The sequence below is a fragment of the Rhizobium sp. CFBP 8752 genome (assembly GCF_014842035.1).
In the GTDB taxonomy this organism is placed as follows: Bacteria; Pseudomonadota; Alphaproteobacteria; order Rhizobiales; family Rhizobiaceae; genus Neorhizobium; species Neorhizobium soli.
In genome coordinates, this window is record NZ_JACYUZ010000001.1 from 1750134 (window position 1) to 1863313 (window position 113180).

A 113180-nucleotide genomic window follows, 5' to 3' on the forward strand; every position below is an offset into this window, starting at 1 on the left:
CGATACCGACGCCATCAAACATGCGGTCGATCATGCGGCAGCAAGCCTTGGGTCACTCTCGGTGCTCGTGAACAATGCCGCCTGGGACGATCGCCGGGATCTCGACGATATCACCGAAGATTACTGGGACCTCAGCCAGGCGATCAATTTGAAGCAGGTGTTCTTCACATCGCAAGCCGCCGTGCCGCATATGCGGTTGGCGGGCGGTGGTGCGATCGTCAATTTCTCGTCGATCGCCTGGATGCTCAACATGGGTGGCATGCCATCCTATACGACCGCCAAGGCCGGTATCGTCGGTCTGACCAAAAGCCTCGCCGGCAGGCTTGGGCCGGAAAATATCCGGGTCAATGCCATCCTGCCCGGCATGATCGTCACCGAGCGGCAAAAGGACCTGTGGCTGAAGGATGAGGACATCGCCGCGATGATTGGGCGCCAGTGCCTCAAACGCAGCCTGGTGGCGCAGGATGTCGTGGGCCCGTGTCTGTTTCTCGCGTCGAGCGCCGCGGCTGCCATAACTGCGCAGACACTGGTGATCGATGGTGGCGCGATCTAGCGAGAAAGGAAGATGGTGCCCCTGCCGAGGAATTGAACCTGGATCGGCTGCAAACGAAGCAGCTGCTCTGGCTTTGAGCTACTAGGGGCGTGCGATCTGATTGCCACCGATTGGTAAGGAGCGCAATCACAGCCTTTACCAATGGTTACGAGGTAAGGTTAACCCTGGCCCATTATGGCTTGGTACAATTGAAAATGCCCTGCGGATCCTTCCAGAGGAAGAACCCGCAGGGCCTGGAGGCCAGCTACTCCGCTGGAGAGAGAGCGGGCGGCGCCTCCAAACCGTGCTGCCGTAAAGGCCGCATTCCGGTCATCAGGCGCGCCAGCATATAGAAGACCGGCGTCATGAAGATGCCGAAGAAGGTCACCCCGATCATGCCGGAGAATACCGCGATGCCCATGGCGACGCGCATTTCCGCACCGGCACCGGTGGATACGACCAGCGGCACCACACCCATGATGAAGGCCATCGACGTCATCAGGATCGGGCGAAGGCGAAGGCGGCTGGATTCGACCGCAGCCTCGAACGGCGTTCGACCTTCGAACTCCAGCTCGCGGGCGAATTCCACGATCAGGATCGCGTTCTTCGCCGACAGTCCGACCAGCACCACCAACCCGATCTGGGTGAAGATGTTGTTGTCGCCTCCCGTCAGCCAGACGCCCGTCAGTGCCGCCAGCACGCCCATCGGCACGATCATGATGATCGCAATCGGCAGCGTCAGGCTTTCGTACTGCGCCGCCAGCACGAGATAGACCAGCAGCAGTGCCAGCGGAAACACGATGACGCTCGAATTGCCGGCAAGGATCTGCTGGTAGGTGAGATCGGTCCACTCGAAGGCGACGCCTGACGGCAGCGTTTCGTCGAGGATCTTGGTGATCGCCGCTTCCGCCTGACCGGAGGAGAAGCCAGGTGCCGGCGCTCCGTTGATATCGGCGGCGAGGAAGCCGTTGTAGCGCGTCGTGCGTTCCGGTCCCGTCTGGGCATCCACCTTGAGGAGCGCCGATAGCGGGATCATCTGGCCCGATTGCGAGCGAACTTTCAACGCACCGATATCCTCGGGCTTTGCGCGGAACTGCGCATCCGCCTGAACACGGACGCTGTAGGTACGGCCAAACGCGTTGAAGTCGTTGACGTAGAGTGAGCCGAGATAGATCTGCAGCGTCTCGAACACGTCGGTGACGGATACGCCCAGCTGTTCGGCCTTGGCGCGGTCGAGATCGGCGAACAGCTGCGGGACGTTGATCTGGAAGCTGGAGAAGATGCCTGCCAGTTCCGGCGCCTGCATGGCCTTGGCAATCACGGCCTTGGTTGCATCGTCCAGTGCCTGGTAACCGTAACCGGCGCGGTCTTCGAGTTGCAGCTTGAAGCCGCCCGTGGTGCCGAGACCGTTGACCGGCGGCGGCGGGAACATCGCGATGAACGCATCCTGGATACCGGCGAATTTCTGGTTCAGTGCCATGGCGATGGCGCCGCCCGAAAGCTCCGGCGTCGTGCGGTTCTCGAAGTCGTCAAGTACTGCGAAGACGATGCCGGAATTGGATCCGATCGTGAAGCCGTTGATCGACAGGCCCGGAAATGCAATCGCATGCTCGACGCCCGGCTGCTTCAGGGCGATGTCGCTCATGCGCTTCACCACATCTTCGGTACGGTCAAGCGTTGCCCCATCCGGCAGCTGTGCAAAGCCGATCAGATACTGCTTGTCCTGCGCCGGTACGAAGCCGCCCGGCACCGCGTTGAACACGCTGTAGGTTGCACCGATCAGGGCGAGATAGATCACCATGACAATGCTCTTGCGCGACAGAAGGCCGCCCACCGTGCGGCCATAAGCGTTGGAGGCGGAACCGAAGACGCGGTTGAAGCCGCGGAAGAACCAGCCGAACAGCCAGTCCATAGCCCGCGTCAGCCGGTCCTTCGGCGCATGATGGCCCTTGAGGAGAAGCGCTGCCAGCGCCGGCGACAGGGTCAGCGAATTGATCGCCGAGATCACGGTCGAGATGGCGATGGTCAGCGCGAACTGCCGGTAAAACTGGCCGGACAAGCCCGAGATGAAGGCGAGCGGCACGAATACGGCGACAAGGACGAGCGCAATCGCTATGATCGGGCCGGAGACTTCGCGCATCGCCTTGTAGGTGGCATCGCGCGGATTGAGCCCGTTTTCGATATTGCGCTCGACATTCTCGACGACGACGATCGCGTCATCCACGACAATACCGATCGCCAGCACAAGGCCGAACAGCGTCAGCGCGTTGATCGAGAAGCCGAGCGCATACATCACGGCGAACGTGCCGATGATGGAGACCGGAACCGCGATCAGCGGAATGATCGAGGCACGCCAGGTCTGCAGGAAGACGATGACGACGATGACGACCAGCGCAATGGCTTCGAGCAGCGTATCGACGACCTTTTCGATCGACGAGCGGACGAACTGCGTGGTGTCGTAGACGATCTCGTATTTGACACCTTCCGGCATCGCCAGCTGGAGCTGATCCATGGTCGCGCGGACCGTATCGGCGATCTCGATCGCATTCGAGCCGGGGGCCTGCAGGACGGGAATGGCAACTGCCGGGCGTCCGTCTAGAAGCGACCGCAGCGTATAGTCGGCGGCGCCCATTTCGACCCTCGCGACGTCGCGAAGCCTTGTGATCTCGCCATTGGCGCCGCTCTTGACGATGATGTTGCCGAACTCTTCGGGCGACTGCAGACGTCCCTGCGCGTTGACGTTGAGCTGCAGGTCGGTGCCCGGCAGGTTCGGCGAGGCGCCGATAATGCCGGCTGCGGCTTGAACGTTCTGCGCGCGGATTGCGTCCGTCACATCGCTTGCCGCAAGATTGTGCTCGGCAGCCTTTTGCGGATCGATCCAGACACGCATGGAATAGTCACCGGCGCCGAAGACCTGCACCTGGCCGACGCCTTCGATCCGTGCCAGCCGATCCTTGACGTTCAGCGTCGCGTAATTGCGAAGGTAGGTGAGGTCATAACGGTCGCTATCCGAGACCAGATTGACGACCATGATGAAGTCGGGCGAGCTTTTGATCGTGGTGATGCCGAGCGCCCTCACCTCGGATGGCAAGCGCGGTTCAGCCTGGCTGACGCGGTTTTGCACCAGTTGCTGCGCCTTGTCCGGATCTGTGCCGAGCTTAAAGGTTACGGTCAGCGTCATGACGCCGTCCGATGTGGCCTGGCTCGACATGTAGAGCATGTCTTCGACGCCGTTGATCTGCTCTTCTAGCGGCGTCGCAACCGTCTCGGCAATCACGACCGGATTAGCGCCGGGATAGGTCGCCTTCACGACGACCGAAGGCGGAACCACGTTCGGATATTCGGAAATCGGGAGTGCGCGCATGCCAAGCAGGCCGGCGACCACGATCAGGATGGACAGAACTCCAGCAAAAACCGGTCTGTCGATGAAAAATCTTGAAATATTCATTGTCTAAGCCCTCTCTCCAGGGTCGAACAGAAACAACAGGCTCCCCTCTCGCGGCCTGTGCAGGACGCGAGTGCTTACCGTGTCTCGCAATTGTAGTTGTGGTTGCGGCCCGCCCCTCCAGTTAGGGAGAAGCAGACCGCATCAAGTCACTTGGTGGCGACTTCGTCCTGCGGCGCCACGATCGCGCCCGGGCGGATGCGCTGTAGCCCGCTGACGACGACACGATCGCCGGCAGAAAGGCCCTTTTCGACGATCCGCTGACCATCAATCACCGATCCGAGCTGAACCTGCCGGTAGCCGACCTTGTCGCCGGCTTCGACAACCAGCACGAACTTCTTGTCCTGATCGGTGCCGATCGCCTTTTCGCTGACGAGAAGGCGATCTTCGGCCTTGGGTTCACCCATGCGGACCCGCACGAACTGACCGGGGATCAAGCGCCCGCCCGGATTGTCGAAGACAGCGCGGACGCGGATCGTGCCGCTTGCCGCGTTGACCTCGTTGTCGATCAGCTGCAGCTTGCCGCGGACAGGCGTCGTTGACGCGAGCGTGCTGGCCTCAACCGGAACGTCGCCAATCGCCGGCACGCCGTCCTTGACGTCGACCTGGGCCAGTGTGCGGGCCACCAGTTCTTCGGCTGCATCAAAGCTTGCGTAGATCGGGCTGCTCGACACGAGCGTCGTCAGCACCGCCGAGGCAGAGCCTGCCGCCACGAGATTGCCGACGGTGACTTCAATGCGACCTGCACGCCCGGAGATCGGGGCACGAATCTGGGTATAATCCAGATTGATCTGCGCCGATTTCAGCGTTGCCCTTGCTGCCTGTACATTGGCGATCGCTTCGGCGCGGGCGCTCTGACGCTGCGAAAGATCGCTCTGCGAAATGGTGTTGCGCGAGGCGAGCGTCTTGCCCCGTTCCAGCTCGGTCTCGGCATAATCGAGCCTTGCCTGGGCGGATGCCATCTGTCCCTCCGCCTGAGCGACGGCTGCCTTGTAGGGCTCGGGATCGATCGAGACCAGAAGATCGCCTTCCTTTACGAGACCGCCTTCACGGAAATGCACGGACAGGATTGCGCCGGCCACCCTTGGGCGAACCTCGACGCGATCAACAGCTTCCAGACGGCCGGAAAACTCTTGCCAGGTGGTGACGTTCTTCGGCTGCACGGCGGCAACCGTGACCGGCACCGCCGGCTGAGCCGCCGCTTCCGCGGGGGCCGCATGGGCGCCTGTCGGCGTATCGATAGAGAGCGAAGCGCCTGCAATGAGCGCAGCAACACTTATTCCGGCGCCCCACGGGGCCCAGTTTTTGATCTTCAACATAATCATAATCTCCTGACGGTCCTGCCCCAGGGAGGAGGAGAAAACCGTTGTCAAACGCTAGAAATCGACGTCTGCTTATTCACTCAACGTTTCGACGAAGCCTTTGAACTCGGCGGATAGACCCGCCATCCAGTTCCCCTGCCCGCCCTTGTAAACACCCGTCCAGCCTGCGCCTTTCGGGAATATTTTCTGCCTGACCGAGACGCCCGAGGCTTCGAGCCGGTCCGCATAGTTGACAACCTCGTCATGCAGCGGATCGTCTTCTGACGTGACGACCAGAGCCGGCGCAAGACCGGATAGCCGCGAACAGAGACCGGGCGCAGCATAGGGATGCTGAAACCCGCAGGCTGCACGCAGGTAATGGCTCCAACCGTCGGACCATTTTTCGCGCATGCCGATCTCATCGGCTCGACGAAACGATTTCGAGGCCATCATCGGATCGATCATCGGCGACAGAAGGATCTGTCCCCGAAGCTCGCCCGGCAATTGATCTCGCGCCTTCAAAGCCACGCCCGCCGCGACGTTGCCGCCGGCCTCATCGCCCGCAACGAAAAGCGGGGAACGGGCGGACCCGAAGCGCTTGCGGTTGCTGCTGAGATAGGTCAACGCCGCGAAGGCGAATTCCATTGCCTGCGGAAACAAATTGCCGGAGGCGGCACCGTAATCCGCCTCGACAACGATCGAACCCGCCTCCGAAAAGACTTTTCCGATCGGCACTTCACGGTCCCGCAGGCCACCTTGCTGGAATGCGGATCCGCGCAGATAGAGTATAATCGGCGCGACTTTGGCTGCCGGCTGGCCTTCGTAACGGTGTATGGAAACGGACAGGCCTGCCCATTCGATATCCGCGTTCTTGTTCCAGTCCGTCATCCAGTCCTCCTCGCTATGGAGCCAAAAAGCCACACTGGCGAAAGGCATCTTGCCGAATAACTTGACCCTGATATTATTGTTCCTGACAGAACTCGCAAGTCGCTGAAATCGGCAACACTGTTCCGGATAGGCGAATAATACAACTCTTCGAACGGGATCAACGATGGACCAGCTTTCCTCTATGCGCGTCTTCGTGCGCGTCGTCGAAACGGGCAATTTCACGCGTGCTGCCGCGACCCTCAATATTCCCAAGACCACGGCCACCAACATGGTCCAGGGTCTAGAGGCGCATCTGCGCACGAAGCTCCTCAACCGCACGACACGTCGGGTCATGGTCACGACCGATGGAGCACTCTACTACGAGCGCGCCGTACAGATCCTGTCGGAACTTGAAGAACTCGACGGCACGATGTCGAAATCGCAGAACCAGCCCACGGGCCGACTGCGTGTCGAGATGGCAGGGGCGTTCGCCGACCTCGTCGTAATCCCCAATTTGTGCGAATTCTACCAGCGCTACCCGCAGATCCAGCTGGATATCGGGGTGGGCGACCGGCTGGTCGATTACATTGCTGAAAATGTCGACTGTGCTCTTCGAGGCGGCACGCCCAAGGACCAGTCGCTGATTGCGCGCAAAGTCGGCGAGCTTCGCATGCGCAATTACCTATCCCCGAACTATCTTGAGCGATTCGGTATGCCGACCCATCCGCGAGATCTGGAGACCGACCATTTCTCTGTCGGTTACCTCAACGCGACGGCCGGCCGGATCATGACCTTCGACTTTTGCAAAGAGGACGAGACGCTGGAGATCATGCCGCGTTACGTCGTCTCGGTGAATGATGCGCGCTCCTACGTCAACGCGGCGGTCGCGGGTCTCGGGATCGCACAGGCAGCGCGGTTCATGGTCCAGGAGCACGTGAAGAGGGGCGAACTCATCGAGATCTTCGCCGAATGGGAGTGCGAACCGCTGCCGCTCTACATCGTCTACCCGCAAACCCGGCACCTTTCCAACAAGGTCCGGGTCTTCGTGGATTGGCTCGCCAAACTGGTTCAAGGCTTGAAGGAAGACGAACAGCCGACGGTCACATTGCTGAAAACGGGCTGAGTTAGGTCTCAGCCGTAGGGGGACTGACACGTGCGGCGCATGCCGCCGTAGGACATGTAGCTGTTGTCGTTGGCGCGGTATGAACGATATCGCGACAGGCACCACTCCTCGTGCGCCGGGTTCCCCATGGATGTTGCGTCGTACGAGGCGTTTTGCGGCGAAGACGAGCGGTCAGTTTCACGCACAAGACGGCCGTCCTGACCACGCCCGATCATCGTGCTCGTGGCGCTGACCTGCTGAACCAGCCCCTGCTCTTCGATGCCGGTGTCCTCGTTGCCAGAAACAATGTTGTCCTGACCATGCGACATTGCGACCGGTGACTGGCAGGCCCGACGCTGGCCACCCCTGTAAGGCTGGTAGGTGTTGTCCTCGAGCCTGTAGGAACGGTAGCGCGCGAAGCACCAGTCGGCATGCGCCTGGTTAACCGATGAATCGGACACAGGATCTACCGACGCCTGGTCTGCCTCATCCAAGGAAGCCGTCTGGACGCCGTCCACCGCATCCGTCGCCTGGTCCTGGGCAGCTACGGGCTGCCCCTGCGCATCCGACGCCGGCAGATCGATCTTTGCGGTCACAGCAGCAATCCGCTCGTAACGCTGATCGCCGCTGCTCACGACCACGGGTGTCGAGGTCCAGAGATCAGGATGGTCAACGTTGGAAAAGCGATGAGGCGCCGGCTCGGCAATGAGATAGGCCGTGGCCGCAACGCCACTCAGGAAGACCGTGACGGCCAAGACAAGCCCGCTCAGAAGTAGAAGGATCGCTTTCACGACGAGGATGCTCCGCAGATTTTCAACATGCGGACAAAATGCATGCGCGCGCAGAGGGTTCCGAACGAATTGCAACCTCGCCCGAGACAAATGCAAGGTGGTACAAAAAAGCCGACATTTGCTCGGCAGGAAGCCCCAGAGTGCACTATTCAGATTGTGATAGACTATCATACGGAAGGAGATTCCGATGAGAACCCTGATCGCTGCCTTGGCGCTCACGCTCGCCGCCTTACCCGCTGAAGCACAGCAATTTCGCAATACCGAAATCCAGCCGGATGGGACGGGCGGATATTACGGCACCTATGGAAACGAGAATTTCGAGGTAACGCCACAAGGCGATGGCGTCTCGGGACATATGGGTGGACGCAGACCCGGTGTCATCGAGGAACGGCCCTCACCACGCCCCGGAAGCGTCGGCGCGACGCAGCGAAACTGCGTCGTCGACGGTAACGGAAACGCCATCTGCCGGTGAAACCGGCATTTGAACATTTCGATGTAAAGGATTGATTTGGTGGGTGATGTAGGGCTCGAACCTACGACCCGCTGATTAAGAGTCAGCTGCTCTACCAACTGAGCTAATCACCCGTAACCGGTTTGGCGAAGCGTCGTTTCCGCCGGTGTGTGGGCCGTATAAATGGGAAGTTTGGGCTTGTCCAGCACCTCCGGCGAAATTTGTTGGATCAGCAGCTTCTTTTTTGCGCGAGCGAACTGCCTTTGCAAGGATATCCGGACTTATAGTAACAAAATCAGAGGTTTGAGAATTTCGACTAGATTTCGATAACGCCTTCGGCAAGTCGGATCGCTTGTCCGCCGATCCGGGCTTTTGCAATGGCCCCTTCCTGCACATCGATATGGAGATGGATAAAGGACGGCCGTCCCATCTCGACGCCTTGCTCGATGAGAAGGGGGTGATGCCCATCCGGCGGGCCGTCGAAATGATGGATCGCGCCGGACAATGCCGCTACCGCCCCACCCGTGGCTGGGTCTTCAGCGATGCCCATATCCGGCGAGAACATCCGGGCATGAAATTTCGCCTGATGATGGACGCCGCCGCGGCAATAGACATAGGCTGAAGCGAGCGCACCCTCGACGAAAGGAGCGACCTTCTCCCAAAGCGGGGCATCGAATTCCATGTCCTGGACAGCTGCAAGATTGTGCAGCGGGATCATCAGGAAAGGCACACCGGCGCTCCAGATCGACGCAACGTGGTTTTCGAACCCGATATCCGTCAACTCGACGCCGAGCGCGTCCGCGATGCCCTGACGGTTCAAGGCAAGGTCGATCCGCTGCGACTTCTTCGGCAGATCGAATTCGGCGAAGCCCACCTCCCCCTGGCGCAGACGCACGGCGCACCGAACCGGACCGACCGCTTCCTCGAGAACGCAGACCAGATCGAGATCGCTGTCGCGGCCATGGGTGCGCTCGGCAAGGGCAATGGCCGTTCCGACCGTCGGATGGCCGGCGAAAGGAAGTTCCCGGCCCGGTGTGAAGATTCGCAGCTTTGCCGAATGGGTGGTGTTTGTCGACGTCTGGACGAACACCGTCTCCGAGAGGTTCATCTCCTTCGCGATCGCCTGCATGGCGCCATCGTCGAGCCCGTCTGCATCGAAGATGACCGCAAGCGGATTGCCGGAAAGTTTGGTGTCGGTGAAGACGTCGTAGATGCTGTAGGGACGCGCCAATGCAAACTCCTCCTCATATACCGGGCGCAAAACTGCCCGAGGGCGTCCGATGGCGCAACCCCTGATCAACGTCACCGGCTGGTGATCTGGCTACCAACAGCATGCGAGAAAAGCGAACCATCCCCGGCTCGCCTCTCTCAGAGCATCGCTACTCAGATGATCGGGAGCGCTTCGTGCTCGCGGGTCTCGGCATTGCCGATCAGTCTTCCGAGCCGCTTGATGCCTTCGTCGATCATCTCGTCGTTGGCGCAGGAGAAGCTGATGCGCAGCGTGTTGGCGTTGCTGCCGTCGGCGTAGAACGCCTTGCCGGGCACGAAGGCGACCTTTTCGGTTGCCAGCGACTTTGCCAGTAATTCGGCACCGTCCATGCCCTCAGGCAGCGTCAGCCACACGAACATGCCGCCTTCGGGCTTTGTCCAGGTCGTTCCCTTCGGCATGTATTTCGCAAGTGCCGCCAGCATGGAATCGCGGCGGCTGCTATAGACCCGCTTGATCTTGGCAACCTGTTCATCGAAACCGCGCGAAGCGACATGCTCGACGGCGATCTGGTTGATCGTCGACGAATGCAGATCGGCCGCCTGCTTCAACAGCACCAGTTTGCGGATGACCGGCATCGCTCCGATGACGAAGCCGACGCGCAGACCGGGTGCGAGCGTCTTGGAAAAGCTGCCGCTGTAGATCGTGCGGGTCTTTTCGATGCCGCCGCTGCGGGCGATGTCGAGAGCGAGGATCGGCGAGACCGGTTCGCCATCGAAGCGCAGGTTCTGGTATGCGGCATCTTCGAGAATCGCGATATCGAGTTCGTCGGCCAGTGCCAGAAGCTTTTCGCGGCCTGCGAGATCGATCGTCTCGCCGGTCGGATTGGAGAAGTCGGCGGACAGATAGGCAAACTTCACCGAGCCACCGGCTTTCGACGCCGTCTCGCGATAGGCTTCCGGCGTGCGGTTGCCGTTGACCGAGAGCTGATCGTAGGTCGGCTCATAGGCATTGAACGCGGAGAGCGCACCGAGATAGGTCGGCCACGTGACGAGCGCCGTATCGTTCGGCGACAGAAACAGTTTGCCGAGGTAATCGAGCGCCTGCTGGGAGCCTGACGTGATGAAGACGTTGTCGGCGGTACAGTCGATGCCGATCTTGGCGACATCGGCGACGATCCAGTCGCGTAGCGGCTTGTAGCCTTCGCTGACCGAATACTGCAGCGCCGAGTTCACTTGAGCGCCTGAGAAGATATCCGCATAGGCCTTCTGGAATTCCTCGGCCGGAAACAGTGCCGGATCCGGAATGCCGCCGGCGAACGAAATGATATCCGGCTGCTCCAGAAGCTTCAGCAGTTCGCGAATTTCGGAGGCTTTCATGCGGCTGGAGCGTGTCGCGAAAATATGGTCCCAATCAAGCACGGGCGTTTCCTTTTATTTCAATATTCTTGGCTTTGGTTTACATAAGTTTCGACAGGTCAACAATGCTGACCTATCGGTTTTTGGTACGGTGCGATCACGAATTGTAAAACGCAAAAGCCCGCGCAGATGGCGCGGGCTCTCGGATAGTCTGCCTCAGTCGACCGGAATGATCAGGCCTTGAGGATCGAGCGGCCCGCGTAGGCGGCCTGCGGCCCAAGCATTTCTTCGATACGGATCAGCTGGTTGTACTTGGCCAGACGATCAGAGCGCGACAGCGAACCGGTCTTGATCTGTCCGCAGTTGGTGGCGACTGCGAGATCGGCAATTGTCGAGTCTTCCGTCTCACCCGAACGGTGCGACATGACGGCCGTGTAGCTTGCCTTGTGCGCTGTTTCGACAGCATCGAGCGTTTCGGTGAGCGAGCCGATCTGGTTGACCTTGACGAGGATCGAGTTGGCTGTGCCCTGACGGATCCCATCGCGCAGACGGGCCGAGTTGGTCACGAACAGGTCGTCGCCGACGAGCTGAACCTTGGAACCGATCTTGTCGGTGAGATACTTCCAGCCAGCCCAGTCGTCTTCCGACATGCCGTCTTCGATCGAGATGATCGGGTACTTGCCGGCAAGTTCTGCCAGGTAATCAGCCATTGCTTCGGGCTCGAGCGAGCGGCCTTCGCCTTCCAGCTCATACTTGCCGTTCTTGAAGAATTCGGTCGCTGCGCAATCAAGCGCCAGGTGGACGTCATCGCCCGGCCGGTAGCCGGCCTTTTCGACCGACTTCATGATGAAGTCGAGGGCTTCCGGCGCGCTCTTCAGGCCCGGCGCGAAACCGCCTTCGTCGCCGACATTGGTGTTGTGCCCCTGCGCTGCCAGTTCCTTCTTGAGGACGTGGAAGATTTCCGCACCCATGCGCACGGCATCCTTCAGCGTCTCGGCGCCGACAGGCATGATCATGAATTCCTGGAAATCGATCGGGTTGTCGGCGTGAGCGCCGCCGTTGATGATGTTCATCATCGGGACCGGCAGAAGATGGGCGGAGGCGCCGCCGATATAGCGATAGAGCGGCAGGCCGGACGATTCGGCTGCGGCCTTGGCAACGGCAAGCGAGACGCCGAGAATGGCGTTTGCACCCAGGCGCGACTTGTTCGGGGTGCCGTCGAGCGCGATCAGGGTCTTGTCGATGTGGATCTGGCTTTCGGCATCGAAGCCGCCGATCGCGTCGAAGATCTCGGTGTTGACGGCTTCGACAGCCTTTTCGACGCCCTTGCCACCATAGCGCTTGCCGCCATCGCGAAGTTCGACGGCTTCATGCGCGCCCGTGGAGGCTCCCGACGGAACGGCGGCGCGGCCCATCGAGCCGTCTTCCAGATAAACATCCACCTCGACGGTCGGATTGCCACGGCTGTCCAGAATTTCGCGAGCGATGATGTCGGTAATGGCGGTCAAGGGTCTCTCCTCGGTTAATGTGCGAGCCTGAATTCGCAGGCTCAGCGAACAGGCGTGTCATCGACATTGTGCGATCGTCGATGACACGCGGATTACAGTCCAGTCAATTCGGCGGTTTTTCGACGCCGTCAGCCTTTTGCGATGGCGTCGAAGGCCAGCAGCTTTTCCAGAAGGCGCGGCATGTCCTTCAGGTGGACCATGTTCGGACCGTCGGACGGTGCGTTGTCAGGGTCTTCGTGGGTTTCGATAAAGACGCCAGCAACGCCGACGGCGACGGCTGCCCGCGCCAGCGTTTCGACAAATTCGCGCTGGCCGCCGGAAGAACCGCCCTGGCCGCCGGGCTGCTGCACGGAATGGGTTGCGTCAAAAATAACGGGGCTTCCGAGAGCCGCCATGATCGGCAGCGAGCGCATGTCGGAGACAAGCGTGTTGTAGCCGAACGAGGCACCGCGCTCGCACAGCATCACATTGGGATTGCCGCTTTCGAGGAACTTCGCCTGGACGTTCTTCATGTCCCAGGGCGCCAGGAACTGGCCCTTCTTCACGTTGATCGCGCAACCCGTCTTTGCGGCCGCGACGAGCAAGTCCGTCTGGCGCGACAGGAAGGCGGGGATCTGCAGGATATCGATCGTATCCGCCACGAGAGCGCATTGCTCTTCAGTGTGAATGTCGGTCAGAACGGGAAAGCCGAATTCCGTCTTCAGATCGGCAAAGATCGCCATCGCGTTGTCCAAGCCGATGCCGCGCTTGCCGGAGATCGACGTGCGGTTGGCCTTGTCGAAGGAGGATTTGTAGACGAGGCCGATGCCGAGTTTCTTGCAGAGTTCGACAAGCGTGCCGGCGATCATGAACGCATGATCACGGCTTTCCATCTGGCAGGGACCGGCAATCAGCGAGAGCTTTGCCGTGTTTGAGAAAACGACTTTCGAACTCCCCTCGCCCACGGACACTTCAGAATTGACGGAGACTGTCATTTCACTATTCCTCGAAACCGAAAACCACACCTTGCCCCGGGGCTGCCGACACGATCACGCGGCCATCCCTGCGGATGAATGCGACGTCATTAGCAGCAAGGGTGATCTCTGTCACGGCGAGATCGGTGGTCTTGAAGATGATCCCGCGCGCAGCGAGGCGCGACGATAACAAGGGCTTCATCGAAGACCGGAACTCGTCGCTGAACGTGTCGTTGGATTGAATGCGGATGCCGGCATTGGCAGCTTCGATCCGCAGACCGTCTTTCCCTTGCTCGGGTTGCGTCTCGAACACGGTTTCGAAAAGCGGCAGAAACTCCAGCGGGTCATCTGCAGAAAAGACGATCTCTCGAAGGCCTGTAACGGCGTTTGCGTGCTCATCAAGACCACCGCGATCTGCCGGTAATGCGGCCATGCGCTGGCAGGAAAACAGCAAGATGTCATCGACCTCGGGGACTGCCGCGAACGCCAGACGGAATGAGACTTCGCTCTCCCCACCATCGGGCAACTGCATCGGGCGGGAGAACTGAAGCATCTCGCCCGCAGACATGTACCCGTCCACAAAACGGCTATGATCGGCCGCTGCATCCTGCGTCCCGACGACCACCGCCGATAGACCTTCCCTTTTCCGCTGGCCGCGAAAGCGGATGTCGCGATCGGTGAACACGTTGCCTCGTTTTGCCGCAAGCGAGGCTTGCCGACGGTTCACAATGGCCAGTGGCTCGAGGTACGAGCCATCCGCGAAGAATATGCAGGCATTGGCTGTGCCGAAAGGGTGAACACCTTCAGGTGCCACAGTAAAGCCGAGAGCGGTCAACCTCCCCCGCGCTGACGCCAGATCTGCAACGGGCAGAACCAAATGATCGACTGACTTGTTACCCACTTACACCCCCAAAGTCTTATTCCGCAGAACATTGGCTATCGCGGGAAACTCGGCAAGTGCTGCGCACGAACTGAATACGTGATCGAACGCTGAAATGAGACTATTCTTGAGCAAAAATTTGGGGCTTGCGGAACACAGATAGAACATATAGCGTCCGTTCTGCATTTGTTTCCAATTCTGAGGGTCCCGTCCATGCTGACACGCAAGCAACAGGAGTTACTTCTGTTCATCCACGAGCGGATGAAAGAATCAGGCGTGCCGCCGTCGTTTGACGAAATGAAGGACGCTCTCGACCTTGCATCGAAGTCCGGCATCCATAGGCTGATCACCGCGCTCGAGGAGCGTGGCTTTATTCGCCGTCTGCCGAACAGAGCACGCGCGCTCGAAGTGATCAAGCTGCCTGACGCCTATGTGGCGAACCTTCATCCGCGACGGGGTTTTTCTCCCAGTGTCATCGAGGGAAGCCTCGGCAAAACGCAACCGGTCGTCGCTCAGAAGCCGGCGCCGGTCATGGCGGACAATCCGTTCTCGACAAACATTCCGGTCATGGGTCGAATCGCTGCCGGCGTGCCGATCTCCGCGATCCAGAACAACACCCATGACATCGCCGTTCCGATCGAGATGCTGGGTTCCGGCGATCATTACGCGCTCGAAGTGAAGGGCGATTCGATGATCGATGCCGGCATCCTCGATGGCGATACCGTCATCATCAAGAATACCAGCACCGCAAGTCCAGGCGATATCATCGTTGCCCTGGTCGATGAGGAAGAAGCGACCCTGAAGCGGTTTCGCCGCAAGGGTGCCTCGATCGCACTGGAAGCGGCAAACCCGGCTTACGAGACCCGCATCTTCCCGCCCGACCGGGTGAAGGTCCAGGGCAAGCTTGTCGGCCTTATTCGCCGCTATCATTAAGAACGGTGTCATCCCGGAGATGCGCAGCAACAGCCTCCGGGATGCCAAAGTCGAGTTGTCGCGTTCGCCAGTCATAGAACCGGTGGACGGTCCACGGACGGCTTGAGGTCTGTGCGCTGTCTCGCATTGCCGCCGTAATCTTGATGTCTGGCGCTGTCGCGTTCGGAATAATGGTGATTTCCAGTGCGCCAGTCCGGCGCAACGTCCGCCCGCTGAGAAGCAAGGCGCCGGAGCGGCAAGTATCGAAGCGTGCGCCGGGCGAGACGATGATCCGACCGACATCGCAGGCAAGACCGGTGTATCGGTTGTCTTCGACGGTGACGATCCGGATGTCCTGAGCAGTCTGCGCCGCGCACAGGATTTTCGGCAGACAGGCGAATCGTCCGGGCTTCAATGCTTGAAGAAAACCCCTGACATATTCGATTTCCCGGCGCGTCAAATCCGGTCGCGAATGTGGTCCAGGTGGTCTGTCATCGCTTTTCGCAAGGCTGGCACCTCGCGCTGGTTCCGAAGAGGCAAGAACCGGCAAGGCGAGCGGTTGTTCTCCGGTCTCAAGCACCAGCGCTCGCCGCCATTGATCGTAGATAAATCCCGGCGGTCGGGTTCGATTGAGGGTGATCTTGTCATCCTGGATCAGTCCCACTGACGCGCCGTCTTCGGATATGACGATATCAGGCCTCGGCGCCGAGCCTGAGCGGACCGCAAAGAGCAAAGCCACCGCCATGAACAGCGCGCCTGTCAACCTCAGCGGCGTGCGCAGCAGCGTCAGAAGCAGAAAGCCTGCCGTCGCCAGAGGCAGGAAAAGCGGGTTCTGCCGGCCGATGGCAATATCGCCGCCCCATGCGGCGACGATCTCGGCAATGCGAATGACGATCCGCAGCCCCTCGCCCATGATGAACAGAACGGGAGCATCCAGCCCGAACGGCATCAGCAGCATGGCCACGAGACCTGCCGGCATCACCACGAAGGAAATGATCGGCATGGCCGCGAGATTGGCCGCGAGGCCGTAGGTGGTCAGATGGTGGAAATGCTCGATCGAATAGATCGACGTCGACGTACTGCCGATCAGCGACGTCACCACGATCCCGGCAATGAAATGCAACGTCGCCGCAATACCCGTTATCCAACGGTTGCTACCTTTTGTCTCCTCCTTTCCTTTCGCGAAATATCGCGTCCAGAGGGCGAACCCTGCCACCAGTGCCGCGGTTGCCGCAAACGACATCTGGAAACTCGGACCCAGAATCTCCGACGGCGAGATGGCGAGGATGATGATTGCCGAAAGGGCGACGTTGCGAAGGCTGATGGAGGGTCGATCGACGAGCACGGCGACCAGCATCACCGCCATCATGATATAGGCTCGCTCGGCGGAAACCCCGAACCCGGAAATCAGGTAATAGGCGGTCGCCATGACAAGCGCACCGAACGCGGCAAACTTCTTGATCGGATAGGCCTGCGCAAAGCCTGGAAACAGCGACAGGACGGAGCGGACGCCGACGAAGAAGATACCGGCTGCCAGCGCCATGTTGAGGCCTGAGATCGCGACGATATGGGCCAGCCCGGACAGACGAAGCGCCTCGGTCGTCTCACGGGAAATTGCACGGCGCTCGTCGGTCACGATTGCGGCAGCAAAAGCGCCCGCATCCCCCTTGACCGTATCGCGGATGCGATTGCCGATTGCGCTGCGAAGCGCAAAAAGCCCTCGCTGCATGTCCGACCATAACCCGGGTTGGTCATCGATCGCCGGTTGTACGCTAGGCGCGCCGTAAAAGAAGCCAACGGCCCCGATTTGATCGAAGTAGGAGGAGAAGGCGAAATCGTTCAATCCGGGAAGCGCCGGGCCAGAGGGTGGCGACAGACGGGCACGGCCGGAAACGCGCTCTCCGATGTCTGCAGGCTCGTGTTGGCTTCTGGCAAGAACCGAGACGCGCTGTGGCGGTCGTGAAAGCGAGGGCTCAGATGTCTGCTCGATCCTGAGGATATAGCGCCAGCGGCGCTGTGCATCGGCTTCGCGTCGTTCGACAATCCCGCTGATGGTCGTTGTGACGGGCGAATCGAGCACGACCGTCGAACACCGCCAGGTTTCGAGCGCTGCCAGCGCAGAACCGGAGAGAAGCAGGCAGAGTACAAGGTTGGCACGAGACAGTGGATGCGCGCGATACCGTGTCAGCCCTGCGGTCACCATCGAGATCGCAAGCATGGTTGCGAGAATGAATGGCGATGGCGTCCAAGGAAGTGCGAACCAGGTCGCAGCGCCGGCGCCCAGCAAGACAGGCAGGAAGAGGAACACATGACCGTGGGAAAGCTCCTCGCTCAACGACGTGCACAGCCATTTGGAAACGGGCCGGTCTCTGACCACGTATCCCAGGAAAACATCCTCGGAATGATGGTCGTTTCGACCATCATTCCTGACTTCCGCGGGCATTGTCTGCGATGCCGATTCGGGCGTCCAGAGTGCGATTGCGTGGGGTGTCGAAGCAAGCATCATCGGCTTGCTGCTGGCTGCCTCAAAAATCGCTCCGCCATTCGCCATGATGGTTTATCCCGCCGGCTCCGCTGCAGAGACGGTGATTGGTAAACGCAACCTGCGCGTTTATATTCTCCTCGTCAACACATTCGCCAAGCTGCGGTTTTCCTTCACGTTACGGCCTCTTACACCATGAGGTTGGGCATCTTTTAAACGTGGCCTGCCTAAATTATTTTCGCGCTGCACAAAATGTCGCAGGAGCGCTTGGCATCACCTTTAGGATCATATAGCTAACTTGCGACGCTTAACTCTTATGGCGCTTTCTGGGCGCCATGCCGCCAACAGGTTGGAGGATCAGAATGACGGAACAAAGCGCAAATCTCGTACTTGGTGATAAGACAGTCGACCTCTCGGTGCGATCGGGCACCATTGGGCCGGATGTTATCGATATCGCAGCCCTGTACAAGCAAACCGGTGCCTTCACCTACGACCCCGGCTTCACGTCGACTGCATCCTGTGAATCCAAGATCACCTATATCGACGGCGACAAGGGTGTTCTCCTGCACCGCGGCTACCCGATCGAGCAGCTTGCTGAACAGGGTGACTTTCTGGAAACCTGCTATCTGCTTCTCTATGGAGAACTGCCGACGGCTGCCCAGAAGAAGGACTTCGATCATCGCGTAACCATGCACACCATGGTCCACGAGCAGATGAGCCGCTTCTTCACCGGCTTCCGCCGCGATGCGCATCCTATGGCCGTCATGTGCGGTTGCGTGGGCGCTCTCTCGGCCTTCTATCACGATTCCACCGACATCACCGATCCGCACCAGCGGATGGTTGCGTCGCTGCGCATGATCGCCAAGATGCCGACGCTCGCCGCCATGGCGTACAAGTACCATATCGGCCAGCCCTTCGTGTATCCGCAGAACGACCTGGATTACGCCTCCAACTTCCTGCGCATGTGCTTTGCCGTGCCGTGCGAAGAATACAAGGTCAACCCGGTCCTGTCGCGCGCCATGGATCGCATCTTCATCCTGCATGCGGATCACGAACAGAACGCGTCGACCTCGACGGTTCGCCTTGCAGGTTCCTCGGGTGCAAACCCGTTCGCCTGTATCGCTGCCGGCATTGCCTGCCTCTGGGGCCCCGCTCACGGCGGCGCCAACGAAGCAGCGCTCAACATGCTGACCGAGATCGGGACCGTCGATAAGATCCCGGAATACATCGCCCGTGCCAAGGACAAGAACGATCCGTTCCGTCTGATGGGCTTTGGTCACCGCGTCTACAAGAACTACGATCCGCGCGCCAAGATCATGCAGAAGACCACGCATGAAGTGCTGGCGGAACTCGGTCACAAGGACGATCCGCTTCTGCAGGTCGCCATGGAACTCGAGAAGATTGCTCTGACGGACCCCTACTTCATCGAAAAGAAGCTGTACCCGAACATCGACTTCTATTCGGGCATCACCTTGAAGGCGATGGGCTTCCCCACGACGATGTTCACCGTTCTGTTCGCGCTTGCGCGTACCGTCGGCTGGATCGCCCAGTGGGCCGAAATGATCGAAGATCCGCAGCAGCGTATCGGTCGTCCGCGCCAGCTCTATACCGGCGAAGCGCAGCGTGACTACACGCCCGTTTCGAAGCGCTAGGCGCTGAATTAGGCTTTGCGAAAAGAAAAACCCGTTCAGCGATGAACGGGTTTTTTGTTGTCTAACAGTTCGAGTATCGCACCTGCTGCGGCCTCTCCAGGCGGAACAGGGACGTCCAGTCTCTGCCAGGCAAGTGCGAACCCGTCGAGCATCGCACGGCGCTCCGGCGTGTCGGCGGACAGACGTTCCGCCCAGCGGCTGAGGCTTCCGGGTCGCACGACCTCGTTGACATACTCGGGAACGACCGGGTAGTCGGCGATCAGGTTCGGAAGCGCGCCGGTCCAGATCTTGATGCGGCCGGCCAGAAGCTTGATCAGCCAGTCCGTCTTGTAGGCTGAGACAACGGGAACCGTCGCAAGCCCCAGTTCCAGGATAACCGTCCCTGAAGCCGCCAGCGCCACGTCCGCCTCTGCGAAGGCAGCCCATTTTCCGGCTGTATCCGTGGTAATCTCGACATGAACCGGCAGATCTGCGGCCATCTCACGCACCAGTTCTTCCCGGCGCGGTACCGTCGGAAGCAGGAACCGGGTCTCACCATTGCGATCTGCAAACTCGCGCGCAGCCTCGCCGAACACGGGTAGGAGTGCCTTGATTTCGGCTGAACGGGAGCCCGGAAGCAAGAGGATCGTCTTCTTGTCGGCGGAGGTCTTGACCGGCCTCTCGGCGCGCGCAGCACGGACCCTCAGGAGATCCGCATCATTGGTCAGCCGGTGACCGACGAACACTGTCTGCGGACCCTCCAGCCTCCGCATCGCTTCCGGCTCGAACGGAAGGACGGCAAGAACGAGGTCGACATAGGAGAGCATCGCCTTGGCACGATATTCCTTCCAGGCCCAGACACTGGGGCAGACATAATCAACGATCGGCAGATCCGGCAGGGCCGCCCTCACCTTTCTTGCCACTCGGTGGGTAAAGTCAGGGCTGTCGACGATGACAAGCACATCGGGCTTTGCGGCGACGATCGCAGCCGCCGTCTGGTTGATGCGACGGATCAGGTTGGGAAGACGCGCGAGCACCTGGGTGATGCCCATGATGGACAATTCGGAGAAATCGAACAGCGACTGAAGGCCTTGGGCCGACAGTGCATCACCGCCCACCCCGATCAGTTCGACGGGACCGGCGTAGGACGCCTTCAGTGCTGCGATGAGGTCTGCCCCTAAGAGATCGCCCGACACTTCGCCGGCGATGATCGCAACCTTCAAACCTTGGTTCATCACAATCCTCTCGACGGAAGGGCCTGATCGATGCCGCAGACGAAAATGCCGTGGGCGTCAGCAGCTTTGATCAGCTTTGCTTCTTCCAGCACCAGCGCCCTGCCCGCTTCCACGGCGATCCCCGCCAGCCCGGCCGCGACGGCATGTTCGACGGTGGATGGCCCGATGGTGGGCAGGTCCGCGCGCATATCCTGGTGGAGCTTGCAGAGCTTGACGAGCACGCCCTTGCGGCGCGTGGAGATACGCCCCTCGGCGCGCAGTTCGGCAACGCGCTGCATCATCCGGTCGGTTCCCTCGACACCTTCGAGTGCCACAACGCGGCCGCCGACGCTGACAGCGCCCTGGCCGATATCGAGATTGCCGAGTGCGCTCGCAGCCTCGACACCGCGTTCGATGTCACGCAGATCGTCACCGCCTGGAGACACTTGGCCAAGCGGACCGACCTTCGCCAGCAGGCCCGGCGCGATGTCGTGGGCACCCAGAACTTCGCAACCCATGGCCTCGATCAACTTGATCACCATCTGCAGCACTGCGTCATCGCCGGCTGATAGCAGTGTGCGCACGACGGAGGGCAATTTGATCAGGGTCTTGAAGGTTGGATGAATGTCGCGCCATTCGGGGCGCCTTGCGACGCCGCCCGACATCACGACGCGACGGATGCCTCTTTCGCGAAAACTCTTCTCGATCCCTGAAAGATCGCCGACGCCCAGCGACACATGGTCGAACCCGTCAAAGCGATGATCCGCCTCATCCTTCAGCTGGATGATGAACGGATCTTCGCCTGCAACACGTGCGGCATCCGCCAGGTAGACCGGCAAAAAGCCTTTACCGGCGATAATCGCCAGCCGGCCCTCTCGCGCTTGGCCAGGGGCGCCGGCCGCGACCATCAGCCCTTCCTGCGGAAAGGCGATGAGATCGCGCGGTCACTATCGGCTGTGATGAAATCGATGATTTCCATGGCCTCCGGGCAATCGGCAAACTCGTCGCGGATCGCTGCGGCATTGGCGCGAACATTTGCCTCGCCTTCGAAGATCTTCTTGAATGCGCGACGAACGATATGGATCGTTGCGCGATCAATGCCGGCGCGGGTCATGCCGACGACGTTCAGGCCGCCCAGAAGACCGGGATTGCCGTTCAGCATGCCAAACGGAATGACGTCGTAGTTGACGGCGGAAAGCCCACCGATGAAGGCTTGCCGACCAATGCGGGTAAACTGGTGAACGGCGCAGCCACCGCCCAGGATCGCACGATCGGAGACCTGCACGTGACCAGCCAGCATCACGTTGTTGGACATGATGATATGGCTGCCGAGCTGGCAATCATGCGCGACGTGCGAATTTGCAAGGAAGAGGCAATTGTCACCAACGACCGTCTTGCCACCACCGCCCGTCGTCCCGGTGTTCATCGTCACGCCTTCGCGCATCGTGCAGTTATCGCCAATGGTCAGGCTCGAATCCTCACCGGCTTCGTGAAGGCTCTGCGACACACCACCGATGACCGCCATCGGGAAGATCCGACATCCCTTGCCGATCTCGGTATTGCCACTGACGACCGCATGCGAAATGAGCTCGACATTGTCCTTCAGCACCACGCGCGGGCCGACATGGGAGAACGGTCCAACGACGACGTTCTCGCCAATCACGGCGCCATCCTCGACCACGGCCGAAGGGTGGATGCGCGCGCTGGCCGAGATCATGCTCATTCGCTTTCCTTGCGCATCATGGCGCCGATATCGGCTTCCGCAACCAGCTGACCATCGACCTTGGCGTCGCAATGGAACTTCCAGATATTGCCGCGCTGCTTCTGCTTGACGACATGAAATTCCACGCGGTCACCCGGCACGACCGGCTTGCGGAAACGCGCGTTGTCGATCGTCATGAAGTAGACGAGATTGCCAGCCCCACCCTGCTTGCGCGCACAGATCGCGCCGGCAGTCTGTGCCATGCCCTCGACGAGAAGAACGCCCGGCATAATCGGCTGCTCGGGAAAATGACCGGTGAAATGGGGCTCGTTTGCCGTCACGTTCTTGATGCCAACAGCCGAGCTGTCGCCATCGATCTCGATGATCTTGTCGACCAGGAGAAACGGGTAGCGATGCGGCAGAAGGCGCATGATTTCCTGAATGTCGGCCGCGCCGAGCTCCGGCTTGGTCTCATCCGTCATTTTTCTTATCTCCTCGGCGTTTCGCCCGGTCATCGGAACGCGACATGATCTCCGCCATGTCTCTCAAAAAGTCTTTTATCGGCCGCGCCGGAATTCCGCCATAGGTCTGCCCGGCCGGGATATCGGCGACCACGCCGCTCATCGCTGCGATCTGCACGCCATCACCGATCGAGATGTGACCGTTAACGCCGCTCGCACCACCGATCATTACGCCATTGCCGATACGGGTCGATCCGGCAATGCCGACGCCAGACACGATACCGCAATGGCGACCGATGCGGACGTTATGGCCGACCTGAACCTGATTGTCGATCTTGGTGCCCTCGCCGATCACAGTGTCATCCATCGTGCCGCGGTCGATCGTCGTATTGGCGCCAATCTCGACATGATCCTGGATGATGACGCGCCCGACCTGCACGATCTTGAGCATGCCTTTCGGGCCGGGCGCATAACCGAAGCCGTCCTGACCGATGCGCGCGCCATTGTGGATGATGACGTTGTTGCCGATCAATGCTGACAGAATGCTGGCGCCAGAGGCGATCGTGCAGTCGCGGCCGATCTTCACGTCAGCACCGATCACGGCGCCGGCAGCAATCCGTGTGCCGCTGCCGATTTCGACACGCGCACCGATTACCGCCATGGGCTCGATCTCGACACCAGGCTCGAGTCTTGCCGTCGGATCGACAAAGGCCGCCGGAGAAATGCCGGACTGCGATGTTACCGGAGATGGACGAAGCGCGATGGGATGCAGAAGCGCGCCGGCCTCTGCAAAAGCCGTATGCGGCTTCTTCGTCGCAAGCACCGGAATGTGATCTGGAATGATGGATTTCAGGCCCGGATCGCAAAGGATTGCCGACGCTTCGCAGGTCTCGAGATCGGCGCGGCTTTTCCTGGAGAGGATGTAGCAGAGATCGCCTTTGCGCGCACGCGCAACGGGCGAGACAGACCGCACCAGTTCGTCACCGGCACGCTCGTCAAGCAGTTCAACCCCAAGATGGGCGGCCAGCTCACGCAGGCTCACGCCATCATGAGGCGGGAAAAATTTGTTATGGTCCATGAACCCTGAGCTCCAGAACAGGTTTCCGGCCGCTTTCGCGGCCGGAGACGATCAGAACTGGTTCGCCATGCTGAAGCGGAACTGCTGCTTCTCGTCGAAGTCTTCCTTGACGACCGGCTCGGCGTAATCGACGCGCAGGTTGCCGAACGGCGAAGCCCACATGACACCAACGCCGACCGAGGCGCGGATCGACATGTCGGTGCCGTTGACCTTGTCACCGAAAGTCTTGGTTTCATTGCCGAACAGCGAACCGGCGTCAGCAAAGACAGCGGCACGGAAACCGACATCTTCCGGGATGAGCGGCATCGGCATCGTCATTTCAGCCGAGGCATTGAAGTAGCTCGTGCCACCGAGAGCATCGCCGTGGTCGTCCGTGCGCGGACCGATACCGTCGTTCTTGAAGCCACGGATCTGACGACCGCCGATCGTGAACTGATCGAAGACGTTCAGATCATCACCGGTCTTGAACACATGACCACCACCGACGGCAATCGAACCAACCAGATCGGCTTCGGTCGAAAGAAGGTGGAAGTAACGGGCGCGGGCTGTGACCTTGTAGAAGTCGGAGTCGCCACCGAGGCCGGCATATTCATGCGTGAAGGATGCAAACAGACCTTCACGTGGAAGCGTCTGGCTGTCCAGCGAGTTGTAGACCAGCGACTGCGACACTGACGACTGCGTATACTTGCCTTCGTCGATCAGGTTCGCGTAGGTCTGCGACACCTTGTCATCAAGCGTAAACGGCAGGCCGTCACCACCAAAAGCACCGTCTTCTTCGTACTTGATCGTCTTGTAGGTGTAGCGGAACGTCGTCGCCAGCTCTTCAGTGATCGGCGCCGTTACGCGCAGGGTGATTCCCTGTTCGCTATAGTCGTAGTAATCGTTCGAAGAGGTCGTGCTCTTAAAGATGTCGAAGCCGGCAGCAAGACGGTAACCGAGGAAGTAAGGCTCGGTGAACGAGATGCTGTAGCTGCGCGCGTCGTCCGTACCGGCACCTGCCGCAACGCGGATGTACTGGCCACGACCGAGGAAGTTCTTTTCTTCGATGGATGCTTCGAGAAGGAAGCCGTCACCGCCAGCAGCGTAACCTGCACCGATACCGAACGAACCGGTTGGCTGATCTTCGACGTCCACGATCACGACGACACGGTCGGCAGAGCTGCCCTGCTGCGTCGTCACGTTGACGGTGGTGAAGTAGCCAAGCGCCTCAAGACGCTTCTTGGCGCGGGCAATCATGCCCTGATTGAACGCATCGCCTTCGGAGAAGTCGAACTCGCGGCGAATAACATAGTCGCGGGTGCGGGTGTTGCCGCGAACCTCGATACGCTCGACATAGGCGCGCTCGCCCTGGTCGACCATGTAGGAGACGCCGATCGTGTGGTTTTCAAAGTTGCGATCGCCGCGTGGCGTGACACGCGCAAACGGATAGCCGGCAGACGAGACGCGCTTCGAAATCGCATCCATCGTCTTCTGGATTTCACGGGCATCGTAGGTGCTGCCGGAATTGGTCTCGACGAGACCCTCCAGGTCCTGACCGGAGATGCCTTCTACCGTCGATTCAACGGCAATGTTGCCGTACTGGTAGCGAGCACCTTCCTCGACCGTGAAGGTGATGTTGTACTGGTTAGTCGACTCGTCAAGAACCGCCTGCGACGACACGACCCGGAAATCCGGATAGCCGTGGTTGTAGTAGAACTGGCGGAGCGTGTCTTCGTCAGCACGCAGCTTGTCTTCGCTGTAGACATCCTTGCGGGTCAGGAAAGACAGAGGACCGGATTCTTTGGTGATGATCGTCGACTTCAGACGACCGTCGCCGTAGGCCTGGTTTCCAACAAAGGTAATGTTGGCAATCTTGGTGCGGTCACCTTCGTTGATGACGAAGGCAAGGTTGACGCGGCCCTGGCCGACATCGGCGGTCTGCGTCGTGACTTCAACGTCGCTACGACCAATCGCGCGATACGATTCGCGGATGCGTTCGATGTCGGCGTTGATCATGGACTGGTTGTAAGGGCCAAGTGGCTGCGTCTGAACGGCGCCAGCGAGCTTGTCGTCCTTGATCTTGCGGTTGCCGTTGAAGACAACCTGGTTGATCAGCTTGTTTTCGCTGACGGTAACGACAAGCGCGCTACCGGAAACGCTGATGCGGACATCGGAGAAAAATCCGGTCGCATAGAGACGCTTCACAGACTCGTCGATGTCGCTCGCGGCGAATGCAACGCCGGGACGGATTGTAAGGTTCGAACGGACAGCTTCTTCGCCGGCGCGCTGAGCGCCGCGGACCTGTACGCTACGAATGGTAGCTGCCTCGGCAGCGGGAGCAGAGGCAAGCACCAGCACACCGGCGCCCGACGCAACAACACTAGCAGACAGCGCAACCGCCGACACTGCGTTCAAGAACTTTGAACCAGCCTTCATTTTCACTTCTTACCTTTTCCCGTTGTCCCTTGGCGGGTGAACCCGACTCCGGCCACGTGTGTCGTTTTACCTGCTTTTGCCCTACAAGCAAGATATCGCGTTAATTTCTATTTACTTCCTTTCGATGCGTGGCCATATCGCCACGCACCACATGCAAACATGGTAAATAAAGGGTTATTTCAACGATCTCACGGGGTTAACCGATGAGATTACTGATGTCGTTGAATGTCGCAAACACCATCAGGCTGAGCACCATGGCCAGTCCGATCCGGAATGCGATCTCCTGAGCACCAGACCCCAGCGGCTTGCCTCTGATGGCCTCGATTGCATAAAATACCAGATGCCCTCCGTCCAGAACAGGAACCGGCATCAGGTTCAACAATCCAATGGAAACTGACAGTACGGCTGCCAGCTGAACAACGGCGGCAAAGCCGAGGCTCGCCATCTGGCCAGATGCCTGCGCGACCCTGACAGGACCGCCCAGCTGATCAGCCTTCATGCGACCCGTCACGAGGTTGCCGATGTAGCGGAATGTGCCGGTGACGATATTTCCGGTTTCCTTGACCCCTTCCGCCACTGCCTCGAGGGGCGAGAAGGTTTCGGTCCTGAAATTACCCAGCTGTTCGTTGGTGACGATGCCGATCAGGCCAAGCTCGACCTTGTTGCCGAACTGGTCGGTGATCTCACTGCGCTTTGGCACCATAGGCAGGTCGATGTCCTGCCCGTTGCGTTCAACGGTGACGGTGATCGGGGTTTCCGGACGCACGCTGACATAGCGGCGGACGTCGTCGAACGTCTTGATGCGACTGCCATCGAGCGCGACCAGACGGTCCCCCCTCTGCACACCAGCTTCTGCCGCGGCGCTGTCAGGCCTCACTTCGGCGACGACGGGATCGGCGATGACCTTTCCGTAAACGCTGAACAGGACGGCGAAGATTGCGATCGCCAGAATGAAATTGGCAATGGGTCCGGCAGCCACGGTCGCCGCGCGTTTCCACAGCTTGGCCCCGGCCAGCGTGTGCGCCTTGTCCGCCTCGGTCATATGCGAGACACTTTTGGCATCGGGCATACTGGCGACATCGTCGTCGCCGAAGAACTTTACATACCCACCAAGCGGAATCGCAGAGATCTTCCAGCGCGTGCCGCGTTTGTCCGTAAACCCGATCAGTTCCGGTCCGAAGCCGACAGAAAACGCAGTCGAGCGGATGCCGCACCAGCGGCCGACAAGGTAGTGGCCCATTTCATGCACGAAGACGAGCAGCGACAGGACGAGGATGAAGGGGATGATGTAACCCGTAACGAAGGTCAGGATGGCCATTTCAGTTTCCGGTTTCCAGCGGTCGCAAGGACCGACATTTATCAGAGGCCGAAAAGATAGGCCGCGACGCTTGCGTCAACATGGCTTGTCCAGGCGGCGTGCGCAAGTGTGAGAAGAAACGCCGCGAAACAGGCAAAAACGAGACCGTCGACGCGATCCATCACACCACCGTGGCCGGGGATGAGATGACTGGAATCCTTCACGCCGAATCGGCGCTTGATGAAGGATTCGAACAGGTCACCGATCTGGCTCGCGACCGACAGGATGAGCGCCATGAAGGCAGTCCACAGCGAGAAGTCCGAGAACACAACACCACTCAGCGCAGATCCGGCGATAACGGCGGAAACAGTACCGCCGATCGCTCCAGACCATGTCTTGCCGGGCGAGATCCGTGGCGCGAGTTTCGGCCCCTTCAGTTTGCGGCCGATGAAATAGGCGAGAATGTCCGTGGACCAGACGACGGCGAACAGAAACAGCATCGCCATCAGGCCGATCTGGTTTTCACCCCGGATCGCGGCAATGGCGATCGTACTCAAGCCTGCGTAGAGGATGCCTGATGGCAGCCACCAGCTACGCTTTCGCAGAACGACAAACAGCATGGCTGTTATCACGCCGCCGCCAAGGAGCGGCATCGACATCTGGTCGTCACCGCCGAGAACATTCAACGCGACAAGGACGACGATCAGCCAACCGAAGGCGTTGCCCTGGAAATCAACGTCCTTCAATCGAGTGATCGTGGACCATTCGTAATAGACGAGCACGCCGATCACGGCTGCGACGGCCCGGAATGGGAGTCCACCTGCCCAGGTCGCAGCCAGGACCACGATGGCAAGCACGATTGCCGACAGAAGACGCTTTTTCAATTCTCCCGACATCAGCCGACGACCGCGGTGGGAGTGGCCGAGACGGCGCCGAAGCGGCGGTCGCGAGAGGCGTAGACCTTGAGGGCCTGGAAGAAGAGCTGCTTGTCGAAATCCGGCCAGTATTCGGGAATGAACAGGAACTCCGAATAGGCTGCCTGCCAAAGCAGGAAGTTCGAAAGCCTTTCTTCGCCGCTGGTGCGGATGATCAGGTCCGGGTCTGGAATATCGGCGGTGTCCAGACGCCCGCAAATCATCGCCGCATCGATCGCCTCTGGATCGAGAAGGCCTGCGCGCACGTCCTTTGCCAGGCTCACCGTCGCACGGACGATCTCGTCACGCGAGCCATAATTGAACGCGATCACAAGTGTCAGCGCCGTGTTGTTGCGCGTCGTCTCCTCGGCCTCCAGAAGCAGAGGCAGAAGATCGCCGCGCAGCTTGACGCGGTCGCCAATGATGCGGATGCGAACATTGGAATGATGCAGTTCGGCGAGGTCGCGGCGGATGAAGCGGCGTAGAAGCCCCATCAGGTCGTTCACCTCGGCTTCCGGACGGCTCCAGTTCTCCGACGAAAAGGCGAACAGGGTGAGATACTCCACACCCGCCTCGCCTGCCGCCTTCACCGTTTCGCGAACGGCTTCCATCCCTTTGCTGTGGCCAACGGTACGGGGAAGCCCACGCTTGTTGGCCCACCGTCCGTTGCCATCCATGATGATGGCGACATGCCGAGGGATTATCGCAAGTTCGGGGGTCGCCATAATCGATGCCGTTCCTTTCGCAGCCGCAACGTTGCGGCGTCGCGGAGCAGGTTATACCTGCATGATTTCCTTTTCCTTGTCGGCAAGCAAGCGGTCGACTTCGGAAATCGTGTCATCCGTCATCTTCTGCACTTTTTCCGACTGGGCGCGACTTTCGTCCTGGCCGATGGAACCGTCCTTCTCAGCCTTCTTGAGCCCGTCCATGCCGTCACGACGGACATGGCGAGCCGCAACCTTGGCTTTTTCGCCGTATTCGTGGGCAAGCTTCACCAGCGACTTGCGGCGCTCTTCGTTGAGCTCCGGCAGAGGAATACGCAGGTTCTGGCCATCGACGATCGGGTTGAGGCCGAGATTCGATTCGCGGATTGCACGATCGACGGCACCCACCATTGACTTGTCCCAGATCGAGACGCCCAGCATGCGCGGCTCGGGAACCGTCACGTTTGCAACCTGGTTGAGCGGCACGCGCGAACCATAGGCTTCGACCGTGACAGGGTCGAGGATGTTTGCGGAAGCACGGCCCGTGCGCAGCGATGAGATGTCGCTCTTGAAGGCCGTGATCGCGCCGTCCATACGGCGCTTGATGTCGTTGAGATCTACTCCACTCATCAGCAGGAACTCCCTATTGTTCTTGGCGGTCGGTTCTTGGCAACGAACCGCGTGTCAGTTGTCGGATACGATGGTCTTGCGACCGCCGCCGGTCAAGATTTGTGCGAAACCGCCCTTCTCGTGGATCGAGAAGACGACGATCGGAATGGAATTTTCACGCGCCAGCGCAACGGCTGCGACGTCCATGACGGCAAGACCCTTGTCGAGCACTTCACTGTGGGTGAGCGTTTCGAAACGGGTCGCGGTCGGGTCCTTCTTCGGGTCTGCGGAATAGATGCCGTCGACCTGCGTGCCCTTGAATATCGCTTCTGCGCCGATCTCGGCAGCACGCAGCGCCGCAGCAGAATCGGTGGTGAAGAACGGGTTGCCGGTACCGCCGGCAAAGATCACCACACGGCCCTGCGCCATATGATGCAGCGTGCGACGCTGCGAGAAGCTTTCGCAGATCTCCGGCATGGCGACAGCCGACAGGACGACCGTCTCGATGTCGAGCTTGCGGAGCGAGGTTGCGAGCGCCAGTGCGTTGATGACGGTGCCGAGCATCCCCATGTGATCGCCGGTCACGCGGTCGCCACCCTTGGAGGCTACAGCCACGCCGCGGAAAATGTTGCCGCCGCCGACGACGACACCGACTTCGACGCCCATGGCGCAGGCGTCGGCAATATCCGATGCGATCCGGTCTGCAACTTCGACGTCGATACCGAAGCCCTGACTTCCCATCAGTGCTTCACCGGAGGCCTTGAGCAGAACACGCTTGTAGATCGGTTGCGACATGGTGGCTCCTTGAAAGCGAAACGGACGGAGTGATCAAACGGGATGCGGATACACGAAGGGCACCGGCTTGTCACCGGTGCCCTTCAGGTTTTCAACGACTACGGCGCCTTGCAATGCGCGTGAAGGCAGCAATCAGCCCTTGGCGACTGCTGCAACTTCTGCTGCGAAATCGCTTTCTTCCTTTTCGACGCCTTCACCGAGGAGAAGACGTGCCATGCCGGTGACTTCGATCGGCGCGCCGACTTCCTTCTCGGCAGCCTTGACGGCGTCACCGACGGTGAGGTCAGGATTGATGACGAAAGCCTGCGACAGAAGAGCAACTTCTTCGAAGAACTTGCGCATGCGGCCGTCGACCATCTTTTCGATGATGGCTTCCGGCTTGCCGGATTCGCGGGCCTGTTCGATGAAGACGTTGCGCTCGCGCTCGGCGACAGCGGCATCGACTTCTTCCGAACGGATGGCGAGCGGGTTGGTCGCAGCGATGTGCATGGCAACCTGGCGGCCGATGGCGTTCAGGGCTTCCTTGTTGCCGGTCGACTTCAGGGCAACGAGAACGCCGAGCTTTCCGAGACGGTCAGCCGCTGCGTTGTGGATGTAAGTCGCAACAACGCCGTCCTCGACGGACAGAAGCGCGGAGCGGCGCAGGTTCATGTTCTCGCCGATCGTGGCAATCGTATCCTTGATCGTGTCGGAGACCGTCTTGCCGGTAGCCGGATAGATTGCTGCGCTGACGCCGTCGACGGTACCGTCGGTGGTCAGGGCAACATCGGCAATGCCGCGAACCATGGTCTGGAACGCATCGTTGCGCGCTACGAAGTCGGTTTCGGAGTTCACTTCGACAACGACAGCCGAGGTGCCGTTGGATGCGACGCCGATCAGGCCTTCGGCAGCGGTACGGCCGGACTTCTTGTCAGCCTTGGCGATGCCCTTGGCGCGCAGCCAGTCGATCGCAGCTTCGATGTCGCCGTTGTTTTCGGCAAGCGCGCGCTTGCAATCCATCATGCCCGCGCCGGACTTTTCGCGCAGTTCCTTCACCAGTGCAGCGGTGATTTCAGCCATTTTCGTGCCTCTTGTCGGTTCAAGTTGCGTGTCGCCGGAAAACCGTCGGCGATACCAAATATTGGGACGAATGTACCCGGAAATATGACATCGTGATGAAGCCATCACGGTTGCGACCGTCTCCACGTCCACCTGACGGTAGACGGCGACGTATCGTCTTAAACGACCAAGGCCAGGGATTGATATCTCTGGCCTTGGTCGAATTCGAAAAGACGGAGCGTCTCAGAACGCTCCAGACTCAGACAATTAAGCCTGAGCTTCCGTTTCGGCTGCGCCTTCAGCTTCGAGAGCAGGCTCTTCAGGAGCCTCCATCATCGCGCCGAGGTCACGGCCCGAAGCGCCCTGCTGACGGGCAATGCCGTCGATGGCAGCGCGTGCCATCAGGTCGCAGTAGAGAGCGATGGCGCGCGAAGCGTCGTCGTTGCCGGGGATCGGGAAGTCGATCAGGTCCGGATCGCAGTTCGAGTCGATGATGGCGACGACCGGGATGCCCAGGCGCTTTGCTTCATCGATCGCGATCTTTTCCTTGTTGGTGTCGATGATGAACATCAGGTCCGGAACGCCGCCCATGTCACGGATACCGCCAAGAGCCTTGTCCAGCTTTTCGCGTTCGCGCTCGAGGTTCAGACGCTCCTTCTTGGAGTAGCCGGACGCTTCCGAGTTCAGGATCTCGTCGAGCTTGCGCAGACGGGCGATCGAGTTCGAAATGGTCTTCCAGTTGGTCATCATGCCGCCGAGCCAGCGGGAGTTGACGTAGTACTGGGCCGAACGCTTGGCGGAGTCAGCGATAAGCTCGGAAGCCTGACGCTTGGTGCCAACGAACAGAACGCGGCCGCCACGAGCAACGGTGTCGGACACGACCTGAAGGGCGCGCGACAGCATCGGAACGGTCTGAGCCAGATCGATGATGTGGATGTTGTTACGATCGCCGAAGATGTACGGCTTCATCTTCGGGTTCCAGCGGTGTGTCTGGTGGCCGAAGTGGGTGCCTGCTTCGAGAAGCTGGCGCATAGAGAAATCGGGCAATGCCATGCCTAGTTATCCTTTTCCGGTTGAACCTCCGCAAGACGAACAGCAACCTCGTCGAGGCTGCCACCGGGCGGAACGGACCGGATTTCTCCCGGACCATCCCATGCCTTGCGTGTGGAATGCCGGTGCCCATACTAGGCATCGGCCACAAAGGCAAGCGTTTTTCGACGCTGCCCGTCTTTGGGAAGAGCGGGACTGGCCGAAGCCCTAGTCCATTTCGCGGTCGCCGCAGGGCCAGCTTTCCGGCAGTGTCAGGCCGGCCGGCAGTTTCGTGCGCCGGTCGCCGCAGGCCACGTTCAGCTGGTGCTGATCGAGCCCGATCGAAGACGACAGGTCCACTCCTTCGATGCGCGTCAGAAAGAAGAAGGCGCTCTGGAAATTGAGGGGACCTTTGAATTCGGCCTTCGTCAGGTCGGCGCGTGCCAGGTTTGCGAAGGCGAAACTTGCGCCGGTCAGGACGGCCCCGTCGAAGTTCGACCTGCCGAGTTCGGCTTTCTCGAAGCGTGCGTTGTTCAACTCCGCTTTCGAGAAATTGGACCTCTCCAACTCCGCGCTCGTGAAATTCGCGTCGTTGGCGCGTACTTTCTGGAAGTCGGACCGATATGCTTCGACCTTTGAAAAATTCGCCCCCTCGGCGTTGCTGCCTGCCATCCAGGTGCGGATGAGCTTCGCCTTGGTGAGATTGGTACCGGCAAAATTCGAATCGCGCAGATCGGTAAAGCTTAAGTCCGCCTCCGCAAGACTACCCTTGGAGAAATCGGATCCGCTCAGCATCAGATTGCGCTTGGCGCAACTCGACCAGTTGATCCCCGGATAGGGATCGGTACGGCACTCCTGCGCCGAGACCGTCGTCGGCGCGAGTGTCAGCGCGGCGGCTCCTGTCAGGATCGCGACAGAAAGAATGGTACCAATCGAACTCATAGACACCGCTCCTCTCCACGCCTCGGTGGACGTGCATACTCAACTACCGCTTATATAGAGAAGGACGGCAGCAAATTCATCCCGTCGTCACCTGGTAACGGGTCGTTGATCTGCCTGGCAGTCGCTCTTTTGCAAAAGCTCAAGCTTGCTCAGGCTTCCGCTAAGCACGAAGTCGCCGTAGTCCATGGTCAGGTCGCGCGTGATGCCGTTCTCATAGAGCTTGAACGACATGTTGTAGACGGGCGTCGGATCGCCCGCGGCTGCCTCGTTGAAATAGGCAATGGTCACAGGCCAATACGCGGCCTTGGAGAACTCGCCGGCTTTGGCTGCATCAAGATCTTCCTTCTGCGGGTCCTGCTGCTTTCCGATGACTGTCGTGGTCAGAAGCGACTTGTCGCCATCCTCAGAACCGTCGAACACGCGTGCCTCGAAAAACCGGTTGCCATCCTTCGCATTCTTGATCACTTCAAGCATGTGATTGGTAGGGAACGCGCTGGCTGGAAGGTCGACTTCGCGCCCCTCGGGACCGGTCAGGTCCACTTTGACGCCGGTTTCGCCGGTCGTCGCGTCACCGGCGACCTCCTTGTCCAACTGTTCGTCGGTAAACGACTTGGTCTCGAAGTGAAACTGCTGCGCCGATACATCCTCGAACGTGTTGGTCTGTTGGTCGCTGACGCGGGTTTGCTCACCGGTATCTATCTTTGTGACGAGACGGAAGTTGGTCGTGAACCCCGTGCAGGCCGAGCCGGTAAACTCGTAGACCATTCGTCCGACCATCCCTTCGATTCCGGACCGCTCGGACGCATCCTTGAGCTTCAGGTCGTAGACGGCGCGATGCGGAATGAGCAGGCGGGCCGCCGTATCGGCGCTCATCGGGGCAGCGGAGGCCGCTGGCACGCTCATCACGCCGGCAAGGAACATCCCAAGGCTCGTGCGCAGCATTCACATTCTCCTATTGGACTCAATGCATGATGTTGTAAGAACGCCATCAGCCGAGGTTATGACCTTGATGCAGGATTTTTGGGCAATTTACAATAAAACCGGAGACCGAAATGTCGAACCCGATCGAGACGCGCCTGCAGGAACTGGACATCGTTCTGCCTGAGGCAGCAGCGCCTGCCGCCAACTATGTGTCCTACGTGATCAGCGGCAACATGCTCTATATCTCCGGTCAGTTGCCGACCGAAAACGGCAAGATTGCGGTCAGTGGCCTGGTCGGTGCCGATGTCGACGTCCCGGCAGCGCAGCGCGCCGCAGAACTCTGCGCCATCAACATTCTGTCGCAGGCGAAGGCTGCTCTTGGCGGAGATCTCACCAGGATCAAGCGCGTCGTCAAGCTGTCGAGCTTCGTTGCGTCTGCACCGGGCTTCACGGAACAGCACATCGTCACCAATGGCGCTTCGAACCTCATTGCGAACGTGCTCGGGGAAGCTGGCAAGCACGCCCGCGCTGCCGTCGGCATGGCAGCACTTCCACTCAACGCCGCGGTCGAGATCGAGGCTATCATCGAGATCTCCGCATGACATCTGCAGACTGGATCAAGGACGTACCGGTCGCGCATCGCGGCTATCACGACATGAACAAGACGGTCTGGGAAAATACGCTGTCAGCGTTTTCCCGGGCCATTGATGCGGGTTTCGCGATCGAATGCGACATACAGCTGTCCGCAGACAGCGTCCCGGTCGTGTTCCACGATAACAAGCTGGAGCGCCTTTGCGGCATCAAGGGCGACGTTCGCGAACGGACCGCGGCCGAACTCGGAATGCTTTCGATTGGTGGCACCGCGGACAAGATACCGACGCTCAAGCAGATGCTCACGCTTGTCGCCGGTCGCGTTCCTCTTGTCATAGAGATCAAGGGTCGCCAAGCGGATGAGGACGACGGCTTCGTTGACGACGTTCTCGACGTATTGGAAGGGTATGAGGGCAAGGTTGCCCTGATGAGCTTCGACTACCACATCCTGCGTGCACTGAAGCAGGCCGAGGCGCCCTACCCGCTTGGCCTCACCGCCGAAGGCTCAAAGCCGGAGGAGTTCTTCAATCACGACGAAGCGATGCAGCTTGGCCTCGATTTCATCTCCTATCACTGGGCACATCTGCCCAACTCATTCGTCACTGCGCAGGCCGATGCCGGAATTCCGATCATTACCTGGACGGTAAGGGATGCAAAGGCCGTCGAACATACCTATAAATATGCAAAGCAGATGACCTTCGAAGGGTTCGACCCACGGTAGAACCCTGCCGCATAATTGGATCCAATGACCGGCAACCTGACAATCCGCATCGAAAAATCCATTGCCGCGATCAGCCCACAAAGCTGGTCGCGGCTTTCCGGCGCCTCCAAGGAGGCCGATCCCTTAGGGACGTCTTCCGTTCCCTACAATCCGTTCCTGTCACATGCCTTCCTGTCCGCACTGGAGGAATCCGGTTCGGCAACGGCAAAAACAGGCTGGCACGGCCAGCATCTCCTGCTGGAAGATGACAAGGGTCGACTGATCGGTGCCGTGCCGGGCTATCTCAAGAGCCACAGCCAGGGCGAATACGTGTTCGACCATGGCTGGGCCGACGCCTTCGAGCGCGCCGGCGGCCGTTACTACCCAAAACTTCAGTGTGCGGTCCCATTTACACCCGCAACCGGTCCGCGCCTTCTCGTTGCCTCGGGCTTTGATCGCGACATGGTGCAGACCACGCTTGCGGAAGGTCTCCAGGAGGTGACACGGCAGCTCGGCATATCGTCCGCGCATGTCACCTTCGTGCCGGATGATGAAGTCATCGCTTTCGAAGACGCTGAATATCTGCACCGAACCGACAAGCAGTTCCACTTCATCAACGACGGTTATGCCGATCACGATGCGTTTCTGGAAACGCTCGCGTCTCGCAAGCGCAAGGCGTTGAAGAAGGAACGGCGAGCCGCGCTCGAGAACGGTATCACGATCGACTGGCTGACAGGCAAGGACCTGACCGAGGACATCTGGGACCAGTTCTACACGTTCTACATGGATACGGGCGGGCGCAAATGGGGCCGGCCGTACCTTACCCGTGCCTTCTATTCGCTGATCGGCGAACGCATGGCGGACGACATTCTTCTGGTCATGGCCAAGCGCGAGGGGCGGTACGTCGCCGGTGCGATCAACTTCATCGGCGGTGACGCGCTTTACGGGCGCCACTGGGGCTGTATCGAAGACCATCCCTTCCTGCATTTCGAGGTGTGCTACCATCAGGCGATCGACTATGCGCTTGCCCATGGGCTAAAGCGGGTCGAGGCGGGCGCACAGGGCGAGCACAAGCTTGCGCGCGGTTACCTGCCCGTCACCACCCACTCGATGCATTACATCGCCCATCCCGGCCTTCGTAGCGCGATTGCTGACTACCTGAAGCGAGAGCGGGAGGATGTGGAATACATGAATGAGTACCTCTCCGAGCACAGCCCTTTCCGCAAGGGTGAACGGCAAGAACAAGACTGAGCAGCAGAAAGGGAGACGCCAGCGATGACCGGTCACGACTACGATCCGAACAACCTCTTCGCCAAGATCCTCAAAGGCGAAATTCCCTGCCACCGCGTCTACGAGGACGACGACACGCTCGCCTTCATGGATGTGATGCCGCAGACGCCGGGTCACGTTCTGGTGGTTCCGAAAGCGCCCTCACGCAATCTTCTGGATGCGGATGCGGCGGTGCTTTCGAAGGTCATTCCGGTGGTTCAGAAGCTCGCGAGCGCCGTCAAGGATGCGTTTGACGCTGACGGCATCACCATCACGCAGTTTAACGAAGCGCCGGCCGGACAGACCGTCTTTCACCTGCACTTTCATGTCATCCCGCGGTACGAGAACCAGCCGTTGAAGCCGCATACGGGCAAGATGGAAGACAAGGAAGTCCTCGCTTCCAATGCCGAAAAGATTATCGGCGAACTTGGCTTCTGATCAGGGCTGAAGCAGGAGCAGTCCTGCGACGAGAATGGCGATCGGTGTCAGCACGCCGATCGCGACCCGCTTGCCGGTCAGGAGAAACACGGCAAAGCCGATACCAGCCGCCGCAAGCCTGAGCCAGAGGGGCGAGAGCGCCAGTGTTCCCGTCGGGAATACGATCAGCTTTGCCGTCACGGCCATGACCAATGCCGTGGCAACCGCCCTCACCCAGTAGAGCGTCTCGGAATCCTCTTTCAGCCGGTGGCCTGCGATCACGCCGAGCCAGCGCCAGATATCGGTTGCGAGAAAACCCGCGACAGCGATGACGATATAGGTCCAGTACCCATCGAACATCATGCGGCACCCCGATCAGATCCGCGCTTGCGGCGATAGCGGTCGATCAGGTAGGCCACCGTGCCACCGCCGATCCCAGCCAGAAGCACGTCGAACTGCGGCGCTACGAGCGCCAGCGCCGGTCCTGAGACGATGCCGATCACGAAGGCAATGCGGACGACCGGCTGGGCTGCACTCGCCCAGATCGAGGATATGAAATAGACCGGGGTCAGCATGAACAAGGCACCCGCCACAACAGGCGGAAACTGAGACACGACACCAAAGCTGACGCCGACGATCAGCGCATTGGTGCAGGTCAGCGTGATGCCAAAACCTGCAAAGAAGGCAACCCGGCGCTCTCTCGGCACATGGCGGAGATTGAGGCTCGCAAAGACCCAGGACGTGATGGCGATGAAATGCGAGAGAAACAGGAGAACCGGCAGCGGTGTCTTCTTCGTGCGCATCTCCGGCATGATCGACGCCACCATCGGCATCATCCGGATCGACGACAGCGTCACGGCGAGGAAGGACGCGGCGATGTTGGCGCCGCCCAACATCGAACCCACCAGGATCATCTGGGCCGGCAGGGCCCAGATACCGAGCGTCATCGCGACAGCCTGACCTCGTGTCAGGCCGGCTTCGACCGCAAAGGCGCTGAAACCGACATAGGACGTCATCAGGATCAGAGCCGGCAAGGAGAAGATGCCGCGCATGCCCTTGAGAAACCACGCAAGGCCGCTGCGCTCGGAGCTTTCGGTGGTCATTGGCATGCCCGTAAATGATTGACGTTACGGGACCTACAAAAACGACGATGCCGGGACAAGCCCGGCATCGATTTCTCGGATGGAAAAGAGCGCTACTTGCTCTTTGGGACGCGTGGCACGGTGCTACCCTTGCGGGGCGCGGACTTTGCCGGGGCTTCCTCGGCGATCACGTCGCCATCGTCGACGACATTTGCCTTGGCGGAACCGCCGTCCTTGTCCTTGGCCTTCGGCGCAGACTTCTTCGAAGGCTTTGACTTTGTCGTCTTCGCCTTGATCTCGTCGGCAGCCTCTTCCACTTCCGCTTCAGGCTTTGGCTTTACCCGGGCCGTTTCCGAAATGGACTCCAGAATAAGACCGTCGGTGCCATCTTCCTTTTTGCCGGCCGTGACACGGACGATGCCACCCTTGCGAAGCTTGCCAAAAAGGATCTCGTTGGCAAGCGGCTTCTTGATGTATTCCTGGATCACGCGAGACAGAGGCCTTGCGCCCATCTTTTCGTCATAACCCTTTTCCGCCAGCCATGCGATCGCGTCCTCATGCAGATCGAACGTCACGTTACGCTCCGACAGCTGGCTTTCCAGCTGCATCACGAACTTCTGGACGACCTGATGAATAACCGTGGTCGGCAGCGGTGCGAACGGAATGATCGCATCGAGACGGTTGCGGAATTCCGGCGTGAACAGGCGATTGATCGCCTCCTCATCTTCGCCGGTGCGTCTTGATGATCCAAAGCCGATCGCAGACTTGGCCATCTCGGATGCACCCGCATTCGTCGTCATGATCAAGATGACGTTGCGGAAGTCGATCTTCTTGCCGTTGTGATCGGTGAGCGATCCGTGGTCCATCACCTGCAACAGGATGTTGTAGATATCCGGATGCGCCTTCTCGATTTCGTCGAGCAGAACCACGCTGTGCGGGTGCTGGTCAACGCCATCGGTCAGGAGACCGCCCTGGTCGAAGCCGACATAGCCGGGAGGTGCGCCAAGCAGTCGCGAGACCGTGTGGCGTTCCATGTATTCCGACATGTCGAAACGCAGCATCTCGACGCCGAGCGAGGCGGCAAGCTGCTTTGCGACTTCGGTCTTGCCGACGCCGGTTGGACCGGAGAAGACATAGGAGCCGATCGGCTTGTTCGGCTCGCGCAGACCTGCACGTGCCAGCTTGATCGCGGTCGACAGTGCGTCGATCGCGACGTCCTGGCCGTACACGACAGAACGCAGTTCCTTCTCAAGGTTGGCGAGAACCATCTCGTCATCCTTGGAAACCGTTTTTGCCGGGATGCGGGCCATCGTGGCGATTGTCGCCTCGATTTCCTTTTCCGTGATCAGCTTGCGACGCTTGGAGGCAGGCAGCAGCATCTGGGCCGCACCGGTCTCGTCGATCACGTCGATCGCCTTGTCCGGCAGCTTGCGGTCCGAGATATAGCGGGCCGACAGTTCCACCGCCGACTTGATCGCGTCGTTGGTGTAGCGCAGCTTGTGATACTCTTCGAAATAAGGCTTCAGGCCCTTCATGATTTCAATCGCATCATCGATCGACGGCTCATTGACGTCGATTTTCTGGAAGCGTCGAACCAGAGCCCGGTCCTTTTCGAAGAACTGGCGGTATTCCTTGTAGGTCGTCGAACCGATGCAGCGGATCTGGCCAGAGGACAGAGCCGGCTTCAGCAGGTTGGACGCATCCATGGCACCGCCCGACGTTGCACCCGCACCGATGACGGTGTGGATTTCGTCGATGAACAGGACAGCACCTGGAAAATCTTCCAGTTCCTTGACGACCTGCTTCAGACGTTCCTCGAAGTCGCCGCGATAGCGGGTGCCTGCAAGCAGGGTGCCCATATCGAGCGAGAAGATCGTGGCATCGGCCAGCGCTTCCGGCACCTTGCCCTCGACGATGCGCTTTGCCAGTCCCTCGGCGATCGCAGTTTTGCCAACGCCCGGATCGCCCACGTAAAGCGGGTTGTTCTTGGAGCGGCGGCACAGGACCTGGATCGTGCGGTTGACCTCGGAATGACGACCGATCAATGGATCGATACGGCCATTCTTGGCCTTTTCGTTCAGATTGACACAGTATGCCTTGAGGGCATCCTGCTGCTTCTTGCCGGGACCTTCCTCCTCGTTGCGCGAAACAGGCTTGGCGTCTGAATCGGGCTCATCAGCACCACGCGGGGTCCGGGCCTGGGAGGAACCGGGACGCTTGCCGATGCCGTGAGATATATAGTTGACCGCGTCGTAGCGGGTCATTTCCTGCTCCTGCAGGAAGAAGGCTGCGTGGCTCTCACGTTCTGCGAAGATTGCGACGAGCACGTTTGCTCCGGTCACTTCTTCACGACCGGAGGATTGGACGTGGATCACAGCGCGCTGGATGACGCGTTGAAAGCCGGATGTCGGTTTGGAGTCCTCGTCATAGCCTGTCACCAGGTTTGCGAGTTCATTGTCGACATATTCAGACACGGTTTTGCGGAGCGTATCCAGGTTGACGCTGCATGCTCCCATGACCGCCGCCGCATCCGCGTCGTCGATCAACGCCAGAAGCAGATGTTCGAGTGTGGCATATTCGTGATGCCGCTCGTTCGCGAAGGTCAGTGCCTGGTGCAGAGCCTTTTCAAGACTAGGCGAAAATGTTGGCACGTCGGGTTCCTCACTTCTTTTCCATGACACATTGCAGCGGATGCTGGTGTTGCCGGGCGAAGTCCATGACCTGGGACACCTTGGTTTCCGCTACTTCATAGGTGAAAATTCCGCATTCTCCGACGCCGTGGTTATGGACGTGGAGCATGATAATCGTTGCCGCATCGCGGTCCTTCTGGAAAAAACGCTCCAGAATATGGATGACGAACTCCATTGGCGTGTAGTCGTCATTCAGAAGGAGAACGCGGTACAGGTTAGGCCGTTTGGTTTTCGGTTTCGTTCGCGTGATGACGGAGGTTCCGCGGCCCGCGTTGTCTCCGTCGCCGTTCTTTTCATTTTCCATCAAGATCGGCAGTGCGATCATCGTCTTTCATTCCCTAGTCATCCAGCGGCGGTATAGCGAACAACCGGTCGACAGGACTTCAGTCTTGCTAAAGGTAGTTCTTTGGGAAAGGATTTTAAGCCCCCTTTCCCGCTGTGCAATCACTATTCCGCCGAGAGGGGCTCGCGACGAGCCAAAAGTACCACATTCGGCAACTCAAATTCTGCCGCCATACTGACCCAAAAGGCGGGCGGCATCATGGCCATAGCCTCAGACGCTGCAGCTTCATGCGTACGGATCCGACGCGCGAACGGCGATCGCCTGTCGCTCAAAATTCCGTCGAAGAGTAGATGCTAATGAAGCTTGCATGCTCGAGGCTTACGTCCAAAACAAAAGAGGCCCACGGAGGGCCTCTCGACAACTTTTGTTAAAAACCAGTCGGATCCTGCGATCAAAGATCGACGTCGAGGATCGCCATGGAGAAATTGTAGGAACGCTCTCCATCTTCGTCATCCAGATAGACGACGCCGAGAAATTCATCACCAAGATAGACTTCGGCAGAATCGTTCTTGCGGGGACGCGCCTTGACGACGATCTGGGGGTTCAGAAGGCGCTTGAAATAGTCGTCGATCTTCTTGATTTCGTCGGGGTTCACGATCTTCTCCGTCAGATTTTGCGATCAAATCGATGCGCTTTTGGCACGGGAGAAAGGCGAAAGTAAAGCCGCCGTTCTCTCCACCGCACGACCCTGCCCCGAGTTTCCTGGAACAAGTATGTCCGGGCGCGGACTAGTCCTCGGCGCGCAGAAGCTGGTCCATCAGGCGTGCCGGCTCGGAGCAACCCGCGGTCCCGACGACCTTTGCCGGAACACCGGCGACGGTGGATTTCTCCGGAACAGCTTTGAGGACGACGGAGCCCGCCGCCACACGCGAGCAGGCACCAACCTCGATATTGCCGAGGATCTTTGCGCCGGCGCCGATCAGCACGCCGTTGCCGATCTTCGGATGACGATCTGCGCCCTCCTTACCGGTTCCACCGAGAGTGACCCCATGCAGGATGGAGACATTGTCCCCGATGATCGCGGTTTCGCCGACGACAAGCCCGGTCGCGTGGTCGAGGAAGATCCCCTTGCCGATCTGAGCCGCCGGATTGATGTCTGTCTGGAAGACACTTGAGGCGCGGCTTTGCAGATAGAGCGCGAAGTCGCGACGGCCGCGGTAAAACAGCCAGTGCGCCAAGCGATGCGTCTGGATGGCGTGAAATCCCTTGAAGTAGAGGACTGGCTCAACGAAACGCAGGCAGGCAGGGTCGCGGTCGTAGACGGCCTGGATATCGACGCGCAGAATAGCACCCCAATCCGGCCATTCGTCCAGCATTTCCATGAATGTCTGCCGCAACAGGACGGCCTGCAGATCGGGATGATCGAGCCGTTCGCAGATCCGATGAACGACGCATTCTTCCAGCGAACGGTGGTTCAGGACGGTTGAATAGAGGAAGGCGGCCAGCAACGGGTCCTGGTCGATTGCGACGCGTGCTTCCTGCCGCAGCGTGTCCCATATGGGGTCGACGCTAGCGACACTATCGGTCTGGCGAATGTCCTCGGTCTGGCGAACTTCGGTTCTCGCGGCCATGGCCGTCTCCTCTTTGGCGTAAGCCACGATATATAGATTAGATTTACAACAACACCAACGCCGGCGAAATCGCATTTCGTTGATCGTTAATTCAAGGGAACCTGAAGTCTTGCCAATCCGTGGCTGAGCCAGGCTCAGGCCTGCGCCTTAAAGAACTCAAGTACCGCTTTCTTGAAAACCCTGTCGCCGACCGCCAGCATGTGGTCACGACCGGGAATATCGAGCGCTGTCGCATTCGGCATCAGATCGGCCAGATCCTGCGGTGAACCCGCGATATCGTCCTTCGTCCCAACGCCGATCAGCGTGGGAACGTCGATCTTGCCCATATCGCTGCGTTCGACCAGATCGCGCGAACCGCGGATACAGGCGGCGAGTGCCTGCTTGTCGCTTTTCGTCTGGTCGGCAAAGGCGCGGAACATACGGCCGCGATCATGGCTCACGCTCTCAAGCGAGGGCGCCAAGAGCGCATCTGCGATCGGATCCCAGTCCCCGACCCCGTCCGTCATGCCGATACCGAGACCGCCGAGCACCAGCGACCGGACCCTGTCCGGATCGTTGAGCGCTGCAAACACCGAGATACGCGCGCCCATCGAATAGCCGAACAGATGCGCTGCCGGGATGCGCAGGTGATCGAGCAGAGCAACCGAATCCGCTGCCATCACCCAAGGGCGATAGGCGTCCGGATCGGTCGGCTTGTCACTGCCGCCATGGCCGCGGTTATCCATGGCGATCACCCTGTAACCGGCATCGCCGAGCGTCTTTACCCATCCCGGATGCACCCAGTTCACGGTCGCGCTGGAAGCGAAACCGTGGATGAGCAGGACAGGATCGCCTGCCGGATTCCCCTCATCCAGATAGGAGAGGCTCAGTCCGTCACGGCTGAAGGTGGAAAAGGCCGGGGCATTGAGGTTCATCTGGGATATCCTGTTTTGGCGGCGGACCATAAGATATCGGTGCTTGCGATTGAACCCTGAAAGACACCTCGCATCGCGGTTTTTGCACTACACTTTTGAATGCGGCGGCGGTAATGTCCGCGCCAAATCAGACGTGCCCTATTGTACGCATTGGAGACGACCATGGCCGGCCACAGCATTCCCCATTTCCAGAACGACGGCGGTTTCCCGTCGATCCAGATCGGCGTGAAGGAATTCATGTGCACTGGTGCATCCGTTCCTTACGATCATCCGCACATCTTTATCGACATGGGCGACGAAGTCGAAAAGGTCTGCTCCTACTGTTCCACTCTGTACAAATACAACCCGACCCTGAAGGCCGAACAGACCGACCCTCCGGGCTGCGTCTTCAACGTCAAGGCCGCCTGATCGGCAGCCAGAAATGGCTGTCGAGACAGTAGCGATCGTGGGTGCGGGCATGGCGGGTCTCACCGCTGCGCTCGCGTTTGCGCGCCATGGCATCACCTGCGACATCTTCGAGCAGGCGCCTTCCCTTCAGGAAGTCGGCGCTGGACTCCAGCTGTCGCCGAACGCTTCGCGCGTGCTGAGCAAGCTTGGCGTACTCGGCGATCTGGAACGGTTGTGGACAGAACCTGACGAAGTGCAGCTCGTTTCGGGCCGTTCGCTTCATCGGCTGGCCTATGTGCCATCCGGCCGGTTCGCCCGCGAGCGGTGGGGATCGCCCTATGGCGTCCTCCATAGGGCAACGCTGCAAGACGCGCTTCTCCACGCCGTGAACGCCAACCCGCTCTGCACGCTTCGGCTGGGCTCGAAGATTGGGAGCGCCGTTCGAGACGAACTGGCGGAGATCTCCGGACGCCACCATGACCTGATCGTCGCCGCAGATGGAGTCTGGTCTGGCATTCGCTCCGCAATTCCCAAAAATCCGGAAGCCGTTTTTTCCAACAGTGTCGCCTGGCGCTTCATGGTTTCCAAGAGCGCGGCACCTTCCTGGCTGAAGCCGAATGCTGTCAGTGCATTTCTCGGACCTTCGGCACACATTGTGGCCTATCCGCTGAAGGAGAAGGATAGTTTCAACATCGTCGCCATCGCGTCCGGCATCAACCCCGGCCATCGGTGGAATACCGAGGCAAGCTCTGCCCAGAAAGACCTGCTGCTGCGTCATTTCAGAGGATGGCATCCGAGCATAGCCGAAACACTGGCCGCGTCTGACAAGCCGACGTTCTGGCCGCTCTATCAGGTGACCCCGGGCCGTTGGCACAATGGCCGCGATCTTGTTCTGATCGGCGACGCCGCCCATGCGATGCTGCCCTTTGCGGCCCAAGGCGCGGCGATGGCGATCGAAGACGCGTTCATCCTGGCAAACCGCGTGGCCGCCCTGCCCTCGCTCACACAGGCGCTATCAGCCTACGAGACCGAACGGGCCGGTCGCGTCGCCAAGGTGCGAGCACGCGGGGAATTCAACCGCTTTGCCTATCATGCGCGCGGCCCGCTGAAGCTCGGTCGCAACTTTGTTCTCTCAATGCGTCCGCCGCAATCGCTCGCGGCGGATCTGGATTGGCTCTACGGTTTCGACGCCGAGTAGCGACGCGATCAGACCGCGGCCGCCGCGGCAAACCCCGCTTCAAGATCTTTCTTGAGATCAGGCACGTCTTCGAGACCGATCTGAAGCCTGATGACTGCACCCTCGGTGGGCTGCTTGCAGATGGTGCGGTCGGAAAGATTTACGACCAGAGCAAGGCTTTCGTATCCTCCCCAGGAGTAACCGAGGCCGAAAAAGCTCAGGGCATCGAGGAAGGCGTGCGCCTTGGCCTTCGCCCTCTCAGGCTCGGCCTGCAGCACGAAGGAGAAGATCCCGCTCGATCCCTTGAAGTCACGCTTCCAGATCTCGTGGCCAGGAAAGCTTGGCAATGCCGGATGCAGGACGCGCGCAACGCCGTCGCGACCTTCCAGCCACTCGGCGATTTCAAGGGCGCTTTTTTGATGCTGGTCCAGCCGCAGACCCATCGTTCTCAGGCCACGCAGGATCAGGTAGGAATCTTCCGGCGCACCGCAGATGCCCATTGCAACCCGCGCGGCCTCAAGAGCCGGAAAATGCTTCGCATTGGCCGACACCGAACCCATGACGATATCCGAATGCCCGGACGGGTACTTCGTGGTCGCATGGATCGAGACGTCGACGCCGAAGTCGAGCGGACGGAAATAAAGCGGTGTCGCCCAGGTGTTGTCCAGCGTCACCACGACGTCTGCGGAATAGGCGTGCACAGCGTCCGTGATTGCGCGGATGTCCTGCATCTCGAACGTATTCGAGCCGGGCGCTTCCGTATGAACGAGTTTGGTGTTCGGCCTCATCAGCTTGGTGATGTCTGCCCCGATCTCCGGATCATAGTACTCGACGTCGATCCCCAGTCTCGTGAGCATCGTGTCACAGAAAGTCCGGCAGGGCGTGTAGACCGAGTCGACGATCAGCGCGTGATCGCCCGATGACAGGTAAGCCAGGAACGGGATTGAGATCGCAGCCAGTCCCGATGGAACGAGGATCGTACCCGCAGAACCCTCGAGTTGGTCGAACGCAGCGCACAGGGCGTCCGTCGTCGGGGTCGCGCGGGTTCCATAGGTGTATGGCTGGCTGCGCTTTTCCATCGCTTCGGCATTCGGGAAAAGGACCGTGGAACCTTTGACGACAGGCGGGTTGACGAAGCCATGATACGCGCGTGGATCGTTTCCGATATGCGCAAGGCGCGTATTCTGACCCGCTTCTTCGATCAGTTTATCTTTCTGGGACATGTCCGGAATGCACTTTCGTTGACAATGGCGCCAGTTTTGCCGCCGCCCTCCATGCTGGTCAACCCCGCTGCCCAATTCCCAGTACCGGTGCAATATTAGCATGCTCGTTCGGTATAAAAACCGCCACAACTCGCACACAACTTGAGCATTTGCCCAGCGCGTAGGCGGTAAAGTCTAATACACCGTAATTTGGACGCAATTTGAACGGGTGGCCCTTGACCCTGCCTTCGTTTCCGAATGAGATATAAACACCCGCGCCGGGAGGTCAGCGGGGGACCGGTCGTATTCATAAAATCAGGGGAACGGCCTGTGTCGAGAGATCACACAAAACAACAGATAAGGTTGGGAAAATGAAAAAGACGCTTTTGTCTGCCGCGTTTGGCGCAGCGGTCCTTGGCTTTGCCTCGGCAGCTTCCGCGGCCACGCTTGATGATGTCAAGGCGAAGGGCTTCGTTCAGTGCGGCGTCAACACCGGTCTGGCCGGCTTCGCGCAGCCGGATTCGGCCGGCGCTTGGAAAGGCTTCGACGTCGATTTCTGCAAGGCCGTCGCAGCTGCGGTTTTCGGTGATGCAACGAAGGTGAAGTACACGCCGACCACGGCCCAGAGCCGCTTCACGGCACTGCAGTCGGGTGAAGTCGACGTGCTCGCACGTAACACCACCTGGACCATCAGCCGCGATACCGCGCTCGGTTTCAACTTCCGCTACGTCAACTACTACGACGGCCAGGGCTTCATGGTTCCGAAGAGCCTGAACGTGAAGTCGGCGCTTGAACTGTCCGGCGCTGCCGTCTGCGTTCAGTCGGGCACGACAACCGAACTCAACCTCGCCGACTACTTCAAGTCCAACAACCTCCAGTACAACCCGGTCGTCTTCGAAAAGCTCGAAGAAGTAAACGCCGCCTACCAGGCCGGCCGTTGCGACGTCTACACGACGGACCAGTCGGGCCTTTATGCAACGCGTCTCGCGCTGTCGAACCCTGACGAACACGTCATTCTTCCGGAAATCATCTCCAAGGAGCCGCTTGGCCCAGCCGTTCGCCAGGGCGACGACAAGTGGTTCGATATCGTTTCGTGGACAGGCTACGCCCTGGTTCAGGCCGAAGAATTCGGCATCACCCAGGCCAATATCGACGAGATGAAGAACTCGACCAACCCGGATATCCGCCGCTTCCTCGGCACCGAGAAGGACACCAAGGTCGGTACCGATCTCGGCCTGACCAACGAATGGGCCTACAACATCGTCAAGGGCGTCGGTAACTACGGCGACGTCTTCGAGCGCAATATCGGTTCCGGCAGCCCGCTGAAGATCGCACGTGGCCTGAATGCTCTGTGGAGCAAGGGTGGCCTGCAGTTCGCACCGCCGATCCGTTAATCGACTGATAGACTGACGTCTCGCAGGGTGGCTCCGTCCGCCCTGCGAGACATTCTCCACGATCAATAAGAATCAAAAACAATAAGGGCCCACAACGGGCCACAGGGGATTGGCAAAGCATGACGGACAACTCGATCCGTGCGCCTGCAACCAAGCGCGCGTCCACGTCACTCATTTACGATCCAAAAGCGCGGAGCATCTTCTTCCAGGTGCTGACGCTGGTCATTCTCGTTGCGCTCGTCTGGTCGATCGCACACAATGTCAGTGTCAACCTTGCCCGCAGCAACACCGCCACAGGATTTGGCTTCCTCGCTGGTCGCTCAGGCTTCGATATCGGGCAATCCCTGATCGCCTACACGAGCGACTCGACCTATGGCAGGGCGATCCTGGTCGGCTTCCTGAACACGATGATGGTCGCCGTCACCGGCATCATCACGGCAACCATCGTCGGCTTCATCATCGGTATCGGTCGCCTGTCGAAAAACTGGCTGATCGCCAAGCTCTGCACCGTCTATGTCGAGGTGTTCAGAAACATTCCGCCGCTGCTGGTCATTTTCTTCTGGTATTCCGGCGTTCTCGCCATTCTGCCGCAGCCGCGTGATGCTATCCAGGGCCCGCTCTCGACCTTCCTCAGCAACCGTGGCCTCACCTTTCCGGCAACGATCTGGGGCGAAGGCGCGTGGATCCTTCCGGTTGCCATTCTCGTCGGCATCGTTGTCGCGTTCGTCTTCCGCACGTGGTCGGTCAAGCGCCAGATGGCAACCGGGCAGCAATTGCCCAACGGCTGGATCTCCGCCGCCATCATCATCGGTCTGCCGCTTCTCGGATTCATCGCCATGGGTTCGCCGCTGACCTTCGACTATCCCGTCGAAGGTCGTTTCAATCTTTCCGGCGGCGCCAATATTCGTCCGGAATTCGTGGCTCTCTATCTGGCGCTTTCGCTCTACACGGCAGCGTTTATCGCGGAAATCATCCGAGCCGGCATCAAGGGCGTCGGCAAGGGACAGACGGAAGCCGCCGCTGCACTCGGCGTCCAGCCGGGCAAGATCACCAGACTGGTTGTCGTACCGCAGGCTTTCCGCATCATCATTCCACCGCTGACAAGCCAGTATCTCAACCTGACCAAAAACTCGTCTCTCGGCGTTGCGATCGGGTTTCCCGAGCTGTTTTCGACCGGAAGCACCTCACTCAACCAGACCGGTCAGGCTGTCGAGATGATCACGATCATGCTCACCATCTATCTCAGCATCAGCATCGCGACATCGCTGTTCATGAACTGGTTCAACGCCAAGATGGCTCTGGTGGAGAGATAAGACATGTCTACACACAAGCTCTCTTACGTTCGCAATGACATGATCGCGCCGGAACCGCCGCCGGTCAGCGCCAGTTCGGCAAGTGGCTGGATCCGGACCAATCTCTTGGCAACGCCAAAGGATGTGGTGCTGACCATCGTCGCCATCGCATTGCTGGCTTTCGCCCTGCCCGGCATCATCAACTGGCTGTTCATCAATGCGAGTTGGGTCGGTGCCGATCGTTCGGTCTGCGCCACCGTCGTCCAAGGCGGCACCCAGCCGGATGGCTGGAAAGGCGCATGCTGGGCGTTTGTCGGTGACCGGTTCCAGCAGTTCATGTTCGGCCGCTACCCGATCGAGGAGCGCTGGCGCGTCATGCTGGTCGGGTTCATGCTGATCGTGCTGCTCGTGCCTCTCCTCATTCCGAAACTGCCGTACAAGGCGCTGAACGCCGTTCTGCTGTTTCTCGTCTACCCGGTCGTCTCGTTCTTCCTCATGCATGGCAATGTTCTTGGCCTGCAGCGGGTCGAGACCCCGCTCTGGGGCGGCATGATGGTGACGCTGATCCTCTCCTTCGTCGGCATCGCGGTCTCCTTCCCCGTCGGCATCCTTTTGGCGCTCGGACGGCGTTCCAACATGCGCGTATTGAAGACGCTCTGCGTCGTCTTCATCGAGGTGATCCGCGGCGTACCGCTTGTCATGGTTCTCTTCATGGCAAACGTGATGCTGCCGCTGTTCCTGCCCACCGGCTGGAGCATCGACAACTTCCTGCGCGCCGTGATCGGTGTGTCGCTGTTTGCCTCCGCCTATATGGCAGAAGTCATTCGTGGCGGCCTGCAGGCTATTCCGAAAGGTCAGGGCGAAGGTGCCGATTCGCTCGGCCTCAGCTACTGGCAGAAAACCCGCCTGATCGTCCTTCCACAGGCGATCAAGCTCGTGATCCCTGGCATCGTCAACACCTTCATCGGCCTGTTCAAGGATACGTCGCTCGTTGCCATCATCGGCATGTTCGACCTCTTGAACATCATCAGGCTCAACTTTACGGATACGACCTGGATCACGCCCATGACGCCGCTTACCGGCCTCGTGTTCGCTGGTCTTATCTACTGGATTTTCTGCTTCGGCATGTCACGCTATTCCGCCTTTATGGAACGGCATCTCGATACCGGCCACAAGCGATAACAAGGGGAAAAACAATGGCTGACGCCCAACCCAAAAACCTCACCGTCTCCTCCACGGATGTCGCTGTCGAGATCATCGGCATGAACAAGTGGTATGGCGATTTTCACGTGCTGCGCGACATCAATCTCAAGGTGATGAAAGGCGAACGCATCGTCATCGCCGGGCCGTCAGGCTCCGGAAAATCGACGATGATCCGCTGTATCAACCGCCTCGAGGAACATCAGTCGGGCAGCATTGTCGTCGACAATATCGAACTCACCAACGATCTGAAAAAGATCGACGAAGTGCGGCGAGAAGTCGGCATGGTGTTCCAGCACTTCAACCTCTTCCCGCACCTGACGATCCTTGAGAACTGCACGCTTGCACCGATCTGGGTTCGCAAGATGCCGAAGAAGGAAGCCGAGGAAGTGGCGATGCACTACCTCAAGCGTGTCAAGATCCCGGAACAGGCCCATAAGTATCCGGGCCAGCTCTCCGGCGGTCAGCAGCAGCGCGTGGCGATTGCCCGCTCGCTGTGCATGAAGCCGAAGATCATGCTGTTCGACGAACCGACCTCGGCTCTCGATCCTGAAATGGTCAAGGAAGTGCTCGATACGATGGTTGGCCTTGCCGAAGAAGGCATGACCATGATGTGCGTCACCCATGAAATGGGCTTTGCCCGCCAGGTCGCCAACCGGGTGATCTTCATGGACCAGGGACAGATCGTGGAAGAGAATTCGCCGGCGGAGTTCTTCGACAATCCGCAGCACGAGCGCACCAGACTGTTCCTTAGCCAGATCCTGCACTAGGCAGACTGCGCCAACGCGAATGACCTGCAATAGAAAAGGGGCGCCGCGAGCGCCCCTTTTCCGTTTCCCGTCGAAACAATCGTCAGGGCGCCATCACCACTGGAATGAGTAGCGGGCATTGACGCTGGTTACTGCTGCGGTCGCGTCCGAATAGCGATCGACGGAGCCGCTGAGTGTCAGGCTGTCACCTAGTTTCTGCTCGAGTCCCAGCCCCGCGCCGCCGATACGAAACGTATCGATCGCCGTTGCGCGGACGACCACGGCTGTGCCGGTGTTTGCCCGGGACAGCCTGAGGGTCTGGTTGGCGTCGAGGCCACTCCAGTCCTGATTGAGCCCGTCGTAGCGCATGACATAGCTCGCGTTGCGCTCGACATCGATCGTCGACGTGACGATCTGCGTTTGGTGGTAGTTCATGCTGACGGCGGCCGTTTCGGCCAATCCGTCGTAATCGATCCCGATCTTGCGTTCGACCTCGTAAGCGGGCCTCTGGATCGACTTCATCTTCATGCTGCCCCACAGCCGGAGCGGCGTGTTCATCGACCCATCCTTCTTCGCATCGACACCGACGTTAAAGCCCGCCTCGGGCTCCAGCTCTGTCGGCAACCTGAAGCCGAGCTTGACGGAATAGCTTCTGTCCGAATTCTTGACGGGCTGCCAGATGAGCGGCCTGTCCGCCGCATGGGCGCTGGATGCCAAAAACGGGCCAACCGCAAAGATTGCCGCAAACAGCGCGACGCCGCCGGCCAATAGACTTCTGTTCATTTGATCCCCACTCGAAGGCTCAAGACAATGTTGAGGCGCAAGCGACCGCGAGGTCACCTGGAAAACCCGTTTCAATGCGATGGAGGCGAGTTTGTCAGACCCAATGGTCGGTTTTCGCCACGTGCCTTCCCCTGCCGATGCAACGGAACTGACCGCCGAGAATATACCCTTTAATGAGGCAGCTTCGAATCGATTTTGGGGCTGAAATGCGATTGCGGGATCACGATCGGTTTCCCGAAGATGTGAACTCCCGCTGTTGCTGCATCGCAACATGACGTGGTGAGGCTGGGTACGCGGAGGAATGAATGGTAGGTCCTACCCCACTGCAACGCTCTGGCACCACGAGTACCGGTGGCAGCATGCTAGGCCCGGTTTGGTCATGAGCACGCGTTATCCTACAATGAAAGGATCCAGTTCGACCGGGTCGCCGGCGGGCGATGAGCACACGTGAGGGGTCACGAAAACCACTTCTTAACCATTCAGAACTCACATTAGCCAATAGGAACATATTAACCGATCCTGTTAACGCAACACTCTTTTGACGTTCGGTAAAAGAACAGCACGTCGGGACGCCTTGTCCCACGGCACGAATCAAGGAGGATTTGCATGTCGGTTTTTGCACGCTTTATGAAGGACGAGTCTGGCGCCACTGCCATCGAATACGGGCTCATCGCCGCTCTTATCTCTGTCGCGCTGATCGCTGGTGCACAGACGCTCGGCGGTGCACTAAGCACGCAATTCACGAACCTCAGCAAGAAGTTGAACTGCGGCGGCGCTGCTACCACTTGCTGATCGCTGGCATTGCGAGATGCAACCAAGTCGGGTCATGAGGTAACGTCGTTGCACGATTGGCCGGCAGGTAGTCTCACTCAAGTATTCGCCTGAGGTCTTCACCCCAGGTTAACATCCAGATCGTACCCAAAAGCTCGGGCGCCATCTCTTGGTTCCAGCACTCAACTCGCCGAACAATGGGACCTCCATTGTTCGGTTTTTTGTTGCCGTCACGGTTGTTCGACCCGGTCGCGCGACGCAATCGAGCCGTTGACGCAGGTTGAGGATGACGTGCTCGCGAGGACCTACGCGGAATGCGAAATCCGAGTCGGACGTCTGTTGGCCTCATCGACCCTCGCGAAAGTCATACATTTGCATCATCGCATGTGCACACAACCGCGATGAAAGCCTCACGCGCCTCGATCAGTAGTTCATTCCCTCGAACACACAGGCGGGTCGCCAAGCCGATATCCGACCAACACACGACGAGTTAACTCAGGTCGTCGTCGGCTGCGGCCTTTGGAGGGTTGTGCTTTTTCTAGGGTCTGATTTCGAAAATGAAGCAATGGTTAGCCGACCTTGCCGGGCGGGGCGAAATACGCCAGAGATTCTTGATCTCTATATCCAGCTCCAAAGCAGCGCTTTGCTCAAGCCGATATTCCTTCGCTCAAGCGGCAGTCGCAATTTTTTGGGAGATGGTATTGGCGACCCCTGCAGGATTCGAACCTGCGACCACCTGCTTAGAAGGCAGGTGCTCTATCCAGCTGAGCTAAGGGGCCTGCTAAGACGCTTCTAACAGAACGCAGACAGGAAGTCAGTGCGTCCAGGGCTGCGAGCGATTGAAGCGGAAATTGTCGGTGTAGGAAGCAGCTTGACGCGCAGGTTCTTTCGGCTGGACGACGCGGTATTCGATGCCTTCACGCTTGGCGTAGGCTTCGGCAAGTTCCTGACTTTCAAAGGTCAGGCGCACCTGCTGCTTCATGTCTCCGGAAGATGTATAGCCAAGGATCGGATCGATCCGGCGTGGCTCTTCCTGGTCGAATTCGAGGAGCCAGAGATGCGTCTTGGCTTTGCCAGATTGCATTGCAGTTTTTGCGGGACGATAGATCTTGGCCGTCATGAACTGAAACATCCGACTTTTGCTAGCGTGACGCTTGGGCAACTGCTGAGCGCGACGCTCTTTTGAAGGCAATGGTCGGAGTGGAGAGATTCGAACTCCCGACCCTCTGGTCCCAAACCAGATGCGCTACCAGACTGCGCTACACTCCGTTCCTTACAAGAATGCGAGATACACGGTTCCCTACCGGCCCGCAACTGCAAAAAGTCGATTTTCCCAATTGTTCGAACTCTCTAGCGAACTAACTGTGGGAAAGCGGCCAAACACCTATCCTGCGTTGCCGATCCGTTTGGAAACCACCTTGTCACCAACCTTGATTCCGAGCGCTTTCGTCCGACCGGCATTCAGTTCGAGGACAAATTTTACCGGTCCCCGCGAATCAATCACGTCACGAGAGTAAGGAACCGCATTTTCGCGGATATGAGAGACCGTCCCGTCGCCCTCGATAAACAGCATATCGAGCGGCAGGATGGTGTTTTCCATCCACATGGAAACACGGCGTGTCTCGCCGAAGTCGAACAGCATGCCGTGATCGTCAGGCATTTCCTTGCGGTACATCAGGCCCTGCGAGCGCTGCTGGTCTGTCAGAGCGAGCTCGATCACAAAGGCATGGGTCTTGCCCGCTGCCGTGCGGATCGACAGCTCATCTTTTGGAAAGATGACCTGCTGGGCTGCGGCAGCGTAGGCGACAAACAGAAAAAGCGCCGCAAGGGCGCCTTTTGCAAAGGGCGTGATCCGCCCGAATGACTGCATTCTCAACATCAATGTGACCGGCTTACAGGGTTGGGATTGTCGGGATGAATTTCGGCTGCCATCAAGCCCTTGTCGCCAGGTCCGAACCGGACCAGCACGGTCTGGCCGGGACGGAGCTCTGTCAGTCCGTAGCGGCGCAGCGTTTCCATGTGGACGAAGATATCTTCGGTCCCCTCACCGCGGCTCAGGAATCCGAAGCCCTTGGTGCGGTTGAACCATTTCACCAGTGCCCGTTCCAGGCCGCTCGTTGGCGTAACCTGAACATGGGTGCGAACCGGCGGCAACTGCGAGGGATGAACTGCGGTCGACTGATCCATGGAAAGAATGCGGAAGGCCTGATAGCCACGGTCGCGCTTCTGGATCATCGCGACGATACGGGTTCCTTCAAGGATGGTCTGGTATCCATCGCGCCTCAGGCAGGTCACATGCAGAAGCACATCCTGCATACCGTTGTCGGGCACAATGAAGCCGAACCCCTTCGCAACATCGAACCACTTGACCACACCCGTAATTTCGATGAGCTCGACCGGATCGCCCGCGAATTCCTCGTATTCGGCTACGCCTTTCAACGATATCCTGTCTGCCATATCCTATCGGCCCCTCGATTACGCGTTACGACATGACGGTGGAAGTGATTCTTCGCGCCTAGATTAACATCCCGTTAACCCTCCAGTGCAAGTCCCCGTCTGGACTTTATCAGCATCTTTCTACGGCTGACGGCTTGCCCCAGGCTTGCTGACCTCCTGCAATGCACCATATCCGCTCGACAGTTTGCCAACGACATCGCGGAGCTTGCGACACATGCGCTATCTACACACAATGGTTCGGGTCAAGGATCTCGACGCGTCTCTCCATTTCTACAAGACACTGATGGGTTTGGAGGAGATCCGCCGCATCGAAAATGACAAGGGCCGCTTCACGCTGGTCTTTCTGGCTGCACGCGACGACGTTTCGCAGGCTGAGGGGAACATGGCGCCGTGCATCGAGCTTACCTACAACTGGGACAGCGAGGATTACACGGGCGGACGCAATTTCGGCCACCTCGCTTATGAGGTCGACGACGTCTATGCGTTCTGCCAGCACATGCAGGACAATGGCATCGTGATCAACCGTCCGCCTCGCGAAGGTCGGATGGCCTTCGTACTTTCGCCGGACGGCATTTCCTTCGAGATCCTGCAGAAGGGCGACAACCTGCCGGTCGCCGAGCCGTGGGCATCGATGCCGAATACGGGCAGCTGGTAATCGAGGCTTGCGTCGGCCTGACCAAGGCCAACGCCCCTCTCTTGCCGAGCGAAACAGGACACGTGATGCTCATCTCCATGATTCGCGACAGAGTGTCCGCGACGCACATGAAGGGCATACCGTGCCGGTTTCGCCAGCAAGATCGATCTCAAGGCCGAGTTTTCCGCTCCTCGCAGTGGCGATAGCAGCTTTAATGATGACCAGTTGCTCGATGACCCGCAAGGTTGCCGACGCCGAACCGGTGTCCGCAGAGGCAGTGGCCGCGGAACAACCGGACGGCGCAGCTAAACCGCTTGCCAAAGGCGGCACGAGCGGCGCCAGCCTCTATGTCGATCCCCTCGTCTCTACGAAGGCGCAACAGGCCAAATCCACGCCAGCAGCAACGTCTGCTGCGCCGGGCGCCAACGCTGACCCAGGCGCGTTCCCCCCTGCGCCGAAGCAGCCGTCGAACTCCATCGCTGGGCTCGTCACGCAACCGACTGGCGTGCGCGCGAGCAGCTACAGCATCTTTTCGTCCAACGCATCGCCATTCCCATCGGCAACGACGGTACCTGCTGCTGCTCCTGACGGGCAGACAGCCGTCGCCGCTCCGGCCGGCGGCATCAATGCAGCACATGGCAGCGTCTTCACCCCCCGCCAGCCGCTGCCGGACCCGTCGCAGCAGGCGCAGCTCTAACCATCAGCCTCGTGCGGGAGCGAAAAGAGCGAGCTGGTCAAATCCGATAAGCTGCTGATTTCGCATGGCTTTACGCTTACTGAAGCCGCATTTTCCGCGCATCTAAATTTTCGCAAAAAACATCGTTTTTGCGCTTGCGGTAACGAAATCACGCCTCTATAAGGGCGCTCACTGTACGCGCCCTTCGTCTATCGGTTAGGACGTCAGATTTTCATTCTGAAAAGAGGGGTTCGACTCCCCTAGGGCGTACCAGTTCCTTCCTTCAAACTATTGATTATGCACAAGAACCTCTAAGTTCTCTTGGAGCATCCAGCCGCGCAATTTTCTCTGTTTATCTTCCGAAAAATACCGTTTTTTGGCTTGTCTGTTTGAAAAAGCGTCCCTATAAGACGCTCCTGTACGCGCCCTTCGTCTATCGGTTAGGACGTCAGATTTTCATTCTGAAAAGAGGGGTTCGACTCCCCTAGGGCGTACCACTTCCCCCTTCTTCCATATCGTCAGGCTTGTTCGCTCGCGCGTTTTCCCGCGTCCTGCCTTGGCTTGGATTATTTCATTTAAAAACAGAGAAATATCGATTTTTCTACTTGCCGGATCGGGCAAGCCTGACTATACGAGCGCTCACTGTACGCGCCCTTCGTCTATCGGTTAGGACGTCAGATTTTCATTCTGAAAAGAGGGGTTCGACTCCCCTAGGGCGTACCAGTTCTCCCCTTTTGATTAAGCCGTAATTTATCGCGACTCGACCGCGTCGAGAAGCCTGAGCTGGATCCGTCGATTTCCCTGCCACTGGTCGGCCGTGAGGCATCCCGCGGCATGGATCTGCTTTCCGCGGGAGTTGAGCAGCATCTGGCCGAGCGGCGTTTCGGCAGCCCTGAACGCAATCCCGTCCAGACGCGTGCCATCGAGTGATTCCAGCGTGATCTTCACATGCGCGGTGCCGACCAGCCGCACGTCTCTCAGACGATGGGCGGGAATGGCAAAGACGGGCTGCGCGTGGCCAGACCCGTAGGGACCCGCCTGTTCCAACTGGTCGAACAGCGCAATCGTGGCCCCTGATGCCGACAGTGCGCCATCGATCTTCAGCACGTGGTTGGCAACAAGCGCCGGAACGCCCTCAGCCGCCACTTCCTCGAAATAGGCGCGCAGCTTGCCGAGATTGGCGCGCTCGACGGTCAGTCCCGCCGCCATGGCGTGACCGCCACCTTTTAGCAGAAGCCCTGATTCGACTGCGCCGCGAACCATCCGGCCCATGTCGAAACCGTTGATCGAACGGCCGGAACCGGTGCCCTTGCCGGACGGGTCGAAAGCGATCGCGAATGCGGGCCGCCGGAATTTTTCCTTCAGTCTTGCAGCGAGAAGACCGACGATGCCCGGATGCCATTTCTCATGCGCTGTGACGATGACGGACGCGCCCTCGGCGTCACCGTATTCGCCAAGAACTTCGGCTTCGGCTTCCGCCAGCATGGCGGCTTCCATGGCCTGCCGCTCGCGGTTCAGATCGTCCAACCGGCCGGCAATTTCCTCCGCCTTGATATCGTCTTCCAATGTCAGCAAGCGGCTGCCGAGTGCTGCATCGCCGATTCGCCCGCCGGCATTGATACGCGGGCCGATCATGAAGCCGAAATGATAGGGCGTTACCGGTCCGCCGAGACCCGCCTTGCGAAACAATGCGGAAAGCCCCGGATTGACCATGTGACGAGCGGCAATCAGCCCCTTCACCACGTAGGCACGGTTCAGCCCCTTCAACGGCACGACATCGCAAACGGTTGCCAGCGCCACCAGATCCAGCAGGCCGAGGAGATCGAGAGACTGTGCGCGGCTATCGTCACCTTCGCGCAGCTGCTTAAGGGTCGCGACCATGACCAGAAACACGACTCCCGCCGCGCAGAGATGCCCCTGCCCCGAGAGATCGTCCTGACGGTTGGGATTGACGAGTGCCACACAGGGCGGCAGCACGTGACCGACCTGGTGGTGGTCGATGACAACCACATCGCAGCCCTCGTCCTTGGCCGCTGTCAGCGCGTCCTGGCTCGTCGAGCCGCAGTCGACCGTGACGATCAGTTGCGCGCCGTTCGCCACCAGTTGGCGGATCGCGTTCGGGTTAGGGCCGTAGCCTTCGAAGATCCGATCCGGAATATAGATCTCCGCCTCGACACCGAAATGCGTCAGGAAACGGTAGAGCAACGCGGAAGAGGCCGCGCCATCCACGTCGTAATCGCCGAAGATCGCAACCCGCTCGCGCCGGTTGATCGCCGCAACCAGTCTTGCTGCAGCCTTGCCGCAATCCGTCAGCGTCAACGGATCGGGCATCAGTGACCGGATGGTCGGATCAAGGAAGGCCGGGGCATCGTCGAGCGTCACGCCGCGGCCGGCAAGCACGCGAGCGACCAGTTCGGGAATGCCATGGATCTGGCTGATGGCAAGCGCGCGGTTCTGCGCCGCCTGGTCGAGCCGCGACACCCAGCGCTGGCCACTCACCGATTGCTCTACGTTCAGGAACGCGCGCGGTACCGGATCGACCGGTGACGTTGTCATGGAGAGGCTGCTGGCGATTGAGGTGGTCGATTGGGTGGTCATTCAGCCGTTTTAGCGCATCGGCGCATCAACAGTAATCTGTTTTCGGCAGCGGACGTGGCCTCGGCGAAAAAACACTGGGGCCAGTCTAGTGCGGCTCAACGGCTGCGTGGGTCACATGTCCTTGGGCCGTTCGATCCGGATGACCTGCGGCTCGCCAACCAGATAGCTTTCGGCCTTGATGGCGTCGACGGCCTTGCGGACCGAGTCCTCCATCGTCGCGTGCGTGACAAGGATGATCGTCTTCGACATCACGGACGAATCGGGCTTCGAGCGCTGGACGATCGATTCGAGCGAGATGGCGTTCTCGGCCATGCGGGCAGCGATCGAGGCGAAGACGCCGGTCCGGTCGGCAACGGTCAGCCGGATGAAATAACCACCTTCGTGGCTCTGCATCTGGGCGCGCTTGTAAGGTGTGAGCGACGCGGCCGGTGTGCCGAGAACCGGAACCTGCTGCGCGCCCGGGCGGCTCTTGGCGATGTCGGCGATATCGCCAAGCACCGAGGATGCCGTTGCATTGCCGCCCGCACCCGGGCCGACCATCAGCAGTTCGCCGAGGATGTCGGATTCGATCGCCACGGCATTCGTCACGCCATCGACCTGCGCGATAACCGAATCACGGGGCACCATGGTCGGGTGAACGCGCTGCTCGATGCCTGTTTCGGTGCGCTGCGCGACGCCGAGAAGCTTGATGCGGTAGCCGAGATCGGCGGCCGCGTGGATATCGTCGATAGAGATATTGGTGATGCCTTCGAGATAGATCTCGTCGGGCGCGATCTGGGTCCCGAACGCAAGCGTCGTCAGGATTGCCAGCTTGTGTGCCGTGTCGTTGCCCTCGATATCGAAGGCCGGATCGGCTTCGGCATAGCCCAGCCGCTGCGCTTCCTTGAGGCAGTCGGCAAAGGACAGGCCCTCCTTCTCCATCCGGGTCAGGATGTAATTGCAGGTGCCGTTCATGATGCCGTAGACACGCGAAATCGTGTTGCCGGTCAGGGACTCGCGAAGGGCCTTGATGACCGGGATACCACCGGCAACGGCCGCCTCGAAATTGAGGAGTGCGCCGTTTTCTTCGGCGATCCTTGCGAGTTCGACGCCGGATGCGGCGAGCAGCGCCTTGTTGGCTGTCACCACGTGGAGACCGCGCCGCAAGGCTGCGCGCACGGAGTCAGCAGCCGCCCCTTCGGCACCGCCCATCAGTTCCACGAACACGTCGATCTCAGCGTTTGCTGCCAGTTCTTCGGCGCTGTCGAACCAGGTCACGGCAGAGATATCGATCCCGCGGTCGCGGGTGCGGTCTCTCGCCGTCACGGCGGCAATCTCGATCGGGCGTCCGCAGGTGACCGCGAGTTCGTTGGCACGGGTCTGGATGATGCGAACGAGCGAGGCACCGACAGTGCCAAGACCCGCAATGCCGACTCTGAGGGCATCTGCCATGATAGTTTTCCTGGTATTTTGGGAGACTAGTATTTGGGAGAATGGGGCGGTCGAACGGCCGCCCCTCAAATCGTGATCGGCGGCCCGGTTCGCGGTCAGCGACGCGTGTTGAGCGTAATCACGTTGTGCATCGTATCGTCTGCCGTCGACAGAAACTTCTTGATGCTGCGGGCGGCCTGGCGAATGCGATGCTCGTTTTCGACCAGTGCGAGGCGAACGTAGTCGTCGCCCATCTCACCGAAACCGACACCGGGTGCGACGGCAACGTGCGCCTTCTCGACGAGAAGCTTGGAGAATTCCAGACTCCCGAGATGGCGGAACTTTTCCGGAATTTTCGCCCAGGCAAACATGGTCGCCGGTGGTGGCGGTACGTCGAAACCGGCCTTGCCGAAGCTCTCGACCATCACGTCACGGCGACGCTTGTAGACGCTGCGCACTTCCGCGATATCGGCACCGTCACCGTTCAGCGCGTGGGCTGCAGCCACCTGGATCGGCGTGAACGCGCCATAATCAAGGTAGGATTTGACGCGCGTCAGCGCTGCGATCAGCCGCTCGTTGCCGACAGCAAAGCCCATGCGCCAGCCGGGCATGGAGAAGGTTTTCGACATCGAGGTGAACTCGACGGCCACATCCATCGCACCCGGCACTTCGAGAACCGAAGGTGGCGGGTTGTTGTCGTCGAAGTAGATCTCCGAATAGGCAAGATCGGAGAGCACGATGATCTCGTGCTTCTTCGCAAACGCGATCACTTCCTTGTAGAAATCCAGCGACGCGATATGCGCTGTCGGGTTGGATGGGTAATTGATGATCAGAGCCAGCGGCTTCGGGATCGAATGCTTCACCGCGCGTTCCAGCGGCGGAAAGAAGCTATCGTCCGGCTCGACAGACATGGAGCGGATCACGCCGCCCGCCATCAGGAAGCCGAAGGCGTGGATAGGGTATGTCGGATTGGGGCAGAGGATGACGTCACCGGGCGCGGTGATCGCCTGCGCCATGTTGGCGAAGCCTTCCTTGGAGCCGAGCGTTGCCACGACCTGCGTATCCGGGTTCAGCTTCACACCAAACCGGCGCGCATAGTAAGCGGCCTGGGCGCGGCGAAGGCCTGGAATGCCCTTGGAGGAGGAGTAGCGGTGCGTGCGCGGATCCTGGACGACTTCGCAGAGCTTGTCGACGATCGCCTGCGGAGTGGGTAGATCAGGATTGCCCATGCCGAGATCGATAATGTCCGCGCCACCCGCTCGCGCGCTTGCTTTCAAACGGTTCACCTGTTCGAAAACGTAGGGCGGCAGACGCCGGACTTTATGAAACTCTTCCATGTTGTTCCTCAAGGATGAAATCGAAGCAGAGTTCGTCCCTCTGCTCGCGCCTCACTTTATGCCATTTTTGCTTTGCGGCCAAATGTCCTCAAACGCAATAGCAATATCCGGCCGGATCGGCTCGTCGCGCTACTGGCCGGTAATATCGGCCTGGGCATCCTTGCCGTGATCGGTGGCGAGCTTGCGGTACTCGACCACACGACGCTGATACTCCGCTTCGGAGATGGTGCCGGACTTGCGGGCTCGGGCAAGCGATGCCATGCGCGGCTCGGTCTTCTGATAGTCGGCGTCTTCGATCTGCTCGTTGGCAGCGCGAAGCGTATAGTCGAATGTGGGATATGTGCCGGTGTCGCGCTTGACGATCGGACCCGGAGGCGGTGCCGTCCTGGTCTGCGTGATAACGGCCGGTGGCGGCGTATTGGGAATACCATCATCCAGCGCAAAGCTGTTGCTGTTGCAGCCGGACACAAGAGGCATGGCGCCGATACCGATGAAAAGCGGTAGCCAGCCGATGCGACGCCTCAGTTTTTCCATGTCCGTACCCATTTTCTGTCGCCGGGGCCATCTACCCGGCAGCCTAGCCGCTGGCACTTGTATTCGGTTTCAGCCACAATGTACAAATGAAATCAGACGACAGCTGACGAGGAGGGCTCGCGTGGCGCAAAACTCCGGGGATAAGGGGACAGGCGGTCCGGAATTTCCGGGCTTCGACCCCAAGGCGGTCGAGGCCTATATCGTCAAGGACCCGCACGAGATGGCGATGAATTTCGCGCGTGCCATGGAGAACCTCGGCAAGGCCGCATCGGAATGGCTCGCGCCAAGGGAGCGCGGCGATATTCCAGACCCCGCGCTCGATCCGCTCAGTGACCTCATCAAGACGCTTTCGCAGGTCACCGAGTACTGGATTTCAGAGCCGCAACGGACGCTGCAAGCACAAACCCTGCTCTTCTCAAGCTATATGGAAATCTGGACGCGATCGCTCTCGCAATTCGGAGGCGCGCCTCAAGAGAGCGAGCCAGCGGCGCTGCCGAGAGACAAGCGATTCGCCGACGAGGACTGGGTGAAGAACCCGTTCTTTGCGTTCATGCGGCAAGTCTTCACGGTTACCGCCACCTGGGCCGAGACTCTGGTTGCCGAGGCGCAGGGGCTGGACGAGCATACGCGGCACAAGGCGGCATTCTACGTGAAGCAGGTGACCGCTGCGTTGTCGCCTGCAAATTTTGCGATCACCAACCCCGAAGTCTATCGCGCGACGGTCGCCTCGCACGGAGCCAATCTCGTCACCGGTATGAAAATGCTGGCCGAGGACATCATGGCCGGCGGCGGCGAGCTGAGACTTCGCCAGACGGATGCCTCCAAGTTTGCGCTCGGCCTCAATATCGCGCTTACACCCGGCAAGGTCGTCGCCCGCAACGACCTCTGCGAGGTTCTGCAATACGAACCGACGACGGAGACGGTCTTCAAACGGCCGCTGGTCATCGTGCCGCCCTGGATCAACAAGTTCTACATTCTCGACCTGACACCGCAAAAGAGCTTCATCAAGTGGTGCGTCGACCGCGGGCACACCGTGTTCGTGATCTCCTGGGTCAATCCCGACAGGCGCCATGCGGCCAAGGGATGGGAAGCCTACATGCACGAGGGAATCGATTTTGCGCTCGACACGATCGAGACGTCGACCGGCGAACGCGAGGTCGATGCGATCGGCTACTGCGTCGGCGGCACGTTGCTGGCGGCTACGCTCGCCTTCCACGCCAAGACAAACGTGAAAAGGATCGCATCGGCGACGTTCCTCGCTACCCAGGTCGACTTTACCCATGCAGGCGACCTCAAGGTCTTCGTCGACGAGGCGCAGGTTTCGACGATCGAGACCTATATGAACGCGACCGGCTATTTCGACGGGTCGAAGATGGCGGCGGCATTCAACATGCTGCGTGCGTCCGAGCTGATCTGGCCTTACGTGGTCAATAACTATCTCAAGGGCCAGGAGCCGCTGCCGTTCGACCTGCTGTATTGGAATTCGGACTCGACCCGGATGACACCTGCCAACCACGCCTACTACCTGCGCAATTGCTACCTCGATAACAAGCTCTCCAACGGCCTGATGGAGCTTGGCGGGGAGCGCCTGTCGCTGAAGGACATCGTCATTCCCGTCTATAATCTTGCCACCAGCGAAGACCACATCGCGCCTGCGAAGTCCGTGTTTCTCGGCTCGTCGCTGTTCGGCGGTTCCGTCGATTTCGTGCTGGCTGGATCCGGCCATATCGCCGGCGTCGTCAATCCGCCGGAAAGACGGAAGTACCGATACTGGACCGATGGCCAATTGAAGGACACGCTGGAGGACTGGGTTGCCGGCTCGCAGGAGCATGAGGGGTCGTGGTGGACGCATTGGCAGGACTGGATCGGACCGAAAGCGGGTGACCAGGTGCCGGCCCGAAAGCCCGGCGGGTCCGCGCTCACCGCGTTGGCCGACGCACCGGGAACCTACGTTCTCGTCCGCGACTGACACTTCCCAGCATTCCAGAAGAACCTCATGCGCTTTGATCCGCCGCTCGTCTCCGCAACGCTTGTCCAGCGCTACAAGCGCTTCCTGTTCGACGCGGTGCTGGATAATGGCACGCCGTTTACCGGGTCGTGCCCGAATACCGGGTCCATGCGGGGACTGTCGGACCCCGGATCGAGGATCTGGGTATCGGAGCATGACAGCCCGACCCGCAAATACCGTCACATGTTCGAAATGGTCGAGGCCGGCGGCGAGATGGTCGGTATCAATACCGGACTGCCCAACAGGCTGACCGAAGAAGCGATCCGTGCCGGCCTGATCCCCAGCCTTTCCGGCTACGGCACGATCCTGCGCGAGCAGAGATACGGGCGTAACTCCCGCATCGACTTTCTCCTCAAGCAGGAAAATCTGCCGGACGCCTACGTGGAAGTGAAGAACGTCCATTTCAGCCGTTCAGCGGGGCTCGCCGAATTTCCTGACACCGTGACGAAGCGCGGCGCCAAGCATCTCGAGGAGCTCGGCGATATGGTGGAGGCAGGTCACCGGGCGGTGATGATCTACCTCATTCAGCGTCACGACTGCACGCGGTTTTCGATCTGCAGCGATCTCGACCCGATGTATGCGATCGCATTCGCTCGTGCCAAGGCGCGCGGCGTCGAGGCCTATGCGCTCCGCTGCCGCGTCACTCGCGAGGAAATCATAGCGTCGGGAATGGTTATGATGGACGAACCCCGCCCCTCTGTTTTATGAACTGTGGGAGTTGCGAGAGAAATATCATGGTCAATTACATCGAGGCGGTTTCCGCCCCCTCAAAAAACACGGGTGCTATCCGTCTCTACGATACGGCGCAGGATTTTGACGGCATGCGCAAGGCCTGCCAGCTGACGGCGCGCTGCCTCGACGAACTTGCGGCGATCGTTCAGCCGGGCATCACCACCAATGCGATCGACCGTTTCGTGTTCGAGTTCGGCATGGACAATGGCGCCCTTCCCGCAACGCTTGGCTATCGCGGCTACAAATACTCGGTCTGCACCTCGATCAACCATGTCGTCTGCCACGGGATGCCTGACGACAAGCCGCTGCGCGAGGGCGATATCGTCAATATCGACGTCACCTATATCCTCGATGGCTGGCACGGCGATTCCAGCCGCATGTATCCGGTCGGACAGATCAAACGCGCTGCCGAACGGTTGATGGACGTGACCTATGAATGCCTTCTGCGGGGCATCGCAGCCGTGAAGCCCGGCGCCCGCACCGGCGCGATCGGCGAAGCGATCCAGTCCTATGCGGAGGCCGAGCGCTGCTCGGTCGTGCGCGATTTCTGCGGCCACGGCGTCGGTCGTCTGTTCCACGACTCTCCGAACATCCTCCATTACGGCCGCGCCGACGAAGGGCCGGAAATCCGGGAAGGCATGATCTTTACGATCGAGCCGATGATCAATCTCGGTAAGCCGCATGTGAAGGTTCTTTCCGATGGCTGGACCGCCGTCACCCGCGACCGGTCGCTGTCGGCACAATACGAGCATGCGGTCGGTGTCACCGCGACGGGATGCGAGGTGTTCACCCTGTCGCCCGGCGGTCTCGACCGGCCCGGCCTGCCTCCATTGCAGGCCTGACCATGACCAACCCGCCCGTCTCCTCGCATGACCCTATGGAAGCAAAAGAGGACGACGGGGCGGCCCTGTCTGTCGATGAACGCGGGTTCTTTGCCGAGACGCAGTCCAAGAGGCCGACGGCCAAACTTCCGCAAATCGGATCCCCTGCCGTCACGCAAGAACATTACCACGGCCACCGTGAGCGGTTGCGGGAGAAGTACCGAGACCACGGCGACGCTTCGCTGGCAGACTACGAGATCCTCGAGCTCCTGCTTTTCCGCTCCATCCCGAGGCGCGATACCAAGCCGCTCGCGAAAGCATTGATTGCTCGCTTCGGAAACCTTGCCAGCGTGCTTGGCGCGCCGCTCGGATTGCTGCAGGAGGTCAAGGGTATCGGCGAGGCCGTCGCGCTCGACCTCAAGCTTGTCGCGACGACGGGTCAGCGGATGCTGCGAAGCGAGTTGCGGGGCAAGCAGGTGCTTTCGTCCTGGTCTTCGGTGATTGATTACTGCCATGCCGCCATGGCCTATGAGGCCCGAGAACAGTTCCGCGTGCTCTTTCTAGACAAGCGCAACGCCCTGATCTCGGATGAAATCCAGGGGCATGGAACGGTCGACCATACGCCAGTCTATCCGCGCGAAGTGGTGCGGCGAGCCCTGGAGCTTTCGGCGACTGCGCTCATCCTCGTCCACAACCATCCCAGTGGCGACCCTACCCCGTCACGCGCCGATATCGACATGACGCGGACGATCGTGGAGACGGCAAAGCCACTCGGCATCACCGTCCACGACCACATCATCATCGGCAAGGACGGTCATGCCAGCCTCAAGGGCCTGAAGCTGATCTGACCTTCAGCGACTGCCGATCATGCGACCTGCACGACATGGCCGTCTGAAACCTCGCGGTACTCGCGAACCGGTGGGCGGTAATCCATTCCCCGCACCGGGCTTTTCAGCTCGTCGTTGGAAATGCCGCGTCTGATCCCACGCCTTGCCGGATCCGGCACCGGCACGGCGGCCATGAGCTTCTTCGTATAGGGATGCTGCGGATTGTCGAATACGGCCGCGCGCGGACCGATCTCGACGATCTCGCCGAGATACATGACGGCCACCCGGTGGCTGACGCGTTCCACCACCGCCATGTCGTGACTGATGAACAGGAAGGACAGGTTAAGGCTCTGCTGCAGATCGAGCAGGAGGTTGCAGACCTGCGCCTTGATCGACACGTCGAGCGCCGACACGCTTTCATCGGCAACGATCACCTTCGGATCGAGCGCGAGCGCCCGCGCGATCGCGATGCGCTGGCGCTGGCCGCCGGAGAATTCGTGCGGGTAGCGTTTTGCCATGTCGGCGGAAAGACCGACCTTTTCGAGAAGATCGGCGGTCTTGTCCCTCGCCTGTTTCACCGTACCCAACCGGTGCTTGATGAAGGGTTCGGATATGGCCGATCCTACCGTCATGCGCGGATTGAGCGATGAAAACGGATCCTGGAAGATCATCTGGACGGACTTGCGCATGTTGCGCAGGCTGACCTGGTCGAGCCGCAGGACATCGTAGCCATCGAGCGAGATATCGCCGCCGGTCGGATCGACGAGGCGCATGATCGAGCGGCCTGTGGTCGACTTGCCGCAGCCGGACTCACCGACCAGGGCCAGCGTTTCGCCCTGGAACAGATCGAAGGACACATTTTCCACCGCATGCACCGCGCCGGTCTGGCGCGACAGGAGGCCGGAGCGGATCGGGAAACGGGTCACCAGGTTCTTGACGCTAAGGACCGGTGTGCGGCCCTTTTCCACGGTGCCTGCCACTTCGATCGGCTCGACGGCCAACCCGGTTTTCATGTCGACCACGGGGAAGCGGGTCGGCCACGCATGGTTCTGCATCGAACCGAGCTTCGGCACCGCCGAGAGCAGCGCACGCGTGTACGGATGCTTGCCGCGGTGGAAGATCTCCTCCGTCGGTCCGGTCTCGACCTCGTCGCCGCGGAACATGACGATGGTACGGTCGGCGATCTCGGCGACGACGCCCATGTCATGGGTAATGAAAAGGACCGACATGCCCTCTTCTTCCTGCAACACCTTGATGAGATCGAGGATCTGTCCCTGGATGGTGACGTCGAGCGCCGTGGTGGGTTCGTCCGCGATCAGAAGCTTGGGCTTCGAAGCAAGCGCCATGGCAATCATCACGCGCTGACGCATGCCGCCGGAAAACTGGTGCGGATATTCGTCGAACCGAGATTGCGCGTTGGGGATCCGCACCTTTTCGAGCAGCCTCACGGTTTCGGCGCGCGCCTCCTGCTTGGACATCCCCTTGTGACGGGTGAGAACCTCGGAAATCTGCCGGCCGATGGTGAAGATCGGATTGAGCGAGGTCATCGGCTCCTGAAAGATCATCGATGCTTCATTGCCGCGCACCCCGCGCATGTCCTTTTCGGAGATGGACAGGAGATCGCGTCCGTTCAACATAACCTCGCCTTCGATGCGGCTCGTGTTTGACGCGAGCAAGCGCATGATTGACAGGGACGTCACGGATTTGCCGGAACCGGATTCGCCGACGATGGCAACCGTTTCGCCAGGCATCACATCGAAGGAGACGTTGCGGACGACGCTCTTCCAATCGCCATCGACGAGGAAGGAGGTGGTGAGGTTCTTCACGGAAAGGACGGGAACAGTCGGCGTGGAGGTCTGGCTCATCGGGTGACCCTTACTTGAGCGTCAAAGGGGTGGCGTAGGAGGCTGACGGACGTTTCTCGGCCAGCCGTTGCGCTTCGATCGCAGCAATCTTTTCGTCGATGATGCTGCGGTCGGTCATGCCGTGCGGGTTTTCCCGGGTCGGCATGGTCTCAGCGACATGCAGGAAGCGCTCCTGCGCCACGGCATAGAGGCGACGCAGTTCGAAAAGCGGCTCGGGATGATCATCGGCGTTGATCCGCAGCCAGGGATAATCCTGGTCGCGGTAGATGACGAGCGCTGCCGACTGGCGGCCGCGCTTGTCACCGCCAGCCGCCTCGCCCGCGTCCATGGCATCGAGCAGGCGTTCGGCAAGCGGTGCACCGCGTTCAGCTGCTTCGTTGTAGACACGCATGGTCTCGGCGATGACCTGCGGTCCCGCCAGCATGTTGCCGGCAACCGAGACGTTGCGGTCGACGAGGTGACCGGCCCAGTCGACGCAGTTTTCACCGGTGAAGGCGGCGTTGCGACCATGGGCGTCGATCAGGTGCATCTGCCGCTGGCGGTGGCCGTCGTCGCGCGCAGTCAGGCTTGCAATGACCTCATTCGGTGACCTGCCCTCCTCGAGAAGCTTCAGGCCATCGGTTCCATAAAGCGGGCTGACGAAGGCCTGGGTGGCGATAGCGCCCACCCTGCCCCTGATATGTGGCACGGCGCATCCAACCGCGAAGAAACGGCTGGCGACGGCTATGCCCAGATGTCCCGTGTCTTGATCACGCGCGACGATTGACCAGGTCATGGTTCACCGTCCAATTGCGTAGGCTTGCATCAGGCGCGGTGTTGCGGCCGCCCTCAGCAGACCGTCTGCATCGCGACGCGCAGCCGTCAGGCGGCCGACCGTCCATGGATCGGCGACGGTGACCTTGTGGCCGCGACGACGGAGGTCTTCGAGTGCGGCTTCACCTATATTGCTCTCGACCATGATCTCGCCCGGAGAGCTCGTGCGCGGATAGAACGAACCGGGGAAATGCGAGGTGTGGAACAGCGGCATGTCGATCGAGGCCTGCAGGTTCTTGCCGTGATGGGCGTAGCGCAGGAAGAACGGCAGCTGCCACTGGTCCTGCTGGTCGCCGCCGGGTGTGCCGAACACCATGGAGGGTTTACCCTGATAGAGAGCGAGCGACGGCGTCAGCGTCGTGCGCGGGCGTTTTCCCGGCGCAAGCGACGTCGGCAAGCCTTCCTTCAGCCAGAACATCTGGGCACGCGAGTTGAGCGCAAAGCCGAGACCCGGAACGATCGGCGACGACTGCAGCCAGCCGCCCGACGGTGTGGTCGAAACCATGTTGCCCCAGCGATCGATGACGTCGATATGCACCGTGTCGCCGCGCTTTTCGGTGAGGTGCGACATGGTCGGCTCGTAAACCGTGCCGGTGCCGCTCATCTCAGCCAGCATCGCCATCGTCGCATCGACCTGGCGCTCATAGCCCGGAACCGTGCCGGGGCGCAGTTCCATCGAAGCGGTGCTGCCGATCAGCTTCCGCCGCTCGCTGTTGTAGCCTTCCGACAGGAGGTATTCGGTCGGGATCTGGCTGAATTCCGGATCTCCGTAATAGACCTCGCGGTCGGCAAACGCGAGCTTCATCGCCTCGACCACCGTATGGACGAAATCGGGACCGGCCGGATCCATCGCCTCGAGATTGAAGCCTTTTAGAAGCGCCAGCGACTGCAGCAGCACCGGCCCCTGCCCCCAGGCCGGCGTCTTGGCGATCGTCCAGTCCTGGTAATCGAGCGTTTGCGGCGCTTCGATGGTGGCGCTCCAGTTGGCCATGTCGTCGGCGGTGAGCACGCCCTTGTGCTTGGAACCGCTCGCGTCCATCACCTCGGCAGTCTTCAGATAGGTGTCGATCGCCTCGGCCACGAAGCCGCGGTAGAATGCGTCGCGGGCTGCCTGGACCTGTTCCTCGCGTCCGGATTTGGCTTCCGATTCGGAGATGATCCGCTTGTAGGTTTCGGCGAGAACGGGGTTCCTGAAATTGGAGAGTGCTTCCGGCGCAACGCCACCCGGCAGCCATGTCTCATAGGATGTCGGCCATTCCTTCCGGAAGAATTCAGCCAGGCCCTTGATCGTGTTCGACACGCGCGGAAGCACCGGATGGCCATGCTCGGCGTAGTAGATCGCCGGCTCCAGAACCTCGCGAACGGTCATCGTTCCATAGTCGCGCAGCATGAGCATCCAGCCGTCGAATGCGCCGGGAATGACGGTCGAGAGAAGGCCGTCGCCCGGAATGAGCTTCAGACCTTCCGACGTATAGTGCTCGATGGTGGCACCGGCCGGCGCCGGCCCTTGAGCGCAGATGACTTCGACCTTGTCGGTCTTCTTCGAGTAGAAGACGGCCGGCATGTCGCCGCCCGGGCCGCACAGATGCGGTTCGACAATCTGCAGAACGAAGCCCGTCGCGACCGCTGCGTCGAAGGCATTGCCGCCCTTTTCGAGGATCGCCATGCCGACGGCGGAGGCAATCCAGTGGGTGGAGGTGACGACACCGAAGGTGCCGAGGATTTCGGGGCGCGTGGTGAATTCGGTCATTCCAGGTATTCCTTGTATAATTCTCTTGTCCGCCGGGCGTTACGCCTCGCGCGGATCCAGTGCATCGCGCAGGCCGTCGCCAAGAAGGTTGAAGCCGATGACGACGAGGAAGATTGCAATCCCTGGCCACATGGCCATCCACGGTGCCTGGCTCAGAAAGTTCTTGGCCGTGTTCAGCATCGAACCCCAGCTCGGGGCCGGTGCCTGCTGACCGAGGCCGAGGAAGGACAGGCTGGCTTCGGCGATGATGGCGGTCGCCACCGTCAAGGTCGCCTGAACGATGATCGGGGCAAACACGTTCGGCAGGATGTAGCGGGTCATGATGTCGACGTGGTTGAGACCGATCGAGCGTGCCCCTTCAACGTAATCCTCCGTCTTCACCGCCAGCACCTGGCCGCGGGTCAGCCGCACGAAGACCGGCATGGCAGACAGGCCGATGGCGATCATTGCGTTGGTGAGGCTTGGGCCGAGGAAGGCGGCAAGCGCGATCGCGGTGATCAGGAACGGCATGGCCAGCAGCGCTTCGGTGACGCGTTGGATGACCTGATCGACCCAGCCGCCGAAATAACCTGACAGCAGTCCGAACGGCACGCCGATGGCAACCGCGATGGCAACGGAGACGACCCCTGCCATCAGCGAGGCACGGGCGCCCCAGATCATCCGCGACAGGATATCGCGGCCGAGATCGTCGGTGCCGAGCCAATGGGCGGCGGACGGCGCCTTGCGCAGTGCCGACCAGCTGGTCGCGATCGGGTCGGCAATCGGCAGGATCGGCGCGGCAATGGCAAGGATCGCGAAAAAGGCGATGATCACCATGCCGACCATCGATCCGCGGTTGGCGCGCATCTTGCGCCATGCCCTGCTTTTCTGGCGCGGCTTTGCGATCGGTGCAGTCTGTTCGATAGCGGTCATAGCGTTGCCCTCAGGCGGGGGTTGAGGAGAACGTAGAGAATATCGGCAATCAGGTTCATGACGATAAAGCCGATGGCCGTGCACATGACGATGCCCTGGACGACGGCATAGTCGCGGGTAAACACTGCATCGACGGTCAGCTTGCCGAAGCCCGGGATGGTGAAGATCTGCTCCGTGAGGACGGCACCACCGAGCAGCTCGCCGAACAGCAGCGCCGACAGGGTGATGATCGGCAGAAGCGCGTTGCGGAACGTGTGGCTGAGGATGACTTCGCGCGGCGACAGTCCCTTGGCGCGGGCAGTGCGGATATAGTCGGAGCTCAACACGCCGAGCATGGCCGAGCGGGTATGACGCATCAGCTGCGCGGCGAGCGCCGTCGACAGGACGAAGGCCGGCATGATCATGGTTTTGAGCGAGCGGACGGGATCGACGAAGATCGATTCGTAGCCGGATGCCGGCAGCCAGCCGAGATTGACCGAGACAAGCAGGATCAGCATGATTCCCAGCCAGAAATTCGGGATCGAGAGGCCAGACAGCGCGACGACATTGGCGACGTAATCGAGCGTCCGGTTCTTGTAGACCGCTGCCAGAATGCCGGCCGGGATACCGATCAGCATGGCCAGGATCATGGCCATGACCGCGAGCTGGATCGTGACCGGCAGTTTCTGGCCGATCAGTTCCAGCACCGGCTGGTTGGTGCGCAGCGAGACGCCCAAGTCGCCGACCAGGATGCCGCCAACCCAGGAGAGATACTGGGTGATGATGGGATCGTTGAGATGATATTTTTCGCGCAGGAATTCGATCGTCGCGGGATCCCGCTCTTCACCGGCCATGGCGAGGATCGGATCGCCCGGCAGCAGTTTCTGCAGCGAGAAGACGAAGATCGAGATGATCAGCAGGGTCGGGATCGCGACCAGCAGGCGCTTTCCGATATAGACAGGCATGGCATCGCCCTCGTGATTTCAGGTGACCGCGCGGAATGTCTTCCGCGCGGTATGCGATGGGAAATTACTTCTTGGAGACGCCAAGGAAGCGCATCATGCCATCCGGCGACGGCACGAAACCTTCGACCTTGTTGGAAATGGCATAGGCGTAGGGCTGATGGCCGAGGTAGATGATCGGCATGTCGTCGTTGAGGATGACGCCTGCGGCATCGTACTTTTCCTTGCGGACCGCTTCATCCGGCGATGTGCGGGCTTCATTCAGGAGCTTGTCGACTTCCGGATTGCAGTACTTCACGTCGTTGATGCCGCCCTTGCAGGTGACGAACTGGTGCAGGTTGCCATCGGGATCGATACGGCCCGACCAATCGGAGCGGCTGAGCTGGTAGTTGCCGGCCGTCTGTTCCGACAGAAGCGTCGCAAATTCGGTTGCCTTCAGCGTGACGTTGAAGCCCGCTTCCGCCACCATCGACTGGATGACCTGCATCATCTGGGTCTGGGTGGTGCTGTTGGCGTGCTGCAGCTCGATGTCGAGCGTCTCGTGGCCCGCTTCCTTCATGAGCTGCTTCGCCTTTTCGATATCGCGCGCCGGCACCGGCAGGTTCTTGTTGAACCAGGGGCTGGACGACGGGAACGGCTGGTTACCGGCAAGCGACGTGCCTTCGAAGACGATCTGGCCGATTGCTTCGCGGTCGATCGCCAGCGAGAAGGCCTGGCGAAGGCGCTTGTCCTTGCCGAGCGGGTTGTCCGCACGGGGACCGTTGGCGAGGTTGACATACATCGCCATGTAGCCCGGGCCGATGACGTCGGCATAGGTGAGGTTCGGGTCGCTCTTGACCGATCCGGCATCGGACGCCGAGATGCGCTCGGCGATATCGAGGTCACCCGACCGCAGGTTGGCGAGCTTTACGGTCGTGTCCGGGATTGGCAGATAGGTGATCTTGTCGACGAGGATCCGGTCCTTGTCCCAGTAGTCGGCGAACTTCTCGAGCACGATACGGTCCTGCTGGATGCGCTCGACAAATTTGAAAGGACCGGCGCAGACGGGCTTCGAGCCGAAATTGGCACCGAGTTCCTTGGCGGCCTTCGGCGCAACGATCATGCCGGCACGGTCGGAAAGCTGGGCAAGAAGCGTCACGTCCGGAGACTTCAGCGTGAACTTGACTTCAAGCGGACCGCTGGCCTCGACCTTGGCGACCGAGGAAAGCTCGCTCTTGCGGCGCGACTCCGGCAGCGTCATGTTGCGCTCGATCGTTGCGACGACGGCTGCGGCATCCAGCGTTTCGCCGTCGTGGAACTTGACGCCGTCGCGGATCTTCATGGTGAGCACCGTGCCGCCTTCAGACCAGTTCCATTCGGTCGCAAGCTGCGGAATGATCTTCATATCCTGCGAGATGTCGACCAGCTTATCGCACATCGCGGTATAGACGATGCGGCCGACGAAGGTGCGCGACTGCGCCGGATCGAGAACGTCGGCATCGTCATTGAGACCGATGCGCAATTCGCTCGCCATGGCAGGCAGAGACATGATCGCGCTGGCGAGCAGTGCGGCAGTGAGCGTGGAAAATTTCTTCATCATTGTTCCTCTGGTCCATTCAGGTTTGTCGGTCATTGTTCTTGTTGGCCGGCCTTTGTGGCCGGCAGTCTGGGATGGCTAGGACGCAACGCTGAGCGTGTCGTCGTCGCGGATACCGATCTGCTCGCCTTCCGGCGAATGGTCATCGAGGGCCTCGAGCGAGGTGGCCCGGATCAGCCGCTCCTGGTGCATCAGAAGATGCTCGCGCATCGCCTCGCCTGCCCGGCCCGGATCGCGGGCGGCGATGGCGTCGACGATTGCGATATGCTGCTGGTACGACGTGCGGCCATTGGTTCCGGTCTTGCGCGCACGCTCACGAATGGATTGCCACGCGGCATCCTGACGGATGCGGTTGACCACGTCGAAGATCGACAGGAACAGCTTGTTGCCGGCGCTTTGCGCGATCTGGCGGTGCAGCGATCCATCCCAGAGTTCCTTGGAATCCGCATCCGAACTCTGGCCGGTCTTGTCTGCCAGGTAGCGCATGCGCTCGATTTCGGCGGGCTTTGCACGCATCGCTGCAAGCTGGGCGAGCTGTGGCTCCAGGCGAAGGCGAACCTCCATGATTTCCATGATGTCGGTACCGGCAACCAGCGCGTCGACGTGGTCGCTCCATCCGTCAGGCTTTTCGCCGACAAAGGTTCCGGCACCCTGGCGGCGCCAGATCAGCCCCTCCGACTCGAGCACCTCAAGCGCCCGTCGAACAGCACGGCGCCCGACATTGAGCGTTTCAGCAAGCGCCCGCTCCGTCGGCAGCCGCCCTTCCGCTCCGAATTTCTCCGAGTGAATCAGATCGCGGAGCTTCTCCAACGCGTAGTAGGAATTGTCTTGGGGTTCGGTCTGCATTGAACGTACCATTGTCCGGACCAATTCATGATTGGTTCGAATGAAAGACATTTCCCGGCGAGGGTCAAGACGTTTTTTGTGCATCCTATTTTTCTGCACAAAACATACGCAACCCGAGACAGCCGTTCTACGCTTGCGGCCTTTCCTGCAATCAAACATTCAGAATAGATTGGTAGGAGACGACGGAGGTAGGCTATTGCAGCGTAACAGCGGGATTCGAGAAGCGGAGCAGTCCATGAACCAGTACGACCTCATTGTTGTCGGCAGCGGCCCTGCCGGTCGCCGCGCAGCCATTCAAGCCGCCAAGCTCGACCGGAAAGTGCTCGTCATCGAGCAGGGCCGACGGGTAGGCGGCGTTTCCGTGCATACCGGCACCATCCCGTCGAAGACGCTGCGAGAAACCGCGCTGAACCTCTCCGGCTGGCGCGAGCGCGGTTTCTACGGCCGATCCTACAGGGTCAAGGAAGAGATCAGTGCCGAGGACCTTCGCCGCCGGTTGCTGATCACGCTCGACCATGAAGTCGAGGTGCTCGAACACCAGTTCGCCCGCAACCGCGTCCAGCACCTTCGTGGCAAGGCGAGCTTTCTGTCGACCGATACGATGGAGGTGCTGAAGGACGACGGAGAAGCGGTTCAGGTCAAAGCCAAAAGCATCCTGCTTGCTGTCGGCACGCGCCCGTTCCGCCCCGACTACATGCCCTTCGACGGCAAGACGGTCATCGACAGCGACGAACTGCTCGAAATCGAAAAACTGCCGCGCTCGATGGTCGTCATCGGTGCCGGCGTTATCGGTATCGAATATGCGACTATCTTTTCCGCGCTCGACACCGCCGTCACGGTGATCGACCCGAAGGCGACGATGCTCGACTTCATCGACAAGGAGATCATCGAGGATTTCACCTACCAGCTGCGCGACCGCAACATGAAGCTGTTGCTGGGCCAGAAGGTCGAGAAGGTGGAGCACCTTCCCGACGGCAAGGTCTCGGTCACGATCGATACCGGCCGTAAGATCATCACCGACATGGTGCTGTTTGCCGCCGGCCGCATGGGCGCGACCGACAGCCTCAACCTGGCAGCAGCCGGCCTCGACGCCGATAACCGCGGCCGTCTGAAGGTCAATCCGGAAACCTTCGAGACCTCCGTCCCCGGCATCTATGCCGCGGGCGATGTCATCGGCTTTCCGAGCCTTGCCTCGACATCGATGGAACAGGGCCGAATTGCCGCTCGCGTCGCCGTCGGCGCAATTGCCAAGGAGCCACCGAAGTATTTTCCCTACGGGATCTACGCCGTGCCGGAGATTTCGACCTGCGGCCTGACGGAAGAGGAAATGAAGGAGCGCGGCATTCCCTACGAATGCGGTATCGCCCGTTTCCGCGAGACTTCGCGCGGCCACATCATGGGCCTCGACCACGGCATGCTGAAGCTGATCTTCTCTCTGAAGACGCGACGTCTCCTCGGCGTGCACATCATCGGCGAGAACGCCACCGAACTCGTGCATATCGGCCAGGCGGTTCTCAACCTGAAGGGCACCGTCGAGTACTTCGTCGAGAACACCTTCAACTACCCGACGCTTGCGGAAGCCTACAAGATCGCCGGGCTTGACGCGTGGAACCGGATGGGCGAGCTGCCGAAGGGCGACGCACAACACGAGACGGTCCAGCTGACGGATACCAACACGTCGACTACCGTCGAGACGTCGGTTAAGTCGGAAAAGAAGAAAACCTCTTCCAGGTAAGAATGACCGGAAGAGACAAGCAAAAAGCCGCCCCGAAAGGAGCGGCTTTTTTGTGGGTCCGACATGACACCAGATACAAAAATGGCCCCTCTCGGGGCCATTTGTCTGAAATGGTGTCGCTGTTAACGCGAGTAGAATTCGACGACCAGCGACGGTTCCATGATGACCGCGTAGGGTACATCGGCCAGGCTCGGGATGCGAGCGAAGGTGGCAACCATCTTGTTGTGATCGACTTCGATGTAGTCAGGAACGTCGCGTTCTGCGAGCGAAACGGCTTCCAGAACGGTGACCATCTGCTTCGACTTCTGGCGAACTTCGACAACGTCGCCAGCCTTGCAGCGGTACGAACCGATGTTGACCTTGACGCCATTGACCGTGACGTGGCCGTGGTTGACGAACTGACGAGCAGCGAACACGGTCGGAACGAACTTTGCGCGGTAGACGATGGCGTCCAGACGCGATTCCAGCAGGCCGATCAAGTTTTCACCGGTGTCGCCCTTGCGGCGGTTGGCTTCTTCATAGATCGCGCGGAACTGCTTCTCGCGGATGTCGCCGTAGTAGCCCTTCAGCTTCTGCTTGGCGCGCAGCTGCACACCGAAGTCGGAAAGCTTGCCCTTGCGGCGCTGACCGTGCTGGCCAGGACCGTATTCGCGGCGGTTAACCGGCGACTTCGGGCGGCCCCAGATGTTTTCGCCCATACGGCGATCGATTTTGTACTTAGACGATTCGCGCTTGCTCATCGTATTTCCTTTCAGAAAGTTACACCGGTTCGTTGCCGAACCGGATGAAGGAAACACGCCCTCCTCTGAACCTCGATTTAGAGGTTCTGACAGGCTTCTCACGAAAAGCGTTCGGAGAGTGCCACGGGACATGTCGTTGAAACACCCGGTGTTGCCACCGGGCGTTGGCGGGTCTTTAGGCGGCTGTCATCAAAATGTCAACAGCAGCCGGGTCGCTGCGGGCTTATTCCGCAGCAATCTTGAGATCGCCCTCATCAGGCGCTTCGGCACTGCCGGGCGCCGTTTCCGCCTGCAGCTCCGGAAACGCGACGATGCGCTTGCCGGTGAAGTCGGAATGGACCACGACCAGCCCCTGCTCTTCAAAGTAGCCCAGCAGACGGCGTGCGCGGCGCGCGGAGTGCGTGCCGTAGGCGCGGGCAATCCGTGCATCGGACGGGCATGGTTCGCCGCCGAGCGCCGCCTTTGCCATCATCAGAAACACGCCCTGAAGGTCATCCGAAACACTGTTCGACATGGACAGCACCGTCGTCCAGGCTTCGCTCGAGGCCATCGCAGCATCGACCCCGGAACGGGCAATCGCCGTGCGGCGGCGGAAGTCGCTGAGCGACAGCGGCGGGCCCGGCAGACGACGCATGCGGGCGCGAACGAGGAAGTCCTGATAGAGAACCGCGTCCGTCCGATAGGCCGATTGCGGATCGTCGAGGATCTCGGCCATGACCGCCATCAGCCGATCCTCACGCTCCTCGACCGTAAGCACGGGCACCGGCGTCCGCGGCTCGGCGGCAGCCGGCTGAAGGGAAGCAGGCGTCGAGCGCGAGAGTTCCGCCAGAATATCGGTGGTCGGCCGTGGCGCCGGCACCTGGCGGCGGTTCGCCGTCAAAGGCCGGGTGAATTCTTCTGGATCCGGCGTGAAGATGAGACCTTCGACATCCAGATGCGCATCCGGCAGCGGCATCAGCTTCGGGCTGGACGAACGGGCCGATGTCTCGACATTGCCGATGATGATCGGCAGCGGCCGCCGCGACAGAGCCGGGCCGAGCGCGACGAAGTTGCCGCGCTTCAGATCGCGGAACATTTCCGCTTGACGCCGATCCATGCCGAGCAGGTCCGCGGCGCGGGCCATGTCGATATCAAGAAACGTGCGACCCATGAGGAAGTTGGAGGCCTCGGCTGCGACGTTCTTCGCAAGCTTTGCCAGGCGCTGCGTGGCAATGACACCGGCCAGCCCGCGCTTACGGCCACGGCACATCAGGTTGGTCATCGCCCCGAGCGACATCTTGCGGGCATCTTCGGAGACGTCGCCCCCGACGGATGGCGCAAACATCTGGGCTTCGTCGACCACGACCAGAACCGGATACCAGTAGTCGCGATCGGCATCGAACAGGCCGTTCAAAAAGGCGGCGGCGGCACGCATCTGCTCTTCGAGATCAAGCCCCTCGAGCGTGAGGACGCAGGACACGCGGTTCTTGCGGATACGGTTGGCAATGCCCGCGAGTTCGGCTTCGGTGCGCTCGCCATCGACGACGACATGACCGTATTTGTCGGCCAGCGTGACGAAATCACCTTCCGGATCGATCACGACCTGCTGGACCCACGGCGCTGACTGTTCCAGCAGCCGCCGCAGAAGATGCGATTTCCCGGAGCCAGAATTGCCCTGGACGAGGAGACGCGTTGCCAGAAGCTCCTCGATATCGAGCTTGGCCGGATCACCCCCGGTCAGAGTTCCCATATCGATGCCGACCTGCAATGCCTTACCTCGTATGCCGTCTACACGCGGTCAAAGACCGCCCAAACATTCTCACTAACAGAGAAAGGGATTCGTTTCGCCGTGCAAGAGAGGAAATGCACAGGCTTTGCGGTCAGGCCGCCGCCCGCTTGAAGCCGAGCGACAAAAGCCCTGCCCCGATCATCAGCGATCCACCGGTCCGGTTGACTATTTTCTGCACCCGTGGCCTGCGGATCTGGTTGCGGGCCAAGGAGGCGAGAAGCCCGTAGAGCGTGGCGTTGATCGTCGCCAGAACCAGAAACGTCACCTCGAAAACAGCCATCTGAAAGAACAGCGGTTTTGACAGATCGAGAAACTGCGGCAGGAAGGCGACGAAGAACACGATGCCCTTCGGATTGAGCGCGGTGACCACGTAGGTGTGCAGCAGGATGCGCAACGGTCTGGCTTGCGGCAGCTCCCCCTCGCCGGCTGCGACCTCTGGATCCATCACGGGTGCGCGCCACAGTTTGATGCCGAGATAGATCAGATAGGCGGCGCCCACCCATTTGAGGATCGTGAACAGCATCGCAGACGTGGCGAGCAAGGCGCCCAACCCCAGCATCGAGGCGGTCATTGCCGTGAAGTCCCCGAGTGCCACGCCAGCGACTGTCGCGGTCGCCACCTTTCGCCCGTGCGTCATCGCATAGGAGATGACGAGCAGGATCGTCGGTCCGGGAATGGCCAGAAGAATCGTGGATGCGGCGACGAAGGCCAGCCAGTTTTCAATCGACATCGTGTCTGCTCCTGATCCGGTAGGCCGAGCAAGCCACCGAATTTAGCCGATGACAAGAGGGCTAGACCCGCAAACCAAACCCTTGCATCAGACGCTGCGTGGCAAAATCCGGATTGCCCGACGTGAACACCGCGAAGTCGAACTCGCCGGGGTATTGCACACCATCCAGAAGCGGCACCTTGCGCCGGGCCTGTCGGGCGATCGCCTCGGCCGGATCGAGCCAGTCGACCGGCCAGGGTGCCAGGCGGCGGAACAGGTTCGCCATGAAGGGATAATGCGTACAGGCGAGAACGACGATATCGGTCTTGCGGCCGTCCTTCTCGACGAAGCAGGGCATGATTTCGGCTAGGACAGCGTCGTCCGACAGGGTCTCGCCGCGGATATAGGCTTCCGCCATGCGGGCCAGATTTTCCGATCCGACAAGCCTCACGTGACACTGCGTGGCAAAGGACTGGATCAGATCACGCGTATAGGCGCGCTTGACGGTGCCGGGCGTTGCGAGGACGGACACGAGGCCGGATCTGGTTCGCTCGGCTGCAGGCTTGATAGCCGGCACGGTGCCGACGAAGGTCATCTCGGGGAAGCGCTCACGAAGCGCCGCTCCCGCCAGGGTGAAGGCGGTATTGCAGGCGATGATGGAGATTTCCGGCTGGTAGTCGTTCAGCAGGCGCTCGAACTGGGACAGGATCCGCGCCGTCAGCGCCTCCTCCTCCCATCCGCCGTAAGGGAAACCAGCGTCGTCGGCGACATAGATGAAGCCGCGCTCCGGCATCAGCACCCGCGCCTCACGCAGCACAGTCAGTCCGCCGATGCCCGAATCGAACATCAGCACTGGCTTCAGGTCATTCGTCGTCGCCATTGCCTTCGATCTCCCCGGTCACGTCGGCCTTCTTCTGCCTCGGCGTCGTTTTTCGTGGCCACTGACGAGGAAACGCATCCAGCGATTTGATCACGCCGCGAAACACGCTGACTTCCTGCTCCGAAAAGCTCCGCCGCGACAGGACCGCGCGCAGATTGTCGATCATCTTCGGCTTCTTCTCAGGCGGATGGAAGTAACCTCGGGCATCGAGCGCTTCCTCGATCTGCTCGAACATGCCGAACACTTGGTCCTTCGTCGAGGGCCGCTGCTCGATCGGCTGGAAGCGGGTTTCCTCGATATCGTCCATGCCGGATTTCATCCAGTCATAGGACATCAGCAAAACCGCCTGGGCGATATTGAGCGAGGCGAAGGCCGGATTGACCGGGAAGGTGACGATCTCGTCGGCGAGCGCCACCTCTTCGTTGCTCAAACCCCAGCGTTCGCGGCCAAACAGAATGCCGGTCTTTTCACCTGCCTTGAATTTCTCACGCAATGTGGACGCCGCATAGACCGGTGACCGAACGGGCTTGAAGCCGTAGCGTTCGCGCGCCGTCGTGGCATAGACGAAGTTCAGGTCGCGGGTCGCGTCTTCCAGCGTCTCGAAGACGACGGCTCCATCGATGACGTGGTCAGCCTTCGACGCGGCAGACCTCGCCTTCTCGTTTGGCCAACCATCACGAGGACTGACGAGGCGCAGTTCCGCCAAGCCGAAATTGGCCATGGCGCGCGCCACCATGCCGATGTTTTCGCCCAGTTGCGGTTCCACCAGAATGATGGCCGGGCCCTCGGCAATGAGCTCGCGCTCGCTATTCGTACCTGACATCGCTTAATCCCAACAATTTTAGGCTGGGCAGATAGCCGCCGGATGGATGAAGAGCAAGGCTTTCAGAAGGTTTGCTTCCCTCTACTCGCCCTTGGCGATCGATTGCATCTCTTCAACGAGCGAATCGCTTTCATTCTCGACAACGCGGTGGATGTCCTTGATGACCGGCTTGCCGTCTTCCTCGATCACGTCGAAATGCACTTCCGAAACGCTGTCCTTCATTTCCGCATCATCGATGCAGGCCCACTGCTTGAACGTGACCTTCACATCCGACACGCCATTTGCCGCCGGTGCCGGCACGATGGTGACGTCCTTCAGCGGGCAGCCGTCCTGCGAACTCGTGACGACGTCGTAGCCGAACGGATCGCCGGGGGCATTGTTTTCGGTTTCGTAAGCGGGGTGCTTGGACGCTTCCGAGTAGGCAGTCTGGAACGACTTGCTAAAATTCTGCTGGATCGGCTCGGGATCGAACAGCGACTTCCAGTCACTATCAACCGTATTCCAGTTGTCTTCGGTGATCTTCATCACCGCCTTTACCGGATCGGTCACATCCGCCGCCAGAACGCCGGTGGAAATCAGGGTGAAGAGAGAAAGAAGCGGGAGTATCCGCATATCATAGATCCAGTGCTGCGATGAGTTTTGGCGGACATTACGCCGCGCCCGATGTTTGGCAATGCTCAATCTTGAGGGCCAATTTCAGGCAGTATGATGATGGCGAGCGCATGTTCCAATTTTCTAACCGAATCGCGCCATATCAGACCGCACCATCTTTGCGTTCTCTTCCCCGCGATGCTATAGCGCCCCCGTTGATCATTTTTGAGGCCTAAACGGCCCATTACGGCAAGAGGAAGTCCATGCAGAAGATCAAGGTAGCGAACCCGGTCGTCGATCTCGACGGCGACGAGATGACCCGTATCATATGGCAGCTCATCAAGGACAAGCTGATCCTTCCCTATCTCGATCTCGACATCGAATATTACGACCTTTCCGTCGAGAACCGTGATGCGACGAACGACCAGGTCACCGTCGATGCGGCTCACGCAATCAAGAAGCACGGCGTCGGCATCAAGTGCGCGACGATCACGCCGGACGAAGACCGCGTGAAGGAATTCAATCTCAAGCAGATGTGGAAGAGCCCGAACGGCACGATCCGCAACATCCTCGGCGGCGTTATCTTCCGCGAGCCGATCATCTGCCAGAACGTACCGCGCCTCGTTCCCGGCTGGACCAAGCCGATCGTCGTCGGCCGTCACGCTTTCGGCGACCAGTACAAGGCGACCGATTTCAAGTTCCCCGGCAAGGGCAAACTGACGATCAAGTTCGTCGGTGAAGACGGCCAGGTTATCGAGAAGGACGTGTTTGACGCCCCAGGCGCGGGCGTTGCCATGGCAATGTACAACCTCGACGAATCGATCCGCGAATTCGCGCGCGCTTCGATGATGTACGGCCTGATGCGCAAGTGGCCGGTCTACCTGTCGACCAAGAACACCATCCTCAAGGCCTATGACGGCCGCTTCAAGGATATCTTCGAAGAAGTCTACCAGGCTGAATTCAAGGCGAAGTTCGCCGAAATCGGCATCACCTACGAACACCGCCTGATCGACGACATGGTCGCATCGGCTCTGAAGTGGTCCGGCGGTTACGTCTGGGCGTGCAAGAACTACGACGGTGACGTCCAGTCCGACACGGTTGCACAGGGCTTCGGCTCGCTCGGCCTGATGACCTCGGTTCTCTTGTCGCCGGATGGCCGCACGGTCGAAGCCGAAGCTGCGCATGGCACCGTGACGCGTCACTACCGCCAGCACCAGAAGGGCCAGGAAACCTCGACGAACTCGATCGCCTCGATCTTCGCCTGGACTCGTGGCCTCGCGCACCGTGCGAAGCTGGATGACAACGCCGAACTGGCAACCTTTGCCACCACGCTCGAAACCGTCTGCGTCGACACGGTCGAACAGGGCTACATGACCAAGGATCTGGCGCTTCTGATCGGCCCGGAGCAGCCTTGGCTGTCCACGACTGCCTTCCTCGACAAGATCGATGAAAACCTGAAGACGGCCATGGCTGCCTAAGCTTCATCTCTTCAGTAGAATTCGACAAACGGCGGGGTATACTCCCCGCCGTTTCTGTTTTTTGCTCGAGGAGATGCCCGTGACGACAATCCGCCCGCTTGAGCCTGCCGACCGTGCCGCTTGGGAACCCCTGTTCAGAGCCTATCTCGAGTTCTACGAGTCGGAACTGCCTAAAGAACAGTACGACATCACGTGGTCCCGCTTTCACCATGATGACGAGCCCCTGCAGGCACTTGGCGCTTTCGACGAGAACGGGCAGATGGTCGGCATCGTGCATGTCGTCTTCCACCGCTCGACCTGGTTACCTGACATGACCTGCTATCTGCAGGACCTCTACGTCGACAGCAGCCAGCGTGGACGCGGCGTGGGGGAAGCCCTGATCGAAAAGGTGGCGCTGCTCGCGCGCGACCAGAATGCCGGTCGGCTCTACTGGCTGACGCAGGAAGACAACACAGCCGCGAGGCGTCTCTATGACCGGGTCGCGGTTGCCCCTGGGTTTATCCAGTATCGCAAACCGCTCTGAGCGGCGCTTACAGCACAGCGGCTTAAACCGGACTTTCAGCAGTATTCCTGCCGGGTTTCACAGCGATATCTCGCGTTCCGCCGATGACACCGACAATGCTGCACGGCTTAATTAGTTGCGGTTTATCAATACTCTACAATTAATGATGAACCAACATGCTAGTTGTCTGCGGTTATGGAAATGATAGATGTTCCCTACCCCAATTCTGGGTTGAGGGACACTACCGTGAGAAAGACTGTACTTATTGCCGCCGCTGCATTGGCAGCTCTTTTTGCATGCACCACTACATCCAACGCCTCGGATCTCGTCTTTACCTTGAAGAACCGGACCAGCGGCACGCTTGAGCGTTTCTATACGTCGCCCGTCGGTGTTGACGACTGGGAAGAAGATGTATTCGGCAAGGATGTTCTCGAGCCCGGCGAGAGTATCGAGATCACCATCGCTGACGGTCGCAGGGTCTGCAAATACGATCTGCGCTTCGAATTCACCGAGGATTCAGGCCTCGAGGACCTCGAAGACTCGCAGGATCTCTGCAAGATGGGATCCTACACGATCCACGAATGACACCGTGCCTACATCACCACCCGGTGATGTAGGCTGCTCGTTCTTACTTCCTCACGATGCGTCGGTTGGTCCAGGATCAGCTTGCGAGACCCGGCGCCTCGTAACCCGTGCGTTCGACATATTCCGTGTAGCCGCCATCGAAACGATGAACGCCGTCCGCGGTCACTTCCAACACCCGGTTGGACAGCTCGGCCAGAAAATGCCGGTCATGGCTGACGAACAGCATCGTGCCGTCATAGTCGGCGAGCGCCTTGATCAGCATTTCCTTGGTATCGAGATCCAGGTGGTTGGTGGGCTCGTCCAGCACCAGGAAATTCGGCGGATCAAACAGCATGGCCGCCATGACGAGACGGGCCTTTTCTCCGCCGGACAGAACCCGGCATCTCTTCTCCACGTCATCGCCCGAAAAGCCGAAGCAACCGGCAAGGGTTCGAAGCGCGCCCTGCCCGGCCCGTGGGAACTCGGACTCCAGCCATTCGAACACTGTCTGCTCGCCATCCAGCACATCCATGGCATGCTGGGCAAAATAGCCCATCTTGACACTGGCGCCGATCGCGACGGATCCGACGTCGGGCGCCGCCGAACCGGCGATCAGCTTCAGAAGCGTCGATTTGCCGGCGCCGTTGATCCCCATGATGCACCAGCGTTCCTTGCGGCGGATCATGAAATCCAGTCCGTCATAGATCACACGGCTGCCATAGGCCTTGTGGACACCCTTGAGGTTTGCAACATCCTCACCGGAACGCGGTGCCTGCTGAAATTCGAAGGCGACCGTCTGGCGGCGACGCGGCGGTTCCACCCGCTCGATCTTGTCGAGCTTCTTCACACGGCTCTGCACCTGGGCTGCGTGCGACGCGCGCGCCTTGAAGCGTTCGATGAACTTGATCTCTTTCGCCAGCATCGCCTGCTGCCGCTCGAACTGCGCCAGCTGCTGCTTCTCGTTCTGCGCCCGCTGCTGTTCGTAGAAGCCGTAATCGCCGGCATAGGTGTTGAGCGAGCCGGCATCGATCTCGATGATCTTGTTGACGATGCGGTTCATGAACTCGCGGTCATGCGAGGTCATCAGCAAGGCACCGTCGTAGTTCTTGAGGAACTCCTCAAGCCAGATCAGGCTTTCCAGATCCAGATGGTTGGACGGTTCGTCCAGCAGCATCACGTCCGGGCGCATCAAGAGGATGCGGGCAAGCGCCACGCGCATCTTCCATCCGCCGGACAGTTTGCCGACGTCGCCGTCCATCATCTCTTCGCTGAAGGAGAGGCCTGCCAGAACCTCGCGGGCGCGGCTCTCCAGGCCATAGCCGTCCAGCTCCTCATAACGAGCCTGCACCTCGCCATAGCGATCGATGATGGCATCCATCTCGTCCATCCGGTCGGGATCGACCATCGCGGCTTCGAGCGAGCGCAGTTCGGCGGCGACACTGCTGACCGGCCCTGCCCCGTCCATCACCTCGGTGACGGCGCTGACGCCCGACATTTCTCCGACGTCCTGATTGAAGTAGCCGATCGTCACGTGCTTCTCAACCGTCACTTGGCCCTCGTCGGGCAGTTCCTGGCCGGTGATCATCCGGAACAGTGTCGTCTTGCCGGCACCGTTCGGACCGACAAGACCGATCTTCTCGCCGCGGTTCAGGGCCGCAGACGTCTCGATGTAGAGAATGCGGGAACTGTTGGACTTGCTGATATTCTCAATGCGGATCATGGCTGCCGGAAAGTGAGGACGCGTTCGGCGAGCCTTATGTCACGGGTCGCGCCGGATGTCGCGGGGTTTCATGATGCCATAACCGCAAGCATCAAGGTGTGTGGCTCAAGCAGCACTCGACAAACTGAAACGCAAAAGGCCGGGCAGTTTCCCGCCCGGCCTTTCGTCAATTCGTATTTGAGAAGATTATTCGGCGCTGTCTTCAGCGGCCTTCTTCTTCGGTGCTGCCTTCTTCTTCGGAGCAGCTGCTTCTTCGCCTTCTGCAGCCTCGGAAGCTTCAGCCTTTGCCTTCTTCGGCGAGGCCTTCTTCTTGGCAGGCTTGTCGGCGTCTTCGCCTTCTTCTTCGGCGAGCAACTCTTCCTTCGTCACGGTCTTGTCGGTGACCTTGACCTCAGACAGGAGATGGTCGACGACCTTTTCTTCAAAGATCGGGGCACGCAGCGAAGCGGAAGCGCCTGGGGTGTTGCGGAAGAAATCGAGGATTTCCTTCTGCTGGCCCGGGAACTGCTGCAGCTGTGCGTAGAGTGCACGCTGCATTTCTTCCTCGGTTACTTCGACGCCGGCCTTTTCGCCGATTTCGGAGAGAACCAGGCCGAGACGGACGCGACGTTCGGCCAGCTTGCGATATTCTTCGCGTGCTTCTTCCTCAGTCGTTTCTTCGTCTTCAAACGTCTTGCCCGACTGCTGCAGATCGGTGTTGATCTGGCGCCAGATGTTGTCGAACTCGGCGTCAACGAGGCCCTGCGGCGCGTCGAACTTGTACATCTCGTCGAGCTGGTCGAGGATCTGACGCTTGACCTTCTGACGCGTGACGTTGCCGTACTGGCTTTCGATCTGGCCGCGGACGATTTCCTTCAGACGATCGACCGATTCGATGCCAAGCGTCGAAGCAAGTTCGTCGTTGATCTCGACGGCAGCCGGAGCAGCGATGTCCTTGACGGTGATGTCGAAGGTCGCGTCCTTGCCAGCCAGGTTCGGAGCCGGATATTCGGACGGGAAGGTCACGGTGATCTGCTTTTCGTCGCCCGACTTGACGCCGACCAGCTGGTCTTCGAAGCCCGGGATGAAGCGACCGGAACCGATGACCAGTTCTGCGTCTTCAGCAGTGCCGCCATCGAAGGCTTCGCCATCGACCTTGCCGAGGTAGTTCATGGTGACGCGATCGCCTTCAGCGGCAACGCCATCCTTTGTCTCGAACGTGCGGGCGCTTTCGGCGATCTTGAGGATCTGCTCGTTGACTTCGTCTTCCGACACTTCAACGACTTCGCGCTCGACGGTGATACCGTCAGTCGACTTCAGCTCGATCGGCGGGATCACTTCATAGGTCAGGGTGAATTCGAAATCAGCCTGTGCATTGAGGATCTTTTCGGCTTCCGCCTCGTCTTCGGTCATCGATACCGAAGGCTGCGTTGCCGACTTCTCGCCGCGCTCGGAGAGAATCTTGGTGGGGCGTTCGCGGACGATCTCGTTGACGAGATCAGCCATGATCGACTTGCCATAGGTCTTCTTGAGGTGGGAAAGGGGCACCTTGCCCGGACGGAATCCGTTGATGCGAACCTTGTCCTTGGCGTCGGCCAGACGAACGTTGAGCTCAGCTTCCATATCCTGCTTAGGGATAACGACCTTGATTTCGCGCTTCAGCCCTTCAGCGAGCGTTTCGGTAACCTGCATTTTTATACCTTCTTATCGTGGCGGCGGCGCCCATACAGCCGTTCGTGTTTTTCGTGAGCACACCACCGGAACTAAAAAGTGACCAGCCGCGGCTTTCATAAGCAGCGCGTCCTGCCGTTACCGGCGAACAGCGCGTCCAGCGATCCTGGTGCGGGTAGAGAGACTTGAACTCCCACGCCTTGCGGCACCAGAACCTAAATCTGGCGTGTCTACCAATTTCACCATACCCGCGCCCCTAGGCATCGAAACTCTAGCGGCCAGAGGCCTTCCGGAGCGCGCGTCTCTATAACACCCGTTTTCCTACACGCAAAGGAAAAATGAAGGTTTGTGACGCCTGTTTGATGATGATCAGAAGGGAGACTGCGTTCACCTCGGGTCGAGCTGGCAAAGCCGGACAGGAACGGCCCTACGCGCCTTCATTGTGGGTGTAATAGACGTAAAATTCAGCGCCTGATCAAATTACGGTCAGATACAGCTCGTTTCCGCACGATTCTTCTGCATGCAATGCAACAGATGCATAGGTGGCATACGAAATGCGCGCTTTTTCCTTCGCAGCGCAGCATTTAAAACGATTAGCAACGCAGCCGGAAGCAATTAGCCGGCATTGACCAACGAAGGAAACGACCATGAAAATCGCAAAGAAGCTGAACGACTGGCGCAAGTACCGCGAAACGGTTTCGGAACTCGGCCGCATGTCGGACCGCGAACTCTCTGACCTCGGTATTGGCCGCTCCGACATCCGTCGCGTTGCACGCACGGCAGTCGGCTTCTAAAATCTAAAGAACGACCAACGGTCTACCGTTTAAAAGCGCCTCCTTCGGGAGGCGTTTTTCGTTTGTGCATAGTGCTTCACGCAGCGAAACGGCTGCTGCTGCTTTTTCGTACGAAGCTGCAAAAAGCATCAACTCATTGCACAAACGCATGGCAGTCGCACATTTTTTGCACTGCACCTTTCGGCGCGTCTCACCTATATGAAGCTCATCGCCGGTGACGATAGATCACTGGGAAAAAGATGATTGAGGAAACACCAAATGAACCCGATCCGCATCGCTAAGAACTGGATCAGCTACCGCCGTACGATCAATGAACTCGGCAGCCTTTCCAACCAGGCGCTCAACGACATTGGTCTGACCCGCTACGACATCCGCGGCATCGCCGCTCGTTCCTTCCGTTAATCCATCCATTGTGATGGACCAGCGCGATATGATGTCGCGATGACGATAGAACGATAGTCGCAATGATCCGAAAAGATCAAAGAGACACCCAAGGAATGATCAGAGGCACCTTTTTAGGTGCCTTTTTGATTCCGGCCGTTCGAATGCCGTGATAATGAGCCGAACATGAGCACTATATCGAATTCGTCTACCCCTGCCCCAATCCACGTCGTCGGTGGCGGCCTTGCCGGCTCCGAAGCATCCTGGCAGATCGCTGAGGCCGGCATCCCCGTCATTCTCCACGAGATGCGCGGCGTGCGCGGCACCGATGCCCACCGCACGGACGGTCTCGCCGAGCTCGTCTGCTCGAACTCTTTCCGCTCCGATGATGCGACGGCCAATGCCGTCGGCGTCATTCATGCAGAAATGAGGCTGGCCGGCTCTTTGATCATGGCCTGCGCCGACAAAAATCAGGTCCCGGCTGGCGGCGCACTTGCGGTCGACCGCGACGGTTTCTCTCATGCAGTAACGCAGGCGATCGAAAACCATCCGCTGATCACCGTTGTGCGAGAGGAAATTCACGGTCTACCGCCGGCGGAATGGGACTTGGCCGTCGTCGCGACCGGTCCTCTGACGTCGCCCGATCTCGCAAAGTCGATCCAGGCCGAGACCGGAGAGGACCAGCTCGCCTTCTTCGACGCGATCGCGCCGATCGTCCACCGCGAATCGATCGATATGGATATCTGCTGGTACCAGTCGCGCTACGACAAGGTCGGGCCCGGCGGCACAGGCAAGGATTACATCAACTGCCCGCTCGACGAAGCGCAGTACAATGCCTTTCTCGATGCACTGATTGCGGGCGATACGGTCGGCTTCAAGGAATGGGAAGGCACGCCCTATTTCGATGGCTGCCTGCCGATCGAGGTCATGGCGGAGCGTGGGCGCGAAACGCTGCGCCACGGTCCGATGAAGCCGATGGGGCTTACCAATTCACACAATCCGACCGTCAAGGCCTATGCCGTCGTCCAACTGCGGCAGGACAATGCACTTGGCACGCTCTATAATATGGTCGGGTTCCAGACCAAGCTGAAGTATGGCGCGCAGGCCGAGATCTTCCGGATGATCCCGGGGCTGCAGAACGCGGAATTCGCACGGCTCGGCGGCCTGCATCGCAACACCTATATCCAGTCACCGATGCTGCTCGATCACTCGCTGACTTTGAAGAGCCGGCCGGGCCTGCGATTCGCCGGTCAGATCACCGGCTGCGAGGGCTATGTGGAGAGTTCGGCAATCGGTCTTCTGGCTGGTCGTTTTGCGGCTGCCGAGCGCAAGGGCGAAGAAATCGTCCCGCCGCCGGCGACAACGGCCTTCGGTTCTCTGCTTGGGCATATCACCGGGGGGCATCTGGTCCACGACGAAGAGCCCGGCAAACGGTCCTTCCAGCCGATGAATGTCAATTTCGGCCTGTTCCCGGATCTTGCTCCCGGCTCGATCGTCAAACCCGAAGGCGTCAAACGCTTTCGCGGCAAGGACAAGACGATCATGAAACGGCAGTTGATGTCGGTTCGCGCGCTGAAGGACTGCCGTGCGTGGCTGGGTATCGCTTAAAGGCCTAATCGGAGCGGCCGGTGTTTGAAGCCGGCTGCGGTTCGGCCGGAAGCTGTCGATCGGCAACGCTCACGTAATTGTCGAGAAGCCAAAGCGACACTTCTGCCGCCTCGTTTTCATTCTTGAACACGAAAGTTCCGTTCTGTGTCGGGGAGTCCAGGAATTCGGCCGAAAAGCCTTTCGGTTCGGGCGTCGGCGTGACCCGCACGCGGCCGGGCCGGATTACGTGGCATGCGAAATGATTGCCACGGTTGCGCATGATGCCTGACTTATTGTCGTGCAGTCGCACAAAGATCGTGTTCGCATCGGCTGTGCTGTGCAGGCTCCTGATGGCTTCGGCAGGATAGGCGCGACCGAATTCGAGTATCGCCAGTCCCATATCGTGAAGGCTGTCCTCGTCACTGTGCTTGACCAGGCGGGTAACATAAAAGGCCAAGGCCAGCATCACGCCGATGGCGATCGACCAAACTACCAAAGGGCTCAAGACTGCTTCTCCACTGATGGCAGATGCGCACCTGCCGATAGAGGGCATTTATCCCTCAAGGCTTGCGTGAAGCGTGGCGACTGGTGATTGCTAGAAGCGTTTGAGGACGGCGGCCTTCAGCATCTGCAACTGACGACGCCATTGGGGAGACTGCATGTCTCCGTCGAGAGCATCGGCACCCCGGCGTGAAGCGCGCTTCAGAACCGGCTCGACAAGCGCTACCGGCACGAAGGCCGGCACGAGCGCGGGCGGAACAGGACCGGCACGTCGTGCCTTGTCGAGATGCTCGAGGCCAAGGCCGGCAAAGGCCTGAATTGCTGCGGAAATGCGAGGTTTGTCGCTGCCGGCCAGAAAGCTGTCGCGGTCAAGACCGGTGGCAGCCAGAAGATCGAGCGGGAGGTAAAGCTGGTTGCGGCGCCGATGGATCGGCAAAAGCAGGATGAAACCGGCGATCGCCTGCGCAACACCCGCATGGCCGGCCGCCTGCGCGGACCTTGCGGCGTCTTCGGGCGAAAGGATGAGGCTTGCAAGCTGGATCAAAGCCGAGGCGGTTTCGCCAGCATAGCCTTCCAGCGCGTTGCGGTCAGTGAGCGGATCGTCGTAGAGATCGAAGATTCGCGCTTCCGTCATGGCGACAAGCGTCTGACGCGGCAGCCGATAGGTTTCGATCGCATCCTGCAGTCCCGCAGCGATCGGATTGCCGCCCGTGTCTCCCAGCCCGTCTGCCTGACTTCCACCCTCAAGGAAATCCCGCCACCATTGCAGGCGGATCTCTCCCGGGAGAGGATCGCGGACCATGTCCCGGACGCGCGCAATTTCGGCGTTGAAGGCGTAGAGCGCGGCGAGCGCCGGGCGCTTGTCTTCCGGAGACAGGAGGCATGCGAGATAGCGGTCGCGGTCCGTGTCTCGCAGCGTCGCGAGACAGAGTTCGCCATTCGTTGCACGATCGTCACTCATGGGTCAGACGGCAATCAGCGCGACGGCGACGGCACGGGATTCGGCGAGCATGATATTGTAGGTGCGCACGGCAGCACCGGTGCTCATCGGGTCGGAAGAGATGCCCTTCGCCTTCAATGCGGCTTTCACCTCGGCAGGTATCGGCTTCAGGTTCTGGCCCGTGCCGATCAGCAAGACCTCAATGCCTGAGGCTTCGTCGAGGACCTTGTAGAGGGAGGATACCGTAAGGGGCTCACCTTCGCTCAGATCCCAGCCGTGTATCCCTGAGGGAAGGCAGAGGATCGACCCGCGATGCGACATGTCGGCAAAACGGAAACCGCCATTGCCGTAGGCATCGATCTGGGCGCGACCGGGGAAATGGGCTTCGCGTATCTCGATCCCTTTTGCCATCACCGCGTCCTTGATTGATTAGAAAATGGAAAGGCCCGCCAGAGCGGGCCTGCCGGATGTCAGGACGCGGTGTCGGCCTTGACCGGCTCGCCCTTGACGCGGACTTCGGCGATGTAGGCGCGCATTGCGCGGACCTTGACGCCGTCGGCGATTTCGACTTCGACTTCGTTGTCATCGACAACCTTCGAAACCCGGCCGACGAGGCCGCCGCCAAGCACAACCTGGTCGCCACGGCGAATGCTCGTCAGGGTCTCCTGGCGTTTCTTAGCCTGGGCGCGCTGCGGACGGATCAGGAAGAAATACCAGACCACCATCAGAGGTGCGAAGAGCAGCACCATCTGCAGAATCGAGTCTGTTGCGGAAGCCGCCGGCGCCGCTCCACCCGCCTGCGCGAATGCCTCAGTAATGAACATCAAGAACTCCTAAACGATAAGCGGAGGCGCCGAGCCCCCTGTCATAAGCCGCCGGAATATAGTTGTGACACCGGGGAATGCAACAGAAAGCGGTCCTCCCGCGTACTGAATCCACGGCTCTACGGCTTTTGATGCAATAACGAGCATGTTACCTGCTGAAAAAAACGGCCGAGAGGGCGCGACCGATGACAAAAAGTCTTGAGGAATACCAGATGACCGACGAGCTCAACGCCCTGATCCTGTCTGAAGTGCGCCGGCTCGCCGACGCAGTCGAGCGGCTGGCGGGCCCTCCACCAGCGGTCAACGACTGGACTGTCGCGGATTGCTTTGTCTGGGTGCCGACAAACCAGCGCCTGCAGCCCGTGCCACGCCCCAACCGCGTCGCCCTCACCCTGATCCGTGGCGTTGACCACGTGCGCGACATCCTGCAGGAAAACACGTTGCGGTTTGCCGAAGGTTATCCGGCAAACAACGTCCTTCTCTGGGGCGCGCGCGGCATGGGCAAGTCGTCGCTGGTCAAGGCCGTGCACGAGGATATCCGCGCGTCGACCGGTGTCTCGCTGAAACTGGTGGAAGTCCACCGCGAGGATATCGCCTCGCTGCCGGCGCTGCTCGACATCCTCAAGGCATCCGGCCATCGCATCATCGTGTTTTGCGACGATCTGTCCTTCGACCACGACGATACGGCCTACAAATCGCTGAAGGCAGCGCTCGACGGTGGCATCGAAGGCCGGCCGGACAACGTCCTGTTCTACGCCACATCGAACCGGCGCCACCTTTTGCCGCGGCATATGCTGGAAAACGAGCAGTCGACGGCGGTCAACCCGTCCGAGGCGGTCGAGGAGAAGGTTTCGCTCTCGGACCGTTTCGGACTTTGGCTCGGCTTCCACAAGTGCAGTCAGGACGACTACCTGACCATGATCGACGGCTATGCCGACCATTTCGATCTCGGCCTCAACCGCGAAACCCTGCACCACGAGGCGCTCGCCTGGGCGACGACGCGCGGCGGGCGTTCCGGCCGCGTCGCGTGGCAGTATATCCAGGATCTCGCCGGGCGGATGCGCAAGACACTCACGCCGTGAGTTCTTGAAGCAGCCCCAAAACGAAAAAAGCGCAGCCGAAGCTGCGCTTTTCTCCCGTCCCCTTGAAACGCACTACAATTATTCAAGGAAAGTGATGGGGTTGACCGGTGTCGCATCCTTGCGCACCTCGAAGTGGACCTGCGGACGCTGAGCGTCGCCGCTCATGCCGGACGCCGCGACGGTCTGGCCGCGGGTGACCTTCTGGCCGCGCGTGACGTTGATGTTGCCGGCGTGGCCGTAAACGGTGACCTTGCCATCGTCGTGGCGAACCAGAACGGTGTTTCCGAGCTGCTTCAGACCGTTGCCGGCATAGATGACGACGCCGTTTTCAGCAGCCTTGATCGGCGTGCCCTCGGGAACCGAGATGTCGATACCGTCATTGCGGCTGCCGTTGACGTTGGCGCCGTAACCCGCGATGACCGCGCCGCTGACTGGCCAGCGATATTTCGAAATGCCGGTCGACTGCGGTGCAGCGGCAGACACGTCGGACTTCTTCTCGACGTCCGACAGCGATGCTGTTTCCTGTGGCGCAGGCTTTGCGGGTGCTGCTTCGGCGACAGGCGACGGTGCAGCAGGCTTCGGCTGGGCAGCCGGCTTTTCCGGGATGGATGCGGTTCTGACCGGATCGGTCGCAACCGAGCTACCACCGACCTTCAGGGTCTGGCCAATTCGTACACCGTCAGCCGACAAGCCGTTTGCGGCCTTCAGCTGATCAATCGGCGTGCCGGTTTCGCGAGCGATCTTTGCAAGGCTGTCGCCAGGCTTGACCGTGTAGGTGCCACCGAGAGGCTTGCCGCCCGGAGGTGTGATCTTGCCAGGCTCTGCCATCGCCTTGTCGCGGGTCGGCGTTGGCAGAACGGCAACCTTCTGCTCGGTCTGCTGGGTGGGCGCTGGGGCCTTGTTCTGCAGGTCGATATCGGATGCAGCCGTCTTGGCCGAATTGCGCGATGGACCGAAGGTCGGGATGACAATCGTCTGGCCCGGCTTCACAGCGCCGCCATTGGCCTTCAGGATTTCCTTTTCAGGAACGCCGTAGCGGGAAGACAGGGTCGATGCGGTCTCGCCTGCCCTGAGCGTTACCCGCGGAGCGTTGACCGAAGACCAGCCGGACATCGGCTTCGTCGAAGCCGTTGTCAGGTTGTCGCCTCGAGCGGTCGACGGTGTGGGAGCCGTCAGAGACTGCGAACCACCGCTACGACCCGGGTATGACTGGGCCATCGATTCCTGGCGAGTGCCCTGACCGCGGTCAGCCGCCATCGGTGCACGGGACGCCATGGGAGCGGACGCCTGAGCAGAAGGCATGCCGGGAGCTGCCAACTCGTTGCGCTGGACGGCCATCGGCGCCGAAGCGGCGCGGGCCGGTGATGAATAGCCACCGGACTGGGCCGGATAAGGCTGGTTCATCGCGGTATTTCGCGAACCGTAATCCTGCTGGACCGGTGCCACCGCCTGGCCCGACCGCACATCGTCGCGCGGCATTGGCGCCTGGCCATAGGCCCCGCCGACCGGACGCTGGGGTATTGAAGCCGTTGTCAGCTCATCTTTGGAGAACAGCCCGGAGAAACGGCTCGAATCCGAGCTGCAGCCAGTGGCCGCACTCGCCAGCAAAGCCGCAACTGCGAGCTTAGCTACTGATTTTCCGACTTTTTGTGCACTGTTGACACGCATGGACTCGACCTACACTCACGCAACCATCGTGGGAGTCATTAAAGCGCGTTAGTCTTACTGTGGGGTTAAAGTGTCGGAAGAGATGCGATTTTTTTGATAATTCGCTAACCATGAGTTGGAAGCGCTTGGCAGGAGCGGAACCAATGCCGAACCAGCTTAAAGCGCTGCCGCCATCTGCGGAATGATCGGCAGGAATGGCACGGTGAACAGGTCTTCCCGTTCAAACCGGCTCCCGGTCTTGGTGAGCCTCACCATCATGCAGGTCTCGTCGTCGCCGATCAGCGGCGCAACCATCGAACCGCCATGGGTCAGCTGCTCCGCATAGAATCGCGGCAGAACCGTAAATGCCGTGGTCACAAATATCCGATCGAACGTGCCCTCGCCCGGCATCCCGTTGCTGCCATCCGCCTGTCGTACGATGACGTTGCGCATTCCAAGCGCGTCAACGCGGGCCTGCGCCGCAACGGTGAGCGTCTTATAGCGATCGACGGTCAGAACCCGTTCTGCGATGCGGCCGATGACGGCGGCTGTAAAACCGCTGCCGGTACCGATTTCGAGAACACGATGACCGGGTTTCACCTGCAGAGCGGCCAGAAGGCGAACCGCAAGATCTGCCCCTTCCATAAAGGCACCGCAATCGATCGGGACCGTGCGGCTGGAATAGGCTTCCTGAGAAAGCGTGGGCGGCACGAACTGCGAACGAGGCGTCTGCTCGACGGCAGTCAGAAGGTCGATGTTTGAAATGCCTGCGGACCGGAGCCGCAAGACAAGTGCAGCAAACCCTTCCTTCTCGACCATGCCCGATTTCAAGCTGTCACTCCGCCTGCCACGTTATCTGGGTTCAACCCAGCGCCCTCATCAAGCGATCCTGCACCGAATAGTCGGTCAGGTCCAGTTTCAGCGGTGTTACTGAAATGCGATTGGCCTTGATGGCGTTGATGTCTGTGCCCTCCGCCTGGCGGCCGACACGCGAGGCAAAGTACAGCCAATAGTATGGGAAGCCTCGACCATCCTGGCGTTCGTCGATCGCCACGTCGAAATCGGTCTTGCCCTGAGACGTGACTTCCGTCCCCTGGACATCGTCAGGCGCGCAGGCCGGGAAATTGACGTTGAGAAACGTGCCGGCCGGAAGGTCCGTATCCAGCAATTTGCGGATCAGGCCCGGGCCATGCGATTCGGCCGTATCCCAAGGCAGGACGCGGCCGTTCTCCTTGCGGTAGGCCTGGCTGAGCGCGATCGACCGGACGCCCTGCAGGGTGCCCTCGATGGCGCCTGCGACCGTGCCGGAATAGGTCACGTCGTCGGCAAGGTTGGCGCCGACGTTGACACCCGACAGAACGAGATCCGGCTTGCCCCCCATGACGTGGCGCATCGCCATGATGACGCAGTCCGTCGGCGTGCCGCGCACGGCATAGTGCCGGTCGCTGATCTCGCGCAGGCGCAGCGGCTCCGACAGGGTCAGGGAATGCGCATAACCGCTCTGGTCGGTTTCTGGCGCAACAATCCAGACGTCATCGGAAAGCTGGCGGGCAATCCGTTCGAGAACCGCCAGGCCTTCCGCGTGGATACCGTCGTCGTTGGTGAGCAGGATGCGCATTCAGGGCTGCCTTATGCTTTTTCTATTTTGGTCAGGCCGCCCATATAGGGCAGAAGCGCGTCCGGGATCGTAACGGAGCCGTCTTCATTGAGATAATTTTCGAGGACTGCGATCAGGCAGCGGCCGACGGCAGTGCCCGAGCCGTTCAGCGTGTGAACAAATTTCAAAGCCTTGTCGTCTTTGCCGCGATAGCGCGCGTTCATCCGGCGGCCCTGGAAATCGCCACAGACCGAGCAGGACGAGATTTCGCGGAACGCATCCTGTCCCGGCAACCAGACTTCGATGTCATAGGTCTTGCGGGCGCTGAAGCCCATGTCGCCGGTGCAGAGCGTCATCGTCCGAAAATGCAGGCCGAGACGCTTGAGGACGTTTTCGGCGCATTCGGTCATCCGCTCGTGCTCGGCGATCGATGATTCCTGATCCGTGATCGAGACGAGCTCGCATTTCCAGAACTGGTGCTGGCGCAACATGCCGCGCGTATCGCGACCCGCAGAACCGGCTTCCGAACGGAAGGACGGGGTAAGCGCCGTAAAGCGCAGCGGCAGCTTTTCGGCGTCCAGAACCTCGCCCGAAACAAGGTTGGTCAGCGTCACTTCGGCCGTTGGGATAAGGTAGCGGCCATCGGTCGTCTTGAAGAGATCTTCCTCGAACTTCGGCAACTGGCCTGTGCCGTACATTGCCTCGGACTTTACCATCAGCGGCGACGACACTTCCGTGTACCCGTGCTCGCTGGTGTGCATGTCGATCATGAACTGACCGATTGCCCGCTCAAGACGGGCGAGCGGTCCGGTCAGCACCGTAAAGCGCGAGCCCGAGAGTTTTGCGGCGCGCTCGAAATCCATATAGCCGAGCGCTTCGCCGATCTCGAAATGCTCCATGGCGGGATGATTCCAGCCGGGCTTCGTTCCGATCGTGCGCGTGACGACGTTGCCTGATTCGTCCTGGCCGACGGGGACATCGTCGAGAGGAATGTTTGGAAGGCGCGACAGCGCGTCATCGAGCGCTGCGACAGCTGCCCGTTCTTCCTGCTCGGCGGGCGGCATCGTGTCCTTGATGGTGGCGACTTCCGCCTTCAGCTTCTCGGCGAGTTCGGTATTCTTCTGCGCCATCGCATTGCCGATCTCCTTGGAGGCGGCGTTACGGCGCGACTGCATATCCTGAAGCGTCTGGATGACGCTGCGGCGGGTATCGTCCATCGCAAGCAGGGTGGCAGCCATTGGCTCGGCGCCGCGCTTGTTCAGCGCTGCGTCGAAAGCTTCCGGATTATCGCGGATCCACTTGATATCGAGCATGATTCTTGGCCTTCAAAGCATGAGGCCGCTGCGATATCGATCGAGAGAAAAACCTCAGGCCTTCTCCGTCTCTGCGACGTCAGACGAGGCCTCATCACTCGAAGCGTCCTCATCGCGTCTGCGCTCGACGAGTCGCGCGGCGTAGATGGAAATCTCGTAGAGAAGGATGGTCGGTATAGCAAGACCGATCTGGGACATCGGATCCGGCGGCGTCAGGACGGCGGCAACGACGAAGGCGATGACGATCGCGAACTTGCGCTTCTCGCGCAGCCACTTGCTGGACAGGATGCCCACGCGAGCAAGCAGCGTCGTGACCACGGGAAGCTGGAAAACCAGTCCAAAGGACAGAACCAGCGTCATGATCAGGCTGAGATATTCCGAAACACGCGGAAGAAGCGAGATCCCCACTTCACCCTCGGTCGGCGCCTGCTGCATGGCCAGGAAGAACCACATCACCATCGGCGTGAAGAAGAAGTAGACCAGTGCGCCTCCAAGCAGGAACAGCACAGGCGAGGCAATCAGGAACGGCAGGAAGGCTGCCCGTTCGTTCTTGTAGAGGCCGGGAGCCACGAACTTGTAGATCTGAGAGGCAATCACCGGAAAGGCAATGACCAGCGCGCCAAACATCGCAACCTTCACTTGGGTGAAGAAGAATTCCTGCGGCGCGGTGTAGATCAGTTCGGATTTCGCGATATCGAGCTTTGCCCAGATGACCGCCCATTTGTAGGGAATGACGAGAAGGTTGAAGAGCTGCTTTGCGAAGAAGAAGCACACGACGAAGGCGAGGAAGAAAGCGCCGATCGACCAGATGAGCCTTGTCCGCAACTCCATCAGATGCTCGATAAGCGGCTGCGGCTTATCTTCGTAATCACCGCTCATCAGGCATCGTCCTTCGGGGTATCGACAGGCTTCTTCGGGGTACGCTTGCGGGCGGCTGCAAGCTTGACGGCCGTCTCAGTCGTTTCAGGTGCGGACACCGGGACCTTGGCCACGCGAACACGTTTCGGCTGTTCGGCAGACGTCGCCACTGGGGCATGCTTCTCCGCCCTCGTGGATCTGCGTGTCGTTGCAGGCTTATCCACAGCTGCCGGCTCACCCGTGGCCGCCAACTTCGGTGCGCGAGGCTTTCTAACGCGACCGGGTTCGGCAGGCGTTGTCGCCTCCGCTGGTGCCGGCGTCACAGCAGAGGACGTCGGCGCAGCAACAGGAGATGCCGTGACGGGCGTAACCGGTACAGCCGCAACAACAGGCGCCGTATCGGCGACCGGAGCACCTTCGACAGCATGCTGCGCTTCGACATCCGTGCTGATCGGCGTCGGCGTCGACGGCATATGCGTCGCCTTCTGCAGATCGTTTCGGATGTCCTGCCCCATCTGGCGAAGCGGATTTATCGCGTCGCGCAGGCTGTTGGCGGGATTGAGGCTCTTGGCGTCCGAAATCGTCTTCCGGACGTCATCCATGTCTGCCTCGCGAAGCGCCTCGTCGAACTGCGTCCGAAAGTCACCCGCCATCTTGCGCAGGTTTGATGTCATCTTCCCGAAAGCGCGCAGCATGGGCGGCAAGTCCTTGGGACCTACGACCACGATAAGCACAATGGCAATGACAAGTAGCTCGGTCCAACCGATATCCAACATTCAGCGAGGCTCCTGAAACCCTCCCGACCAATTAAGACCGAGTGGTTTCCTTGATCTCGTCGGGCTTGTGATCGACCGTCCTGCCGCCGTTCACAGTATCGGTAGGCTTTGCCTCAGGGGCATCCTCGTCCGCCATGCCTTTTTTGAAGCTCTTGATGCCTTTGGCAAAGTCGCCCATCAGCTCAGGAATCTTGCCGCGTCCGAACAGGACAAGCACGATGACTAGAACGATCAGCCAGTGCCACACACTAAAAGAACCCATAGTCTAACTCCATTGGAACGTGACCCCGATGTAAGCTTTTTAAGTTTGTTTTTCAAACACCAAATACGTTGCACGAAAAGCTATGAACGGATGACTTTCGCGATCTAGCGACGCTGCTGTCGGCAACGGACGATCACGCATGGTCCATATTCGGGAACACGGGAATAATAAGGGGAAAGCTGGCTGAAAGCCCTGCTAGCCATCACCGTCGCCGGTTGGCGGCAGCAAGCCAAGCTCCTCCAGATCAAGCTGGGTGATGGGGTCTTCCTCGTCCGAAAGCTCGTCCTCAGAGCCCGGAACCGGCACCGAAAAGCCGGATGGAATGCGGCCAGATAGAAGTCCCGCGCCCTTCAATTCTTCGAGACCAGGAAGATCGCGTAGCTCTTCCAACCCGAAATGATCGAGAAAATCTCCTGTCGTTCCGAGTGTCACCGGTCTGCCCGGCGACCGACGCCGACCGCGGAAACGAACCCAGCCGGCTTCCATCAGTACGTCAAGTGTACCTCTTGAGGTCTGGACGCCGCGAATATCCTCGATCTCGGCACGGGTCACAGGCTGGTGGTAGGCGATGATGGCAAGCACTTCGAGGGCGGCCCTCGACAGTTTCTTCACGTCGCTGTCGTCTTTGCGAATGACGAAGGAAAGGTCTGCTGCCGTGCGGAAAGCCCAGCGATCGGCCACCTTGACCAGGTTCACTCCGCGTGAGGCATAGATGCCAGCCAGTCTCTGCATCACGGCTTGGATATCTTCTCCCCGTGGAAGACGCTCAGCCAGAAACGCTTCCGAAACCGGCTCAGCCGATGCAAACACGAGGGCTTCGGCGATCCGCTCGATCTCCTCCGACGAGTAGGGCACCGGCACAATGTCATCCACTGCCGCGTCGTCGTCCATCGCGTCCTCGACCGGGCTCATTCGGCGGTCCCTGCCTTTAGAGGCAACGTCTCGGCCTTCGGCCGTCCGGGTCCCTTTCTGAGATAGATCGTCTGGAAAGCGCCATCCTGGCGGATCTCGAGCTGTCCTTCGCGCACCAGTTCCAACGAGGCCGCAAAGGCGCTGGCAGTCGCAGTGACGCGATCCTGCGGCGGCAGATAAGGCAGAAGGTACTGCTGCAGGGCCGTCCAATCGCCGATCTCGCCCAGCATGCGGTTGAGAAGGTCCCTCGCCTCAACCAGCGACCAGACCTTGCGGCGTTCGATCGTGACATGGGTGATGGCGTTGCGCTGCCGGAGATTGGCGTAGGCCGACAACAGGTCGTAGAGCGATGCGTCATAGGCCGACGGCCTGTGCTGCGGGATATGCTCCGGTGCCCCACGTGCAAAAATATCGCGACCGAGTCGGTTACGGTTGACGAGCTGGGCTGCTGCATCGCGGATCGCTTCCAGCCGTTTCAACCGGAAGGCAAGCGTTGCCGCCAGTTCCTCGCCGGTCGGGCCGTCGTCGATCTTGATCTGCTTGGGGATCAGCAACCGCGACTTGAGATAGGCGAGCCAAGCTGCCATCACGAGATAGTCGGCCGCCAGTTCGATCCGGACGCGCCGCGCGCTGTCGACGAATGTGAGATACTGCTCGGCGAGTGCCAGGACCGAGATCCGCGACAGATCCACTTTCTGGCTGCGCGCAAGATGCAGCAGAAGATCGAGCGGTCCCTCGAAGCCCGCGACGTCGATCACCAGTGAAGGATCATCGATCGCCCGCTCGGTCACGTCCTGCCACATCTTGTCCATCGGAATGGCATTTTCAGCTTTTGTCATCGCCATTCCGATCCGTCTTCACTGTCGGCGGTCAGGCGACCCCAATCAGTCCGTGGAATTCGTCGCGAAGCGTGTCTTCCTGTGCATCGTCAGCAACCGGGAAACCCTGCTCCACCGCTTTGGCACGTCGAAGCGCCTCGCCGCCAAGCGGGATCGCCTCGTTCACAACCGCCTTCATTTCGTCCATCAGGCCGTTGCAATGCAAGACGATATCACAACCGCCCCCAACGATTCTCGCCGCGCGCTCGCCGATCGTGCCCTTTAGGGCGTTCATCGAGCTGTCGTCGGACATCAGCAGGCCATCGAAGCCGATATGACCGCGAATGACATCCTTGATGACTTTCCGAGAAATCGTCGCCGGCTCTTCCGTGTCGATCGCGGTGAAGACGATATGCGCGCTCATCGCCATCAGCTCGTTCTTGAGCGCCACGAAGGGCAGGAAGTCATGCGCTTCGAGTTCCGCCCGCGATGCCGATACGACCGGCAGTTCATGATGCGAATCGGCCAAGCCGCGGCCGTGGCCCGGGATATGCTTCATCACAGGAAGCATGCCGCCAGCCTTGAGGCCATCGGCCGCAGCCTGCCCCATCTCGGACACCGTCTTCGGATCGAAGCCATAGGCCCGGTCGCCGATGACGTTGCTGGCGCCTTCCACCGGTACGTCCAGGACCGGCAGGCAGTCGACGTTGATGCCGAGCTTCATGAGATCGAAGGCGTGCAGCCGCGACATCAGCCATGCGGCGCGCAAGCCCATTTCACGGTCATTCTTGTAGAGAGCCCCCAAGGCGGCGGCTGACGGATAACGCTCGATCATCGGCGGACGGATACGCTGAACGCGGCCACCCTCCTGGTCGATCAGGACAGGCGCATCCGGGCGGCCGACGGTGTCGCGCATGGCTGCAACCAGATCAGTGATCTGGGCCGGCTCGACACAGTTGCGGGCAAAGAGAATGAAACCCCAGGGACGCTCATCCCGGTAGAGCAGGATTTCGTCCTGGGTAAGCTGCGGGCCGCTGGAGCCCAGGATCATCGCTTTCGATTCGGTCATGTTCGATCCTAGAATGCTGGAAGCAGAATAGAAAACGGGGCGCCGTGCGCCCCGGTCGATGGTTTCTCGTCAAAGATCTTAGCGAGCGACGAGGCAGGTGCCGCCGACACCGCGATACTTTTCGCAGAGTGCTACGGCTTCCGTCTTGCTGCCGGCCGGGATCCGAACGCGATAGAAGGTACCCTTGCCGGCGATTTCAGCAGCCTTGATATCGACCCCACGCCCGCCGATCACGTTGCCGAACTTCGACGACAGGTTCTGGTACGACCTCTGAGCGTCAGCCTGGGACGGCAGCGATGCGATCTGAATGACGTAGCCGCCCTCGCCGACCGACGCGACCTGTGCACTGACAGCGGCAGGAGTTGCCGAAACCGGCTGAACCTGTGCTGCGGGAGCGCGAACGTTGCCCTGATCGCTGACGGATGCGACGACATTGACCGGCTGCTGCGAAGGACGAACCTTCGGGACCGGCGCCTTCGCGACAGCAGCAGGTGCCGAAGTGTCCAGTGGCGCCATAGTGGCTGCCGTCATCGGCGCAGACGCCGGGATGATTTCGGCAACCGTGCTGGCAGCAGGTGCAGATGCGGCGATCGTAGCGGCCGGAGTGACTGGCTGGGCCAGTTCCGGAGACTTCACCGAAGCCGCCGGCATCTTGCCTGTATGCGCCGCAGCAAGCGCCGGAGCCGGCACTTCCTGTTCGACGAGCTTGCCATCCGGACGCACGATCATCGTCTTTACCCGACGCGGTGTAACGGTGAGAGGATCCTGTCCGCCCGTCGAAGCAACCTGCTGGCCCTGATCGGGAAGCAGACGTGCATCCTGGGTCTCGCCGGTATCAGTCGGATCGATATCGTTTTCGCCTTCGAGCGGAAGGCTTTCCGGCATCAGCGTCTTTTGGACGACATCGACCGGCTGCTCTTCGCTGGAGATCAGCGCTTCCTGCTTCGGCGTTTCGGATGCAGCGCCGGCAACGCGGTCGTAAACAGCCTTGTCCTGATTCGGAACGGTCTTGCCACCCGGATTTTCCGGGACAACCTTTACCGGATCGGTATCGGCTGCGATGACGACCGGCTCGCCGCCCATCATCCGCGAAGGTCCGCTACCCAGCATCGTGTAGGCACCTGCGCCGGCAACGACCAGGACGCCGACAACGGCGATGGGAAGAAGCCACGTCCGGGACGCCGACCGGGGCGAACGCTGGTCGAGGTCGTTTTCGTATCCGTTGAGATCGCTGTCATGGTCGTTGGCCGGAAGCGGCGCGACAAGGCTGCGACGGAAGTCTTCTTCCAGGGCCCGCTCGAAATCGTCGAGGTCGGGGTAAGCGCTGCCCGATGTCTGCCGAGGCTGCTCTGGGAAATTGCCGGCAGCGACGGAAGCCGGGGCAGCCGCCTCCTGATGCCGCGGTGCCGGAGCAGTCTGCGACGTCGGGTTTACCAAGAGCGCCGCGAGTTCTGCATCGATATCGATATCGTACTCGGACGCGTAGGCAGGCTCTTCTTCCGGCTGCTCGACTGGCAGGTCCGGCACGTTGAGATCGGCGATCGCCTCGACATGCTCTTCCGATTCGGAAATCATCGCCGCATCGAACGGCATTTCCGCTTCGACGACGGCGACTTCTTCTTCCGGCTCAGGCGCTGCTGCAACGATGGGTGCTGCCGCAGCCGCGGGCGTCGACACGGCGGCAGGTATTGCCGCGGCAGGTGCCACCGGCTGAACGGAGTTTTCCGCCACCACGATGTCGGCTAGATCGAGTTCGAGATCGTCAAGCGCCAGTTCAAAGTCTTCGTCGGCGAAAGGATCGAAGTCATCTGCCAGGTCGGCGACGGGTGCCGCCTGCTGAACAGTCGGCGTTGGAACCGGCGTCGGGATCACGGGCGCCGCCACAGCGGCAACGATCGGAGCGACGGCGATTGGCTGCGGCTTGGAGGCCGGAGCCTGCGGCAGGTCGAGTTTCGGCTCGGCGCGAACAGTCGCAGGCGCTTCCTGGCTGACCGGGAAACGGGCAACGTCATAAACCAGCTCGTCAAGCGGCGAAAATTTCTGCGCCTCCAAAGTGGGCTGAACGACCTCTTTCACAGCGACCGGTTCAGCAGCGCGAGGCTGTTCAACCGGGGCAGCAACGGCCTTGGGCTGGACAACCGGCGGCTTTTCGACGGGGCGTTCCAGCGGCGTGACACCGGCGTTCAAACCGAAATTCGCAAGCGGCATGCGAAAGCCCGGCGTGTAACCGGTGCTCTTGCGGGGTTCAGCCCGAACAGGCTCCGGCGCCGAAACCATGGGAGCTGCAGCGACTGGCTCGGCTGCAACGGCGAACGAGCTCTCCAGCTCAGCGGCCAGATCGAAAGCGTCAACCGACGGTTCCTGCCTGGACTGAGTCGCAGGCTGATAGTCATCGGCGCCCTCTACCTCCGCACGGAGTGTCGGAAGGCCATGGAAATTTGACGGGTCGAAATTCGGCTCGGCCGGTGCACGGTGAGCATCGACGGCAGGGGAAACAGCTTCCGCCTCCGCAGGTGCTGCACCAAACGGATCGACGGAGAATTCCGGAGCATCGAAAGGGTTGAGATCTTCCTGCGTCTGCGACACCACCGACTGGACCGGCTGTTTGAAAACCGGCTCGCGTTCGATGGGAGGCTCATAGGCAATAGAAGGCGCAGCCTGATAGCCGTGATCGACCGGCAAAGGCGCCTCCACGCGGGAAGGCTTGGCGTCGAGCGGAATATCGTTGACCGGATCGATCCGCGGAGTATCGTATTGCTCGAATTCCCGCAGCAACTCGTCTTCGAGATTGAAGGCCGGCTCGCGGCGGGCAGATGCCGCCATTGGCGCAGAACCCACGGAAGGGGCAGCCGGATTAGCGACTGTCCGTTCCTCGTAGCCTACGATGCGAGCGAGCTCTGCCAGAGGATCGCCGTCAGCAAAAAATTCCGGGGCGTCATTCCGGCTACGCGCTAGGTTGTTGTCCGCCATTCGCTCGTCCACTCACCACCATTACAACTCATCTGCCAGTGCAATGTGGGGAAATGAGGGCGTTTCTACCGCATTTCCTCAGGTGCCGCTGTACCTGTGATTGCAAGTCCCGACTTCAGGACACAGGCGACTGCGTGCACCAGTCCAAGCCTGGCAATGCTCAATTGTCGGTTTTTATCGTTAACAAACCGTAATTCCGGTTGGTCCTTGCCCTTATTCCAGTGAGCATGGAAGAAACTGGCCAGATCATAGAGGTAAAATGCGAGCCTGTGCGGCTCCTGGGCCAGAGCTGCAGCTTCGACGATTCGCGGATATTCCGCAAGCTTCGCGACCAGCTGAAGCTCGCTCTTGTCGGTGATTTCGCCAATGTTTTCAGCGAAATCGAGCGTCTCGGTATCCAGACCCGGAAACGCCTCCCTTGCCTGGCGGAAGATCGACATGCAGCGGGCGTGGGCATACTGGACATAAAAGACAGGGTTGTCTTTCGACTGCTCGGTCACCTTGGCAAAATCGAAATCGAGCGGCTCCGAGCTCTTCCGGTAGAGCATCATGAAGCGGACTGAGTCGCGACCGACCTCGTCCACGACGTCACGTAGCGTCACGAAGTCGCCGGAGCGCTTCGACATCTTGACCGGCTCGCCGTTACGGTAAAGCTTGACGAGCTGGCAGAGAAGAACAGTGAGCTTTGACTTGCCTTCGGAGACGGCGCGCGCCACGGCCTCGAGCCGCTTGACGTAGCCACCGTGGTCGGCACCGAGCACGTAGATCATCTCATCGTAGCCGCGGTCGAACTTGTCCTTGAAATAGGCAACGTCGGCGGCGAAATAGGTGTAGCTGCCGTCCGACTTGATCAGCGGGCGATCGATATCGTCGCCGACTTCGGTGGAGCGGAACAGCGTCTGGTCGCGGTCTTCCCAGTCTTCGGGAAGCTGACCCTTCGGCGGAGGCAGCTTGCCCTTGTAGACATGGCCCTTGAACGTCAGATCGTTGATCGCCGCACGGATGCGCTGCGCGCCGTCCGCATGCAGCGTGCGCTCGGAATAGAACACGTCGTGATGCACATTGAGGGCTTCGAGATCTTCGCGGATCATGGCCATCATCGCGTCGATGGCCTTCTCCTTGACGATCGGCATCCACTCGTCTTCGGGCATGGCATGCAGCCGGGGACCGTATTCAGCTGCCAGAGCCTGCCCGACCGGGACGAGGTAGTCGCCCGGATAGAGGCCAGCCGGAATCTCGCCGACTGCTTCGCCCAACGCCTCGCGGTACCGGATGAAGACCGAGCGGGCCAAAACGTCGATCTGGCTCCCAGCGTCGTTGATGTAGTATTCCTTGGTGACGTCATAGCCGGCAAAGGCCATCAGGTTGGCGAGCGCATCGCCCACGACAGCGCCGCGGCAATGACCGACATGCATCGGCCCCGTCGGATTGGCCGAGACATACTCGACGTTTGCCTTGCGACCGGCGCCGACATCCGAGCGGCCGTAGTCCGTCCCTTGCGCAATCATCTTGGCGAGCATCTGCTGCCAGTATCCGGTGGAAAGCCTGATATTGATGAAGCCGGGACCGGCAACGGAGACTTCCGAAATATCCGCGTCGCCACGCAACGCTTCGGCGATGATCTCGGCGAGCGCGCGCGGGTTGGTGCCGAGAGGCTTGGCAAGCACCATCGCTGCATTGGTCGCGACGTCGCCATGGCTCTGATCGCGCGGAGGCTCGACCGTAAGGCGTCCGAAATCAACCGCACTTCGATTTTCTCGAATGATTTCGAGAGTTTCTAGCGCGTTCTTAATTCTATTGTCGAATTCGGCAAAAAGATTCATATGTCTACATCCGCTCAAAGTGTTTTTGGGCGGGCCCCTCGAAGCCATTGGTGTCGGGCAGGCCCTAGCGCAAATCAGGAGTCTGGTCAAACAACTCGGCATGGACGCGGGTTGCGTAGGTGTCGGTCATACCGGCAAGATAATCTGCAACGTGGCGCGCACGGGCCGCCTCCGGGACGCCGTTCATCTGCTTGACCCAGTAGTGGCCTTTCATCAGCGCCGGGTCGTCCATGTAGCGATGGAACAGGTCGACGACGATCTGCGAGGCGCCGGCCCGGATGCGCATGATTTCGGGGTGCCGGTAGATCCGGGAGAACAGCACTCGTTTGATCTGCTTGTCGGTCTGCGCCATCTCGTTGGAGAAGGTCGAGATCACCCTTCCCGCCATGCGCACATCTTGTGCGCTCTCGGGTGCAAGCTCTCTAAGGTTCTTCTGGGAGACCGCGATAACGTCCTCGACCATGTGGGTGATCTGGCGGCGCGTCACTTCGTAGGCAAAGCGGGTCGGGTCCAGATTGGGGTATTTCGTCCTCACTTCCTGCATCAGTCCGGCGAGGAACGGCACCTCCTCCAGCATATCGAAAGTGAGCAGGCCAGAGCGAAGCCCGTCGTCGATATCGTGGGTGTTGTAGGCAATGTCGTCGGAAATCGCCGCGACCTGGGCCTCCAGGCTGGCATAGCTCGAAAGCTCGAGATCGTGCAGGAGGCAGTAGTCGCGGATCGGCTGCGGCAAAGGACCGTGGGAGCCCTCGCTGCCGTCGGCCATCATCAAAGGGCCATTGTGCTTGACGAGACCCTCAAGCGTTTCCCATGTCAGGTTGAGACCGTCGAACTCCGCGTATCGCCGCTCAAGCTTGGTGACGATCCGCAGCGACTGTGCATTGTGGTCGAACCCGCCATAGGCCTTCATCAGCTCATCGAGCGCATCCTCACCCGTATGTCCGAAGGGGGTGTGGCCAAAATCGTGAACGAGCGCGACGCCCTCCGCCAGATCTTCATCCAGCTTCAGGGCACGGGCCAACGCGCGGGCCACCTGCGCCACTTCGATCGTATGGGTCAGCCGCGTTCTGTAATGGTCGCCGTCAGGACTGATAAACACCTGTGTTTTATGCTTGAGCCTGCGAAACGCCGTCGTATGGACGATACGGTCACGATCGCGCTGAAACTCCGAGCGCGTCAGGCTGCTCGCTTCGGGAAACAGGCGGCCCCGCGAGGCCCAGGGATTGGATGCATATAACGCTCGCTCGCCCCCACCGAAACCAAGTACCCCCGTATCGATCGCCATAACCGTCCTTAATGCCTCAAGCGTGCCTGCGTGTTGTCGTGTATGGGTACGCCCCATTGACGCGCCGTTCAGGTCTTCATACCTATAGTGTTGCCGTGTGCAACGGCAGTGACATCCATCTTCGAGTTATCAGGGTGCCTTTACCCAAGACTCACCGGGCCTTTACCCCGGCAGGAGACCATTGAAATGACGATGAACGTAACTCTCTCCGATGCTGCAGCCAAGCGGATCGCCCAAATCGTTGCGGCAGAATCCGAAAAGCAGTCTCTGCGTGTTTCTGTTGAAGGCGGCGGCTGCTCCGGTTTCTCCTACAAGTTCGACCTCGCGGGCGCGCCGGAAGCAGATGACGTGGTGATCGCCAACGGCGATGCCAAGGTGCTGATCGACAGCCTGTCCATCGTCTACATGGAAGGTTCAGAGATCGACTTTGTCGATAATCTGCTTGGCCAGTCATTCCAGATCAAGAATCCGAACGCGGTCGCAAGCTGCGGCTGCGGTACCAGCTTCTCCATCTAAGATCTTCCGGTCGTCCTGATCAGATTGCCACTCGACCCTTCCCATCAGCTTGTCTTTCGATAAAAGGATAGGCTGAAGACGGAAGGACGACTGCAATGAAGATTGCCACCTGGAACATCAACGGCGTCAAGGCGCGGATCGATAATCTGCGTCAATGGCTTGCCGACTCGTCGCCTGACATCGCCTGCCTCCAGGAGATCAAATCCGTCGACGAAGGCTTTCCGCGGCTAGAGATCGAATCGCTCGGCTATCATGTCGAGACACACGGCCAGAAGGGCTTCAACGGGGTGGCGATCCTGTCGAAGATAAAACCCGACGAAGTGATGCGCGGTCTACCCGGTGCCGTCGGTCCCGACGGACAAATTGACGAGCAATCGCGCTACATCGAATGCGTCTTTTCCGTTCAGGGCGGCGTGATCCGCGTCGCGTCGATCTACCTGCCCAACGGCAACCCGTCCGATGACCCGGTCAAGTACCCGTACAAGCTTGCCTGGATGGAACGGCTGCGGCTGCATGCCCAGCAATGTCTGGCACTCGAGGAGCCGCTGATACTTGCCGGCGACTACAACGTCATTCCCGAGCCGCACGATTGTTTCGATCCGGCCGCATGGGCGGCAGATGCGCTCTTCCTGCCGAAAACGAGGGCGGCATTCCGTGCGCTCGAAAATCTCGGCCTGACGGACGCCGTTCGCGCAACCACGGATGCCACCAAGCTCTATACGTTCTGGGATTATCAGGCGGGCGCCTGGCACAAGAACAACGGCATCCGCATCGATCATCTGATGCTGTCGCCGGAAGCTGCCGACCGGTTGAAGGCGACGGTCATCGAGAAGCATGTGCGCGGATGGGAAAAGCCGTCCGACCATGTCCCGGTCGCCGGGATTTTTGATTTCGCGCCAGTCTGAGCGATTATTGTCCCTGATCGTCCGGAACTAACAGGAAGCAGCGGACGCCGCTTCCTCAGTCCATACCCTTGGCAAACTCATGCGAAAGCGCGATCGCACCGCGACGGTCTTCCTCGCTTGCCATAGAAAAAGCCTGCTCCTGCAAGGGCTCCATCCAGATACAGTCCTTCGTGCTGCACTTGTCGAGTGCAGCCGTCAGGAAGGCGAGACCGCGGACCGTCTGTCCCTCGTCGAACAGGATGTTGCCGAAAACGGCCATGGCGCCCGGATGGCCGCTCTTGCGGGCTTGGTTCAGCCACTTCTTCGCCTGCTGAAGGTTTGGCGATCCGCCCTCGCCTGCAAGAATCATCTTGGCAAGCTGGAACTGCGCCTCCGCGACACCGAAGGTCGAAGCGACCTGAAAATAGATCTGCCGCGCCTGGGCAAGATCGGGCTTCACCGGTGTATCGGGGATGCCGCGGCGATAGTAGGTCGCAAGCGACAGAAGCGCGTTGACAAAAAAGCCGGTATCTTCCGAGCCGGGTTCGACGCCCTGCGTGGCGATCTCGTTATAGATCTTGAACGCCTCGAGATCGTTCTTCGTGACGCCATCGCCGAAGGCGTACATGTTCGCCAATGCCCAGCGGGAACCAGTATGTCCCTTCTCGGCGGCATAGCGATACGCTTCGACCGCGTCTTCCTTCTGGCCGTTCTTGTAGGCCTTGAAGCCGAACTTGAAGAGGTCGAAGGGACCCGATTCCTTGGTCACGCCGGATTGGATGTCGAACGCAGCTGCCGAGCCCACCACAGCCGAGGTGAGCGACACGCCAAGAAGCAATACTTTCATGGACACAATGCCAAACTTCGACATGTTTCAGTTTCTTCCCATACACCCGGAAGTCATAGAGCTTGCCATCTCCGACCGATTACACGGCCTGATCAGCCAACCGGCGATCAGCGAGACGCCAGCTATCGCTGCCGTTCTAGAATGGAAACTGTACGTCCCGTTTTCGGCAAGAGTAGGACCTGCCGGCAAAACGCGCCGAAGTTGTGCGCGGCGATCCGATCCGCCTGCGACAACGCGGCCAAAGCCCCGTATTCTATTGAAAAACCCGCCCATGGTACTCCAATTCACACGCGCCGCCCCCGCGGTCCGTGTCCGTTATTCCTTTACCGCTGCTCCCTGTTTGTGGCGGGAAATGGACAAAATCTCCGTTGTTCGCCGACCCGCTCATCGTGGCACAAGACTGTTGCCAAATCGTCACAAATTCGGAGGGGTCGGCGAAAACGCGCCACAAACGAAAAAGCCCGGCTCGAACCGGGCTTTTGCTAATTAGTAACTGTTTTCAGAACTTTACCTTCAACGACGTAGA

The 113180-nt window shown here is 59.9% G+C and carries 107 protein-coding genes and 8 tRNA genes (2 of these 115 cut by a window edge); 35 read left to right on the plus strand and 80 right to left on the minus strand.

Annotated features, from left to right (window positions below; genetic code table 11):
* Positions 1-553, plus strand: the 3' portion of a protein-coding gene (locus IFT59_RS08395; RefSeq protein ID WP_192086615.1) for an SDR family NAD(P)-dependent oxidoreductase. Its footprint begins 218 nt before the window's first position; the window shows 553 of its 771 coding nt (coding positions 219-771); its start codon lies beyond the left edge, outside the window; its stop codon occupies positions 551-553.
* Between the two features lie 13 nt (positions 554-566).
* Here IFT59_RS08395 and IFT59_RS08400 read toward each other — a convergent pair.
* The 4 genes from IFT59_RS08400 to IFT59_RS08415 form a co-directional block, all read right to left on the minus strand.
* A tRNA-Thr gene (locus IFT59_RS08400) sits at positions 567-642 on the minus strand.
* A 155-nt stretch (positions 643-797) separates the two neighbouring features.
* Complete coding sequence (locus IFT59_RS08405) at positions 798-3980, minus strand: efflux RND transporter permease subunit (protein WP_192086616.1); 3183 nt, start codon at positions 3978-3980, stop codon at positions 798-800.
* A gap of 146 nt (positions 3981-4126) precedes the next feature.
* Positions 4127-5299 (minus strand): efflux RND transporter periplasmic adaptor subunit, encoded by a 1173-nt coding sequence (locus IFT59_RS08410; RefSeq protein ID WP_174196843.1) that lies wholly within the window; start codon positions 5297-5299, stop codon positions 4127-4129.
* Positions 5300-5371: 72 nt separating this feature from the next.
* A complete protein-coding gene (locus IFT59_RS08415) occupies positions 5372-6166 on the minus strand; it encodes an alpha/beta hydrolase (protein WP_192086617.1) in 795 nt (264 codons plus the stop codon).
* A 163-nt stretch (positions 6167-6329) separates the two neighbouring features.
* Between IFT59_RS08415 and IFT59_RS08420 the strand changes: the two genes are divergently transcribed.
* The gene (locus IFT59_RS08420; RefSeq protein ID WP_192086618.1) at positions 6330-7268 is read left to right on the plus strand and encodes a LysR family transcriptional regulator; all 939 of its coding nucleotides are present in this window, start codon (positions 6330-6332) and stop codon (positions 7266-7268) included.
* An 8-nt stretch (positions 7269-7276) separates the two neighbouring features.
* Here the strand turns inward: IFT59_RS08420 and IFT59_RS08425 are convergent, their stop codons facing one another.
* Positions 7277-8038 (minus strand): BA14K family protein, encoded by a 762-nt coding sequence (locus IFT59_RS08425; RefSeq protein WP_192086619.1) that lies wholly within the window; start codon positions 8036-8038, stop codon positions 7277-7279.
* 187 nt (positions 8039-8225) lie between these two features.
* Here IFT59_RS08425 and IFT59_RS08430 point away from each other — a divergent pair, with 187 nt between their 5' ends.
* Positions 8226-8510, plus strand: coding sequence for a hypothetical protein (locus IFT59_RS08430; RefSeq protein ID WP_192086620.1), 285 nt, complete (start codon positions 8226-8228; stop codon positions 8508-8510).
* A gap of 37 nt (positions 8511-8547) precedes the next feature.
* Here the strand turns inward: IFT59_RS08430 and IFT59_RS08435 are convergent.
* The 6 genes from IFT59_RS08435 to IFT59_RS08460 form a co-directional block, all read right to left on the minus strand.
* Positions 8548-8623 (minus strand) — tRNA-Lys (locus IFT59_RS08435).
* Between the two features lie 182 nt (positions 8624-8805).
* Complete coding sequence (locus IFT59_RS08440; RefSeq protein ID WP_062457259.1) at positions 8806-9720, minus strand: PhzF family phenazine biosynthesis protein; 915 nt, start codon at positions 9718-9720, stop codon at positions 8806-8808.
* A 152-nt stretch (positions 9721-9872) separates the two neighbouring features.
* Positions 9873-11117, minus strand: a complete 1245-nt coding sequence (locus IFT59_RS08445; RefSeq protein WP_192086621.1) for an aminotransferase class I/II-fold pyridoxal phosphate-dependent enzyme — start codon at positions 11115-11117, stop codon at positions 9873-9875.
* Between the two features lie 170 nt (positions 11118-11287).
* Complete coding sequence (gene eno / locus IFT59_RS08450) at positions 11288-12562, minus strand: phosphopyruvate hydratase (RefSeq protein ID WP_062457265.1); 1275 nt, start codon at positions 12560-12562, stop codon at positions 11288-11290.
* A 128-nt stretch (positions 12563-12690) separates the two neighbouring features.
* Positions 12691-13536, minus strand: a complete 846-nt coding sequence (gene kdsA / locus IFT59_RS08455) for a 3-deoxy-8-phosphooctulonate synthase (protein WP_192086622.1) — start codon at positions 13534-13536, stop codon at positions 12691-12693.
* A gap of 4 nt (positions 13537-13540) precedes the next feature.
* On the minus strand, positions 13541-14416 hold the full coding sequence (locus IFT59_RS08460; protein WP_192086623.1) for a VOC family protein: 876 nt from the start codon (positions 14414-14416) through the stop codon (positions 13541-13543).
* Between the two features lie 192 nt (positions 14417-14608).
* Here IFT59_RS08460 and lexA point away from each other — a divergent pair, with 192 nt between their 5' ends.
* Positions 14609-15328: a transcriptional repressor LexA gene (lexA, locus tag IFT59_RS08465; RefSeq protein ID WP_062457274.1), complete on the plus strand. Its 720-nt coding sequence runs from the start codon at positions 14609-14611 to the stop codon at positions 15326-15328.
* Here the strand turns inward: lexA and IFT59_RS08470 are convergent.
* Positions 15309-17858, minus strand: a complete 2550-nt coding sequence (locus tag IFT59_RS08470; RefSeq protein ID WP_192086624.1) for a ComEC/Rec2 family competence protein — start codon at positions 17856-17858, stop codon at positions 15309-15311. The genes lexA and IFT59_RS08470 overlap by 20 nt on opposite strands.
* A gap of 293 nt (positions 17859-18151) precedes the next feature.
* On the opposite strand from IFT59_RS08470, the gene gltA reads away from it, so the two are divergent.
* The gene (gene gltA / locus IFT59_RS08475; protein ID WP_062457278.1) at positions 18152-19441 is read left to right on the plus strand and encodes a citrate synthase; all 1290 of its coding nucleotides are present in this window, start codon (positions 18152-18154) and stop codon (positions 19439-19441) included.
* A gap of 35 nt (positions 19442-19476) precedes the next feature.
* On the opposite strand, the gene lpxB is transcribed toward gltA, so the two are convergent.
* The 15 genes from lpxB to IFT59_RS08550 form a co-directional block, all read right to left on the minus strand.
* The gene (gene lpxB, locus IFT59_RS08480) at positions 19477-20655 is read right to left on the minus strand and encodes a lipid-A-disaccharide synthase (RefSeq protein WP_192086625.1); all 1179 of its coding nucleotides are present in this window, start codon (positions 20653-20655) and stop codon (positions 19477-19479) included.
* A complete protein-coding gene (locus tag IFT59_RS08485; protein ID WP_192086626.1) occupies positions 20655-21542 on the minus strand; it encodes an LpxI family protein in 888 nt (295 codons plus the stop codon). The genes lpxB and IFT59_RS08485 overlap by 1 nt, the downstream gene beginning before the upstream one ends.
* Complete coding sequence (gene lpxA, locus IFT59_RS08490) at positions 21542-22357, minus strand: acyl-ACP--UDP-N-acetylglucosamine O-acyltransferase (RefSeq protein WP_192086627.1); 816 nt, start codon at positions 22355-22357, stop codon at positions 21542-21544. Before lpxA ends, IFT59_RS08485 begins: the two co-directional genes overlap by 1 nt.
* Positions 22354-22818 carry a 3-hydroxyacyl-ACP dehydratase FabZ gene (fabZ, locus tag IFT59_RS08495; protein ID WP_062457291.1) on the minus strand — a complete coding sequence of 155 codons (465 nt, stop codon included), beginning with the start codon at positions 22816-22818 and terminating at the stop codon, positions 22354-22356. Before fabZ ends, lpxA begins: the two co-directional genes overlap by 4 nt.
* Positions 22808-23875 carry a UDP-3-O-(3-hydroxymyristoyl)glucosamine N-acyltransferase gene (lpxD, locus tag IFT59_RS08500; protein WP_192086628.1) on the minus strand — a complete coding sequence of 356 codons (1068 nt, stop codon included), beginning with the start codon at positions 23873-23875 and terminating at the stop codon, positions 22808-22810. Before lpxD ends, fabZ begins: the two co-directional genes overlap by 11 nt.
* A gap of 51 nt (positions 23876-23926) precedes the next feature.
* Complete coding sequence (gene bamA / locus IFT59_RS08505) at positions 23927-26290, minus strand: outer membrane protein assembly factor BamA (RefSeq protein WP_062580420.1); 2364 nt, start codon at positions 26288-26290, stop codon at positions 23927-23929.
* Positions 26291-26486: 196 nt separating this feature from the next.
* Positions 26487-27608, minus strand: coding sequence for an RIP metalloprotease RseP (gene rseP / locus IFT59_RS08510; RefSeq protein WP_192086629.1), 1122 nt, complete (start codon positions 27606-27608; stop codon positions 26487-26489).
* Positions 27609-27649: 41 nt separating this feature from the next.
* On the minus strand, positions 27650-28483 hold the full coding sequence (locus IFT59_RS08515) for a phosphatidate cytidylyltransferase (RefSeq protein ID WP_062457303.1): 834 nt from the start codon (positions 28481-28483) through the stop codon (positions 27650-27652).
* Positions 28483-29226: an isoprenyl transferase gene (locus IFT59_RS08520; protein WP_062457306.1), complete on the minus strand. Its 744-nt coding sequence runs from the start codon at positions 29224-29226 to the stop codon at positions 28483-28485. Before IFT59_RS08520 ends, IFT59_RS08515 begins: the two co-directional genes overlap by 1 nt.
* A 51-nt stretch (positions 29227-29277) precedes the next feature.
* On the minus strand, positions 29278-29835 hold the full coding sequence (gene frr, locus IFT59_RS08525) for a ribosome recycling factor (RefSeq protein ID WP_062457309.1): 558 nt from the start codon (positions 29833-29835) through the stop codon (positions 29278-29280).
* A gap of 54 nt (positions 29836-29889) precedes the next feature.
* A complete protein-coding gene (gene pyrH, locus IFT59_RS08530; RefSeq protein ID WP_062580417.1) occupies positions 29890-30609 on the minus strand; it encodes a UMP kinase in 720 nt (239 codons plus the stop codon).
* 132 nt (positions 30610-30741) lie between these two features.
* Positions 30742-31668 carry a translation elongation factor Ts gene (gene tsf, locus IFT59_RS08535; protein WP_062580415.1) on the minus strand — a complete coding sequence of 309 codons (927 nt, stop codon included), beginning with the start codon at positions 31666-31668 and terminating at the stop codon, positions 30742-30744.
* 246 nt (positions 31669-31914) lie between these two features.
* Entirely contained in the window at positions 31915-32700 is a 786-nt protein-coding gene (gene rpsB / locus IFT59_RS08540; protein ID WP_062457320.1) for a 30S ribosomal protein S2, read from the minus strand.
* Positions 32701-32904: 204 nt separating this feature from the next.
* Positions 32905-33618 carry a pentapeptide repeat-containing protein gene (locus IFT59_RS08545; protein WP_082476302.1) on the minus strand — a complete coding sequence of 238 codons (714 nt, stop codon included), beginning with the start codon at positions 33616-33618 and terminating at the stop codon, positions 32905-32907.
* A gap of 87 nt (positions 33619-33705) precedes the next feature.
* Positions 33706-34560 carry a cell envelope integrity EipB family protein gene (locus IFT59_RS08550; RefSeq protein ID WP_062580412.1) on the minus strand — a complete coding sequence of 285 codons (855 nt, stop codon included), beginning with the start codon at positions 34558-34560 and terminating at the stop codon, positions 33706-33708.
* A gap of 110 nt (positions 34561-34670) precedes the next feature.
* On the opposite strand from IFT59_RS08550, the gene IFT59_RS08555 reads away from it, so the two are divergent.
* The 4 genes from IFT59_RS08555 to IFT59_RS08570 are packed head-to-tail and all read left to right on the plus strand — an operon-like array spanning position 34671 to position 37537.
* Positions 34671-35141, plus strand: coding sequence for a RidA family protein (locus IFT59_RS08555; RefSeq protein WP_062457326.1), 471 nt, complete (start codon positions 34671-34673; stop codon positions 35139-35141).
* Entirely contained in the window at positions 35138-35851 is a 714-nt protein-coding gene (locus IFT59_RS08560) for a glycerophosphodiester phosphodiesterase (RefSeq protein ID WP_192086630.1), read from the plus strand. Before IFT59_RS08555 ends, IFT59_RS08560 begins: the two co-directional genes overlap by 4 nt.
* A gap of 24 nt (positions 35852-35875) precedes the next feature.
* A complete protein-coding gene (locus IFT59_RS08565) occupies positions 35876-37081 on the plus strand; it encodes a GNAT family N-acetyltransferase (protein ID WP_192086631.1) in 1206 nt (401 codons plus the stop codon).
* A gap of 24 nt (positions 37082-37105) precedes the next feature.
* Positions 37106-37537, plus strand: coding sequence for an HIT family protein (locus tag IFT59_RS08570; protein WP_192086632.1), 432 nt, complete (start codon positions 37106-37108; stop codon positions 37535-37537).
* On the opposite strand, the gene IFT59_RS08575 is transcribed toward IFT59_RS08570, so the two are convergent.
* The 7 genes from IFT59_RS08575 to IFT59_RS08605 form a co-directional block, all read right to left on the minus strand.
* Positions 37538-37879: an AzlD domain-containing protein gene (locus IFT59_RS08575; RefSeq protein ID WP_062457341.1), complete on the minus strand. Its 342-nt coding sequence runs from the start codon at positions 37877-37879 to the stop codon at positions 37538-37540.
* Positions 37876-38619, minus strand: a complete 744-nt coding sequence (locus IFT59_RS08580) for an AzlC family ABC transporter permease (protein WP_092662170.1) — start codon at positions 38617-38619, stop codon at positions 37876-37878. Before IFT59_RS08580 ends, IFT59_RS08575 begins: the two co-directional genes overlap by 4 nt.
* 92 nt (positions 38620-38711) lie before the next feature.
* Positions 38712-41249, minus strand: a complete 2538-nt coding sequence (gene clpA, locus IFT59_RS08585) for an ATP-dependent Clp protease ATP-binding subunit ClpA (protein ID WP_113110938.1) — start codon at positions 41247-41249, stop codon at positions 38712-38714.
* A 10-nt stretch (positions 41250-41259) separates the two neighbouring features.
* Positions 41260-41613: an ATP-dependent Clp protease adapter ClpS gene (gene clpS / locus IFT59_RS08590; protein ID WP_062457349.1), complete on the minus strand. Its 354-nt coding sequence runs from the start codon at positions 41611-41613 to the stop codon at positions 41260-41262.
* Positions 41614-42022: 409 nt separating this feature from the next.
* Positions 42023-42226: a DUF3126 family protein gene (locus IFT59_RS08595; RefSeq protein ID WP_062457352.1), complete on the minus strand. Its 204-nt coding sequence runs from the start codon at positions 42224-42226 to the stop codon at positions 42023-42025.
* Between the two features lie 133 nt (positions 42227-42359).
* Complete coding sequence (gene cysE / locus IFT59_RS08600; protein WP_092662168.1) at positions 42360-43202, minus strand: serine O-acetyltransferase; 843 nt, start codon at positions 43200-43202, stop codon at positions 42360-42362.
* A gap of 134 nt (positions 43203-43336) precedes the next feature.
* Positions 43337-44116 carry an alpha/beta fold hydrolase gene (locus tag IFT59_RS08605; RefSeq protein WP_192086633.1) on the minus strand — a complete coding sequence of 260 codons (780 nt, stop codon included), beginning with the start codon at positions 44114-44116 and terminating at the stop codon, positions 43337-43339.
* 162 nt (positions 44117-44278) lie between these two features.
* Between IFT59_RS08605 and IFT59_RS08610 the strand changes: the two genes are divergently transcribed.
* Together IFT59_RS08610 and IFT59_RS08615 are read left to right on the plus strand one after the other, a co-directional pair.
* The gene (locus tag IFT59_RS08610; RefSeq protein ID WP_062580399.1) at positions 44279-44524 is read left to right on the plus strand and encodes a zinc-finger domain-containing protein; all 246 of its coding nucleotides are present in this window, start codon (positions 44279-44281) and stop codon (positions 44522-44524) included.
* A 13-nt stretch (positions 44525-44537) separates the two neighbouring features.
* Positions 44538-45701, plus strand: coding sequence for an FAD-dependent monooxygenase (locus tag IFT59_RS08615; RefSeq protein ID WP_174196731.1), 1164 nt, complete (start codon positions 44538-44540; stop codon positions 45699-45701).
* Between the two features lie 8 nt (positions 45702-45709).
* Here IFT59_RS08615 and IFT59_RS08620 read toward each other — a convergent pair whose 3' ends face one another.
* The gene (locus IFT59_RS08620) at positions 45710-46903 is read right to left on the minus strand and encodes a cystathionine beta-lyase (RefSeq protein WP_174196732.1); all 1194 of its coding nucleotides are present in this window, start codon (positions 46901-46903) and stop codon (positions 45710-45712) included.
* A gap of 350 nt (positions 46904-47253) precedes the next feature.
* Here IFT59_RS08620 and IFT59_RS08625 point away from each other — a divergent pair, with 350 nt between their 5' ends.
* The 4 genes from IFT59_RS08625 (at position 47254) to IFT59_RS08640 (ending at position 51538) form a co-directional block, all read left to right on the plus strand.
* A complete protein-coding gene (locus IFT59_RS08625) occupies positions 47254-48276 on the plus strand; it encodes an amino acid ABC transporter substrate-binding protein (RefSeq protein ID WP_062457371.1) in 1023 nt (340 codons plus the stop codon).
* Between the two features lie 119 nt (positions 48277-48395).
* Positions 48396-49589: an amino acid ABC transporter permease gene (locus tag IFT59_RS08630; RefSeq protein WP_062457374.1), complete on the plus strand. Its 1194-nt coding sequence runs from the start codon at positions 48396-48398 to the stop codon at positions 49587-49589.
* A gap of 3 nt (positions 49590-49592) precedes the next feature.
* Entirely contained in the window at positions 49593-50750 is a 1158-nt protein-coding gene (locus IFT59_RS08635) for an amino acid ABC transporter permease (RefSeq protein ID WP_062580393.1), read from the plus strand.
* Positions 50751-50764: 14 nt separating this feature from the next.
* A complete protein-coding gene (locus IFT59_RS08640) occupies positions 50765-51538 on the plus strand; it encodes an amino acid ABC transporter ATP-binding protein (protein WP_062457380.1) in 774 nt (257 codons plus the stop codon).
* A 93-nt stretch (positions 51539-51631) separates the two neighbouring features.
* Here IFT59_RS08640 and IFT59_RS08645 read toward each other — a convergent pair whose 3' ends face one another.
* Positions 51632-52300: a hypothetical protein gene (locus IFT59_RS08645; protein WP_192086634.1), complete on the minus strand. Its 669-nt coding sequence runs from the start codon at positions 52298-52300 to the stop codon at positions 51632-51634.
* Between the two features lie 606 nt (positions 52301-52906).
* Between IFT59_RS08645 and IFT59_RS08650 the strand changes: the two genes are divergently transcribed.
* Positions 52907-53092, plus strand: coding sequence for a Flp family type IVb pilin (locus IFT59_RS08650; protein WP_062457386.1), 186 nt, complete (start codon positions 52907-52909; stop codon positions 53090-53092).
* Between the two features lie 681 nt (positions 53093-53773).
* Here IFT59_RS08650 and IFT59_RS08655 read toward each other — a convergent pair.
* The 5 genes from IFT59_RS08655 to IFT59_RS08675 form a co-directional block, all read right to left on the minus strand.
* Positions 53774-53850 (minus strand) — tRNA-Arg (locus IFT59_RS08655).
* Positions 53851-53885: 35 nt separating this feature from the next.
* Positions 53886-54191 carry an ETC complex I subunit gene (locus tag IFT59_RS08660; RefSeq protein ID WP_062458113.1) on the minus strand — a complete coding sequence of 102 codons (306 nt, stop codon included), beginning with the start codon at positions 54189-54191 and terminating at the stop codon, positions 53886-53888.
* A gap of 72 nt (positions 54192-54263) precedes the next feature.
* Positions 54264-54340 (minus strand) — tRNA-Pro (locus IFT59_RS08665).
* Between the two features lie 115 nt (positions 54341-54455).
* Positions 54456-54950 (minus strand): DUF192 domain-containing protein, encoded by a 495-nt coding sequence (locus IFT59_RS08670; RefSeq protein WP_249407517.1) that lies wholly within the window; start codon positions 54948-54950, stop codon positions 54456-54458.
* Positions 54950-55528 carry a cold-shock protein gene (locus tag IFT59_RS08675; RefSeq protein WP_062457423.1) on the minus strand — a complete coding sequence of 193 codons (579 nt, stop codon included), beginning with the start codon at positions 55526-55528 and terminating at the stop codon, positions 54950-54952. Before IFT59_RS08675 ends, IFT59_RS08670 begins: the two co-directional genes overlap by 1 nt.
* Positions 55529-55742: 214 nt before the next feature.
* On the opposite strand from IFT59_RS08675, the gene IFT59_RS08680 reads away from it, so the two are divergent.
* The 5 genes from IFT59_RS08680 (at position 55743) to IFT59_RS08700 (ending at position 57561) form a co-directional block, all read left to right on the plus strand.
* The gene (locus tag IFT59_RS08680; RefSeq protein ID WP_192086635.1) at positions 55743-56183 is read left to right on the plus strand and encodes a VOC family protein; all 441 of its coding nucleotides are present in this window, start codon (positions 55743-55745) and stop codon (positions 56181-56183) included.
* A 196-nt stretch (positions 56184-56379) separates the two neighbouring features.
* The gene (locus IFT59_RS08685) at positions 56380-56859 is read left to right on the plus strand and encodes a hypothetical protein (RefSeq protein ID WP_192086636.1); all 480 of its coding nucleotides are present in this window, start codon (positions 56380-56382) and stop codon (positions 56857-56859) included.
* A 177-nt stretch (positions 56860-57036) separates the two neighbouring features.
* Positions 57037-57111: transfer RNA gene (locus IFT59_RS08690), tRNA-Glu, on the plus strand.
* A 149-nt stretch (positions 57112-57260) separates the two neighbouring features.
* A tRNA-Glu gene (locus IFT59_RS08695) sits at positions 57261-57335 on the plus strand.
* Between the two features lie 151 nt (positions 57336-57486).
* Positions 57487-57561, plus strand: a tRNA-Glu gene (locus tag IFT59_RS08700).
* 27 nt (positions 57562-57588) lie between these two features.
* Here IFT59_RS08700 and recJ read toward each other — a convergent pair.
* The 4 genes from recJ to IFT59_RS08720 form a co-directional block, all read right to left on the minus strand.
* A complete protein-coding gene (recJ, locus tag IFT59_RS08705; RefSeq protein WP_192086637.1) occupies positions 57589-59394 on the minus strand; it encodes a single-stranded-DNA-specific exonuclease RecJ in 1806 nt (601 codons plus the stop codon).
* Between the two features lie 153 nt (positions 59395-59547).
* A complete protein-coding gene (locus IFT59_RS08710) occupies positions 59548-60867 on the minus strand; it encodes a homoserine dehydrogenase (RefSeq protein WP_062580387.1) in 1320 nt (439 codons plus the stop codon).
* Between the two features lie 95 nt (positions 60868-60962).
* Positions 60963-62183: an LL-diaminopimelate aminotransferase gene (locus IFT59_RS08715; RefSeq protein WP_113110946.1), complete on the minus strand. Its 1221-nt coding sequence runs from the start codon at positions 62181-62183 to the stop codon at positions 60963-60965.
* 129 nt (positions 62184-62312) lie between these two features.
* Positions 62313-62717 carry a hypothetical protein gene (locus IFT59_RS08720; RefSeq protein WP_082476304.1) on the minus strand — a complete coding sequence of 135 codons (405 nt, stop codon included), beginning with the start codon at positions 62715-62717 and terminating at the stop codon, positions 62313-62315.
* Positions 62718-62838: 121 nt separating this feature from the next.
* Here IFT59_RS08720 and IFT59_RS08725 point away from each other — a divergent pair, with 121 nt between their 5' ends.
* The 4 genes from IFT59_RS08725 to radC are packed head-to-tail and all read left to right on the plus strand — an operon-like array spanning position 62839 to position 67126.
* Entirely contained in the window at positions 62839-64686 is a 1848-nt protein-coding gene (locus IFT59_RS08725; RefSeq protein WP_342366081.1) for a PHA/PHB synthase family protein, read from the plus strand.
* A gap of 27 nt (positions 64687-64713) precedes the next feature.
* Complete coding sequence (gene sfsA, locus IFT59_RS08730) at positions 64714-65433, plus strand: DNA/RNA nuclease SfsA (RefSeq protein WP_192086639.1); 720 nt, start codon at positions 64714-64716, stop codon at positions 65431-65433.
* A 26-nt stretch (positions 65434-65459) separates the two neighbouring features.
* Positions 65460-66299, plus strand: a complete 840-nt coding sequence (map, locus tag IFT59_RS08735) for a type I methionyl aminopeptidase (protein ID WP_192086640.1) — start codon at positions 65460-65462, stop codon at positions 66297-66299.
* A gap of 2 nt (positions 66300-66301) precedes the next feature.
* Positions 66302-67126, plus strand: a complete 825-nt coding sequence (radC, locus tag IFT59_RS08740; RefSeq protein WP_082471900.1) for a RadC family protein — start codon at positions 66302-66304, stop codon at positions 67124-67126.
* A gap of 17 nt (positions 67127-67143) precedes the next feature.
* Here the strand turns inward: radC and IFT59_RS08745 are convergent, their stop codons facing one another.
* The 7 genes from IFT59_RS08745 to IFT59_RS08775 all read right to left on the minus strand — a co-directional run bounded on the left by IFT59_RS08745 (position 67144) and on the right by IFT59_RS08775 (position 75808).
* A complete protein-coding gene (locus tag IFT59_RS08745) occupies positions 67144-68970 on the minus strand; it encodes an ABC transporter ATP-binding protein (protein WP_192086641.1) in 1827 nt (608 codons plus the stop codon).
* A gap of 10 nt (positions 68971-68980) precedes the next feature.
* On the minus strand, positions 68981-69745 hold the full coding sequence (locus IFT59_RS08750) for a DUF1028 domain-containing protein (protein ID WP_192086642.1): 765 nt from the start codon (positions 69743-69745) through the stop codon (positions 68981-68983).
* A gap of 3 nt (positions 69746-69748) precedes the next feature.
* Positions 69749-71533, minus strand: coding sequence for a gamma-glutamyltransferase family protein (locus IFT59_RS08755; protein WP_092662138.1), 1785 nt, complete (start codon positions 71531-71533; stop codon positions 69749-69751).
* 39 nt (positions 71534-71572) lie between these two features.
* A complete protein-coding gene (locus IFT59_RS08760) occupies positions 71573-72445 on the minus strand; it encodes an ABC transporter permease (RefSeq protein WP_162728346.1) in 873 nt (290 codons plus the stop codon).
* A complete protein-coding gene (locus IFT59_RS08765) occupies positions 72442-73389 on the minus strand; it encodes an ABC transporter permease (RefSeq protein WP_192086643.1) in 948 nt (315 codons plus the stop codon). The genes IFT59_RS08760 and IFT59_RS08765 overlap by 4 nt, the downstream gene beginning before the upstream one ends.
* Before the next feature lie 64 nt (positions 73390-73453).
* Positions 73454-74962 carry an ABC transporter substrate-binding protein gene (locus IFT59_RS08770; RefSeq protein ID WP_192086644.1) on the minus strand — a complete coding sequence of 503 codons (1509 nt, stop codon included), beginning with the start codon at positions 74960-74962 and terminating at the stop codon, positions 73454-73456.
* 78 nt (positions 74963-75040) lie between these two features.
* Entirely contained in the window at positions 75041-75808 is a 768-nt protein-coding gene (locus tag IFT59_RS08775; protein ID WP_113110955.1) for a FadR/GntR family transcriptional regulator, read from the minus strand.
* Between the two features lie 235 nt (positions 75809-76043).
* On the opposite strand from IFT59_RS08775, the gene sthA reads away from it, so the two are divergent.
* Positions 76044-77543 carry a Si-specific NAD(P)(+) transhydrogenase gene (sthA, locus tag IFT59_RS08780; RefSeq protein ID WP_245341497.1) on the plus strand — a complete coding sequence of 500 codons (1500 nt, stop codon included), beginning with the start codon at positions 76044-76046 and terminating at the stop codon, positions 77541-77543.
* A 122-nt stretch (positions 77544-77665) separates the two neighbouring features.
* Here the strand turns inward: sthA and rpsD are convergent, their stop codons facing one another.
* From rpsD to IFT59_RS08810, 6 genes are all read right to left on the minus strand, one after another.
* Positions 77666-78283: a 30S ribosomal protein S4 gene (rpsD, locus tag IFT59_RS08785; protein WP_062457482.1), complete on the minus strand. Its 618-nt coding sequence runs from the start codon at positions 78281-78283 to the stop codon at positions 77666-77668.
* 223 nt (positions 78284-78506) lie between these two features.
* On the minus strand, positions 78507-80030 hold the full coding sequence (locus IFT59_RS08790; protein WP_192086645.1) for an ATP-binding protein: 1524 nt from the start codon (positions 80028-80030) through the stop codon (positions 78507-78509).
* Between the two features lie 112 nt (positions 80031-80142).
* On the minus strand, positions 80143-80781 hold the full coding sequence (locus tag IFT59_RS08795) for a LysE family translocator (protein WP_192086646.1): 639 nt from the start codon (positions 80779-80781) through the stop codon (positions 80143-80145).
* A gap of 61 nt (positions 80782-80842) precedes the next feature.
* Entirely contained in the window at positions 80843-81640 is a 798-nt protein-coding gene (gene murI / locus IFT59_RS08800) for a glutamate racemase (RefSeq protein WP_192086647.1), read from the minus strand.
* A complete protein-coding gene (locus IFT59_RS08805; protein WP_113110958.1) occupies positions 81624-82463 on the minus strand; it encodes an RNA methyltransferase in 840 nt (279 codons plus the stop codon). The genes murI and IFT59_RS08805 overlap by 17 nt, the downstream gene beginning before the upstream one ends.
* An 81-nt stretch (positions 82464-82544) precedes the next feature.
* The gene (locus tag IFT59_RS08810) at positions 82545-83075 is read right to left on the minus strand and encodes a hypothetical protein (protein WP_062457497.1); all 531 of its coding nucleotides are present in this window, start codon (positions 83073-83075) and stop codon (positions 82545-82547) included.
* A 242-nt stretch (positions 83076-83317) separates the two neighbouring features.
* On the opposite strand from IFT59_RS08810, the gene IFT59_RS08815 reads away from it, so the two are divergent.
* The 3 genes from IFT59_RS08815 (at position 83318) to IFT59_RS08825 (ending at position 85619) form a co-directional block, all read left to right on the plus strand.
* On the plus strand, positions 83318-84532 hold the full coding sequence (locus tag IFT59_RS08815) for an NADP-dependent isocitrate dehydrogenase (protein WP_062457500.1): 1215 nt from the start codon (positions 83318-83320) through the stop codon (positions 84530-84532).
* 73 nt (positions 84533-84605) lie between these two features.
* On the plus strand, positions 84606-85055 hold the full coding sequence (locus IFT59_RS08820) for a GNAT family N-acetyltransferase (protein ID WP_062457504.1): 450 nt from the start codon (positions 84606-84608) through the stop codon (positions 85053-85055).
* Positions 85056-85298: 243 nt separating this feature from the next.
* Positions 85299-85619, plus strand: a complete 321-nt coding sequence (locus IFT59_RS08825; RefSeq protein ID WP_430243864.1) for a hypothetical protein — start codon at positions 85299-85301, stop codon at positions 85617-85619.
* Between the two features lie 76 nt (positions 85620-85695).
* On the opposite strand, the gene IFT59_RS08830 is transcribed toward IFT59_RS08825, so the two are convergent.
* The 3 genes from IFT59_RS08830 to IFT59_RS08840 form a co-directional block, all read right to left on the minus strand.
* Positions 85696-87318: an ABC-F family ATP-binding cassette domain-containing protein gene (locus IFT59_RS08830; RefSeq protein ID WP_062457506.1), complete on the minus strand. Its 1623-nt coding sequence runs from the start codon at positions 87316-87318 to the stop codon at positions 85696-85698.
* Between the two features lie 186 nt (positions 87319-87504).
* Positions 87505-88989: a trigger factor gene (tig, locus tag IFT59_RS08835; protein ID WP_062457509.1), complete on the minus strand. Its 1485-nt coding sequence runs from the start codon at positions 88987-88989 to the stop codon at positions 87505-87507.
* Between the two features lie 146 nt (positions 88990-89135).
* Positions 89136-89220 (minus strand) — tRNA-Leu (locus tag IFT59_RS08840).
* Between the two features lie 395 nt (positions 89221-89615).
* On the opposite strand from IFT59_RS08840, the gene IFT59_RS08845 reads away from it, so the two are divergent.
* The 3 genes from IFT59_RS08845 (at position 89616) to trmFO (ending at position 91751) form a co-directional block, all read left to right on the plus strand.
* On the plus strand, positions 89616-89762 hold the full coding sequence (locus IFT59_RS08845) for a DUF1127 domain-containing protein (RefSeq protein WP_082471897.1): 147 nt from the start codon (positions 89616-89618) through the stop codon (positions 89760-89762).
* Between the two features lie 258 nt (positions 89763-90020).
* Positions 90021-90164 (plus strand): DUF1127 domain-containing protein, encoded by a 144-nt coding sequence (locus tag IFT59_RS08850; RefSeq protein ID WP_082471896.1) that lies wholly within the window; start codon positions 90021-90023, stop codon positions 90162-90164.
* Between the two features lie 165 nt (positions 90165-90329).
* Positions 90330-91751 (plus strand): methylenetetrahydrofolate--tRNA-(uracil(54)-C(5))-methyltransferase (FADH(2)-oxidizing) TrmFO, encoded by a 1422-nt coding sequence (gene trmFO, locus IFT59_RS08855; RefSeq protein WP_192086649.1) that lies wholly within the window; start codon positions 90330-90332, stop codon positions 91749-91751.
* Positions 91752-91755: 4 nt separating this feature from the next.
* Here trmFO and IFT59_RS08860 read toward each other — a convergent pair whose 3' ends face one another.
* From IFT59_RS08860 to yajC, 4 genes are all read right to left on the minus strand, one after another.
* A complete protein-coding gene (locus IFT59_RS08860) occupies positions 91756-92235 on the minus strand; it encodes a hypothetical protein (protein WP_342366082.1) in 480 nt (159 codons plus the stop codon).
* Between the two features lie 90 nt (positions 92236-92325).
* The gene (locus tag IFT59_RS08865) at positions 92326-93192 is read right to left on the minus strand and encodes a phytoene/squalene synthase family protein (protein ID WP_113166256.1); all 867 of its coding nucleotides are present in this window, start codon (positions 93190-93192) and stop codon (positions 92326-92328) included.
* 3 nt (positions 93193-93195) lie between these two features.
* The gene (locus IFT59_RS08870; protein ID WP_062457520.1) at positions 93196-93582 is read right to left on the minus strand and encodes an Mth938-like domain-containing protein; all 387 of its coding nucleotides are present in this window, start codon (positions 93580-93582) and stop codon (positions 93196-93198) included.
* Between the two features lie 59 nt (positions 93583-93641).
* Positions 93642-93995, minus strand: a complete 354-nt coding sequence (gene yajC, locus IFT59_RS08875; RefSeq protein ID WP_062457522.1) for a preprotein translocase subunit YajC — start codon at positions 93993-93995, stop codon at positions 93642-93644.
* 212 nt (positions 93996-94207) lie between these two features.
* On the opposite strand from yajC, the gene IFT59_RS08880 reads away from it, so the two are divergent.
* Entirely contained in the window at positions 94208-95077 is an 870-nt protein-coding gene (locus IFT59_RS08880) for an ATP-binding protein (RefSeq protein ID WP_192087134.1), read from the plus strand.
* Between the two features lie 78 nt (positions 95078-95155).
* On the opposite strand, the gene IFT59_RS08885 is transcribed toward IFT59_RS08880, so the two are convergent.
* From IFT59_RS08885 to IFT59_RS08945, 13 genes are all read right to left on the minus strand, one after another.
* The gene (locus IFT59_RS08885) at positions 95156-96745 is read right to left on the minus strand and encodes a peptidoglycan DD-metalloendopeptidase family protein (protein ID WP_113110964.1); all 1590 of its coding nucleotides are present in this window, start codon (positions 96743-96745) and stop codon (positions 95156-95158) included.
* 156 nt (positions 96746-96901) lie between these two features.
* Positions 96902-97555 carry a protein-L-isoaspartate(D-aspartate) O-methyltransferase gene (locus IFT59_RS08890; protein ID WP_062457531.1) on the minus strand — a complete coding sequence of 218 codons (654 nt, stop codon included), beginning with the start codon at positions 97553-97555 and terminating at the stop codon, positions 96902-96904.
* A gap of 31 nt (positions 97556-97586) precedes the next feature.
* Positions 97587-98342: a 5'/3'-nucleotidase SurE gene (gene surE, locus IFT59_RS08895; RefSeq protein WP_192086650.1), complete on the minus strand. Its 756-nt coding sequence runs from the start codon at positions 98340-98342 to the stop codon at positions 97587-97589.
* An 11-nt stretch (positions 98343-98353) separates the two neighbouring features.
* Positions 98354-99634: a serine--tRNA ligase gene (gene serS, locus IFT59_RS08900; RefSeq protein ID WP_192086651.1), complete on the minus strand. Its 1281-nt coding sequence runs from the start codon at positions 99632-99634 to the stop codon at positions 98354-98356.
* Between the two features lie 54 nt (positions 99635-99688).
* Positions 99689-100513: a twin-arginine translocase subunit TatC gene (gene tatC / locus IFT59_RS08905; protein ID WP_062457539.1), complete on the minus strand. Its 825-nt coding sequence runs from the start codon at positions 100511-100513 to the stop codon at positions 99689-99691.
* A complete protein-coding gene (gene tatB / locus IFT59_RS08910; RefSeq protein WP_192086652.1) occupies positions 100513-101268 on the minus strand; it encodes a Sec-independent protein translocase protein TatB in 756 nt (251 codons plus the stop codon). The genes tatC and tatB overlap by 1 nt, the downstream gene beginning before the upstream one ends.
* A gap of 31 nt (positions 101269-101299) precedes the next feature.
* A complete protein-coding gene (locus tag IFT59_RS08915; RefSeq protein ID WP_062457545.1) occupies positions 101300-101530 on the minus strand; it encodes a twin-arginine translocase TatA/TatE family subunit in 231 nt (76 codons plus the stop codon).
* Between the two features lie 195 nt (positions 101531-101725).
* The gene (gene scpB / locus IFT59_RS08920) at positions 101726-102421 is read right to left on the minus strand and encodes an SMC-Scp complex subunit ScpB (RefSeq protein ID WP_249407571.1); all 696 of its coding nucleotides are present in this window, start codon (positions 102419-102421) and stop codon (positions 101726-101728) included.
* Positions 102422-102438: 17 nt separating this feature from the next.
* Positions 102439-103281, minus strand: a complete 843-nt coding sequence (locus tag IFT59_RS08925; RefSeq protein WP_371816173.1) for a segregation and condensation protein A — start codon at positions 103279-103281, stop codon at positions 102439-102441.
* 31 nt (positions 103282-103312) lie between these two features.
* Positions 103313-104329: a beta-N-acetylhexosaminidase gene (gene nagZ / locus IFT59_RS08930; RefSeq protein WP_192086654.1), complete on the minus strand. Its 1017-nt coding sequence runs from the start codon at positions 104327-104329 to the stop codon at positions 103313-103315.
* A gap of 78 nt (positions 104330-104407) precedes the next feature.
* Positions 104408-107152: an SPOR domain-containing protein gene (locus tag IFT59_RS08935; RefSeq protein ID WP_249407520.1), complete on the minus strand. Its 2745-nt coding sequence runs from the start codon at positions 107150-107152 to the stop codon at positions 104408-104410.
* Between the two features lie 212 nt (positions 107153-107364).
* Positions 107365-109122, minus strand: a complete 1758-nt coding sequence (gene argS, locus IFT59_RS08940) for an arginine--tRNA ligase (protein ID WP_192086656.1) — start codon at positions 109120-109122, stop codon at positions 107365-107367.
* A gap of 64 nt (positions 109123-109186) precedes the next feature.
* Positions 109187-110407, minus strand: a complete 1221-nt coding sequence (locus IFT59_RS08945) for a deoxyguanosinetriphosphate triphosphohydrolase (RefSeq protein ID WP_192076813.1) — start codon at positions 110405-110407, stop codon at positions 109187-109189.
* 186 nt (positions 110408-110593) lie between these two features.
* On the opposite strand from IFT59_RS08945, the gene erpA reads away from it, so the two are divergent.
* Positions 110594-110923 (plus strand): iron-sulfur cluster insertion protein ErpA, encoded by a 330-nt coding sequence (gene erpA / locus IFT59_RS08950; RefSeq protein WP_062580337.1) that lies wholly within the window; start codon positions 110594-110596, stop codon positions 110921-110923.
* Between the two features lie 95 nt (positions 110924-111018).
* Complete coding sequence (xth, locus tag IFT59_RS08955; RefSeq protein ID WP_192086657.1) at positions 111019-111828, plus strand: exodeoxyribonuclease III; 810 nt, start codon at positions 111019-111021, stop codon at positions 111826-111828.
* Between the two features lie 55 nt (positions 111829-111883).
* On the opposite strand, the gene exoR is transcribed toward xth, so the two are convergent.
* Positions 111884-112678: an exopolysaccharide production regulator ExoR gene (gene exoR / locus IFT59_RS08960; protein ID WP_062457569.1), complete on the minus strand. Its 795-nt coding sequence runs from the start codon at positions 112676-112678 to the stop codon at positions 111884-111886.
* A gap of 475 nt (positions 112679-113153) precedes the next feature.
* On the minus strand, positions 113154-113180 hold the 3' portion of the coding sequence (locus tag IFT59_RS08965; protein ID WP_092662102.1) for an OmpP1/FadL family transporter. Its footprint extends 1209 nt past the window's final position; only the last 27 of its 1236 coding nucleotides appear in the window; its start codon lies off the right edge, out of view — the gene reads right to left on this strand; the stop codon is at positions 113154-113156.

What these genes read in the sequence shown, in the direction of transcription:
- IFT59_RS08715 (WP_113110946.1), bottom strand. Translation starts at nt 62,183, where the DNA reads ATGGAAGAGTTTCATAAAGTCCGGCGTCTGCCGCCCTACGTTTTCGAA.
- IFT59_RS08625 (WP_062457371.1), top strand. Translation starts at nt 47,254, where the DNA reads ATGAAAAAGACGCTTTTGTCTGCCGCGTTTGGCGCAGCGGTCCTTGGC.
- IFT59_RS08820 (WP_062457504.1), top strand. Translation starts at nt 84,606, where the DNA reads ATGCCCGTGACGACAATCCGCCCGCTTGAGCCTGCCGACCGTGCCGCT.
- tatB (WP_192086652.1), bottom strand. Translation starts at nt 101,268, where the DNA reads ATGTTGGATATCGGTTGGACCGAGCTACTTGTCATTGCCATTGTGCTT.
- tig (WP_062457509.1), bottom strand. Translation starts at nt 88,989, where the DNA reads ATGCAGGTTACCGAAACGCTCGCTGAAGGGCTGAAGCGCGAAATCAAG.
- trmFO (WP_192086649.1), top strand. Translation starts at nt 90,330, where the DNA reads ATGAGCACTATATCGAATTCGTCTACCCCTGCCCCAATCCACGTCGTC.
- rpsB (WP_062457320.1), bottom strand. Translation starts at nt 32,700, where the DNA reads ATGGCATTGCCCGATTTCTCTATGCGCCAGCTTCTCGAAGCAGGCACC.
- IFT59_RS08560 (WP_192086630.1), top strand. Translation starts at nt 35,138, where the DNA reads ATGACATCTGCAGACTGGATCAAGGACGTACCGGTCGCGCATCGCGGC.
- radC (WP_082471900.1), top strand. Translation starts at nt 66,302, where the DNA reads ATGACCAACCCGCCCGTCTCCTCGCATGACCCTATGGAAGCAAAAGAG.
- IFT59_RS08515 (WP_062457303.1), bottom strand. Translation starts at nt 28,483, where the DNA reads ATGTCGGGAGAATTGAAAAAGCGTCTTCTGTCGGCAATCGTGCTTGCC.
- clpS (WP_062457349.1), bottom strand. Translation starts at nt 41,613, where the DNA reads ATGATCGCACTGCCGATCTTGATGGAAAATGAAAAGAACGGCGACGGA.
- IFT59_RS08555 (WP_062457326.1), top strand. Translation starts at nt 34,671, where the DNA reads ATGTCGAACCCGATCGAGACGCGCCTGCAGGAACTGGACATCGTTCTG.
- argS (WP_192086656.1), bottom strand. Translation starts at nt 109,122, where the DNA reads ATGAATCTTTTTGCCGAATTCGACAATAGAATTAAGAACGCGCTAGAA.
- IFT59_RS08795 (WP_192086646.1), bottom strand. Translation starts at nt 80,781, where the DNA reads ATGTCGATTGAAAACTGGCTGGCCTTCGTCGCCGCATCCACGATTCTT.
- IFT59_RS08580 (WP_092662170.1), bottom strand. Translation starts at nt 38,619, where the DNA reads ATGACCACCGAAAGCTCCGAGCGCAGCGGCCTTGCGTGGTTTCTCAAG.
- IFT59_RS08880 (WP_192087134.1), top strand. Translation starts at nt 94,208, where the DNA reads ATGACCGACGAGCTCAACGCCCTGATCCTGTCTGAAGTGCGCCGGCTC.
- sthA (WP_245341497.1), top strand. Translation starts at nt 76,044, where the DNA reads ATGAACCAGTACGACCTCATTGTTGTCGGCAGCGGCCCTGCCGGTCGC.
- IFT59_RS08815 (WP_062457500.1), top strand. Translation starts at nt 83,318, where the DNA reads ATGCAGAAGATCAAGGTAGCGAACCCGGTCGTCGATCTCGACGGCGAC.
- IFT59_RS08750 (WP_192086642.1), bottom strand. Translation starts at nt 69,745, where the DNA reads ATGACCTGGTCAATCGTCGCGCGTGATCAAGACACGGGACATCTGGGC.
- IFT59_RS08645 (WP_192086634.1), bottom strand. Translation starts at nt 52,300, where the DNA reads ATGAACAGAAGTCTATTGGCCGGCGGCGTCGCGCTGTTTGCGGCAATC.
- IFT59_RS08550 (WP_062580412.1), bottom strand. Translation starts at nt 34,560, where the DNA reads ATGCTGCGCACGAGCCTTGGGATGTTCCTTGCCGGCGTGATGAGCGTG.
- map (WP_192086640.1), top strand. Translation starts at nt 65,460, where the DNA reads ATGGTCAATTACATCGAGGCGGTTTCCGCCCCCTCAAAAAACACGGGT.
- IFT59_RS08680 (WP_192086635.1), top strand. Translation starts at nt 55,743, where the DNA reads ATGCGCTATCTACACACAATGGTTCGGGTCAAGGATCTCGACGCGTCT.
- pyrH (WP_062580417.1), bottom strand. Translation starts at nt 30,609, where the DNA reads ATGTCGCAACCGATCTACAAGCGTGTTCTGCTCAAGGCCTCCGGTGAA.
- IFT59_RS08630 (WP_062457374.1), top strand. Translation starts at nt 48,396, where the DNA reads ATGACGGACAACTCGATCCGTGCGCCTGCAACCAAGCGCGCGTCCACG.
- IFT59_RS08870 (WP_062457520.1), bottom strand. Translation starts at nt 93,582, where the DNA reads ATGGCAAAAGGGATCGAGATACGCGAAGCCCATTTCCCCGGTCGCGCC.
- IFT59_RS08615 (WP_174196731.1), top strand. Translation starts at nt 44,538, where the DNA reads ATGGCTGTCGAGACAGTAGCGATCGTGGGTGCGGGCATGGCGGGTCTC.
- IFT59_RS08610 (WP_062580399.1), top strand. Translation starts at nt 44,279, where the DNA reads ATGGCCGGCCACAGCATTCCCCATTTCCAGAACGACGGCGGTTTCCCG.
- IFT59_RS08935 (WP_249407520.1), bottom strand. Translation starts at nt 107,152, where the DNA reads ATGGCGGCATCTGCCCGCCGCGAGCCGGCCTTCAATCTCGAAGACGAG.
- IFT59_RS08660 (WP_062458113.1), bottom strand. Translation starts at nt 54,191, where the DNA reads ATGACGGCCAAGATCTATCGTCCCGCAAAAACTGCAATGCAATCTGGC.
- recJ (WP_192086637.1), bottom strand. Translation starts at nt 59,394, where the DNA reads ATGACAACGTCACCGGTCGATCCGGTACCGCGCGCGTTCCTGAACGTA.
- tatC (WP_062457539.1), bottom strand. Translation starts at nt 100,513, where the DNA reads ATGAGCGGTGATTACGAAGATAAGCCGCAGCCGCTTATCGAGCATCTG.
- kdsA (WP_192086622.1), bottom strand. Translation starts at nt 13,536, where the DNA reads ATGACAGTCTCCGTCAATTCTGAAGTGTCCGTGGGCGAGGGGAGTTCG.
- IFT59_RS08810 (WP_062457497.1), bottom strand. Translation starts at nt 83,075, where the DNA reads ATGCGGATACTCCCGCTTCTTTCTCTCTTCACCCTGATTTCCACCGGC.
- IFT59_RS08710 (WP_062580387.1), bottom strand. Translation starts at nt 60,867, where the DNA reads ATGGCAGATGCCCTCAGAGTCGGCATTGCGGGTCTTGGCACTGTCGGT.
- murI (WP_192086647.1), bottom strand. Translation starts at nt 81,640, where the DNA reads ATGGCGACGACGAATGACCTGAAGCCAGTGCTGATGTTCGATTCGGGC.
- IFT59_RS08545 (WP_082476302.1), bottom strand. Translation starts at nt 33,618, where the DNA reads ATGAGTTCGATTGGTACCATTCTTTCTGTCGCGATCCTGACAGGAGCC.
- IFT59_RS08865 (WP_113166256.1), bottom strand. Translation starts at nt 93,192, where the DNA reads ATGAGTGACGATCGTGCAACGAATGGCGAACTCTGTCTCGCGACGCTG.
- IFT59_RS08675 (WP_062457423.1), bottom strand. Translation starts at nt 55,528, where the DNA reads ATGGCAGACAGGATATCGTTGAAAGGCGTAGCCGAATACGAGGAATTC.
- lexA (WP_062457274.1), top strand. Translation starts at nt 14,609, where the DNA reads ATGCTGACACGCAAGCAACAGGAGTTACTTCTGTTCATCCACGAGCGG.
- IFT59_RS08605 (WP_192086633.1), bottom strand. Translation starts at nt 44,116, where the DNA reads ATGAACCTCAATGCCCCGGCCTTTTCCACCTTCAGCCGTGACGGACTG.
- IFT59_RS08520 (WP_062457306.1), bottom strand. Translation starts at nt 29,226, where the DNA reads ATGGCGACCCCCGAACTTGCGATAATCCCTCGGCATGTCGCCATCATC.
- IFT59_RS08915 (WP_062457545.1), bottom strand. Translation starts at nt 101,530, where the DNA reads ATGGGTTCTTTTAGTGTGTGGCACTGGCTGATCGTTCTAGTCATCGTG.
- IFT59_RS08760 (WP_162728346.1), bottom strand. Translation starts at nt 72,445, where the DNA reads ATGACCGCTATCGAACAGACTGCACCGATCGCAAAGCCGCGCCAGAAA.
- IFT59_RS08925 (WP_371816173.1), bottom strand. Translation starts at nt 103,281, where the DNA reads ATGACAAAAGCTGAAAATGCCATTCCGATGGACAAGATGTGGCAGGAC.
- IFT59_RS08770 (WP_192086644.1), bottom strand. Translation starts at nt 74,962, where the DNA reads ATGAAGAAATTTTCCACGCTCACTGCCGCACTGCTCGCCAGCGCGATC.
- tsf (WP_062580415.1), bottom strand. Translation starts at nt 31,668, where the DNA reads ATGGCTGAAATCACCGCTGCACTGGTGAAGGAACTGCGCGAAAAGTCC.
- scpB (WP_249407571.1), bottom strand. Translation starts at nt 102,421, where the DNA reads ATGGACGACGACGCGGCAGTGGATGACATTGTGCCGGTGCCCTACTCG.
- IFT59_RS08845 (WP_082471897.1), top strand. Translation starts at nt 89,616, where the DNA reads ATGAAAATCGCAAAGAAGCTGAACGACTGGCGCAAGTACCGCGAAACG.
- gltA (WP_062457278.1), top strand. Translation starts at nt 18,152, where the DNA reads ATGACGGAACAAAGCGCAAATCTCGTACTTGGTGATAAGACAGTCGAC.
- IFT59_RS08745 (WP_192086641.1), bottom strand. Translation starts at nt 68,970, where the DNA reads ATGAGCCAGACCTCCACGCCGACTGTTCCCGTCCTTTCCGTGAAGAAC.
- IFT59_RS08650 (WP_062457386.1), top strand. Translation starts at nt 52,907, where the DNA reads ATGTCGGTTTTTGCACGCTTTATGAAGGACGAGTCTGGCGCCACTGCC.
- IFT59_RS08805 (WP_113110958.1), bottom strand. Translation starts at nt 82,463, where the DNA reads ATGTCAGGTACGAATAGCGAGCGCGAGCTCATTGCCGAGGGCCCGGCC.
- IFT59_RS08850 (WP_082471896.1), top strand. Translation starts at nt 90,021, where the DNA reads ATGAACCCGATCCGCATCGCTAAGAACTGGATCAGCTACCGCCGTACG.
- IFT59_RS08635 (WP_062580393.1), top strand. Translation starts at nt 49,593, where the DNA reads ATGTCTACACACAAGCTCTCTTACGTTCGCAATGACATGATCGCGCCG.
- IFT59_RS08420 (WP_192086618.1), top strand. Translation starts at nt 6,330, where the DNA reads ATGGACCAGCTTTCCTCTATGCGCGTCTTCGTGCGCGTCGTCGAAACG.
- xth (WP_192086657.1), top strand. Translation starts at nt 111,019, where the DNA reads ATGAAGATTGCCACCTGGAACATCAACGGCGTCAAGGCGCGGATCGAT.
- IFT59_RS08485 (WP_192086626.1), bottom strand. Translation starts at nt 21,542, where the DNA reads ATGGTCGCGGCCGGCGCCCCTGGCCAAGCGCGAGAGGGCCGGCTGGCG.
- IFT59_RS08415 (WP_192086617.1), bottom strand. Translation starts at nt 6,166, where the DNA reads ATGACGGACTGGAACAAGAACGCGGATATCGAATGGGCAGGCCTGTCC.
- rseP (WP_192086629.1), bottom strand. Translation starts at nt 27,608, where the DNA reads ATGGCCATCCTGACCTTCGTTACGGGTTACATCATCCCCTTCATCCTC.
- rpsD (WP_062457482.1), bottom strand. Translation starts at nt 78,283, where the DNA reads ATGAGCAAGCGCGAATCGTCTAAGTACAAAATCGATCGCCGTATGGGC.
- yajC (WP_062457522.1), bottom strand. Translation starts at nt 93,995, where the DNA reads ATGTTCATTACTGAGGCATTCGCGCAGGCGGGTGGAGCGGCGCCGGCG.
- lpxA (WP_192086627.1), bottom strand. Translation starts at nt 22,357, where the DNA reads ATGAGCATGATCTCGGCCAGCGCGCGCATCCACCCTTCGGCCGTGGTC.
- serS (WP_192086651.1), bottom strand. Translation starts at nt 99,634, where the DNA reads ATGCTCGATATCAAGTGGATCCGCGATAATCCGGAAGCTTTCGACGCA.
- erpA (WP_062580337.1), top strand. Translation starts at nt 110,594, where the DNA reads ATGACGATGAACGTAACTCTCTCCGATGCTGCAGCCAAGCGGATCGCC.
- IFT59_RS08470 (WP_192086624.1), bottom strand. Translation starts at nt 17,858, where the DNA reads ATGGCGAATGGCGGAGCGATTTTTGAGGCAGCCAGCAGCAAGCCGATG.
- IFT59_RS08575 (WP_062457341.1), bottom strand. Translation starts at nt 37,879, where the DNA reads ATGATGTTCGATGGGTACTGGACCTATATCGTCATCGCTGTCGCGGGT.
- IFT59_RS08670 (WP_249407517.1), bottom strand. Translation starts at nt 54,950, where the DNA reads ATGTTGAGAATGCAGTCATTCGGGCGGATCACGCCCTTTGCAAAAGGC.
- IFT59_RS08640 (WP_062457380.1), top strand. Translation starts at nt 50,765, where the DNA reads ATGGCTGACGCCCAACCCAAAAACCTCACCGTCTCCTCCACGGATGTC.
- IFT59_RS08885 (WP_113110964.1), bottom strand. Translation starts at nt 96,745, where the DNA reads ATGCGTGTCAACAGTGCACAAAAAGTCGGAAAATCAGTAGCTAAGCTC.
- lpxB (WP_192086625.1), bottom strand. Translation starts at nt 20,655, where the DNA reads ATGAACCAAGGTTTGAAGGTTGCGATCATCGCCGGCGAAGTGTCGGGC.
- IFT59_RS08945 (WP_192076813.1), bottom strand. Translation starts at nt 110,407, where the DNA reads ATGGCGATCGATACGGGGGTACTTGGTTTCGGTGGGGGCGAGCGAGCG.
- exoR (WP_062457569.1), bottom strand. Translation starts at nt 112,678, where the DNA reads ATGTCGAAGTTTGGCATTGTGTCCATGAAAGTATTGCTTCTTGGCGTG.
- IFT59_RS08755 (WP_092662138.1), bottom strand. Translation starts at nt 71,533, where the DNA reads ATGACCGAATTCACCACGCGCCCCGAAATCCTCGGCACCTTCGGTGTC.
- IFT59_RS08685 (WP_192086636.1), top strand. Translation starts at nt 56,380, where the DNA reads ATGACCAGTTGCTCGATGACCCGCAAGGTTGCCGACGCCGAACCGGTG.
- fabZ (WP_062457291.1), bottom strand. Translation starts at nt 22,818, where the DNA reads ATGACGGATGAGACCAAGCCGGAGCTCGGCGCGGCCGACATTCAGGAA.
- frr (WP_062457309.1), bottom strand. Translation starts at nt 29,835, where the DNA reads ATGAGTGGAGTAGATCTCAACGACATCAAGCGCCGTATGGACGGCGCG.
- IFT59_RS08405 (WP_192086616.1), bottom strand. Translation starts at nt 3,980, where the DNA reads ATGAATATTTCAAGATTTTTCATCGACAGACCGGTTTTTGCTGGAGTT.
- bamA (WP_062580420.1), bottom strand. Translation starts at nt 26,290, where the DNA reads ATGAAGGCTGGTTCAAAGTTCTTGAACGCAGTGTCGGCGGTTGCGCTG.
- IFT59_RS08620 (WP_174196732.1), bottom strand. Translation starts at nt 46,903, where the DNA reads ATGTCCCAGAAAGATAAACTGATCGAAGAAGCGGGTCAGAATACGCGC.
- IFT59_RS08765 (WP_192086643.1), bottom strand. Translation starts at nt 73,389, where the DNA reads ATGCCTGTCTATATCGGAAAGCGCCTGCTGGTCGCGATCCCGACCCTG.
- surE (WP_192086650.1), bottom strand. Translation starts at nt 98,342, where the DNA reads ATGCGCATCCTGCTCACCAACGACGACGGTATCCACGCGGAAGGCCTG.
- IFT59_RS08775 (WP_113110955.1), bottom strand. Translation starts at nt 75,808, where the DNA reads ATGCAGACCGAACCCCAAGACAATTCCTACTACGCGTTGGAGAAGCTC.
- sfsA (WP_192086639.1), top strand. Translation starts at nt 64,714, where the DNA reads ATGCGCTTTGATCCGCCGCTCGTCTCCGCAACGCTTGTCCAGCGCTAC.
- IFT59_RS08830 (WP_062457506.1), bottom strand. Translation starts at nt 87,318, where the DNA reads ATGATCCGCATTGAGAATATCAGCAAGTCCAACAGTTCCCGCATTCTC.
- IFT59_RS08565 (WP_192086631.1), top strand. Translation starts at nt 35,876, where the DNA reads ATGACCGGCAACCTGACAATCCGCATCGAAAAATCCATTGCCGCGATC.
- IFT59_RS08570 (WP_192086632.1), top strand. Translation starts at nt 37,106, where the DNA reads ATGACCGGTCACGACTACGATCCGAACAACCTCTTCGCCAAGATCCTC.
- nagZ (WP_192086654.1), bottom strand. Translation starts at nt 104,329, where the DNA reads ATGACCGAATCGAAAGCGATGATCCTGGGCTCCAGCGGCCCGCAGCTT.
- lpxD (WP_192086628.1), bottom strand. Translation starts at nt 23,875, where the DNA reads ATGGACCATAACAAATTTTTCCCGCCTCATGATGGCGTGAGCCTGCGT.
- IFT59_RS08720 (WP_082476304.1), bottom strand. Translation starts at nt 62,717, where the DNA reads ATGGAAAAACTGAGGCGTCGCATCGGCTGGCTACCGCTTTTCATCGGT.
- cysE (WP_092662168.1), bottom strand. Translation starts at nt 43,202, where the DNA reads ATGGCCGCGAGAACCGAAGTTCGCCAGACCGAGGACATTCGCCAGACC.
- IFT59_RS08430 (WP_192086620.1), top strand. Translation starts at nt 8,226, where the DNA reads ATGAGAACCCTGATCGCTGCCTTGGCGCTCACGCTCGCCGCCTTACCC.